Annotated in this window: 81 protein-coding genes and 4 pseudogenes (1 of these 85 cut by a window edge); 56 read left to right on the top strand and 29 right to left on the bottom strand. The window is 71.3% G+C overall.

What is annotated here, in order from left to right; genetic code table 11:
- Both WMF39_RS10685 and WMF39_RS10680 read left to right on the top strand, forming a co-directional pair.
- Nucleotides 1-159 carry the end of a DUF3540 domain-containing protein gene (locus tag WMF39_RS10685; RefSeq protein ID WP_437745432.1) on the top strand. The gene continues 534 nt to the left of window position 1, outside the view, so the window shows 159 of its 693 coding nt (coding positions 535-693); the start codon falls outside the window, past its left edge; the stop codon is at nucleotides 157-159.
- 12 nt (nucleotides 160-171) lie between these two features.
- Entirely contained in the window at nucleotides 172-1,239 is a 1,068-nt protein-coding gene (locus WMF39_RS10680) for a S41 family peptidase (protein ID WP_437745431.1), read from the top strand.
- A 19-nt stretch (nucleotides 1,240-1,258) separates the two neighbouring features.
- On the opposite strand, the gene WMF39_RS10675 is transcribed toward WMF39_RS10680, so the two are convergent.
- Nucleotides 1,259-3,280 (bottom strand): hypothetical protein, encoded by a 2,022-nt coding sequence (locus WMF39_RS10675; protein WP_437745430.1) that lies wholly within the window; start codon nucleotides 3,278-3,280, stop codon nucleotides 1,259-1,261.
- 507 nt (nucleotides 3,281-3,787) lie between these two features.
- Between WMF39_RS10675 and WMF39_RS10670 the strand changes: the two genes are divergently transcribed.
- Nucleotides 3,788-4,216 carry a hypothetical protein gene (locus tag WMF39_RS10670; protein ID WP_437745429.1) on the top strand — a complete coding sequence of 143 codons (429 nt, stop codon included), beginning with the start codon at nucleotides 3,788-3,790 and terminating at the stop codon, nucleotides 4,214-4,216.
- 117 nt (nucleotides 4,217-4,333) lie between these two features.
- Here WMF39_RS10670 and WMF39_RS10665 read toward each other — a convergent pair whose 3' ends face one another.
- The gene (locus WMF39_RS10665) at nucleotides 4,334-6,397 is read right to left on the bottom strand and encodes a hypothetical protein (protein ID WP_437745428.1); all 2,064 of its coding nucleotides are present in this window, start codon (nucleotides 6,395-6,397) and stop codon (nucleotides 4,334-4,336) included.
- A gap of 124 nt (nucleotides 6,398-6,521) precedes the next feature.
- Here WMF39_RS10665 and WMF39_RS10660 point away from each other — a divergent pair, with 124 nt between their 5' ends.
- Entirely contained in the window at nucleotides 6,522-7,319 is a 798-nt protein-coding gene (locus WMF39_RS10660; RefSeq protein ID WP_437745427.1) for a sulfite exporter TauE/SafE family protein, read from the top strand.
- Nucleotides 7,320-7,327: 8 nt separating this feature from the next.
- Here the strand turns inward: WMF39_RS10660 and WMF39_RS10655 are convergent, their stop codons facing one another.
- Together WMF39_RS10655 and WMF39_RS10650 are read right to left on the bottom strand one after the other, a co-directional pair.
- The gene (locus WMF39_RS10655) at nucleotides 7,328-7,948 is read right to left on the bottom strand and encodes an SAM-dependent methyltransferase (RefSeq protein WP_437551752.1); all 621 of its coding nucleotides are present in this window, start codon (nucleotides 7,946-7,948) and stop codon (nucleotides 7,328-7,330) included.
- A gap of 15 nt (nucleotides 7,949-7,963) precedes the next feature.
- Nucleotides 7,964-9,097 (bottom strand): lysylphosphatidylglycerol synthase transmembrane domain-containing protein, encoded by a 1,134-nt coding sequence (locus WMF39_RS10650; RefSeq protein WP_437745426.1) that lies wholly within the window; start codon nucleotides 9,095-9,097, stop codon nucleotides 7,964-7,966.
- Nucleotides 9,098-9,210: 113 nt separating this feature from the next.
- On the opposite strand from WMF39_RS10650, the gene rfbF reads away from it, so the two are divergent.
- The 4 genes from rfbF to WMF39_RS10630 are packed head-to-tail and all read left to right on the top strand — an operon-like array spanning nucleotide 9,211 to nucleotide 13,044.
- Nucleotides 9,211-9,981, top strand: a complete 771-nt coding sequence (rfbF, locus tag WMF39_RS10645) for a glucose-1-phosphate cytidylyltransferase (protein WP_437747962.1) — start codon at nucleotides 9,211-9,213, stop codon at nucleotides 9,979-9,981.
- Nucleotides 9,978-11,054, top strand: coding sequence for a CDP-glucose 4,6-dehydratase (gene rfbG, locus WMF39_RS10640; protein ID WP_437745425.1), 1,077 nt, complete (start codon nucleotides 9,978-9,980; stop codon nucleotides 11,052-11,054). The genes rfbF and rfbG overlap by 4 nt, the downstream gene beginning before the upstream one ends.
- Entirely contained in the window at nucleotides 11,051-12,010 is a 960-nt protein-coding gene (locus tag WMF39_RS10635) for an NAD-dependent epimerase/dehydratase family protein (protein WP_437745424.1), read from the top strand. Before rfbG ends, WMF39_RS10635 begins: the two co-directional genes overlap by 4 nt.
- Nucleotides 12,007-13,044 (top strand): glycosyltransferase family 2 protein, encoded by a 1,038-nt coding sequence (locus WMF39_RS10630; RefSeq protein WP_437745423.1) that lies wholly within the window; start codon nucleotides 12,007-12,009, stop codon nucleotides 13,042-13,044. Before WMF39_RS10635 ends, WMF39_RS10630 begins: the two co-directional genes overlap by 4 nt.
- On the opposite strand, the gene WMF39_RS10625 is transcribed toward WMF39_RS10630, so the two are convergent.
- Nucleotides 13,002-14,735 carry a DUF6798 domain-containing protein gene (locus WMF39_RS10625; RefSeq protein WP_437745422.1) on the bottom strand — a complete coding sequence of 578 codons (1,734 nt, stop codon included), beginning with the start codon at nucleotides 14,733-14,735 and terminating at the stop codon, nucleotides 13,002-13,004. The two genes, WMF39_RS10630 and WMF39_RS10625, sit on opposite strands and share 43 nt — an antisense overlap.
- Between WMF39_RS10625 and WMF39_RS10620 the strand changes: the two genes are divergently transcribed.
- Entirely contained in the window at nucleotides 14,734-14,895 is a 162-nt protein-coding gene (locus tag WMF39_RS10620) for a hypothetical protein (protein WP_437745421.1), read from the top strand. The two genes, WMF39_RS10625 and WMF39_RS10620, sit on opposite strands and share 2 nt — an antisense overlap.
- On the opposite strand, the gene aqpZ is transcribed toward WMF39_RS10620, so the two are convergent.
- The 3 genes from aqpZ to WMF39_RS10605 form a co-directional block, all read right to left on the bottom strand.
- Nucleotides 14,873-15,604 carry an aquaporin Z gene (gene aqpZ, locus WMF39_RS10615; RefSeq protein ID WP_437745420.1) on the bottom strand — a complete coding sequence of 244 codons (732 nt, stop codon included), beginning with the start codon at nucleotides 15,602-15,604 and terminating at the stop codon, nucleotides 14,873-14,875. The genes WMF39_RS10620 and aqpZ overlap by 23 nt on opposite strands.
- A 212-nt stretch (nucleotides 15,605-15,816) precedes the next feature.
- The gene (locus tag WMF39_RS10610) at nucleotides 15,817-17,748 is read right to left on the bottom strand and encodes a GNAT family N-acetyltransferase (protein ID WP_437745419.1); all 1,932 of its coding nucleotides are present in this window, start codon (nucleotides 17,746-17,748) and stop codon (nucleotides 15,817-15,819) included.
- A gap of 282 nt (nucleotides 17,749-18,030) precedes the next feature.
- Nucleotides 18,031-18,840 carry a class I SAM-dependent methyltransferase gene (locus tag WMF39_RS10605; RefSeq protein WP_437745418.1) on the bottom strand — a complete coding sequence of 270 codons (810 nt, stop codon included), beginning with the start codon at nucleotides 18,838-18,840 and terminating at the stop codon, nucleotides 18,031-18,033.
- A gap of 288 nt (nucleotides 18,841-19,128) precedes the next feature.
- On the opposite strand from WMF39_RS10605, the gene WMF39_RS10600 reads away from it, so the two are divergent.
- Nucleotides 19,129-19,671 (top strand): DinB family protein, encoded by a 543-nt coding sequence (locus WMF39_RS10600; RefSeq protein ID WP_437745417.1) that lies wholly within the window; start codon nucleotides 19,129-19,131, stop codon nucleotides 19,669-19,671.
- Between the two features lie 80 nt (nucleotides 19,672-19,751).
- Here WMF39_RS10600 and WMF39_RS10595 read toward each other — a convergent pair whose 3' ends face one another.
- On the bottom strand, nucleotides 19,752-21,269 hold the full coding sequence (locus WMF39_RS10595; RefSeq protein ID WP_437745416.1) for a hypothetical protein: 1,518 nt from the start codon (nucleotides 21,267-21,269) through the stop codon (nucleotides 19,752-19,754).
- A gap of 595 nt (nucleotides 21,270-21,864) precedes the next feature.
- Here WMF39_RS10595 and WMF39_RS10590 point away from each other — a divergent pair.
- Nucleotides 21,865-22,689, top strand: coding sequence for a lipocalin/fatty-acid binding family protein (locus tag WMF39_RS10590; RefSeq protein ID WP_437745415.1), 825 nt, complete (start codon nucleotides 21,865-21,867; stop codon nucleotides 22,687-22,689).
- Between the two features lie 70 nt (nucleotides 22,690-22,759).
- Here WMF39_RS10590 and WMF39_RS10585 read toward each other — a convergent pair whose 3' ends face one another.
- Nucleotides 22,760-23,707, bottom strand: coding sequence for a LysR family transcriptional regulator (locus WMF39_RS10585; RefSeq protein ID WP_437745414.1), 948 nt, complete (start codon nucleotides 23,705-23,707; stop codon nucleotides 22,760-22,762).
- A 206-nt stretch (nucleotides 23,708-23,913) separates the two neighbouring features.
- Between WMF39_RS10585 and WMF39_RS10580 the strand changes: the two genes are divergently transcribed.
- Nucleotides 23,914-24,537, top strand: coding sequence for an RNA 2'-phosphotransferase (locus WMF39_RS10580; RefSeq protein ID WP_437745413.1), 624 nt, complete (start codon nucleotides 23,914-23,916; stop codon nucleotides 24,535-24,537).
- Between the two features lie 82 nt (nucleotides 24,538-24,619).
- Nucleotides 24,620-25,147 carry a transposase gene (locus WMF39_RS10575; RefSeq protein ID WP_437745412.1) on the top strand — a complete coding sequence of 176 codons (528 nt, stop codon included), beginning with the start codon at nucleotides 24,620-24,622 and terminating at the stop codon, nucleotides 25,145-25,147.
- A 169-nt stretch (nucleotides 25,148-25,316) separates the two neighbouring features.
- On the opposite strand, the gene WMF39_RS10570 is transcribed toward WMF39_RS10575, so the two are convergent.
- Both WMF39_RS10570 and WMF39_RS10565 read right to left on the bottom strand, forming a co-directional pair.
- Nucleotides 25,317-25,841 carry an SRPBCC family protein gene (locus WMF39_RS10570; RefSeq protein WP_437745411.1) on the bottom strand — a complete coding sequence of 175 codons (525 nt, stop codon included), beginning with the start codon at nucleotides 25,839-25,841 and terminating at the stop codon, nucleotides 25,317-25,319.
- Nucleotides 25,828-26,184 (bottom strand): ArsR/SmtB family transcription factor, encoded by a 357-nt coding sequence (locus WMF39_RS10565; protein WP_437745410.1) that lies wholly within the window; start codon nucleotides 26,182-26,184, stop codon nucleotides 25,828-25,830. Before WMF39_RS10565 ends, WMF39_RS10570 begins: the two co-directional genes overlap by 14 nt.
- A 433-nt stretch (nucleotides 26,185-26,617) precedes the next feature.
- Between WMF39_RS10565 and WMF39_RS10560 the strand changes: the two genes are divergently transcribed.
- Both WMF39_RS10560 and WMF39_RS10555 read left to right on the top strand, forming a co-directional pair.
- Nucleotides 26,618-27,844 (top strand): FG-GAP repeat domain-containing protein, encoded by a 1,227-nt coding sequence (locus WMF39_RS10560; RefSeq protein WP_437745409.1) that lies wholly within the window; start codon nucleotides 26,618-26,620, stop codon nucleotides 27,842-27,844.
- A gap of 198 nt (nucleotides 27,845-28,042) precedes the next feature.
- Nucleotides 28,043-28,141, top strand: a pseudogene (locus tag WMF39_RS10555) (hypothetical protein); the annotation flags it as partial.
- A 506-nt stretch (nucleotides 28,142-28,647) separates the two neighbouring features.
- Here WMF39_RS10555 and WMF39_RS10550 read toward each other — a convergent pair.
- Nucleotides 28,648-29,370, bottom strand: a complete 723-nt coding sequence (locus WMF39_RS10550) for a hypothetical protein (RefSeq protein ID WP_437748163.1) — start codon at nucleotides 29,368-29,370, stop codon at nucleotides 28,648-28,650.
- Between the two features lie 578 nt (nucleotides 29,371-29,948).
- Between WMF39_RS10550 and WMF39_RS10545 the strand changes: the two genes are divergently transcribed.
- A complete protein-coding gene (locus tag WMF39_RS10545; protein WP_437745408.1) occupies nucleotides 29,949-30,608 on the top strand; it encodes a glutathione S-transferase family protein in 660 nt (219 codons plus the stop codon).
- A gap of 103 nt (nucleotides 30,609-30,711) precedes the next feature.
- Here the strand turns inward: WMF39_RS10545 and WMF39_RS10540 are convergent, their stop codons facing one another.
- Entirely contained in the window at nucleotides 30,712-31,089 is a 378-nt protein-coding gene (locus WMF39_RS10540; RefSeq protein ID WP_437745407.1) for a hypothetical protein, read from the bottom strand.
- Between the two features lie 594 nt (nucleotides 31,090-31,683).
- Nucleotides 31,684-32,103, bottom strand: coding sequence for a hypothetical protein (locus tag WMF39_RS10535; RefSeq protein WP_437745406.1), 420 nt, complete (start codon nucleotides 32,101-32,103; stop codon nucleotides 31,684-31,686).
- Nucleotides 32,104-32,667: 564 nt separating this feature from the next.
- Between WMF39_RS10535 and WMF39_RS10530 the strand changes: the two genes are divergently transcribed.
- Nucleotides 32,668-34,332: a glycoside hydrolase family 43 protein gene (locus WMF39_RS10530; protein ID WP_437745405.1), complete on the top strand. Its 1,665-nt coding sequence runs from the start codon at nucleotides 32,668-32,670 to the stop codon at nucleotides 34,330-34,332.
- A 79-nt stretch (nucleotides 34,333-34,411) separates the two neighbouring features.
- Here the strand turns inward: WMF39_RS10530 and WMF39_RS10525 are convergent, their stop codons facing one another.
- Both WMF39_RS10525 and WMF39_RS10520 read right to left on the bottom strand, forming a co-directional pair.
- A complete protein-coding gene (locus WMF39_RS10525; RefSeq protein ID WP_437745404.1) occupies nucleotides 34,412-35,974 on the bottom strand; it encodes an RtcB family protein in 1,563 nt (520 codons plus the stop codon).
- Nucleotides 35,975-36,461: 487 nt separating this feature from the next.
- The gene (locus WMF39_RS10520) at nucleotides 36,462-38,792 is read right to left on the bottom strand and encodes a 2OG-Fe(II) oxygenase (protein ID WP_437745403.1); all 2,331 of its coding nucleotides are present in this window, start codon (nucleotides 38,790-38,792) and stop codon (nucleotides 36,462-36,464) included.
- Between the two features lie 533 nt (nucleotides 38,793-39,325).
- Here WMF39_RS10520 and WMF39_RS10515 point away from each other — a divergent pair.
- The 6 genes from WMF39_RS10515 (at nucleotide 39,326) to WMF39_RS10490 (ending at nucleotide 46,357) form a co-directional block, all read left to right on the top strand.
- Nucleotides 39,326-40,627, top strand: a complete 1,302-nt coding sequence (locus WMF39_RS10515) for a hypothetical protein (protein WP_437745402.1) — start codon at nucleotides 39,326-39,328, stop codon at nucleotides 40,625-40,627.
- A 119-nt stretch (nucleotides 40,628-40,746) separates the two neighbouring features.
- Nucleotides 40,747-41,778, top strand: coding sequence for an AraC family transcriptional regulator (locus WMF39_RS10510; protein WP_437745401.1), 1,032 nt, complete (start codon nucleotides 40,747-40,749; stop codon nucleotides 41,776-41,778).
- Nucleotides 41,779-42,733: 955 nt separating this feature from the next.
- Nucleotides 42,734-43,426, top strand: coding sequence for a hypothetical protein (locus WMF39_RS10505; RefSeq protein ID WP_437745400.1), 693 nt, complete (start codon nucleotides 42,734-42,736; stop codon nucleotides 43,424-43,426).
- 320 nt (nucleotides 43,427-43,746) lie between these two features.
- Complete coding sequence (locus tag WMF39_RS10500) at nucleotides 43,747-44,304, top strand: hypothetical protein (protein ID WP_437745399.1); 558 nt, start codon at nucleotides 43,747-43,749, stop codon at nucleotides 44,302-44,304.
- Nucleotides 44,305-44,589: 285 nt separating this feature from the next.
- Entirely contained in the window at nucleotides 44,590-45,747 is a 1,158-nt protein-coding gene (locus WMF39_RS10495; RefSeq protein WP_437745398.1) for a hypothetical protein, read from the top strand.
- A gap of 43 nt (nucleotides 45,748-45,790) precedes the next feature.
- Entirely contained in the window at nucleotides 45,791-46,357 is a 567-nt protein-coding gene (locus tag WMF39_RS10490; RefSeq protein ID WP_437745397.1) for a hypothetical protein, read from the top strand.
- Nucleotides 46,358-46,455: 98 nt separating this feature from the next.
- Here WMF39_RS10490 and WMF39_RS10485 read toward each other — a convergent pair whose 3' ends face one another.
- Nucleotides 46,456-49,260 carry a hypothetical protein gene (locus WMF39_RS10485; protein ID WP_437745396.1) on the bottom strand — a complete coding sequence of 935 codons (2,805 nt, stop codon included), beginning with the start codon at nucleotides 49,258-49,260 and terminating at the stop codon, nucleotides 46,456-46,458.
- A 527-nt stretch (nucleotides 49,261-49,787) separates the two neighbouring features.
- Here WMF39_RS10485 and WMF39_RS10480 point away from each other — a divergent pair.
- The 3 genes from WMF39_RS10480 to WMF39_RS10470 all read left to right on the top strand — a co-directional run bounded on the left by WMF39_RS10480 (nucleotide 49,788) and on the right by WMF39_RS10470 (nucleotide 55,435).
- Nucleotides 49,788-50,804 (top strand): ABC transporter substrate-binding protein, encoded by a 1,017-nt coding sequence (locus tag WMF39_RS10480; protein ID WP_437745395.1) that lies wholly within the window; start codon nucleotides 49,788-49,790, stop codon nucleotides 50,802-50,804.
- A gap of 56 nt (nucleotides 50,805-50,860) precedes the next feature.
- Entirely contained in the window at nucleotides 50,861-53,683 is a 2,823-nt protein-coding gene (locus tag WMF39_RS10475) for an ATP-binding protein (protein ID WP_437745394.1), read from the top strand.
- Nucleotides 53,684-53,749: 66 nt separating this feature from the next.
- The gene (locus tag WMF39_RS10470) at nucleotides 53,750-55,435 is read left to right on the top strand and encodes a response regulator (protein ID WP_437745393.1); all 1,686 of its coding nucleotides are present in this window, start codon (nucleotides 53,750-53,752) and stop codon (nucleotides 55,433-55,435) included.
- On the opposite strand, the gene WMF39_RS10465 is transcribed toward WMF39_RS10470, so the two are convergent.
- On the bottom strand, nucleotides 55,432-57,198 hold the full coding sequence (locus WMF39_RS10465; RefSeq protein ID WP_437745392.1) for a hypothetical protein: 1,767 nt from the start codon (nucleotides 57,196-57,198) through the stop codon (nucleotides 55,432-55,434). The genes WMF39_RS10470 and WMF39_RS10465 overlap by 4 nt on opposite strands.
- 211 nt (nucleotides 57,199-57,409) lie before the next feature.
- Here WMF39_RS10465 and WMF39_RS10460 point away from each other — a divergent pair, with 211 nt between their 5' ends.
- The 11 genes from WMF39_RS10460 to WMF39_RS10410 all read left to right on the top strand — a co-directional run bounded on the left by WMF39_RS10460 (nucleotide 57,410) and on the right by WMF39_RS10410 (nucleotide 68,927).
- Entirely contained in the window at nucleotides 57,410-59,698 is a 2,289-nt protein-coding gene (locus WMF39_RS10460) for a putative monovalent cation/H+ antiporter subunit A (protein WP_437745391.1), read from the top strand.
- A gap of 3 nt (nucleotides 59,699-59,701) precedes the next feature.
- The gene (locus WMF39_RS10455; protein WP_437745390.1) at nucleotides 59,702-60,121 is read left to right on the top strand and encodes a Na+/H+ antiporter subunit B; all 420 of its coding nucleotides are present in this window, start codon (nucleotides 59,702-59,704) and stop codon (nucleotides 60,119-60,121) included.
- Nucleotides 60,118-60,465, top strand: a complete 348-nt coding sequence (locus WMF39_RS10450; protein WP_437745389.1) for a Na+/H+ antiporter subunit C — start codon at nucleotides 60,118-60,120, stop codon at nucleotides 60,463-60,465. The genes WMF39_RS10455 and WMF39_RS10450 overlap by 4 nt, the downstream gene beginning before the upstream one ends.
- The gene (locus WMF39_RS10445; RefSeq protein WP_437745388.1) at nucleotides 60,462-61,973 is read left to right on the top strand and encodes a proton-conducting transporter transmembrane domain-containing protein; all 1,512 of its coding nucleotides are present in this window, start codon (nucleotides 60,462-60,464) and stop codon (nucleotides 61,971-61,973) included. Before WMF39_RS10450 ends, WMF39_RS10445 begins: the two co-directional genes overlap by 4 nt.
- A complete protein-coding gene (locus WMF39_RS10440; RefSeq protein ID WP_437745387.1) occupies nucleotides 61,970-62,443 on the top strand; it encodes a Na+/H+ antiporter subunit E in 474 nt (157 codons plus the stop codon). Before WMF39_RS10445 ends, WMF39_RS10440 begins: the two co-directional genes overlap by 4 nt.
- The gene (locus tag WMF39_RS10435) at nucleotides 62,440-62,706 is read left to right on the top strand and encodes a monovalent cation/H+ antiporter complex subunit F (RefSeq protein ID WP_437745386.1); all 267 of its coding nucleotides are present in this window, start codon (nucleotides 62,440-62,442) and stop codon (nucleotides 62,704-62,706) included. Before WMF39_RS10440 ends, WMF39_RS10435 begins: the two co-directional genes overlap by 4 nt.
- On the top strand, nucleotides 62,703-63,278 hold the full coding sequence (gene mnhG / locus WMF39_RS10430) for a monovalent cation/H(+) antiporter subunit G (protein ID WP_437745385.1): 576 nt from the start codon (nucleotides 62,703-62,705) through the stop codon (nucleotides 63,276-63,278). Before WMF39_RS10435 ends, mnhG begins: the two co-directional genes overlap by 4 nt.
- Before the next feature lie 136 nt (nucleotides 63,279-63,414).
- Nucleotides 63,415-64,683, top strand: a complete 1,269-nt coding sequence (locus WMF39_RS10425; protein ID WP_437745384.1) for a trypsin-like serine peptidase — start codon at nucleotides 63,415-63,417, stop codon at nucleotides 64,681-64,683.
- Between the two features lie 127 nt (nucleotides 64,684-64,810).
- Entirely contained in the window at nucleotides 64,811-67,426 is a 2,616-nt protein-coding gene (locus WMF39_RS10420; RefSeq protein WP_437745383.1) for a hypothetical protein, read from the top strand.
- Nucleotides 67,423-67,998 carry a hypothetical protein gene (locus WMF39_RS10415; RefSeq protein WP_437745382.1) on the top strand — a complete coding sequence of 192 codons (576 nt, stop codon included), beginning with the start codon at nucleotides 67,423-67,425 and terminating at the stop codon, nucleotides 67,996-67,998. Before WMF39_RS10420 ends, WMF39_RS10415 begins: the two co-directional genes overlap by 4 nt.
- On the top strand, nucleotides 67,995-68,927 hold the full coding sequence (locus WMF39_RS10410; RefSeq protein ID WP_437745381.1) for an HTTM domain-containing protein: 933 nt from the start codon (nucleotides 67,995-67,997) through the stop codon (nucleotides 68,925-68,927). Before WMF39_RS10415 ends, WMF39_RS10410 begins: the two co-directional genes overlap by 4 nt.
- A 25-nt stretch (nucleotides 68,928-68,952) precedes the next feature.
- Here WMF39_RS10410 and WMF39_RS10405 read toward each other — a convergent pair whose 3' ends face one another.
- A complete protein-coding gene (locus tag WMF39_RS10405) occupies nucleotides 68,953-69,174 on the bottom strand; it encodes a hypothetical protein (RefSeq protein ID WP_437745380.1) in 222 nt (73 codons plus the stop codon).
- Nucleotides 69,175-69,545: 371 nt separating this feature from the next.
- Between WMF39_RS10405 and WMF39_RS10400 the strand changes: the two genes are divergently transcribed.
- Together WMF39_RS10400 and WMF39_RS10395 are read left to right on the top strand one after the other, a co-directional pair.
- The gene (locus tag WMF39_RS10400) at nucleotides 69,546-69,911 is read left to right on the top strand and encodes a hypothetical protein (protein WP_437745379.1); all 366 of its coding nucleotides are present in this window, start codon (nucleotides 69,546-69,548) and stop codon (nucleotides 69,909-69,911) included.
- 128 nt (nucleotides 69,912-70,039) lie between these two features.
- Nucleotides 70,040-70,453 carry a hypothetical protein gene (locus tag WMF39_RS10395; protein WP_437745378.1) on the top strand — a complete coding sequence of 138 codons (414 nt, stop codon included), beginning with the start codon at nucleotides 70,040-70,042 and terminating at the stop codon, nucleotides 70,451-70,453.
- Between the two features lie 108 nt (nucleotides 70,454-70,561).
- Here the strand turns inward: WMF39_RS10395 and fbaA are convergent, their stop codons facing one another.
- Entirely contained in the window at nucleotides 70,562-71,635 is a 1,074-nt protein-coding gene (fbaA, locus tag WMF39_RS10390; protein ID WP_437551623.1) for a class II fructose-bisphosphate aldolase, read from the bottom strand.
- Nucleotides 71,636-71,845: 210 nt separating this feature from the next.
- Here fbaA and WMF39_RS10385 point away from each other — a divergent pair, with 210 nt between their 5' ends.
- Complete coding sequence (locus tag WMF39_RS10385; protein ID WP_437745377.1) at nucleotides 71,846-72,256, top strand: nuclease A inhibitor family protein; 411 nt, start codon at nucleotides 71,846-71,848, stop codon at nucleotides 72,254-72,256.
- Nucleotides 72,257-72,265: 9 nt separating this feature from the next.
- Here the strand turns inward: WMF39_RS10385 and WMF39_RS10380 are convergent, their stop codons facing one another.
- Nucleotides 72,266-73,273, bottom strand: coding sequence for a DNA/RNA non-specific endonuclease (locus WMF39_RS10380; RefSeq protein WP_437745376.1), 1,008 nt, complete (start codon nucleotides 73,271-73,273; stop codon nucleotides 72,266-72,268).
- Nucleotides 73,274-73,418: 145 nt separating this feature from the next.
- On the opposite strand from WMF39_RS10380, the gene WMF39_RS10375 reads away from it, so the two are divergent.
- From WMF39_RS10375 to WMF39_RS10340, 8 genes are all read left to right on the top strand, one after another.
- Entirely contained in the window at nucleotides 73,419-75,890 is a 2,472-nt protein-coding gene (locus tag WMF39_RS10375) for a TonB-dependent receptor plug domain-containing protein (RefSeq protein WP_437745375.1), read from the top strand.
- Nucleotides 75,891-76,504: 614 nt separating this feature from the next.
- On the top strand, nucleotides 76,505-77,506 hold the full coding sequence (locus WMF39_RS10370) for an alpha/beta hydrolase (protein ID WP_437745374.1): 1,002 nt from the start codon (nucleotides 76,505-76,507) through the stop codon (nucleotides 77,504-77,506).
- 125 nt (nucleotides 77,507-77,631) lie between these two features.
- Nucleotides 77,632-77,928 (top strand): DUF2288 domain-containing protein, encoded by a 297-nt coding sequence (locus WMF39_RS10365; protein WP_437745373.1) that lies wholly within the window; start codon nucleotides 77,632-77,634, stop codon nucleotides 77,926-77,928.
- A gap of 36 nt (nucleotides 77,929-77,964) precedes the next feature.
- Entirely contained in the window at nucleotides 77,965-78,867 is a 903-nt protein-coding gene (locus WMF39_RS10360; protein WP_437745372.1) for a WGR domain-containing protein, read from the top strand.
- A gap of 236 nt (nucleotides 78,868-79,103) precedes the next feature.
- Nucleotides 79,104-81,929 (top strand): hypothetical protein, encoded by a 2,826-nt coding sequence (locus tag WMF39_RS10355; protein ID WP_437745371.1) that lies wholly within the window; start codon nucleotides 79,104-79,106, stop codon nucleotides 81,927-81,929.
- Nucleotides 81,926-88,801 carry a HEAT repeat domain-containing protein gene (locus tag WMF39_RS10350; protein ID WP_437745370.1) on the top strand — a complete coding sequence of 2,292 codons (6,876 nt, stop codon included), beginning with the start codon at nucleotides 81,926-81,928 and terminating at the stop codon, nucleotides 88,799-88,801. Before WMF39_RS10355 ends, WMF39_RS10350 begins: the two co-directional genes overlap by 4 nt.
- Nucleotides 88,798-90,687, top strand: a complete 1,890-nt coding sequence (locus WMF39_RS10345; RefSeq protein WP_437745369.1) for an SWIM zinc finger family protein — start codon at nucleotides 88,798-88,800, stop codon at nucleotides 90,685-90,687. The genes WMF39_RS10350 and WMF39_RS10345 overlap by 4 nt, the downstream gene beginning before the upstream one ends.
- 386 nt (nucleotides 90,688-91,073) lie before the next feature.
- The gene (locus WMF39_RS10340) at nucleotides 91,074-92,567 is read left to right on the top strand and encodes a reverse transcriptase family protein (RefSeq protein WP_437745368.1); all 1,494 of its coding nucleotides are present in this window, start codon (nucleotides 91,074-91,076) and stop codon (nucleotides 92,565-92,567) included.
- Here WMF39_RS10340 and WMF39_RS10335 read toward each other — a convergent pair.
- Nucleotides 92,560-93,003 carry a hypothetical protein gene (locus WMF39_RS10335; protein ID WP_437745367.1) on the bottom strand — a complete coding sequence of 148 codons (444 nt, stop codon included), beginning with the start codon at nucleotides 93,001-93,003 and terminating at the stop codon, nucleotides 92,560-92,562. The two genes, WMF39_RS10340 and WMF39_RS10335, sit on opposite strands and share 8 nt — an antisense overlap.
- A gap of 90 nt (nucleotides 93,004-93,093) precedes the next feature.
- Between WMF39_RS10335 and WMF39_RS10330 the strand changes: the two are divergent.
- Nucleotides 93,094-93,219 (top strand): annotated as a pseudogene (locus tag WMF39_RS10330) (MBL fold metallo-hydrolase); the annotation flags it as partial.
- Nucleotides 93,220-93,627: 408 nt separating this feature from the next.
- Here the strand turns inward: WMF39_RS10330 and WMF39_RS10325 are convergent.
- Complete coding sequence (locus tag WMF39_RS10325) at nucleotides 93,628-94,815, bottom strand: PAS domain-containing protein (RefSeq protein WP_437745366.1); 1,188 nt, start codon at nucleotides 94,813-94,815, stop codon at nucleotides 93,628-93,630.
- Nucleotides 94,816-95,154: 339 nt separating this feature from the next.
- Entirely contained in the window at nucleotides 95,155-96,648 is a 1,494-nt protein-coding gene (locus WMF39_RS10320) for a hypothetical protein (protein WP_437745365.1), read from the bottom strand.
- A 301-nt stretch (nucleotides 96,649-96,949) separates the two neighbouring features.
- Between WMF39_RS10320 and WMF39_RS10315 the strand changes: the two genes are divergently transcribed.
- The 6 genes from WMF39_RS10315 (at nucleotide 96,950) to WMF39_RS10290 (ending at nucleotide 108,630) form a co-directional block, all read left to right on the top strand.
- Entirely contained in the window at nucleotides 96,950-98,932 is a 1,983-nt protein-coding gene (locus WMF39_RS10315; protein ID WP_437745364.1) for a CHAT domain-containing protein, read from the top strand.
- Nucleotides 98,929-102,705, top strand: coding sequence for an nSTAND1 domain-containing NTPase (locus tag WMF39_RS10310; protein ID WP_437745363.1), 3,777 nt, complete (start codon nucleotides 98,929-98,931; stop codon nucleotides 102,703-102,705). The genes WMF39_RS10315 and WMF39_RS10310 overlap by 4 nt, the downstream gene beginning before the upstream one ends.
- An 8-nt stretch (nucleotides 102,706-102,713) precedes the next feature.
- Nucleotides 102,714-103,277, top strand: coding sequence for a hypothetical protein (locus tag WMF39_RS10305; protein ID WP_437745362.1), 564 nt, complete (start codon nucleotides 102,714-102,716; stop codon nucleotides 103,275-103,277).
- A 293-nt stretch (nucleotides 103,278-103,570) separates the two neighbouring features.
- Complete coding sequence (locus WMF39_RS10300; RefSeq protein ID WP_437745361.1) at nucleotides 103,571-104,902, top strand: PEGA domain-containing protein; 1,332 nt, start codon at nucleotides 103,571-103,573, stop codon at nucleotides 104,900-104,902.
- The gene (locus WMF39_RS10295; RefSeq protein ID WP_437745360.1) at nucleotides 104,902-107,184 is read left to right on the top strand and encodes an SUMF1/EgtB/PvdO family nonheme iron enzyme; all 2,283 of its coding nucleotides are present in this window, start codon (nucleotides 104,902-104,904) and stop codon (nucleotides 107,182-107,184) included. The genes WMF39_RS10300 and WMF39_RS10295 overlap by 1 nt, the downstream gene beginning before the upstream one ends.
- 450 nt (nucleotides 107,185-107,634) lie before the next feature.
- Nucleotides 107,635-108,630, top strand: coding sequence for a DDE-type integrase/transposase/recombinase (locus WMF39_RS10290; RefSeq protein ID WP_437745359.1), 996 nt, complete (start codon nucleotides 107,635-107,637; stop codon nucleotides 108,628-108,630).
- A gap of 483 nt (nucleotides 108,631-109,113) precedes the next feature.
- On the opposite strand, the pseudogene WMF39_RS10285 reads toward WMF39_RS10290, so the two are convergent.
- Both WMF39_RS10285 and WMF39_RS10280 read right to left on the bottom strand, forming a co-directional pair.
- Nucleotides 109,114-111,363 (bottom strand): annotated as a pseudogene (locus WMF39_RS10285) (WD40 repeat domain-containing protein); the annotation flags it as partial.
- Between the two features lie 533 nt (nucleotides 111,364-111,896).
- Nucleotides 111,897-112,292 (bottom strand): annotated as a pseudogene (locus tag WMF39_RS10280) (helix-turn-helix domain-containing protein); the annotation flags it as partial.
- A gap of 73 nt (nucleotides 112,293-112,365) precedes the next feature.
- On the opposite strand from WMF39_RS10280, the gene WMF39_RS10275 reads away from it, so the two are divergent.
- Nucleotides 112,366-113,211: a class I SAM-dependent methyltransferase gene (locus WMF39_RS10275; RefSeq protein WP_437745358.1), complete on the top strand. Its 846-nt coding sequence runs from the start codon at nucleotides 112,366-112,368 to the stop codon at nucleotides 113,209-113,211.
- A gap of 109 nt (nucleotides 113,212-113,320) precedes the next feature.
- On the opposite strand, the gene WMF39_RS10270 is transcribed toward WMF39_RS10275, so the two are convergent.
- Both WMF39_RS10270 and kynU read right to left on the bottom strand, forming a co-directional pair.
- Nucleotides 113,321-113,860, bottom strand: a complete 540-nt coding sequence (locus WMF39_RS10270; protein ID WP_437745357.1) for a hypothetical protein — start codon at nucleotides 113,858-113,860, stop codon at nucleotides 113,321-113,323.
- Between the two features lie 138 nt (nucleotides 113,861-113,998).
- The gene (gene kynU / locus WMF39_RS10265) at nucleotides 113,999-115,261 is read right to left on the bottom strand and encodes a kynureninase (RefSeq protein WP_437747961.1); all 1,263 of its coding nucleotides are present in this window, start codon (nucleotides 115,259-115,261) and stop codon (nucleotides 113,999-114,001) included.
- Between the last annotated feature and the right edge of the window lie 82 nt (nucleotides 115,262-115,343).

Genomic DNA, 115,343 nt, shown 5'->3' with positions numbered 1-115,343 from the left:
TTCACCTCGATGGTCCAGCGGGTGAGCGCGCTGCTGAGCGTTCAAGCGAGCGAGTCGCACACGATCGTGGAGAAGACGGCCTTCACGAAGGCGAAGAACGCCACGATCCTGACCGAGGAGACGGTCACGGTGAACGGCAAGCAGATCCTCTTGGGATAGGAGGCCGGCGCGATGCTGCCTGCGAACAACAAGTGTACCGGCATGAGCGCCGGGTTCCCCGACGTGTGCATGTCGCCTGCGTTCGGCCCGTTCCCGTTCCCCAATTTCGACCCGAACGCGGTGAAGTTCCCGTTCTCGTTCAACGTGTGGTTCTCGATGGGGCCTGCGCTGAGCCTCCTGGCGCGCGCGATCCTCACGATGGGCGATTGGCTGGGCACGCTGCACTGGACCTTCATGGGAACAGGCCAGTACACGTTCGGCAACGTGCGGGTCTTCATCAACTATGCCCCCGCCACGTCGCTGCTCTCTCCGAGGGCCGGCAACAATTACAACTGCTTCATCGGCGTCCAGGTGTTGCCGAGCGTGACCAACGTCTTCATCACGTACAACGCGGGCAGCGCCGGGGGCGCGCGGCCCGCCGGCGCCCCGATGCTGGCCGATCTGGACGCGCTGGTCGCGTCGCTCCACCCGTGCGGCGGCGCGTCGCCCGTCGAGAGCGTCCAGCTCGAGCCGGGGGTCGGGTACGTGAAGATCCGCACCTTCTCGCTGGACGTGCCCGCCCGGGTCCACACGGCGGTGAGGGCGCTCGAGGCCGAAGGGCTGGAGACGCTCGTGCTGGATCTGCGCGACAACCCCGGTGGGGAGCTGACGGCGTTCGTCGAGCTCGCGGGCGACTTCCTGGAGCCGGGGAGCGTCCTCGGGAGGGCGATCGACGCGGACGGCGACGAGATCGTGTACCGGTCGAGCCACCGGGATCCGTGCCGCGCGCCGCTGTGGATCCTGGTGAATGGCGGGACGGCGTCGGCGGCGGAGCTCTTCGCCGGCTGCCTCCAGTGGCACGGGAGGGCGGTCGTGGCGGGGGAGCGCACGTACGGGAAAGGAACGGCGCTGAAGGTCGCGGCGGATCCGGAGGATCACGCGCCGATGCTCGCGCCGGCCGCGAGGATGGTCCTGCCGGGCGGAGAGCCGATCCACGGGACGGGGATCCGGCCGGATGTCGAGCTGGGAGCGATTGAAGGGGCCGATCGTGGCGGGGAGCGGCGATCGCTGATGGACTTGATCGCCGGCGCAAAGGCCTGAGCGCGATCCGCCGCTCGGCTCAGGGGCGTACCGCGAGGTACACGGTGCTCCAGAGCTGCACCGCGTTCGACTCGTCGTGGTGCAATCGCTCCGCGCCGAAGGGGACCAGCTTGTAACAGCCGCCCTCGAAGGCCCAGCTCCAGAGCTCCCGCGTGCTCGCCTCGCGCGTCGCCGCGATGACCTCCCAGAGCGCGCTCCGCGCCCGCTCCAGCGCGCCCCGCGCGCGGGGCGGCAGATCGCCGCGGCCGAGCTGCCGCTCGACGCCCGCGGCCAGCATCGCCTGCTGCCACGACCACGTGACCGTCCCGTGGTAATGGGCCGCCGTGAAATCCCTCTGGATCGCTGGATCCTGCGCGAACGCGGGGTTCGCGACCAGGATCCCCACCGGCGTCCGCAGGCCGGCAGGGAACGGGCGGATCAGGCGGCCCGCGATCTCCTCCAGCGCAGCGGGCGGCGGCTCCGTGAACAGGAGGACGAAGCTGTCGTCGGAGTGCATGATGGGAATCGGCTTCCCCTCGTTGTCGAGCGCGACGGCAGGAAACGAGAGCGTCCCCGAGATCGACGCGAGCGCCGGCGCCGCGTCCAGGCCCAGCGACGCCGCATAGGACGACACGCGCCGCCTGGCCTCGTCCTCCGGCAGCTCCACACGGAAGAACACGCCGGCGTCCTTCCACGCGCGCGCGAACCGCTCCGCCCGGCCGGCGCGCTCCGCGTCCGCGCCGAGCAGCGGGCTCGCGAGCAGCCGCGCCGACGCGCGGAGCGCGGCCGGAACCAGCGCGGCGTTCACGTCGTAGGGGATCCGGCCGCCCGCCAGGCCCTCCTGGCTGTCACGCCACTCGCCCACCTTCGTGCCCGCCTTGAGCCCGATCAACGTCATCGGATCCCCCGTCTCGGCGAACGGGGCGGCGAGGTGGATCACGAGCGCCACGTTCCGCGCGAGCGCCTCCGCGTACGTGTCGCCCCCCGGCGTCCGGCGCGACAGGAACGCCGCCGCGCGCTCCCGGCCGGCCGCGCTGCCGAGGAGATACTCCGCGGCGACCGGCGCGAGGAGGAAGTCGTCGTCGATCATCTTGTAATCGTAGACGGGCTCGCGCAGCGCCCCGGGGATGCCCGAATCGAGGTGCATGAACGCCGCGTACTCGCCGATCGCCTCCTCGTGCGCGACCTCACCGGTCAGGCTCAGCCGATCGAGGACCGAGCCGATGCCCGCCTCGACCACCGCCGGATCGAGGACGGGCAGGAGCATCCTCACCGCGAGCAAGGTGTCCCGGCCGAAGTACGTAAGGAAACGCCAGGACCCGGCCAGCAGCTTCTCCCGGTACGCGAGGAAGCCGAGCGCCTGTCGGTGGCGCGGGTCGTCGCTGGCGCGCTCCGTCACGAGCTCCTCGAGGGGCACCGGCGTGAGCGGCGCCTCGTCCGAGAGCGCCGTCACCCGGACACGGAGGCCGCTCGGCCCTGCCGCCAGCTCGATCCGGCCGTCGCTCCCGAGCGCGGCCGTCGTGCCGTCCTGCGGCTCGATGAGCAGCTCGAGGTGATGATCGCCGTCCAGCATCGTGCGCCGCACGGCGATCGCCGCTCCCCGCTGCGAGGCGAACGCCTCGACGTCGTTCCCGAGCCAGGCCGGAACCTCGGCGTCGCGCCCCACGTCACGGAGCGTACGGACACTCCCTAGGAGCACCCGATGGACACGCAGCACCGGCGCCTCGCTCGCAAGGAGCGCCGACACGCCGCGCATGACGCCGGGCCGCTCCACGCGCTCCACGTCAGAGACGTCCCCCTCCACCGAGAGATCGACCGGCGCGGGCAGAGAATCGAACCACACAGCGATTCCCATGTTCCCTGCCGGAAAAGCGACGATGAGCCGCGGCGACACGCCCGACGTCGTCAAGAGATGGGCGGCGATATGACCACGACGGAAGAAGTGGTTGTCTATCTGGCCTTCTTGCAGATCGAAGGCCAAGAGCTCAGCAGGTGGCGGCGCGGAGGGCGCCTCGCCGTGCGGTGCGCCGGAGACACAGGAGGCGGCAAGCAGCGTGGACAAGGTGGTCCCCCTCAGAAATCGCTCGATCTTCGTGGGCCTCGTGGGCACCGCGGGACCGTACCCAGCCGGGGCGCGCCTGCCAAGGACCAAGGGTCTTCGCTGGCCGCCAGCTTACGTCTCCGACGCGCTGGCCGTTTATCGCGAGTTTTCAGCGAATTTACCCAGGTAGAGCGGATTCGGCAGGGCGCGTGGGAGGGCGCCACCACGACCTCACTCCGCGCGGCACGTCTGGCCCCGGGAACGGACGCAACGGACGCAACGAACGCAACGAACGCGACGGACGCAAGGTGCAACGGACGCAACCTGCGCAACCTGCGCAACCTGCGCAACCTGCGCAACGGACGCGACCGACCAGAGCACCAGAGGGCGCGATCGCGATGACGAGATGACGAAGAAAGAGTTCACGCCTTTGTTGCCCTGTGATAACCCATCCGAGAACTCAGTTGTTGATAGTGGGTTCGCAGCAGGCGAATGGCCTGCGAGCCATTTTGAGGAAGGGGGTTCGAGATGGACGAAAGCATCTCCGGCCAAGCCGCGGCCGGCAGCAATGGTTCTGAACGCGCGAAGCTCAGCGTTCCGCAAGAGGGCCTGATCACCACCTGGGTTGATGGCAGCCTCGGCGTCGCCGAAGAGGTCGTGCGCGCGGGGTTCGGCTTCCTCGAGGACGTGCGCGTCGAGACGCAGGAGCGGCTCGGCGCCACGCTCGACCTGCTCGAGGGGGTCGATCGCAGCGTGTTCCGGGTCGCGCGCAAGACGCTGGCCCGCGTGGACGGAATCACCGAGCGCGCCATTTCGAGCAGCCAGCTCGGCTGGCTCGCGCTGCTCGGCGCGATCCGCCGCACGTCGCAGGGCGCGGCGGGGCTCGCCTCCGAGACGGTGGTCGCCGTCGTGGGCGAGCGCAAGGCGACTCAGCAGCTCATCATGCGATCATCGTGAGCCCGACGAGCCCAAAACGCCGTTCCATCCGCCGGCGATAGAACCCTCTTCATAGCGGGGTGCAGCTTCGTGGGATACCGGCTGAGCCGCCAGGCAGGCGAGTGAGGCGTACGCCGGTCAGCGCCCCTCGGTCCCCCGCCCTGGCTTCCCCCGGCGGTAGAGCCCGATGACCAGCGCGAGCACGGCGGCGCCCAGCCCGGCGACGGCGATGAGCCGCGCCGTCGTGCTCCAGCGGCCGAACGGCCACGGGATGGTCTGTCCCGCGCTGTCCGCCCCGCCGCCCGCGCGGGGGAGCGGGACGAGCGCGCGGCGAGCCGCAGCCGCCTCGGCGAGCGCGCGGCGGACGCCGGCGGCGTCGAGCGAGGCGCCCGCCGGGATGAGCGCGCGCAGCGCGGAGCGCGCCCTGAAGAACGGGGCGCCGTCGCTGCTCCACGCGGCGGGCGCGCTGTCGAGCGCCTCGTCGAGCGCGGCCGGGATCACCTCCTTGACGATCGCGTCCACCGCGCCGGGCGACGCCGACCTCGCGAGCGCGATGTAGCCGGCGTCCTGGATCCCGCGGCGAAGGCTCTTCAGGCGCATCGAGGGGAGCACGCCGGGAAAGCCGACGGATCGGGAGGAGAACGCGCCCCGCTGCGTCCCGGGATAGAGCAGCATGCCGTCGCCGAGGCACGCGTCGCCGTCGCGGTTGTGGAAGTTCTCGGCGACGGTGAACGGGTCGATGGGCCCTTTGCCGCCGCGGTTGCCGTCGTGCCAGAACGCCGTCTCCCACAGGAACCAGCGGTCCACCTCGTGGGAGGCCGCGATCCAGCCGTCGGCCATGAGCCCGGTGAGCGGCGCGTCGATCATGAACGTGCCGGTCCGCGGCAGCGCGCCGTTGTACACCCAGAGCCGCTGGCCCGCCTCGCGCGCGGCCCGCGCCCACGTGGAGTCGAAGCGGTTCGCCGGCGTGAGCACGAGGTCGACGTCCTGCTCCACCGGAGGGACCTCGCCGCACGAGTGCCCCACGAGGACGCGCGACGACAGGCGCGAGCCGCGGATCAGCCGGCGCCAGCCGGGCCCGCGGGGGCTCTCGCACTGCTCGTCGATCGCATAGAGCATCACGTCGTCCACCGCCGGCGGGAGGAGGTCCGCGACCGCCTCGACGCGGTGGAGGGTCGCTTCCCCGGGATCGCCGAAGCTGCCATAGGCGCCGAGCGCCACCGCCCCGGGCGGCACGCCCGCGCCCGGCCCCCGGTAGCCGCGCGCCTCCGTGAAGAGCGAGCCGTCGATCGCCGCGCGCAGCCGCTCGACCTCGGCGGGGCTCCGGACCGACGCGAAGCCGTCGACGTGGTGCTCGTGGAGCAGCTGCCAGAGCTGCTGCTCGACGGCGGGCCCGCCGCCGACCCGCTCGGCGACGGGATCGGCGTCGTAGAACGCGATGAAGTCGACAGCGCCGTACGGCAGCACCGCCGGGGCGACGTCGAGCTTCAGATCGAGCGACGCGAGCTCGCCGTGCGACGCCGATCCGACCACCACCCTCCCCTCGTAAGCGCCGGGGAGGGCGCCCTCCGGGACGTGGAGATCGATCCAGACCGCCCGGGTCTCGCGAGCGCCTACCTCGAGCGGGTACGGCGCCCAGGGGGGCGCGAGCTCGACCGGGATGAGCGCGTCGGGGAGGAACCCGAGGTGCACGTCGTCGGGCGGCCGCGCCGCAGGGCTCCACCCGAGCGACTCCCGGGGGCGCTGTTCGTTGCGCGAGCGCCGCGTGATCTCGACGTAGTGCTCGACGAAGCGGCGGATCGAGATCGTCCCCGCGGGCGCCGCTCCCTGCCCCTGCGCGGGCTGCTGCGGCGCCGGCGGCGCCTTGGCCGGCGCGCCCGGGCCGGCCGCGGGGCCGAGCGCGGAGAGCTCGACCGTGACGCCGCGCACGGGCTCGGCGCCAGCCTCGACGACGACCTGGAAGGCGACGACCTCCGCGCGGAGCGCGCCGAGCCGGATCGGCTCGCCGGGCCGGAAGACCGCGTTTCCTTCGCCGCGCGAGAGCGGCAGGCCGACATCCTCCCGGCGGACGCGCGTGCCGTCGTCGGCCACCCAGACGCGCGCGCGCTCGGGCTGCCCCTCGCCGGCGGCCGCTTTCGCGAGCGCGCCGCACGCCATGGCGGAGAGCAGCGCGGCGGGGAGGTGCGGGAAGGATCGCGGCATGTCGCTCGGCTCTCCGAGGAGGAGCGACCGCCAGGGTCGGCCGCCATTCCATCCTAGGGGCGCCGCGCCCGCCCCCTCAAGCGCGGCGGTTGACAGGCCGGCGGGGCTCGGGCGATCTCGCGCCGTGGATCTGACCAGAGCGGCACTCCTCGCCGGCGGCGCCGCCGTGGCCGGCGCCATCAACGCGGTGGCCGGGGGCGGCACGCTGGTGTCGTTCCCCGCGGCGATCGCGGCGGGGCTGCCCCCGCTCGCGGCGAACGCGACGAACGCCGTGGCGCTCACGCCGGCGTCGCTCGCGTCGGCGTGGGCGTATCGCCGCGAGCTCTCCCGGGACTACCGGGTCCTCGGCGTCCTGTTCCTGCCCTCGCTGCTCGGCGGCGTCGTGGGCTCGGCGCTCCTGCTCGTGACGCCGCAGCGCGTGTTCGACGCCGCGGTGCCGGGGCTCGTGCTCGTCGCGACGCTGCTCCTGCTCTGGCAGAACCTGCGCCCGGCGAAGCCCTCCGCGGCGCCATCCTCGGCGGCGGATCCCGGCGCGGAGCGCTTCGCGCTGCCCTCCCGGCCGTGGCTCGTGTTCCTGCTCCAGTTCCTCGTGAGCGTCTACGGCGGCTACTTCGGCGCGGGCATCGGCATCATGATGCTCGCGCTGCTCTCGTCGTTCGCGGGCGACGTGGACATCCACCGGCTGAACGGGATCAAGACGGTGCTCGCGAGCCTGATCAACGGCGTGGCGGCGCTCGCGTTCCTGTTCGCGGGCGCGGTCGACGCGGTCGCCACGCCGATCATGATGGCGGCGGCGGTGGTCGGCTCGCTCGCCGGCGCCGTGGTCGCCCGCCGCATCGAGCCCAGGAAGGTGCGGTGGTTCGTTGTCGCGCTCGGCCTCACGCTCACGGCCAAGCTCGCGTGGGACCGGCTCGGCGGCTAGCCCGGACGCTAGGCGACCCGCGGCGCCTCGAGGCTCATCATGAAATGGGAGGCGGGCATCCTGAGGGTGTCGCCCACGAAGCGCTCTTCGATCCGGCCGAAGGACCGGTCGGCGAGCCGCCGGAACGCCTGCGGGGTGCGGATGTAGTCGCCGCGATCGTTCTTCGCGATGAGCCGCGCCAGCGAGGACTGGCCCTCCCAGAAGGCGGTGTCGAGCGTGATCACGCGGCCCGAGGGGCGGATCGAGCGCGCGACCAGCGAGAGCAGCGAGCTCGCCACCTCGTCGTCCACGTGGTGCAAGAGGCCCAGCATCAGGACCCGGTCGAAGGGGGCCAGCGCGCGCGCGTGCAGCTCGCCGAACGGCTCGTCGTAGAACCTGGCCCGATCCCCGTGGCGCGCGCGAGCCGCCGCGATGTGGCGGCGGTCGGTGTCGAACCCGTGGTAGTCGACCGCCGGCAGGCGATCGAAGTAGTACGCAGGGCCGCAGCCGATATCGAGCACGCGATCGCCGGGGCGCAGATCGAGCGCCTCGAGGCACGCGCGCCGGGCCAGGTCGGCCCCGACGAGGCGCTGGGAGAGGACGTACAGGGCGGCATGGCCGCGATCGAGCAGGTGGGAGGAGAGCGCCATGAAAGGGCGGCGAGCCTAGCTCGCGCCCGGCGGCGAGGGTAGCCCCTGCGGCCTCACGTCCTCGGCCGGATTTTCCGCGAACGCCTGGCTCAGCGGCGCCCCCTCCACCGCGAGCGCGATCGCGGCGAGCAGCACCACGAGCCCGACCTGCAGCGAGTAGGTCGAGAAGACGAGCGCCGAGCCGGGGCCCATCACGACCTCCGGCGCGAGGTAGAGCGAGAGCCCTGCATAGACCGCCATCTGGAACGTGCCGAAATACCCCGGCGCGTTCGGGAGGAGGACGCCGAGGTGGAGCACGCCGACGAGGACGGCCGCCCGCGGGAAGTCGATGGGCAGAAGGCCGCACCCGAAGGCCACGATCTGCATCGCCCACACGTTCAGGAGGAAGTACCCCGCCGTCGCCAGGAGGAACGGGGCCGTGTACCGGAGCCGGGGCAGGAAGCCGAGGCCCGAGGCGACGCGCTCCACGGCGTCGGCCAGGCGGCCCGCGAGCTTCGTCGAGACGAGCCCGACCACGCGCTCGGTCGCGCGCCGCGCCCAGGCCCTGCGGAAATAGAAGACGCCGATCGCGACGAACGCCGCGCCGAAGACGGCGAGCGCCAGGTAGGCGGCGCGCGGGACGGCGGCGGCGGGGACCGCGAGATCGCCGATCCGATCCGGGAGCGGCTCGCGGGGGCGCGCGAGCGCGAGCCCGGCGAGGAGCAGCGCGCTGAGGAACAGGCCGTCGATGATCCGCTCTGCGGCCACCGTGCCCGCCGCCGCCCACGCGGACAGGCCGCGGCGGCGGATGAGCAGCGGGCGCACCGCCTCCCCGGTGCGGAACGGCATCAGCACGAGCGCGCCATAACCAATGAAGGAGACGGCGACGACGCGCCGGAGCGGCACGGGCTCGATGGGCTCGAGCAACCACGTCCAGCGGTGGGATCGCAGGTAGAGCGCGGCGACATAGAGCACGCCGTGCAGCGCCAGAGCCCACCACGTCACGCCCGCGAACGCGGCCCTGTCCGGCACGACGGGCAGCCCCCCGACGCGCAGCACCCACGCGCAGCCGAGCGCGACGAGGAGCGACGCCGCGATCGCGAGGCGATGCCTCTGCAGGCTCCGGGACCGGAAGAGGCCTCGCAGCGACGCCGGCTTCGCCATGCTCATGCGGCCGCGTCTACCACGGCCCTGCTGCCCGAGGTAGCGAAGCACGGTCGCCCACGGTTCGCGCCGTGTAAGTTCTGTCGTTCTGATCTATCCTCCGGCGCCCCATGGAACCCATGAAGGTCGTCCTGCTCGCCGGAGGCTTCGGAAGCCGGCTCGCCGAGCACACCGAGGCTCGCCCGAAGCCGATGATCGAGATCGGCCCGTATCCGATCCTCTGGCACATCATGCAGATCTACGCGGACCACGGGTTCAACGATTTCGTCGTGGCCTGTGGCTACAAGGGCGAGGTCATCAAGGATTACTTCCACAACTTCTACGTTCGCAGCACAGACTACGTTGTGAATCTGCGAGACGGCGCCCAGCGCTTCGTCCGGAGCGCCGCGCCGGACTGGACCGTGGCCCTCGTGGACACCGGTCTCCACACGATGACGGGCGGCCGGCTCCGGCGGCTCGACGCGTGGCTCGACGGCCCGCGCTTCATGTGCACCTACGGAGACGGCGTGGGCGACGTGGATATCCGCCGCCTCGTCGAGTTCCACAAATCCCACGGCAAGCTCGCGACGGTCACGGCCGTCCGCCCGCCCGCGCGCTTCGGCGGGCTCTCGCTCGAGGGCAACCTCGTCCGCGAGTTCTCGGAGAAGCCCCAGTCCGGCGAGGGCTGGATCAACGGCGGGTTCTTCGTGTTCGAGCGGCGCGCGCTCGAGTACATGACCGACGACACCACCGTGCTCGAGCGCGAGCCGCTCGAGCGGCTCGCCTCGGAGGGCCAGCTCGCGGCGTACCGGCACGACGGCTTCTGGCAGCCGATGGACACGCTGCGGGAGAAGCGGCTCCTCGAGTCGCTGTGGGAGTCCGGCAAGGCGCCCTGGAAGACCTGGGCATGACCGGCCGCGGCGCCTCGTTCTTCGCCGGGCGCGCGGTGCTCGTCACCGGGCACACGGGCTTCAAGGGCAGCTGGCTCTCGCGCTGGCTGACGCTCCTGGGCGCGCGCGTGGTGGGCTTCTCGCTGCCGCCGGAGGGGCGGCCGAACCTGTTCGAGCTCGCGGGCATCGCGGGCGACGTCACGTCCGTGACCGGCGACGTGCGGGATCTGCCGGCGCTGCTCTCCGTGGTCGAGGAGCACCGGCCGGAGATCGTGCTGCACCTCGCGGCCCAGCCGCTCGTCCGGCGCTCGTACCGCGAGCCCGCGGAGACGTTCGCGACCAACGTGATGGGGACGGTGAACGTGCTCGAGGCGTGCCGGCGCGTGGGCTCCGCGCGCGCCATCGTCGTCGTGACCTCGGACAAGTGTTACGAGAACCGCGAGTGGGTCTGGGGCTACCGCGAGGACGAGCCCATGGGCGGGCACGACCCGTACAGCAGCAGCAAGGGCTGCGCCGAGCTCGTCACGGCGGCCTACCGGCGCTCGTTCTTCTCCGGCAGCGGCGCGGCGGTGGCGTCCGCGCGGGCGGGGAACGTGATCGGCGGGGGCGACTTCTCCGAGGATCGGCTGGTGCCCGACATCGTGCGCGGCGTCGCCGCCGGGGAGCCGATCGTCATCCGCAACCCGCTCGCGACCCGGCCCTGGCAGCACGTGCTCGAGCCGCTCGGGGGCTACCTCCTGCTCGCGCGGCGGCTGTGCGAGGCGCCCGCGGCCCACGAGGGCGGGTGGAACTTCGGGCCGCGCGACGGCGACACGTGCGCGGTCGGCGGCGTCGCCGAGCGGCTCATCCGGCAGCTCGGGCGCGGCGAGCTCAGGCTCGTGCCGCCCGAGCACCGCTCCGGCCCGCACGAGGCGCAGCTGCTGCACCTCGACATCAGCAAGGCGCGCGCCCGGCTCGGCTGGACGCCGCGGCTCACGCTCGACGAGACCCTCGCGCTGACGGCGCGCTGGTACCGCGCGTACCTCGACGATCCCGCGTCGAGCCGCGCCGAGCTCGACGCGCAGATCCGCGCGTACGGGGTCGACCTCGCATGAGCGCCGGGCTCGGTGCGGTCCTCGTCACCGGCGCCACGGGGTTCATCGGCGCGGCGCTGGCGGCGCGGCTCGCGGCGACGGGCGCGCGGACGGCGTGCATCGTCCGCGCGGAGAGCCCGCGCCGGGCGCGGCTCGCGGGCATCGCCGGGGTGGAGCTCACGCCCGTCGCGTCGTTCTCGACGCCGGAGCTCGCGCGGGCCGTCGCGGCGATCCGGCCCGAGGTGGTCTTTCACCTGGCCGCGTCCGGGGTGAACCCGAGCGAGCGGGATCCGGAGCTCGTGGTGGACGGGAACGTGGGCTTGACCACGCGCCTGCTCGCGGCGCTCGCGGAGATCGAGCCGCACCGGCCGGCGCGCTTCCTCCACGCGGGCTCGTGCTCCGAGTACGCCCCTGCCCCGGAGCCCGCGCGCCTCCGCGAGGATCACCCGCTCGATCCGGCGTGCGTCTACGGCGCGTCCAAGGCGGCCGCCTACCTCTGCGGCAAGGCCGTCGCGGCGCGGCTTCGGATCCCCTTCGTCGCGCTGCGGCTCTTCGGCGTCTACGGCCCGGGCGAGGGCCCCGCGCGCCTCATCCCTCACCTCATCGCGCGCTTCCGGGCGGGCGAGGCGCCGGCCCTGACGCCGGGCGCGCAGGCGCGCGACCTCACCTACGTCGACGACGTGGTCGAGGCGCTGATCGCCGCCGCGACGTCGAGAGGCCTCGAGTCCGGTGTGTACAACGTGTGCTCGGGCGCGCCGGTGCGCGTCCGCGAGGTGGCCGAGCGCGTCGCGCGCGCGGCGGGCTGGCCCGGCGGCGACCTGGGCCTCGGGCGCCTCCCCTACCGGGACGGCGAGCCCATGTGGATCGTCGGTGATCCATCCCGCTTCGCGGAGGCGACCGGGTGGCGGCCCCGGATCGCGCTCGACGAGGGGGTGCGGCGCATGATCGAGGCCGCCGACGCAGAGAGGGCGCCGTGAGCGACGCGCAGAGCAGGCGCAGGCTGATCTCGATCGTCGTGCCGGTCTACAACGAGGAGCGCAACGTGGCCCCGTTGTACGAGGCGGTCACCGCGGTGATGCGCCGCATCGCGGATCGGTACGACCACGAGCTCGTCTTCACCGACAACCGCAGCACCGACGGGACCTTCGACGAGCTCGTGAAGCTGGCGGCGCGGGACGAGCGGGTCCGCGTCTTCCGCTTCTCTCGCAACTTCGGCTTCCAGCGCTCCATCTACACGGGGTACATGAAGGCGCGCGGGGACGCGGCCGTGCAGATCGACTGCGACCTGCAGGACCCGCCGGAGCTCATCCTCGATTTCGTGAAGGAATGGGAGGCGGGCGCCCAGGTGGTTTACGGGATCCGCCGCAGCCGCAAGGAGGGTTATCGGATCACCCTGCTCCGGCGGGTGTTCTACCGCCTGATCGATTTCCTCAGCGAGGATCACCTGCCCCACGACGCGGGCGACTTCCGGCTGGTGGATCGTCGGGTGCTCGAGGTGCTGCGCCAGGTCGACGACACGAAGCCCTACCTGCGCGGGATGCTGGCCACGCTCGGGTTCAAGCAGACGGGCATCGCCTACGATCGGGCCGCGCGGGAGCGGGGCGAGAGCAAGTTCCGGATGAAGGATCTCGTCGGGCTGGCGCTCGACGGCATCCTCAGCCACTCGACCGTGCCGCTCCGGGTCGCGACCTACACGGGGCTCGTGGTCTCGGCGCTGACGCTCCTCGCGATCGCGGGCTACGCCGTCGGCAGGGTCGTCTATGGCGCGGACTGGCCTGCTGGCTTCGCGACGACCACGCTGCTCATCCTGCTCTCGCTGAGCATCAACGCCCTGTTCCTGGGGGTCATCGGCGAGTACGTGGGCCGCATCTACCAGCAGGTGCGCAGGCGCCCGCTCACGATCATCGACCAGAGCGTGGACCGGGCGCCGCCGCGCGAGGCGGGCGCGGCGCCCCAGGGCGAGATCCGCTATTCGCGGACGTCGAGCACGGTGAACCCGCTGTTGGAATAGACGGTCTTGTACCGGCCTATCCCCTTGTTCTGGCCGCGGCGCAAGACGACGTAATCCACGCCATAACGCTCCCGCAGGGTCTGGACGCGGGCCTCGTCGAGGCTGTCATAGCCGTCCAGATCCCGCTGGCCGCGGACCTTGCGCCCGGTGACGGCCTCGAGCCGGCGGAGCCACTCGAGCACGTCGGCCGGGACGATGGGGTTCGACTTCCAGTCGACGACGATCGGCCGCTGCCCGTGGAAACGCATCTTCTCGCTCTCCGGCGGCGTCAGGAAGATCGCGTCGACAGGGGTGCTGGCCTGCATCCAGGCGTACAGGGCCCGCTCGTCGGCGCGCAGGCCGGAGAGGACGCTGGAGTTCCGGCGGATCTCCTGGAGCTTCGGCACGAGAAAGACGAGCAGGACGGCGAGCGCGCCGGCGAGCCCCACGAGCGCGCCGCCGCGCTGCCAGAGCGCGCGGGCGCGCGCGAGGCCGGGCTCGGGCGCGAAGCGCCGGGCGGACTCCGAGGCGAGCCGGGACAGCGCGGCGGCGGCCACGACGCCGACGGCCAGCGCCGGGACGCGCGCAGACTTCTCGACGCTGCCGTACAGGGCGAGGACCCCGAGGCCGCCGACGATCAGGGCCATCGCGGTGACGCCGTAGCGACGCCCGGCGGAGGGCACCAGGATGACGCGCACCGCTCCCGCGCACCCCAGCGCCGTGAGGAGCAGCTCCGCGTGCGGGGCGACGCGCCACGCGAAGAGCTGCGTGACGGGGCGCAGCCCCGCGAGGGCCGAGAGGCCGACGCACATCCAGATCACGAGGACGAGCGCGAGGATCAGGGTGACCAGCCTCGCCGCAGGGCTCTTGCGGTTCCTGGTGAGCGGCAAGGCCGCGCCCAGCCCGAGCAGGTGCCACGCGATGAAGCCGAAAAACTCGCGCTCGCGGCCCTGGATGACGAAATGATGAGGGGCCCGGATGGTGGTGTAGATCTCCTGTGCGAGCCTCGCGTCCTTCGCCCCGGCGGTGGCGAGGATCATCGGAGCAAAGAGCGCGAGGACGGCGAGCGGCGGCAGGAGCTGCCGCGAGGCGCGGTGAAAGAGCTCTCTCCGGTCGCGCACGCCGAGCCCGAGGTGCGCGAGCGCGTAGGCGCCGAAGAAGAGGATCAGGTAGTTGGCGTGGAAGAGGCCGCTCGCCGCGAGCGCGATGCCGGAGGCGAGCCACTTGCCCCGCACGAAGAGCGGCACCGAGATCAAGAACGCCGCGGAGCCCAGCGAGGAGGGCTGGAGGATGAAATCGAAGACGTAGGTATCGCAGGGACCCCAGGTGCGCGTGAGCGTGGCAAACGCGACGAGCAGGAGGAAGCTCGGCAGCGCATGGCGGCGATCGACGAGGGTGCGCAGCAGGAAGTAGACGGCTGTCGTGCCGACGGCGATGACCACGGTCTGGGCGATGCCGACGCCCCATCCCTTCTCATTGAGCGCGAGGAGCCCGGCAGCCAGGTACTTGAACGCGGGGTGATAGTGGGTCGTGCTGGTCGCAAACCAGTCCCGCGCGAGGATGTCGGGGTGCACGAGCCGCAGCGACCCGAGCATGTACACGACCTGATTGTTGACGCCGCAATTCCACCCGAAGGAGGCCCCGAACAGCAGCGATACAACCGCCGCCAGCGTGACCTCAGCGCGATCCCTGATTCGTTCCAGCACGGACATGGCGGCGCGAGACTACCGCGCGGCCGAGCGCACCGCCAAGGGGCAGCTCGCTCGCTCGCGCGGCGTGTCCGCCGGCGCCTTCGTCGGCCTCGTCTGCCTGGTCTGCTTCGTCTGCTTCGTCTGCTTCGTCAGCTTCGTCAGATTACGGGCGGCGACGTGACGACGGCCCGGCCCGGCCTCGGGCCCACGAGCACCGGATAGAGGACGCCCGCGAGCACGCCGCCGGCGAGCGGGGCGAGCCAGAAGAGCCAGAGCTGAGACAGCGCCCCTCCGCCGACGAACAGGGCAGGACCGGTGGAGCGCGCCGGGTTCACCGACATGTTCGTGACCGGGATCCCGATGAGGTGAACCAGCGTGAGCGCGAGCCCGATGGCGATCGGCGCGAACCCGCGCGGCGCGCCGTGATCGGTCGCGCCGAGGACCACCATCACGAAGCCGAACGTGAGGACGATCTCGGTCAGGAGGCTCGCGAAGAGCGAGTATCCGCCGGGAGAGCGCCCGCCATAGCCGTTCGACGCGAAGCCCGCGTGCACGGCGAACCCGGCGGCGCCGCTGGCGATCGCATAGAGGATCCCGGCGGCGACGATGGCGCCGGCGATCTGGGCGAGGACGTACGGCAGGAGGTCTCGCGCGGGAAAGCGCCCGCCGGCGATCAGACCGAGCGTCACGGCGGGGTTGAAGTGCGCGCCCGAGATGTGGCCCACCGCGTAGGCCATCGTCAGGAGGGAGAGCCCGAACGCGAGCGCCACGCCGAGGAAGCCGATCCCCAGCCTGGGGTACGCAGCGGAGAGCACGGCGCTCCCGCAGCCGCCGAGCACGAGCCAGAACGTTCCGAGAAACTCTGCGGCCGTACGCCTGGACAACGACATCTCCATCTCTTCATCTCCCCCTGCGGCAGGCCCCCTCGGCGCGGACCGAGGCGCGGCAGCGGCCGCGCCCGACCGTGGAGCCATCCGACGGCTGGCGCAGGCCGCACGGTCGACCGGCGAGCACCCCGCCGAGGCGACGCTCCACCGGCCCTTCGTCGACGTTGGATGAGCCCCGGCCCGCCGCGTTGCGGTCGGACCGCTTCGAGCGCCCCTCACCGGTGCTCGATCTTCCGCAGCCGGTACGCCCGCGCGTCCCACAGCGCGAACGCCCGCTCGCCGCTCGCGAGGACGTCGAACCCGTGGCGGGCCGCCAGCCGCGCGACGTCGGCCGCGTCGCGCGCGGGGTCGCCGCGGTACGAGTAGCCCAGGACGACGAGCTCCCCGCCCGGCCGCAGCGCCCGGCGCGCCTCCGCGACGAGCCGATCCACGACGTCCGCGCCCGCGGCGACGGCGTACGGGAACGAGTCGACCGCGTAGACGAGATCGAAGCGGGCCGACGGCGCGTCGCCCAGATCGACGCCCGACGAGACCGCGAGCACGATGTTCGAGCGCCCCGCGCAGCGGCGCCGCGCGGCCTCGATCATGCGCGGCGAGACGTCGAGCCCCCACGCCTCGCGCACCCTCGGCGCGAGCGCCGCCTCGAAGCGGCCGATCCCGCAGCCGATCTGCAGGATCGCGCGGTCCTCCCCGATCGCGCCCCACCGCTCGAGGAGCTCGACCACCTCCCGCGTCGCGCGCTCGAGGATCTCCGGATCGCCGAGCGAGTACGCGGCGACGCTCGCCTCCTCCGAGCGCTCGCAGAGCTCGTCGAACAGCCGCGCGGCGGAGCGACAGGCCCCCCGCGCGTCCGCGCCGGCGAGGCCCGCGTCCCGGTGCGCGCCCAGCATCGCCGCCACGGTCGCGCACGCGGCGCGCCGCTCGTCCAGGCAGCGGCGCAGCGCCTCGAGGCGCGCCGCCCGCTCCCCCTCCCCCGCCGCCGGCCGCGCGGCGTGCGCGGCGTCAATCGCGCGTGCGGCGGCCGCGAGGTCCCCCGTGGCGCCGAGCAGCCGCACAAGGCCCACCTCCGGCGACGCCTCGCCGGACATCACGGCCTGCACCGCGCCCTCACCGTCGCTCTGCCCGCCGTCCTGCCCGGGCCCGCGCGCGCCCCGGCGCCGCAGCCGCCGGCGGAACGTCCAGCGGTCGACGGCGCCCCAGTCATACTTGTACGGCTCGCGGCCGCGGAGGAAGTCCACGGTCCGCGCGCCCTCGCGCGCCGCGTGCTCGATCGCGCTGGCGAGCATCACGAGCCCCGGGCTGTACCACGCGAGCTCCGGATCGAAGCCGGTGATGTACGACGCGAGCCCGCCGCGCTCGGCGAGCCCGTAGAGCGACGCGATGATCCGCCCGTCGAGCCGCAGGCCGAAGAGCCGCAGCGCGCCCCGAGCGCACAGCGCGCGCGCGGCCTCGCGGTGGAACGGCCGGAGCGCCTCGTCGAGCACGCCCCCCTCGCCGCGCGAGCGCCAGCGCGCGTTGTGGTTCGCGAACAGCGCGTCGAGCAGCTCGTCCACGCTCGCCGCGTCGGCCACGTCGAGGCGCAGATCCCCGGCCCGCGCGAGCCGCTTCCGCGCGCGGGCGACGCGCGCGCGCATCCCCGGCGGAAACAGCTCGTCCGGCGCGGCGCCCTCGGGGATCGTCACCGCCGGACACGCCTCGTGCTTCTCGACCTCGTCCGACCAGCCGGGGGGCGCCTCGGCAAGGAGCAGCGGCGACGACGCGCGCAGGTCGTGGAGATCGGCGACGTCCCATGCGTCGGCGCGCTCTTCGAGGCAAGCGAGCGCCGCGTCCGCGACCGCGCGCTCGTACCCGGACGCGGCCAGGACATCGTTGTAATCGGTGATCCCGGCGCCGAGCAGCGCGACGACGCGCTCGTCGCCGATGCGGTGAACCGCGAGGGGCGCGAGGCCGACGAGCCCCTCGTCCGACCGGAAGACCAGGGCGAGCACCTCCTCGGGCCCGAGCGCGCGGCACCACGGGATCAGCCACTCCGGCCGCTGGAACGCCGTCGCCGCCGGGCAGCGCTGCCACAGCGCGCTCCACGGCTCCCGCAGCGCCTCGAGCTCCTCGCGGCGGCTCAGCACCTCTACGTCGAGTCGTTCGCTCACCTGCCCTCCGAGCGGCGGGCTCAGCGCTCCTCGGCGCTCGTCGGTCGTCGTCGAGCGCGCGCGGGCGCTCACCCGGCTCCCCGCCCCTGCCGGCGCCGTATCCTCGCAGAGGGGCGCGGCCACGCAACCGGCGCGCGCTACCTCGGAGAGGGCTCTGGAGAGCTCGAGCCGGCCGGCCCGTCGCCTCTGGCCGCCAGTTGCCGAGCTTGCCAGCCCCCTCCGGGTCAGGCGTGGGGACGACGAGGACATCCGGCAGGCCCTGGCCTTCGCCGGAAGATCGACCTACCAAGCCCCTCCCGCGCGCGCCACGGCGAAGATCAGGTGACGTTGCAGCCGGATCCCCTCCGGCGCGCGGCGGCGCTCGAGCTCGGCCGCGAGCGCCGCCTTGACCCGCGCGGCCTCCGCCGGATCGAGGTCGGACAGGAAGTTGCCGAACGAGCTGGCCAGGTAGAACGCGATCACGTCGTCCGTGTCCGCGAAATGGTCCGTGAAGGAGCGGATCTGGAGCCTCGGATCCTCGAAGCCGGCGAGCAGGAGGGTGCTCGTCAGGTCGTCCGAGGTCACCTTGTAGGTCGTGTTGCCGAGCGTCTCCGCGGTGCCGGTCAGGCCGAGAGACGACAGCACACCCTCGATCACCTGCTCGAACTCGTGCGGGCGCTCCCTGGCAGCCGAGCTGATGCCGAGACGCCCTCCCCGCTTGAGCACCCGGCGCGCCTCGCGCAGCGGCCCGAGCTTCTCGGGCAGCCAGTGGAGCACGCTGTTCAGGAACACGACATCGAAGCTCCCGGCGGCGAACTGCGAGAGATCCTCGGCCTGCCCGACGCTGGCGCGGAAGTTCGGCCGGCGCTTCTCGTTCGCCAGCTCGACCCGGAGCGGCAGCGGATCGACGCCGGCCACCGCGCCGGAAGGGCCGACCCGATCGGCGACGTAAGCCCCGAGCCGGCCCGTCCCACACCCGACGTCGAGGACGCGCTCGCCCGGGGAAATCTGGAGATCTTCGATGAGCAGCTTTCCGTGGTTGAACTGCCGATCGCTGACGCGATCATACGTCTCGGCCAGGACAGCTGAATCGAGCGAAAGGCTGACCATCATGGCTCCTTGTGAGAGGAGGTGGAGATCGGCGAAAGACGGGTCCGAATGGGGGGTCTCCCCCGAGCACCACGTGTCTGTTATCGAGGACAATAGTCCGCCATAACGGACCGGGCAAGCGCGATCTCGACGGCTGCGCGCGATGGCGGCGATGCGCCCGAGGCGCGCGGTCCCGGGGGTAGCGCGCCGGCCGTGACGCCGCGGGCGATAGCGGCGTTGCTGGCCAGGTTTCGCCGTCGCGGGCGGGCGTGGTAGCGTTCGCGCCAGCTCTCGAACCACGAGGAGTCGCTCATGAGCTGGATCGACCAGTACCGCGCCTTGGCTCGCTACAACCGGTGGATGAACGACAGGCTCTTTGCGCTGGTCGGCGAGCTCGACGACGTGGAGCGCAAGCGCGATCGCGGGGCCTTCTTCCGGTCGATCCACGGCACGTTGAACCATATCCTGCTCGCCGACCGCATCTGGATGGGGCGCTTCACCGGCGACGCGGAGCGGTTCACCTCCCGCGATCCGAGCGGGAGGGCCATCGAGTTCACCGCGCTCTCGCAGGAGCTCTACGCGGACTTCGGCGATCTCTCCCGCGAGCGCGCCAGGACGGACGCGGACATCCTCGCCTGGGTGCACGAGATCGATGAGCGGGCGCTCGCGGGCGACCTGACGTACACGCGGAGCGGGACGGTCTACACCTCTCCGCTCTGGTGGTCCGTGGGGCACCTCTTCAATCATCAGACCCATCACCGCGGTCAGGTGACCACCCTGCTCACACAGATGGGAATCGACCCTGGCGCGACCGATCTGATCGCGATGCTGCGGGACGAGAGCCGCGGGCCATGACGCGCGCGTCACCCCGCGGCGAGCGCGGCTGTCCGGTGGTCCGATAGCACCTGGGCCAGGCGGGCAATGCCAACCCGGTATCACCGGGCGGCGCGCCGCCGGCCGTCCTGCCGCGCCAGGCTCGCCGCCCTGACCTCGACGAGCGGATTGCGCGCCTCCGCGGCGCGCAGCCGCTCGAAGCGCTCGATCCTCGCGCGGTTGCCGCTCTGCCGCAGCGTCCGCGCGAGCACCACGCTCTTGGCGAGCCGGATGAACCGCAAGCGGTGGGCCGAGTCCACGTCCTCGACGTCTCTCCTGCCCGCCCGGGGCCCGAACTCGCGATCGTAGGCGGCCCGGAGCCGGTGCTCTCCGTGGAGGCCCAGCGCGTCCGAGAGCCCCTCGAGCGCGGCCCGCTCCGCCGGGGTCGACCACGAGAGGACCCTGGAATAGGGCGTCGCCATGGTCTCGTGATCGGGCTTGTTGACGAAGCGGCGCAGGAACACATCGGACGTCGCGACCGGCACATCGCCCGTCTCCTGGTGGAGGAGGGCGTACGCGAACGCCTCGTTCATCCCCACGAGCTGGTTCCGGTCGTAATCGGCGCCGTCGACGCGCTTCCCGAGGCGATCGACGCCCGAGAGGGCGGCAAAGAAGAAGCTGCTAAAATCGGTGTAATCCGCCTCGTCGATCTCGGGCGTGCAGCCCGACGCGGGGCGGTCCCGGGTCGCCGCGAAGAAGCCGACGATGTCGCGCTCGACCAGCTCGCCGTCGGGCCTGCCGCCCTCGAAGAGGAGGTTCGCGAACGAGCCGGAGTAGCACTGGGCCATGACGAGGACGACGGGAGTGCCGTCGGGCAGCTCCTTCATGCGGGCAGCGAGGTCGCGCACGGACAGCGCTCCGCCGCCCCAGAGGTCAAATACGTTGTTGTCGAGGTCGTGCCCTGGATCCGGGCTCCCATGGCCGGCGAAATACAGCAGCAACGGGGCGGCGGGGCGCGCGTGGACGAACCTGCGCCAGATCGCGTCGAACCCGGGCCGGGTGGTCGCCCCGTCGATGCGCGGCAGCCTGGGCGCGCGGTAGCGCGTCTGGTCGCCGTCGAGGAACTGCACGCTGCGCGTGCCCCGGCGCCCGTCGGCGAAGAGGACGCGCCGCTCCGCCCTGGCCGGGAGCAGCGACTGGAAGTACCGGATGTGGCCTTCGATGGCCACCTGGTTCATGGGCGGCCTCGGGCCGCCGCCCACGACGAGCGCGCGCCAGGCCGCGGGCTCGGGGGAAGCCGCGGAAGGCAGGGCCGGCGGGGCGGGCGAAGCCGGGGGCGCCTGCGGGGCGGCCGGCGCAGGCAAGGGGGCCGGCGGGGCGGCCGGCGAAGGGCGCGGCGGGCGCCCCGGCGAGGGGGCTAGCGCACGGCGCGGCGGGCCCACTGGCGAGGCCGCCGGCGCGGCGCGCGGCGGGTGGGCCTGCGGGGCGGCCGGCGCGGGGCGCGGCGGGCGCGCGCCCGCCGTCGCGGCGGTCGCCGTGGCGACGACGATCACAGCGACCCGGAGGAGCAGATGGTGCGCGGCGGTCACGTCCTCGGCCTCGGCAGCGCGCGCATCGCGGCGCTCGATTCTAGGTAGCACGACCGGCTCCCCCGCGTCGACACGCGCTCTCTCGATCTCTCGGCCGCCCAACCGGGTTGGCCCGGCGCACGTGGGTTCCATCGAGCGCGAGCTACACTGGGGACGCCTGGTTCCGTGGCGAGCGCCACCGGGATGCCCTCACTGCCTACGCGTGTGCCTCCGTGAGGGCGCCGCACGTCGCGTGTCGGTCTGTTTCTGTCAGCCAGGCAGTCTGTCTGTCAGCATTCAAGCACGCAGTCTGTCGGCCTGTCTGCTTCAAATTCAAGCGGATCCAGGGGAACGCGATCTCCGACGAGGACCTGCGCCAGCCGGCAGCATTTCGCCGCAGGCGGGGCAAATTGCATCGCCGAGCCCATCGTCGACCACAGCAGAGCTCCCCTGCTTTCACCATGGTCTCCGCCAGGTGACCGCGACGCGTCGCAGGCACGACAGCACGGTTCAGCAGCGCGACGGGCTCCGCGGCGCGCCGCGCTCGGTCCAGGGAGCCGCCGTATGGCCGAGGTCGTCCATCGCGTGCCCGGATCTTCTCATCGACCTCTGGCATGCAGATTGCCGGTCCCCGCGCCATCGATGCACGAGCACAGGAGGGAAGACCATGTCGGCCAGCTCATCGAAGACGACCATCGATCATGACGAGATCCGCCAGTGGGCCGAATCGCGCGGAGGCCGCCCGGCGACGGTGAAGAGCACCGAGGAGGGCGGCGAGCCTGGCATCCTCCGTATCGATTTCCCCGGGTACAGCGGGGAAGACACGCTGGAGGAGATCTCGTGGGAGGACTTCTTCGACAAGTTCGAGGAGTCGAACCTCGCCTTCGTGTACCAGGAGAAGACAGCGGACGGGCAGCCGAGCAACTTCTCCAAGCTGGTGAGCCGCCCGGACGACATGGTCCAGAAGGGCAAGCCGGCGTCGCGCGCGGCGAAGGGCGGCACGGAGAAGGCGAGCAGCGCCAGGGGCGTGAAAAAGGAGCGCGAGAAGGAAGAGCTCGACGTCGAGGTGGAGGTCCAGATCGATCTCGACGAGGAGCCCGGCGGCGCCGAGCAGCGTCCTCGCGGGAAGCAGGCCCGCCCGAGCGGCGCCGAAGGCGACCACGCGTCCCACATGACCATCGACCATGACGAGATCCGCGCGTGGGTCGAGGCGCGCGGCGGCCATCCGGCGACGGTGGCGCGGACCGAGAAAGAGGGGGAGCCCGGTGTCCTCCGGATCGACTTCCCGGGGTACAGCGGGGAAGACACCCTGGAGGAGATCTCGTGGGACGATTTCTTCGACAAGTTCGAATCGTCCAACCTGGCCTTCGTGTACCAGGAGGCCAAGGCCAGCGGCGAGCCGAGCTACTTCTCGAAGCTGGTGAGCCGCCCGGACGACGTCGGCGGCAAGAAGGCGAAGCAGGGCAAGCAGAAGTCGAAAAAGGCGGCCTGAGCCCGGAAGCCAGAGTCCGGGAGGGAGACCGGCAGAGACCGGCAGGCGGCAGGAAGAGCGATGCCGGGGCTCAGCGCCGGCGCGCGGGCGCAGTCGGGGCGGTGTCGGGCCCGCTCGACGCGCCTGACGCGCCCAACACATGGTTTCTCTGCCACGCCGCGGCGTGCGCGAGCAGCGCGTCCCGGAGCTCCGCGGTCGCGCCCTGGAGCTCGCCGCCGCGCCGGCGGACGAGATAGAAGACCTTGCGCGGCAGCTCGGGCAGCGGGCGCGCGACGAGGCCGCGGGGGAGGCGGCAGCAGGCGTTGACCACCGCGATGCCGACCCCGAGCTGGACGAAGTGGAGCATCAGCTCCCAGCCGTTCGCCTCGACCGCCGGCTCCCAGCGGACACCGGCCGAGAGCAGCGCCTGCGCGAGCAGGGCCCGGTGGGGCCGCGACGGGCCGGGGACGACGAGCCGCGCCCCCTCGAGGTCGCGCAGCCGGATGTGGCGCTTCCGGGCGAGCGGGTGGCCGTCGGGTACGACCAGGACCTGCGCCACCTCGGTGAGGCGATCGGCGGCGAGCCCGTCCGGCGCCCCCTCGAGCGGCGCGACGCCGAGGTGCGCCTCGCCCGCCGCGACGGCCTCGAGCGTGCCCTCGCGGTCGCGCGTGAGCAGCCGGAGCGGGGCGGCGGCGCGCGCGGAGAAGGCGCGGATCCCCTCGCCGAGCAGGTAGAGGTACGAGCCCTCCCCGGCGCAGAGCACCACCGGCTCCCGGCTCTCGCCGTGGCGGAGCACGTCGAGGAACGAGCGCGTCCGCTCGCCGACCTCGCGCCCGAACGCGGCGACGCGCTTGCCGTCGGCCGTGAGCTCCAGCCGCTGCCCGCGCCGCTGGTAGAGCGTGACGCCGAGCGCCTCGCCCAGCTTGCCGATCTGGGCGTGGAGCGCAGGCTGCGAGACGTGGAGCGCCCGCGCCGCGCGCGTGAAGTTGAGGTGCTCGGTGAAGACCACGAAGGCGCCGAGCCAGTCGAGGTTGAGCATGGCGGCAAGCTATCGCGAAACGCGATAGCGACTCCAGAAATACTTCTTCCGGATGATACCTGGGCGTCTATTCTTTCCTCTTGCCGATTCCCTTCACGGTTCGGTCCCGGTCCCTGCGCCGTCCAGGGACCTTCCGGAGGCCTCTGCGTGCCCGCGCGAATCGCGGGCTGCGGCTCCGGTTCACGAGACGGGAATGGAGCTTGACGATGGGCCGCGATCGCTTGACCGATACGAGCAAGAAGCTCTCCTGGCTGCTCCGCCACGCGGCGCCCTCGCAGGGCGTCGCCATGGACGACGCCGGCTGGGTGGCCGTGGACGACGTCCTCAAGGCGCTCCGGATCTCCCGGCCGGTGCTCGACGAGGTGGTGGAGAAGAACACGAAGAACCGCCTCGAGATCCGCGGCGACCGGGTGCGCGCCTCGCAAGGGCACTCGCGCGACGGGATGCCGGTGACGCTCGCGGGCCTCGAGGCGTCGTGGGAGGAGGTCCACGGCGACGCGTCGATCTGGCACGGCACCAGCGTGGACGCGGTGAGGGGCATCGCGCGCGACGGGATCCGGCCGGTGGCGCGCACGCACGTCCACTGCACCGACGCGCTGGGCAGCGCCGTGGGCAAGCGCGCGAAGGTCGACGTGATGCTCGAGATCAGCCCGGCGAGGCTCCGGGCGCGCGGCGTGCGCGTGTTCCGCAGCCAGAACGGGGTGATCCTGGTGCGGGAGGTGCCGGTCGAGTGCCTCGTGGGGCTGATGCCCATCGTGGCGCGGGCGCAACGGGAGGCCGAGGCGCTCCGGGCGATGCTCTTCGGCGACGGGACGCGCGGGGCGGCGTGATGGCCTTGTCCCGCGGGTCAGAAATCCCGCCAGGAACACCGCTCGATGACGACCGGCCGCCGGAAAATAAGCGGCCCGTCCGATGGGCGTACGCCTTGCCGCCCGCGACCGCGAGGGGCGGGAACGACTCTTTCGCTACGGCGCTCGGCCACCCTTCGCGCTCGAGCGCTTCTCGGAACTGGCGGACGGGCGCATCGCCTACCGGCTCAAGGCGCCGAACCGGCGCGGCCAAACGCATCGGGTCATGACACCCGTCGAGTGCCTGGCGCGTCTTTGTGCGTTGGTGCCTCCGCCCTGGCAGCCGCTGGTGCGCTTTCACGGCGTGTTCGCGCCCAATCACGCCTGGCGCCCGCTCGTCGTGCCGTCGCGTACCCTCACCCCAGCGAGCACGACGGCCTGCCGTCGTCCGCCGCAACGGTCGCTGTTTCCTCGAGCTCCCTGCCTTCCACGCGAAGACGACGACACGCTGCCGCGGCCCCGCGCGCCGCGCACGCATTCGCCGCCTCGAGCCCCCCGGGCGGCGAACGACGCACGCCTCGAATGGGCCGCGTTGCTCGCGCGCACCTTTGCGATCGACATCCTGCGAACGCAAAGCATGAAAACCTGCTGAGGCTGGTGGTGCACCGGCGTGTTCTCAAGATCCGCAGGAATTCCGGGCTCTTCGCGCGCGTGCCGAGGAGGCGGCCCTCGTGCGCCTCGCGCCGCCCGCGTGAATGCGCAGCGCCGAGAAGGAGGACCGCGCTCGTCGCGCTCCCCGGCGCCCCTCCCGCGCGATGGCTTCAGGACGATCGCGCCGTCGTACCAAGCGTGACGAGAAGCTCATCGAGCTGCTCGAACGTCTCGCCCATCCCGCTGTACGCGCCCGAGGCCAGGGCGGCGTCGCGCGCTTGCTTCGATCGATAGAGCTCGTGCAGCACCTGCAGCGTCTTGCCGCCTTTTTCCTCGAGGGTCACGGTCGTGACGGCGCCATCGTCGCCCGCTTCGTCGTTCGTCCACACGATGCGCGAATGCGGGGTCACTTCGAGGTACGTGCCGAAGAACGCCATCGGCTGCGCGGCATCGTGACCAAAGACCAGGCGGTAGCTGCCGCCGGCGCGAATATCCGCTTCGTAGGAAAGTAGAGGCACGGGCATCGACTTCGGTATCCACCACCGCCTGAACAGCTCCGGCGTGGTCCACGCCTGGAACACGATGCGCGCCGGGGCATCGAAGGTCCGTGTGACGACGATCTCGCGATCGGACTTCGGTTCCACCGTCGTGCGATTACTCGTCAATTTGGGCTCGCTCTCTTTACTTGCGTCCATCGACGTTCTCCTTTCGTTTCAGCTCCTCGATGACCTTGTCCAGCTCGTCGAAGCGTGCGGCCCAGAGCTGGCGGTACCTCTCGATCCACGCCGTCTCTTCGTCGAGCCGGCGCGGGCCGAGCTTGCAGGTACGCACGCGGCCGACCTTCTCGGTGGTGACGAGCCCGGCCCGCTCGAGGACGCCGACGTGCTTCTTCATGCCCGTGAGGGTCATGTGAAATTTCTCGGCGAGGTCCGTGATCGAAGCGTCGGCTCGTCCGAGCTGCTCCAGAACGCCGCGCCGGGTCGCGTCGGAAAGCGCGGCGAAGGAAGCATCGAGGCGGACACTCGAATACTGAACCATGTGGTTCAGTATCTAACGCGCGAGTCGGCCTCGTGCAAGAGGAGATCGAGCGCGTGCTCCGTCGCGAGCCGACTTTGATTCAGAAATTTGCGACCATTTGCAGTGACAACGGAGTTCGACTCGGCGCTGCCACCCCGCCTCGCTGGGCCAACGCGCCCCGCCGTCTACCTCGACCCCACCGCGCTCCTCGAACAGCGCCCGCTCATCCGCGGCACCCTCTGTACGTGATGTCAACGGCTGGTCGTTGGTGGAAAATTCTTGACAGGCCGAAATGGCTTTGCGCGAGCGATACTCCTGCTCGCCAGGGCATAGCTCCCGATGACGAGCGGGACCGTGCGCGATGGCCGGCGCATGGTGACCGATTCTACCACGACGTGCTAAGCGCTCGGAGATGGCTTCGGGAATGGGGGGATTGTGCTGCACACCGCTCGCCTTGGTCATCGCCTGCGCGGCCGAATCCTCGCGCGCGCCCGTCGACGCGGGCACCGACGCGCCGCCCGCGGGCACCGTCACCGCGCCCCCACCGCTCCCCCGTGAGGCCGCCCTCGACGCACGCTTCGTGAAGATCACGCTGCACCGCGAGTTCTACTGCGAGGGGGCGAGCTTTGCGGACTTCAATCACGACGGGGTGACGGATGTCATCGCGGGCCCGGATTGGTACGAGGGTCCGGGGTATGGCACGAGCCATCCCGTCTGGCCGAGGGAAGCCTTCGATCCGCACGGCTACTCGGATTGCTTTTTCGAGTTCCCCTACGACTTCGACCACGACGGTTTCACCGACGTCCTCGTCGTCGGCTTTCCGGGTGTGCCCGCGGCTTGGTACCAGAACCCACGCGACGGCGACGCGCTCTGGGCTCGTCACGACACACTGCCGTGGCCGATCGACAATGAGTCGCCCCTGTTTTCCGACATCACCGGCGACGGCGTGCCCGAGCTCGTGCACATGTCGGGAGGCGTGCTCGGAACGTCGTCGCCCGGCGTGGACCCGACCGAGCCGTGGGTCTTCCGGGCGCTCACCGAGAATCGGGGGTACGGCGCGTTCACGCACGGCCTCGGTGCAGGCGACGTCAACGGGGACGGCGCAAGCGACTTGGTCGAGGCGAGCGGCTACTTCACGCGGAGCCCAGAGTCGCCCGACGGCTTGCCGTTCACGCGCGTCGAGCAGCCGTTCGGTGCCGGGGGAGCGCAGATGCCGGTGGTCGACGTGGACGGCGACGGGGATGCGGACATAGCGACCACGCTCGCCGCTCACGGCTACGGGCTCTCCTGGTTCGAGCAGGTTCCGAACGCGGCCGGCGCCGCGTTCGTGGAGCACGTCGTCGTTCCGGGGACCACACCCGATGCTGCGTCGAGCGTGTTCATGCACGAGCCGCACGCGCTCGCTCACGCCGACATCGACGGTGACCGGCTCCAGGACCTCGTGAGCGGCGAGCGCTTCTGGGGTCATGTGCCTGCCGGCATGCCGGACTTCGACGCGCCGGCACGGCTCTACTGGTTCGAGCAGGCGCGAGCGGCGGAACGCATCGACTTCCAGCCCGTTCTCGTCGACGACGATTCGGGGGTAGGCACCCAGCTCACGGTCGCGGACGGCGACGGAGACGGCCGGCCGGACATCGTCATCTCGAACAAGAAGGGCGCTTTCGTCTTCCTACAACGCTAGGGCAGAATCCTCGCGCCGATCCAAGACGGCCTCCCACCGGCGCGAAACTTTCGAAGCGACGGAGGCGAGGGCTTGGTTCCGGGTCGAGGCGCTGACGTGCTGGTCGATCGCCAGGTGCGTGAGCAACGCCTCGCGGTGGGTGTCAAGATTGCTGGCCGCTGATTTGGTCACATCCTCGTGAGTGCGTGAGCCTCGCGCATGTGGGGGGTTGAGAGTCACGGGACCGATGGGAGTCCAGTTGCGCCCTCCGGGCGGCGGACGCTCGCCTTCTTCCCCGACAATCGACGCCTCGCCACCGCCGACGAGCAGGGCAGCATTCGCTTCTGGGATGTCGAGACCGGCGATCCGATCGAGGAGTTCCTCGAGCGGAGCAGCGGCGGCACAGGCGACATCGACATCCACGACGGCGAGATCGCCCTCTCGCCCGACGGTCGCTATTTGGCGAGCGCGGCGACGAACTGGGGCCTCACACCCGGTCACACCGGCACGATCACGATGCGTGTCGTCGAACTCGGCGCGCGCCATGGCCACGTCCTCGACGCGCTGGGTGATCTTCGCGCCGATCTCCTCCGACTGTCGGGCCGCCTCGGCGAGCCGGTCGAGCAAGGTTTGGCGGAGCTTGCCGGCCTGGGGCGTGCGCTCGATGGTCCTCACGCTCTCGCGCAGCTCGGCCGCGCGGTCGATCAGCTCGGCGCGCCTCCGCCGCAGCGGGTCGAGCTCGTCGTTCGCCGCGTCGAGCGCGCGCCGGAGCGCGAGCGCGCGGTCCAGCCTCGCGCGGAGCTCGGCCGGGAGGCTCGAGCCCTTCAGGTACATCGAGAGCCGCTCGCTGTCGGCCTGGACGAGCGGGATCTCGCGCTGCGACAGCCGCGCCCGGGCAAAAGGCGCGTGAGCACACCCTCGCCCACGAAGGTCCCGCCGGAGAAGATCGACACGGATCCGGGCTGGAGGCCGAGCGCGCTCCGGTTCTCGATCTGCGCTGCGCGGAAGGGGTGGGTCGCGCTCGCGGGCGCCGCGGGATCGGGGCGGAACAGGAGGACGTCCTCGCCCGCGACCGGGCGGTTGATGAGCGTGATCAGCGCCGACGACTTCTTCGGGAGCGTCACCGGGTTCGCGATCGGCAGGATCACGCGGTAGGTCGCCTTCCAGGCGGCGGTCGGCACCGCATACGCGATCGACACGGGCCTCCTCGCGGCCGGCGAGAAGACGAGCTCGATCGCGGTGGGATCCTCGGGCCCGCTCGCCTGTTCGGAGCGCGGCAAGAGCGCGCTCACGGTGGAGGGGGTCTCGTTCGGCCCAAGGTTTTGCTCGACGACCACCATGCTCTTCAGCACGTCGTCGACCTCGCGCCCCCGGAACCGGAGCGTGAGCCGCTCGCCCGACATGACGCCGGTGCGCTCGAAGTAACCGAGGCCGTTCTGGTAGAGGACGACGTACCGCAGGCGGAGATCGACCGACGGCCCTTTCGCCAGCGGTCCGGCGCACGCGCTGAGGGCTAGCGAGAGCGCCGCGAGGAACGCGTGCTTCATGGGGGCGAGCTTTCTGTGAAGAAGTAAGAAGAAGTAAATGGAGGCGCTGGTGCGCCGGCAGTGTACCCGAAGCAGATCGACGGCAAGCGGTCGAGCACGGCGGCGGCGCAGCAGCTCCCCGCTCGCCCGGCCGCAGCGAAGGCGCATACCGCCCGGCCTATCCGTGCCTCCGGACCCGCAACCGCTGGGCCGCGGCCCCCGCTCACCGGATTCGCGACAGATTTGTTGCTCCCAGGGGCGCTGCCCCTGCGTTACACCTTTCGTTGCCGGCGGACGGCGCGTGAGCATGCGACCCGCTCTCCGCGGAGCGGCACGAGCTCCCCTGGGTGAGGATCCCAAAGAGTACGTCTTCGTGAGCCGAGCGGGCGCGCGTCGCTCCGCGATTTGTTCGAGAGACCGTCGTCACGTGGACGCTCACAAAAGTCCACGATGGCGCCCGGATTCGCCTGGTGCATGCCGGTCCCTGCACGACGAAGAATGATTCTTCGCTCGAGAGCATGAGCGAAGGGTGGCCGAAGGTCGTCCGAGGATCGGCGCCATCTCCAAGGAACACAACTCCACAGAGGCAAAGAATTCAAATGGACAAGATCACCGTCACGGGATTGCCCTGGGCCCCGCCGTTCGCGCAGGGGCTCGTTCGCGACCTGCGCGTGCGCTGGGCGCTGGAGGAGGCCGGGCTTCCCTACGAGGTCAGGCTGATCGATGGCGGGGAGCGGAGCTCGCACGCATACCGTCAGAAGCACCCCTTCGGAATGGTGCCGGCCTTCGAGGCGGATGGTCGGGGGCTGTTTGAATCGGGCGCCGTCGTGCATCACATCGCTGCGGACTCCGAGGCTCTGATGCCCCCCGATCGGCACGACCGCGCCAGCACGGTCGCCTGGATGTTCGCCGCGCTCAACACGGTTGAGCCGCCGATCCAGAACCTCTTCGCGATGGACCTGCAGCACAGCGAGGAACAGTGGGCGAAGCTGCGACGTCCCGCGGCTCTGGACGAGGTGAAAGCTCGGCTGGGCGCGCTCTCCGCTTGGCTCGACGGGCGCGACTACCTGGTCGATCGCTTCACCGCGGCGGACATCCTGATGACGACCGTGCTGAGGTTCCTTCGCCACACAGACCTGGTGACCGAGTTTCCCGTGCTCGACGCCTACGTCAAGCGCTGTGAGGCGCGGCCAGCCTTCCAAAAGGCCTTGCGCGACCAAATGGCGGACTACGCTCGAAACGCTCCAGTCGCAGCCTGAGGCTGTGTTGACCATTGGGCCCGGGTTAAGCCCACGCTTTCCGAGGGGCTGCGATCCGTCGTCACGCCCTCCCACGATCCGAGCCCTGCCGCCGCGCGGGCACTCACGGACTGATCGCCGTCCCGACTGTCCCGTTCCCGACTGTCCCGGTCGTCGCCTTGACGCCAGGGTGTTGCCGCACGAGCTTCCAGTGGCAATAGCACAGGTACGGCGGATTGATGCGACACTCGAACCTGTCGACGCAGTACTGAGAGAGCCCCCAGCAGTCTGACGACAGCGTTCCACCCTCGCACGTGCAGGTTCCGTCGTCGCTGCACCACCAGCCGAGCGAACCAGCGCCGCCTCCGTTGTTCACGAGCGCCTCTGTCACGGCGGTCGTCTCATCCGGAGTGGTCGTTTCGTCGGGGGCTACGACGCAGCCGGCCAGGAGGCCGGAGGCAAGAGACAGGATGGCGAGCGCGGCGCGAATGGTGTTCTTCATCTGAGCAGCTCCTTGTGAAGGTTCGCTGTTCCCTCAGAGCAAGGCCGGTGCCCGCGCATCACCCCCCCGCATCTTCGGGCCATTCCCGGTGGGCCGGGGCCGCCGGACGCCTGCCTGTGGCGCTGCCTCCTTCGTCGCGATGGGGACTGGTAACCGGCCCCGACGGGCTGGTCACGATGGCGTTGATCGGCCGGTTACCCTGCGCCGCCGTCCGGGTCAAGGCGCTGCGCGCACGCCGCGAGCAGCGCGATCTGCACGAGAGAGGGCGATCCGGCCTTCGCATGGTGTTTCGGTGCCTCGCGGGAACGACACGACAGCCCTCGGAGGTGCGCGTGGGCATGTTGAGCGAAACCTCGCTCACTTGCGCGCGTCGTTGAGCGAAGCCTCGCTCACTTTCGCGCACGGTTGCGCATCGCGGGCGCTCTGCCGGTCCCGGGCTGCGGTCGCGAGCTCGGGCCCCGCGGCATGCGCGTTGTTTGAAGGACCGCGAGCTTCGGGGGTCAGCACGAGCGTGCCCGCCTCGTGCCGCACGCAAGATCGCGGGAGAGCCAGTTTTACTGTCACATGGCAGAGGCGAGAGCAGGGCGCGGCGCCTCAGAAGGCGGCGTCACGGTGCTTCGCCTTGTACTCCGCCTTGTACAGATCATGGCAGGCCTTGCAGCTCGCCTTGGCGCCGTCGATATCGCCCTTCTTGGCCTTCTCCGCGCCGTCCTTCGATATCGCGACCCACTTCGGCATCCCGGGCGGCGGCTTCGACGCCACATAGTCCAGCGCCGACGCGATCTTCGCGCCGTCGCCGCTCGTGGTCGCCGACTGCATCACCGACTTCATCCAGCCCTGCATCGGACAGGCCTTCTGTCCCTTTGCGCCGCAGCCGAAATCCTTCCCCTCGGCGACCGATGCGGGGACGTCCGCCGTCCCGCCCGCGGCCCATGCTGCGCTCGCAAAGCCGCCGGCAAAGCCCATGCTGACGCTCATGATCATGGCCCCCATCAGCTTCATGCTTATCGACATCTGGCGTCTCCTGGTCCGGTGAAAGGCAAGCTCAACCCCCCATCGCAGCTCGAAATGTGATCGTTCACATTCGCGACGTCAATCCAAATCGACCGATGACGGGGCGAGGTCTTGGCCAGAGCGCGGCCACTCGAGCGCGCGCTCGAGTGGCCGCGCACAAGAGGCGATACCCAGGGTGCCGGCCGCCTGCGGCATCGAGCGCCAGCCGTCCGTGTGCAGGCCGGCATCGAGCGCATCGGGCCGGCGATCACCGCGGTCCGGCGCCCGCCCCCCCCACGACGCGGCGCGCCGGAAGAGCCCGCCAGCGCTGTCCTCCCTTCTGGATCGAGGATCCCGCTCGGGCCGGTCGATTGGGTTTGACACGAGAAATGTGATCGTTCACATTTCGAAAGCGTCTACTTGTGCTTTGCCCTGGGGGGGTCGTCCTGCGTGCCTTTGCGCGGGCTGCCCGCTCATCGGATGGCGCCTCCGTCGAGTCAGCACCAGGGGTGCGGAGCGCCGGCAATTTCGCTCGCGAGAGGATTCAACGTGCGCTTAAACACAACGTTCTACCGAGCAAGAAGAATGACCCTGTCGGCGATGGCGCTGGGCCTCGTCGCCGCGATTCCGTCCCCCGCTCGGGCGGACAACCCGATCGTGCAGACCTTCTACACGGCCGACCCCGCTCCCATGGTGCACGAAGGCACGTTGTACCTCTACACGTCCCACGACGAGGACGTCACGGTGAGCAACTTCTACACCATGAACGACTGGAGGTTGTACTCCACCACGGACATGGTCAACTGGACGGACCACGGCTCGCCCGCGGGCTACAAGACCTTCCGCTGGGGGACCGACAATGCGTGGGCGCCGCAGGGTATCGCCAGGAACGGCAAGTACTATCTGTACGTGCCGCTGAACAACAACACCGGCGCGAGGATCGGCGTTGGCGTATCGGACAATGTTGCAGGCCCGTTCATGGACCCGCTGGGAAAGGAGCTGGCCGTGGCGCCCGGAGGCGGCAACATCGACCCGACGGTGTTCGTCGACGACGATGGACAGGCCCACATGTACTGGGGGAATGCCAAGCTCCGGCACGTGAAGCTGAACTCGGACATGATCAGCACCTCGGGAAGCATCACCGAGGTGCCGTTGAGTGGCTTCACCGAGGGGCCGTGGATCTACAAGCGAGGGTCGCTGTACTACCTCGTCTACGCCGCCATCGCCGGGACCGAGAAGATCAGCTACGCGACCAGCAACAGCCCGACCGGGCCCTGGACCGTCCGCGGCGACATCATGGGCGCTGGCCGAACCTTCACCAACCACGCCGGCATCGTCGACTACAAGGGGCACTCGTACTTCTTCTATCACAACAGCGCATTGCCGGGCGGCAGTGACTTCAAGCGCTCGGTCTGCGTGGAGGAGTTCACCTACGGCGCCGACGGCAGCATTCCGAGGATCATGATGTCCACGAACGGACCGTCCGCCGTCGACACGCTGAATCCGTTCAAGCAAGTCGAGGCCGAGACCATCGCCTTCTCGTCCGGGCTCAAGACCGAGGTGTGCACCGACACCGGCGCCGGCATGAACGTCACGTCCATCAGCAACGGCGACTACATCAAGGTGAAGGACGTCGAATTCCTGGACGGCGTGACCTCCTTCGAGGCGCGGGTATCGTCCACAGCCAGCGACGCAAAGATCGAGCTCCGCCTCGACAGTCAGAACGGCACGCTGCTCGGGACGTGTGACGTCTCGGGCGCGTCGTCCTGGACCACCAAGACCTGTGCGGTCAGCGGGGGCAGCGGGAAACACGACCTGTTCCTCAAGTTCGTCGGTGGCGGCGGCGACCTCTTCAAGTTCAACTGGTGGCGGTTCACCGGACCCACCATGCCGGGTGACGGGGGCGACGGCGGCGGAGGCGGTGCCGGCGGCTCGGACCAGGGAGCGGGCGGCAGCGGTGGCAGCGACGGCGCCGGGGGCGCGCCCTCGGGCACCGGCGGCAGCGCCGACGCCGGGGGCACGACCTCGGGCAGCGGCGGCTCGGTCACCGGAGCCACCGGCGGAACGACCGGCTCCGCCGGCTCGGGCAGCAGCGGCAGCGCCGGACCCTCCGGTGGGAACGACGCGGCCGGCGACGACGCAGACGGCTCGTGCGCTTGCCGGACGGGCGCGAGCACCGGGGGCGGCGGACTCGCCGCCGCTCTCTGGCTGGCCGCTTCTGCGCTCGTTCTTGGGCGTCGGCGCCGGTAGTCGCTCGGCAGGTGGAACCAGGAGCCCGCGCAGCTCGGGCACCCGCTCGCGATCGGAACCATCGTTCCGATCGCGTTCCCTATCCCTTGACCGTGACGAGCGGCCAGAGTCGCGCCACGCGCCGCGCGATCCCTGCCTCCTCGACGGAGCGCACCACCGGCGTGATGGGCTTGTAGGCATACGGCGCCTCCTCCTTCATCCGCTGGTGGTACTTCGCGAGGATGTCGCGCCGCCGCCGCACGTGGGGCGCGTCGGGGTCGAGCGGCGTCACGACGTGCAGCTTCTCGACCGCGCGCCGGTAGACGTCCTCGTCCGCATGCGCGGAGCGGCCGCGCGTGAGGCAGCGGCCCGCGCCGTGGCACGCGCTCGAGAGCAGCGCCGCGTGCCCTGCGCCCGCGAGCACCCAGCTCGAGTCGCCCATCGAGCCGGGGATGATCACCGGGTCACCGGTGTACGAGAACGCTCCGCCCTCGCCATCGGGTCCCCCGGCGGGCGTCGCGCCCTTGCGGTGCAGGTAGCGCGGCTCGGCCCCGTCGGGCTCCCAGATGAGGTTGTGCGGCGCGTCGTACACGAGCGTGCTCGCGACGTGACGGCCAAGGACCTCCCGCATCGCGCGCACCACCATGAGGCCCAGGAAGAGGCGGTTCGCGAACGCGAAGTTCGCGGCGTTCCGCATCGCGTCGAGGTAGACGGAGGCCTCGTGGGCGTGGGGGCCCACCGCCGGTAGCACATAGAAGCCGTGCGCCGGATGGGGCATCCCCGCGGGGTACAGCGCGCGGGCCCGCTCGTTGAAATAGCCGCCGACCGCGTGTCCGAGCCCGACGGAGCCCGCGTGGGCCATGATCGTGACGGCGTTCTTCGAGAGCCCGAACGAGCGCGCCGTCGCGCCGTCGACCAGCTCGTCGACGGCCTGTATCTCGACGAAATGGTTGCCGCCGCCGACCGTGCCGATCTGGATGTCACGCCCGTCCGCCCGGCCCGACGCCTGGATGTACGCGTCGAACGCGAACGTCCCACGCGCGGGGAGCCCGCCGTGGAAGTGCACACGATCGAGATCCGCGCGCTGGGCGCGAGGATCGTAGTGGACCCACAGGCCGGTGCGGGCGTTGTCCGCCGCCGTCTCGTGCAGCCCGGACAGGCCATCACGGAGCATCGCCGCGCGCTGGCGCGGCGACATGGGGATATCGCGCTGGCCCTGGAAGAAGATCGCGCGGAGCCGCTGCTTCAGGGCGCCGATGTGCGGCGCGAGCTCGTCCCGGTCCACGTCCGTCGCGAGCAGGCGCATGCCGCAACAGACGTCGTTGCCGACGGCCTGCGGCACCACGAACCCGCGGGCATCCACGACGGTGCCCACGGGGATGCCCGCGCCCTTGTGAAAGTCGGGCGTGAGCACGATGGAGCGGATCTCGCCGGCTGTGCCGCCCCAGAACGGGGCAATCCTGCCGGCCTTCTCCCAGGTCTGAAGATCGCGGAGCGTGCCTTCAAGCGAGGCGAACCGGAGGAGCTCCTCGATGCCGTCGGCCTCGACGACGACATCCTCCCTGGCCACGAGGGTGATCGGAATACCGAACGGATTGTCGATGCGGGCCGTCGCGCCATCCAGGCGACGCACCACCGCATCGAGATGCAATTTGCCAACCATGCTGCTGTCCAATCCACGAAGACGCACGCGGCCGACGCGATCACGCGACGGGGCCGCGGCTCACTCTCCCCCGATTTGGACCCGGCGCGCGAACGAGGGGATCGCACACCGCAGCAGCGGGGCTCACTATAAACCAGGAACGCCGGTCGTCAAGCGGCTCGGCTGATCCGACCTGCCAGCGGGACGCGCAACGCCCAGGAACGGATGCGCTCGTGACGCTGGTCGCCGGTCTCTCCCCCCTCGCAAGGACGGCAGACTTCAGCCCACGCGATCGACGTCGCGGCCTGAGCGGCACTTCGGCGATTCGCCCACGACGATCCGCCTCGCCATAGCGCGCATTCTCGTTCGATGGCTACCCCGCTACCCTCGTTGTTATCGGCCCAATCGAAACCGTCGTCACCGGAGCAGCTCAAGCCCTGGCGTCTCGGAGAGAAATCCGCGGCAGGTGTGCTAGCCAGTGTCCCGGCGTCCTTGCCAGATCGATCGGTCAACCGAACGCGCCGCGCTCCTTCTTGAGCCAGGTAAGCAGCGCCCTCTGTTGCGCCCGCAGCGCGGCTTCGCGCTCGAAGAGAGCCTTCTCTTTCGTCAAGACGAGCGTCTGGGGGCTTCCGCGGCGAAGCGTTGTGTGGGTGACGGGCAGGCCGTGAGCATCGATCACACCGTGGATGTGCCGCCTCCGTTCCTTGGCAAGAGGCCACGCGAGCTGGACCTGGGCTCGATCGACCAGAAACGCCGCGAGCACCTTGCACAGCGCACAGGAGCACCCGGGCGGGGGCTCGATCGACCAGTCGTCCGCGCTGCGCGCGTTCGCCGCGACGGCTCGTTCGAGCAAGGCCTCGACGCGGCGGACCAGCGCCTGCAGCCCGAGGGCCTGCACCGCGGTGGGCTTGCGCCCTTCCCGGCACCTCTTCAACAGCGCGCCGGCGGTCATGAGCGGCAGCGCCGACTCGGGCGCCGTGAGGGAGGCGATGAGGTCGTCGCGGATGGAGGGCGCCCGGATCGCGGCGGCGGTCTCCAGCAACGAGAGCAGATCGTCGAGGAGTCGATCGGTGCTGGCCTCCCTGACGGCTTCCGGCAACAGGAGCGCGCCCTTGCAGCCTTTTACGAGCGAGGCCACCTCGCGCGCGAGGACCCACGCGGCGAGCGCCTCGCCGTGCTCTCCGCCGGCCCGGAGCGCCTCGCCGAGGCGGGGGAGGAACGAGAGCCAGGGCGGGGTATTGTAGCGCGCGCGCTCGGCCCACGCGGAGAAGACCTGTTTCGACCACGAGAAGCCGTAGCGTTCGACGAGGGCCACGAAGGCGGGCACCACGCCGGGACTCAACCGATGCGGGCCCGAGGGCGAGACGAGCCCGAGGGCCAGATCGGCGTCGCCGAGCGCCGCCGATACCTCGATCAGCCGCTTGAAAAACGCCTCGCTCAGCTCGTCCGACGCAGCCGGATGCCAGGAGGACAGGAGCCTCTTCGCCTTGTCGCGGGCCTCGTCCGCCCTGCCCGCCTCGACGTGGGAGGCGAGCTCGTCAACGGCCCATGACGGCGCGAGCTTCGCGCGCACCTCGAAGGCCAGATCCCGCGGCCACATCACGACGGCGGCCCGATGATACCATCGGTCCACGGTGTTCCCGTAGTTGCCCATGTACCCCTCGTGCTCGGACTTGAACGGCGCCATCTCGGTCGAGGCCCTCGTGAAGCAGACATCGTCGCCCGCCCGCATGGTCGCGATGCCCGGCGCGCTCCGCCCATCCGGGCCGACCCAGTGGCGAAGCACGACATCTGTATCGAGGAGATCGATGAGGTCGTGCTCGTCCGCGTCGCGGGCCCCCTCGGGATCGTCGTCGTGACCGCGATCGCCGCGCCAGCGATCACCGTAGTCATCCCAGGCGCCCTCGCACGACCAGCTCTCGTGCACGTCGGCGAGGGCGAGGTACACCTCGCAATCGAGGCGCTCGGCGACCTCTTGCAGCGCCGAGGCGCGCAGCCGATCCGCATTCTTGAGCTGGCCCCATCCGAGGCTCTTCCGCGTGTACTCGTGGTCCAGGAGGTAGATCAAGCGGTCCGGCCGCCGTGGGGGAGACTGCGCGTACGGCAGCGAGATCGGCGTCGAAAGGTAGGCTTTGATGCCCGCCTCGATGGGCTCGATCGCGGCGCGGCAGAGCGGCGCGCGAGCCTCCGCTGCCCCGCGGTAGAGGAGGTGGTACGTGAGGGAGATCCGGTAGCCTGCGTCGACCGGCCTCACCTCGTGGCGACAATCCGCATAGAAGGCGAGCAGCGATAGATCTTTCGGACCCCGCGCGGCCCTGCGAAAGACCTTCTTCTTCCCGTCGTGCTCGACGACGATGGATCCGCCCTCGTGCCTGGACGGCAGCTCCACCACGAGGGTCCCCACCATGTCGTCGGCGCGCTCCGAGTCCTGGTGCGGCGCGAAGAACTGGCCGGGCCCGTACACGAGCATCTTGTCGAGCTCGGCGTGGAGCTCACCGCCCTCGGGCAGCCCGAGGCGCTGACGGACGAGCGCCAGCTTCGGAGCGAGGGTGCGCCGCCACCGCTGCGTGTCGATCTTGAGCTGGCGCCGGCCGATCTCCCAGCTGTCGCGCACGCTCGTATCGAGCAAGGTCTTGTCGCGCCGGCCGAACGGGGCCGGACGGGCGACGGAGCACAGCTTTCGCGCGGTGGCGGCGGAAATCGGGAAGCGGATGGGGCCGACCCCCTCGACCTCGATGTGCAGATCCTCGCCGCTGCACCCGAGCTCCGTTGCGAACGTGCCTTCCGGCTCGACGGCGGCGAGCGCCGTGGCGATCTCCTTCAACAGACCAGCTTGCAAGTGGGCGTCTCCTGCCAAGGACGCATACCACGGCCCCAGACGCTTCGGATATCCAAATGGGCCGTTCACCAGCGCAATGGGGCTCTGCACCAGAAAAACGGAGCGAGCGGGCCGCGCGGATTCGCTGAATGACATCAAAAAGCGATCTTTCTTTCGCCGGCATGAGAATTTGCAGTACCCGAAGACAATGCGTTCGAAGCAACGAGACGGCGCTCGTCATCGCGTATCGCTCCGCGGGCGTCCTCGTCCTGTCCGCGTTCCGGACGCGCTGGCCCCCTCGAGGACGTCGAGAGAGGGCGCAGCGGCGGGGCCTCTCGCGAGGTCACCGTCGAGAGCCGGAGCGCGTCGCGAGCCGATTCATTGGCCGATTGGACCAACTCCCTGGCCGGCGCGACCAAGCAGCCCATCGGGCCGATCGCTACATCTGCCTCATGTCCAGCCGCGGAGGCGCGCGTCGCGCCTCGCCGGACGCGTGGAGGCTCAAAGCCATGATCGGTCGAATGGAACTCTCGCGAAATTCAAGGAGGGGCTCAATGGCCCTCGCGCTCGCCACCACCCTCGCGGTCGCAGGGGGCTGCCCCATGTCGGATGATGATGGCGCCGGCGGCAGCTCGACGAGCGCAGGGCACGGCGGCTCGTCGGCCTCCGGCGAGGGCGGCTCGTGGAGCTCCGGTGAAGGCGGCTCATCGAGCTCCGGTGAAGGCGGCTCGTCGAGCTCCGGTGAAGGCGGCTCGTCGAGCTCCGGCGAGGGCGGCTCGGTCCGCTGCCCGGTCGCGACGCACAACGGGATCATCTCGATCCAGGATGTATCGATTCAAGGCGCTCCGCAGGCGGGCCACGGCCTCACGGTGCAAGTCCTGTTCACCCCCTCCAGGCCTCCCGCTTACGAGCAGATGCCCGGGGAGATCGAGGGGTGCAGGGCGTGGGTCTACGACACGCAGGACAATCCGCCGCCTGCGCTGACGGATCAGGGGGTGATCACGATTGCCGGCCTCGAAGGCGGGCCCCTCGCGTGCCGCTTTGCTGGCTCGGGTTATGCGTGCCCGACGTCGACGGGGGCAGGACAGGCGAGCGTCGCTCCAGGGCAGACGGGGACCGCGGCCTACACGATCGAGGGCGCGACCTTCTCCGCAGCGGATGTCGGCCGTTACCTGCGCGTCACCGGCGCGGCGAACGCGAAGAACCAGGGCGCGTTCCCCATCGTCGCCGTGGAGTCGAGCACGACGGCGATCGTGGTCAACCAGGGCGCGGCGGAGGAAGCCTTCGCGGCCGAGTACACCGTGCTCGCCGGGGCGGGGCCCGTTCCGAACAACCCAGTCGACCCGATCGAGGGCGGCGACGAGGTCGTCGTGGGCATCTCGCCCGGCGGCGAGATGGCCTTCGACTTCCCCGACAGCGCGCCGATCGTGGCCGGCGAGGCGTTCACGCCCGACACGGCGTCGGCGGCCGCCCTCGTCGCGGTGCCGCTCGACGGCAGCCCATTGACGCTCGGCTGCGGCGGCCCGGGGGGCAGCTGCGGGCCGGCGCAGGCCACGGTCGTGCGCCTCACCAGCACGGACGGCGACGTCGAGGGCGCGTCGCCCTTCGCGATGCCCCCGCCCGCGCGCAAGCAGGTCGAGATTCAATGCGTCGCGCTGGGAGGTGATGGCACGCTGACCATCCCGGCCGAGGCGATGAAGCTGCTCCAGGAGGCCCACCAGGTCTCCCCGATCTCGCGCATCCGGACGGCGCTGATGCGCGAAGGATGGGCGGGCCCCGCGAACGCCGCCTCCCTGCCCCCGAACGTCACGACCCTCCTCGTCGGCCACGGGCTCCTCGGCTTCACCAGCCCCTGACGCCCGCGGTGCCTGCGCCCTGATCGGCGCGTCAGAGCGCGCTCGCCCCGCCGCGCTCTCGCGCCGCTGCGAACACCGGCGAGCGACCGCCGGTGCGGATCCTGCATGATCCCGGGCGCATGCACCGCCCGCTGCCCACCGTGATGACGTCCGTGGCCAGGCTGGTCGTCGACCTCGGGCTCCGCGACGGCATCGGGCTGGGCGCGATGGAGCGCGCCGCGCGCCTGCCGTCGCTCGCCGCCGATCCCGACCGGCGCATCGAGATCGACCGGCTGCTCGATCTGTGGACCTATCTGGGTCAGACGCTGGACGACCCGTCGCTGCCGATCCGCGTCGCGCAGCGGGCGACGGTGGAGGACCTGCATGTTCTCGGCTTCGCCATCATGAGCGCGCCCTCCATCCGCCATGCGTTCGACACCGCGGCGCGGTACAGCGCGCTCCTGACCGACTCGGGCCGATGGGAGGCGATCGAGAGCGGGAAGCGCGTCGAGGTGCGGTGGCATCGCCTGCGGCCGCTCACGCTCGGGCACCGCCTCTCCAACGAGACAGCGCTGGCGCAGAACCTCGGCTGTCTGCGGCAGATGGCGGGCGACGACCTCACGCCGCTGGAGGTGAGCTTCCGCCACGCGGCGCCGCCGCGCCGGACTGCGCACGTGGAGTTCTTCCGCTGCCCCGTGCGGTTCGACGCGCCCTGGGACGGGATGGTGTTCCGCCGCGAGGTCCTCGACATGGTGCCTGCAGGCGCGAACCAGAGGTTATGGGAGTACCTGTGCCGGAGCGTGAGCGCCCTCTGCGAGCAGCTCGCGCCGCCGTCGAGCGCGGACGGCGTGCGGCACCAGCTCGCCCGCGCGCTCTCGAGCGCCGAGGGCGGGATACCGACGCTCGACGACGTGGCTCGCTCCCTCGGCACGACGGAGCGGACGCTGCGCCGGCGCCTGGAGGCCGAGCGGACGAGCTTCCGGAAGCTGGTCGAGGAGGTGCGCCGCGACCGCGCGGCCGACCTGCTGGCGAGGAGCAGCGTGACCGAGACGGCGCTCCGGCTCGGCTTCTCGGACACGACCGCGTTCAGCCACGCGTTCCGGCGCTGGTTCGGCTGCCCTCCGCGCGAGCTCCGGGGCGCGAGGGGGGCTGCGGGCCATCAAGGGACGTGAGCGGGGGCGAGGCAGGGATGGCGTCCGCGGCTGCCTCGCGAGTTACGGAGTTACGATGCGACAGGGGTGAGCCGCCGCTTCACGTGCCCACCCGCCGCTGTCGCGCGCGCTCGCGTCCTGCCGTGTTGTGGCGCCTCTGGATCTCGCCGCCAGCCGATGATCTCCTGAAAGGCCTGGCCGCCTGCGCGAGCGACACACGGCGGTGACGCGAGAGTGGGGCGAGACTCCCGGCGACCGTGACGAGCTGCACAAGGCTGTGTGGCGATGCGCGCCGCCGGGGTGACGGGCGGCCCGGACCACGTGTTCAGGCTCGCGAACGACCGTGGGCCACCTCGACATCGGCGGGATCGTCCAACCCGGGCCGGGTCACCATCCCGGGTAGAGTCGCGGCATGACGTGATCGCCACAGAGCCCTTGGTCCGCCGATCGTCGCGCGGGTGGCACCCCCGGCACGTCGTCATCTCGCGGACGCCGCCCGCCGCCCGCTCCCGGGCGGTCGGTTCACCGCGCCCCCCAACAGGCGCCCCCCAGCTCCGCGGAAAGGCTGCGACTGACGCCTGCGTTGGATGGATCTACCCTACGGCGCTGGACCGCACTCGGACTTGCGGCGCAGCGCCGCTGGTGAGATCCTCCGTGCAAGAGGTCACCAGCGGCGCTCGAATAGACGGACCTGGTTCCGGCTTCGGTTGATCAGTGGATTACTCGTTTGCCGGACACTCGCTACCGCAACGCGTGCCCTGCAAAGTTCACTCTGAAGGAGCTTCCATGGACGACAATTCGCGCCGAACATTGGACGATCTGAGCTCGAGCGGTTTGAGCTCTTCGACGACAATAGCGCGTCCACTCGCGCCCCTTGCCCAACCCGACGCTGCACCGAACGGCGCTTCGCGCCGCCGATGAGCGCCAGCCGTTGGGCGGAGCAGTGTGCCGACTCGAGATGGGGCATAGGAGCGCCATGAACATTTTGGATTCTCCCTTCCCGTTGGGCTGGTATACCGCGGGCTCGCACGAAAGCTTCTGGGGGTGCGGGAATACCTACACGTTGATCCCTTACGATCAGCTTCCTGAGCTCGGACGGAGCCATTGGGATGGCTCGTTTCGCTGGCTTCCCGCCCCGCCTGAACGCGACACGGTTCTGGACGTTCACGAGGAGAGCAACGACAAGCGGCTGGATGTTAGCCAACTGCACAGGGAGGCACAGCAGGCAGGGTTCAGGATTCCTGATGCCTTCGCCGCGTTCCTGACGACGCCGGAGATTCACCGTCGAGTTCCGACGTGCACAGCGTGTTATCTCGAACTGTCCGCGCGCCTCCTTGAACCCCCGAGCAACCAGCCGGGCCGCCTGCTTCGGTTCATGAACGACCAGCAGGCGTGTGTACTTTGGTACCTGTACCTCCCGCCGGGCGATGTGCCTGCTGTTGTCGCCGGAATTCCCGAATGGCTCGATGACGACTCTGAAGGCTCGCTCGACGACGTCGTCGTGTTCGAACAGCTTGTGTTGTGCGCTCCAGACTTCGAAACCTTCATGTATCGCTTCTGGATCGAGAACGCGATTTGGTACGCGCTGGCCGAGCGAAGGCCGCTGACGAGCGCGCAGAGAGCATATCTCGACGCGGTTCAACGTGCCCGGCGGCAATCGAGGACATGACTCTGCTCCGTTGCGCGCAGGATGCAGCGCCGTGACAGAGCGACAAACGGGTTGAAACCACGAGAGAAAGCAGGAATTTCACAGGGAAGCGGGGAGGCGGGGAGCGAGAGACGGGAAGAGCGAGAGATTCATTTTTTTCTTCCTCCCCGCCTCCCCGCCTCCCTGTGAAAATTCTCCGGGTTTCAACGCAAGGCGCTCAAAAGCTATGACCACGTCGCCCATCGGTGAGCTCGGGGTAGCCCGACAGGCCGCGGCGACCGGCGGCGCTTCGGGCCGCGACAGACCTACAGGTCGTTGGGTCGACTAGCAACGGGCGATCGATGAAAGCTCTCGAGCCTCTGCGGTTTCTCTTCGAACTCGCGAACTCGTATCGAGTACCGGCAGGGATCGTCGCCGCCATCAACATTGCCCTCGCGATTGGCGCGTACTCGGTGCTTCCGAAGCGTGCCGCCGGCTCCACCGCCCGTGTCGGCGCTTTCGTCCTGGCTGGTCTACTTGGCGGGCCAGCGGCCGTTGCGGAGACTCTCATCGCGATCGAGCTCCTTGATTTCCGGCACGAAGCCGCCGGCTTGGCGCTCGCCTTCCTGCCGGTCTTGCTGGTACCAACGACGGTAGCCGTCCTCGTCTGGCTTTTCGGCGACTCCCTCGCCGGTGGCAGCAGGCGCCCCGCCTTGACGCTGCTGGGCGCGATCCTCGGGGCCACGACCATGGCCCCCCTGTTGGCCGTCGCGCTCGAGCACCCGCCGCCGCTTCTGCGCGAGCTTTCGCGATTGCTTTCGGAGGACGTCGTACCCTTCGTGTGGTACGCGTTTCTCGCGCTTCCAGTGGCCGCTGGCGCGGCTTGTGGGTCTGCTGTTCCACGTCGCGCGTCTCGTTAGAGGCACAACCTCTCGGCCGCTGCTGCCGGTACACGGATGGCCCTCGCGGTTCGAATACCACGCGCACGGCTCCCGATCGCTGCGGAGCTCCGCGAGCGCCGCGATCAGCCCTCGTCTCGCCTTGGGTGTCAGCTTCGCGAGCGCCGACGCATGGATCAGGTCCTCTTTCCCCTGGTCCCGACCTCGGCTCGCCGGACAGAGAACCTACACCGCCCGCCACCGGGTCTTCCGCGTTTTTTCCTCGGGCGCTCGCGCAGGCGGCGGAGCAGCGGATAGCGTGGGAGGATGAAGAACCATCTGCAATTTCCTCTGGTGTTCGCGCTGATCCTCGCCGCCTGCGACTCCACGTCGAGCTCCGGCGGTGACGGCGGCGCACAGCCGGACACATCCTCGGCGGGCCCGCACGGCGGCGGACCGAACGATGGCGGCGGGGGCGGCGGAACGAGCAATGGCGGCGGGGGCGGCGGCGACGCGCCGGTGCCGCCGCCCGGCACGCTGAGCGAACGCTACCCGGACGACGTAGGGCTCGCCGGTGACCCGGCCGTGCTCTTCCACGACGACTTCGAGCAAGGCTGGGGGCGCTGGGACGGGCCCACCGCCGACACGCGCTATCTGCACATCGAGGCCGACGCGGCGACCGCCCACGCCGGGCAGGGCTACCTCCGCTCGACCGTGACGACCGCCGATCTGGCGGAGGAGACGTACATCTCGTCGTCCACGTGGGTCACCCACGAGCGCGTCGACGCGCTCTACTGGCGCTTCCATGTGCGCTTCCCCGAGCTCGCCCCGAACCCGCACCACTGGGTGCGCATGGCGGCGGGCACCGAGAGCTGGGACAGCAGCGGCCTCGCGAACACGGTGCCGCCCGGAGACGACGGCTTCTGGTTCGACTTCGACACGACCACCGACGACGTCTTCAACTTCTACGCCTACTGGTACAAGATGCGCTCCGGGCGCTGCAACGACGGGACCGCCACCCCTGGCTGCGCCGGCGATCAAGGCACGACGTACTACTACGGGAATGTCTTCCAGCCGCCGGGTCAAGCGCCGTTCCCGCGCGACCGATGGTTCTGCGTCGAGATGCACGCACGCGCCAACACGGTCGGCCAGAGCGACGGCGCGCTCGCGTTCTGGATCGACGGCGTGGCGATCGGCGACTACCGCCCCGGCTACCCCGACGGCACCTGGCTCCGCGCCCAGTTCCACACGGGAGGGTGCGACTTCAGCGCGTGCACGCCGCCCGAGCCGTTCGGTGGCTTCGACTTCCGATCGAGCGATGACGTGCGCTTCAAGAGCTTCATGCTCGACGCCTACTACGAGCGCGACTCCGACGCGCGCCGGCGGGCGGAGATGGAAGAGCTCGGCATGACCGTCTCCGACACACACACCATCCTCTACGACGATGTCGTCGTCGCGACCGAGCGCATCGGCTGCCGCCGCTGAAGCACGCTCCGCGCTCGGCCCTCTCCATGGTACCCTCCCGCGCATGGGTACCGCGAACGCCCCCGCCCCCCGACGGCGCTCGGCCCTGCGCCGCGCCGCATGCGCGGCCCTCCTGCTGGCCGCGTGCGGCCCCGCGCCCACGCTGGCCGAGCCGCGCGCGCCGGAGCCGCCGCCCGCCGCCGAGACGGTCTACATCGTCCTCCAGGATCCGCCCCCGGCCGCGGCGATAGCGGCGGCCGACGGCTGGGTGCCAGAAGAATTCCCCGGCGACAACCCGTTCGAGCGGACGCGGACCTGGATCGGCGATTACGACTGCCCGCAGGGCACGACCGAGATGACGTTCCGGATCCTGGAGGTCAAGGGCGACAGGATCAAGGCCGTGTTCGGCTTTCATCATGCCGAGTCCGGCGCCGCCGGCAAATACCTCATGAGCGGCCGCTACGACGCCGAGACGCGGACCGCATCGTTCTCGCCCGGCGCCTGGCTCGAGCGCCCGCCCAACTACGTCACCGTGGGCATGAAGGGCGACCTCGCGTTCGACGGCTCGCTCTTCGCCGGACGCATCGAATACCCCGACTGCGGCGCATTCCGGCTCCGGCCGGCGGGGTAGCGCCGCCCCTCGCGCCGCTCGTCGCCAGGCCACGCCGAGCGACGAGCAGCGCTTCCGTCATGTGGGCAGTCGCGCGAGCGAGGGGCGCGGCGCGACCCTCAGGGCGTGCTCGACGGGTCTGCCGGGTCGCTGCCCTCGTCTTCCTCGTCGCCGTCGCGGAATCCATCGCCGTCGCGATCCAGCCCGATCCGCTCCCCCGAGCCCGGCGGCGCGCACGTGTACGTGAGCTCGCCCCGATTGCGCGAGGCCCGGTGCCGCAGCGCCGCGTCGCGGATCGGCGCGTCGCAGAGCCGGTCGCCGACGAACAGGCCCGCGCCGACGTAGAGGAACCCCGCCGCCTCATGGTCGTGCGATCCCTTGACCACGAGATCGCACTCCCCTGCATCAGCCCGCGCGCGGAGCAGATCGATCCTCGGCCCGACCGCGGCCGCGTTGTGGCGGGTCAGCGTCACCTGCTGCCCGACGATCGGCGCCAGGTTGCTGTCGAACGCGAGCAGGAACTGCTCCACCTCGCGCCGCATCACGTCCCCCTCCGGCCCCGGCGGGAACCCGCCCGGGGTGAGCGGCGACTGGTTGAACCCCATGTCGAGGGTCGCCGAGCTCACGAAGCGGAAGAGCGTCGGGACGCCCCCTTCGTTGTTGAAGCCGAAGCCGCGGACCTGGTCGCCCAGGAACGCGTCGCTGCCCGGGAAGAGATCGTTGTTCGCCATCCCGAACATGCCGACCTTCTGGTACAGATTGCGGAAGTGCGGCGATTTGAAGGCCTCGGTCTCCAGGTCGAACGTGTACCGGCCATCGCCGCCGAAGAAGCCAGGCGCATCGACGCCGAACTCCTCGTTCGCGTGGCGGTCGAGCACATGGCACGAGACGCAGGTGCCCTCCTCGCTGAAGTCGGACACGTTGTTGAAGAAGAAGCCGCGCCCGGCCTGCTGCGCCGGGGTGAGCGAGTTGTCCAGCGCCCGGATCGGGTTGGGCGGATAGGTGACCTGCAGGATGAAATCGGCGAACGCCTGCATGTCGGCCTCGGGGATGAACTCGCTCCTCCCCAGGAGATCCGTGAACGCGGCCTGGAACTCCATGAACGCCGTCACCTCGTCGAACGTCCCGCTGTCCGGGTGCGCGCTCGGCTCGTCGTCGCCCCCGGTGCGATCGCCGCGCCAGTGCATGGGCCCGTGGTTCGCCATCCCGCGGAGGCTCTGCGTCGTCATCGGCCCCTTCATCGGGTGGTGGGTGTCGGGTATCCCGAAGTCCAGCGGGTGTGACTCGAACGGCCCCGGGATGTCGACGACCACCCCGTCCGGATTGCCGAGATCCCAGGCCAGGCTGTCGAAATCGCCGTAGACATGGCAGCTCGCGCACGACGAGTCGCCGTGGCTCGACTCGAACGACGCGTCGTAGAGGAACCGGCGCCCGGCGACCACGCTCGGCGGCTCCGGGTTGTACATCGGCACGTGCGCGATCTCGGCCTTGGTCGTCGTGCTCAGGATCGAGATCGCGTTGTCGAAGCGCGTGATCGTGTACAGGCGCCGCCGCGCCTCGTCGAGCAGGAGCCCCGTCGGCCCGCCGCCCGGCACCGGGATCTGCGTGGAGGTGCTCGGCGTGAAGGTGTTGTTCTCCAGGGCGGCGGTGCTGAACACCCCGATCTTGGACGACCCGATCGTCGCCACGTACAGCGTCTTGCCGTCGCTCGTGACGGCCATCTGCTGCGGGAGGGCGAGGCTCTTCTGGTTCTCGGCGTTCGGGACCGGGGCGCAGCACGCGTCGTAATCGATGTGTTTGTTGAGGTGCCTCGGCGTGACGCTGCCCGCCGGGCCGAGGACGGTGATCCTGCTCTCGTGCAGGTGGCCCCGTGTCGTCTGGCCGGCGAAGATCCCGGGCCCCTCGAAGCGCTTCTCGTTCCCCGCCTCGGTGTTCGACACGTACACCTTCCCGCTGACCGGGTTGACCACCATGTTGTAGAGGATGGTGCCGACGCCGGTGTAGAACCCGGCGGCGCCGGGCAGCTGCCTCGGCGGGCTCGCGTTCGCGTCGATGACGAACACGTCCTTGTCGGGCAGCGAGAGCCGGACGGAGCTGTCCCAGACGCGGTTCAGCTCGTCGACCCAGTGGGCACCATTGAACTTGACGATGAGCCCCGTCTCCGGGTGCGGGATCCCCTCCGCGTTGGTGGCCGGCCCGGGCACGCCCCCCGCCGCCTCTCCGCCGTTCGGGATCAGGCCCTCGTGGAGCGCGGTTGTGCGGTTCCCGGAGTGGAAGGCCGCCGCATACACCTTGCTGCCGTCCGGCGTCACCGCCAAAGCCCTCGGGGTGTCGCTGAACAGCGTGACGATCGTGAGGGGCGCGCCGGCGAGCGTCGGGCCGAGGTGGGCGGCGTCGAAGACCCATACGTCCGCCCGGCCCACGCCGGGGGTCGTGAGCTGGGGATCGAACGGGATGTTCTGTCCGCGGTGCGCCGTCGTGATGAACGCGCGGCGCCTTCCAGGACCCGCGAACACGATATCGCGCGGCTCGTCGCCCACGAGCAGCGTCCGCACGACCCGGCCCGAGCGCGCCCCCTGGGTCAGCTCGACGACGCTCACGCTGTCCGACAGGTGGTTGACGACCCAGACCTCGGTATCGCTCCGCGCCGCCACGGCCACCGGCTCGAGGCCGACGGGGATGGAGGCGCGGTGCTCGATACCCTGATCCTTGACCCGATACACCTCGAGGTGGTTGTCGGGTGTGTTCACGGCGAATAGCAGCTTTCCGTCGGGCGAGAGCGCGAGCGGACGCACATGGCCGCTCTCGAAGAGGGTGAAAGACGACGCCGCCTCGGCGGATCGGCCGGCCGCGAGGCCCACGAGCAGCGCCGACGCCGCGACGAGGCGGCAGAGGACATCGCGCACGACAAAGTACGAGGCCATGAGTCACCTCCGGTGAGTGGGGTTCTCTTCACATGATTTCGAATGGCAAGCAGACGATAAAGCGCGAAGGTTGAGTTAAAGGGTAGTCGTGGCCGGCTCGCATTGCAATATCGCAATGGTTTTGCTTCAGCAATCGATGCCTTCGGCACACCTGCGCCGAGCTACCTACCGAGGTGTCGCGACGGTGCGAGGCAGTCCAGTCGGGCAGACGGCGCCGGCGACCTCGAGACGACCCCCCGGATCGCCGTGATCCGGTCGCAGAGCATCGCGGCGCCGCGGCGGTTCATGGTAGGCTGCGCAACATGCAGGGGGGCCTCGCAGTCGGGCCGTCGTCTCGGCGCCGGGAGCACGGCGCCGGTCGTTCGATCGGCCGGCATCGCGCGCTGCCCGCGCGGCGCTGCGTGCGAGAGAGGACAGCCCCCGGACCCCCGCCGCGCGCCCCTTCCCGCCGGCGCCTCGCGCGCCCGTCGAGCGCCGCCCGCTCGACGCGCCCTCTCCACGATCCCGAGAAGGAGCCCCGAGAGACCATGAAGACATCCGCTGTGCGTCGCACGATCGGCTGGCTCGCGGTGACGGCGCTATCCCTGCTCGCCTCGGCGTGCCAGCCGGAGCCCTCGCGCGGCGATCGGAGCAAGGAGGCGCGGCCGCCGCTCCGCGTCAGCCACGGCTACTGGGTTGGGTACTTCCCGATGTCGATCGCCAAAGAGAAGGGCTTCTTCGACCAGCAGGGCGTGGACGTCGAGCTCCTCTTCAACCCGGACCTGTACGGCATGATCTCCGATTTCACCGCAGGGAAGGTCGACGGCCTGCCCTGGACCATGGAGGTCGTCGTGCGCGTCCTCGCGAGGGAGCCGGACGCGCGGGTCGTCCTCTACCTCGGCCAGACGGCGGGCGCCGACGTCGTCATGGCGCGGCCGGAGATCGAGAAGATCTCGGATCTCAAGGGGAAGAAGATCGCGGCCAAGACCGGCGCCCTGGGCGAGATGCTGGTCGGCGAGATGCTGGAGAGGAACGGCCTCGCCATCGACGACGTGACGCTGGTCAACGTGAGCGAGACGGACGTCGCCCCGTTCCTGGCGAACAATACGATCCAGGCCGGACACACCTGGGAGCCCTACGTGACGCAGGCGGCGAAGTCCGGCGCCAGGCCGATCTTCTCCAGCAGGGAGACGCCCGGGCTGTTCGCCGATTTCATGATGTTCCGAGGCACGGTGCTGCGCGACCGGCCGGACGACGTCCGCGCCTTCATCCGGGGCTGGTTCCAGGCCGTCGAGTTCTGGAAGGCCCACCCGCAGGAGAGCAACGAGATCATCGCGAAGGCGCTGAAGATCCCGGTCACGGACATCAGCATCGACGGATACGAGCTCTTCTCGCTGGAGGAGGTCCGACAGCGGTTCGCGCCGAACAACGACCCCACGTCGCTGGCCCCGCTCGTCAACAAGCACGTCGATTTTCTCGTCCAGGACGGGCAGCTGGGGCGCCGCCCGGACATCAACAACATCTTCGATTCGTCCTTCCTGCCTCCCGTCACGAAGCGCGAGTGATCGCAGCGGCGCGTGGAGCACCTGGAGAGCACCACCACGGAGGTTCGACGAACGCTATGAGTCGCGCAAGGCAGCAGCTGCCGGTCCCCCTGATCACCCTCCGCATGAAGCTGATCGTGGCGCTCCTGACGGTCGCGCTCGCGCCGCTCTCGATCCTCACGCTCCTGAACAAGCGGACCAACGAGACGGTGCTGACCGAGAGCGCGAACCAGGCGCTCGCCGCGGCCGCGTCGCAGGCCGCGAACAGCGTCGACGACTTCATCGAGAGCAACCTCGACGCCGTCCGCGTCGAGGCCCGCCTGCCCGGGCTGACCAGCTACCTGAGCCTCGGCGAGGAGGCCCGGAGGAGCGGGACCGAGGAGCACGCGCGCGCCTCGAGGACGCTGCACGGGCTCATCCGGAAGGACACGATCAACATTCTCTCGTACGCGCTGCTCGATCAGCGCGGGCAGAACGTCCTCGACACGGTGCAGACGCCCGTCGACAGGGACGAATCCAAGCGGGACTACTTCGTCGGCGCGGTGGAGACGGGCCTGCCGTACGCGTCGTCGGTCGTGTTCGCCGGCGAGGTGCCCCAGCTCGTCTTCAGCAGCCCCATCCGCGACGCGCTGAACAAGAAGAAGACGATCGGCGTGCTCCGGTGCACCTACAACCTGTCCGCCGTCCAGCGGATCATCCTCTCCCAGACGCGCCTCCTGGAGGCGTCGGACGCGTTCGCGATCCTCCTCGACGAGCACCACGTCCGCCTGGCGCACGGCCGCTCCCCGGAGCTCGTGTTCAAGTCGCTGGTGCCGCTCGCCCCGGAGCTCGAAGGCCGGCTCAAGGCGGAGCGGCGGCTGCCGGACAAACCGGCCGCGGAGCTGTCGACCGACGTGCGGGCCTTCGACGAGGGGCTGCGCCGGTTCGAGCGCGAGCAGGACCCCACCTCGACGGCGAGCCGCTTCCTGCAGGCCCGCATGGCCGCGAGGGACGCCCCCATGAGCGCGGTGGCCCTCGCGCGCGTGAGCGCCTTCGACGGCATGAAGAAGCCGCCGTGGACCGTGGCGTTCGTGCGGCCGGAGGCGGCGTTCCTCGAGCCCATCGAGGAGAAGACGACGCGCGACGCCCTGCTGCTCGCCTCGCTCATCGCCGCGATCGTCACGGCGGTCGCCGTCCTGATGGCGCAGGTCCTGACGAGGCCGATCACCCGCCTCGCCCAGGCGGCGTCGCAGCTGGCGAGCGGGAAGCTCGACACCGCGGTCGAGGTGCGATCCCACGACGAGATGGGCACGCTGGCGGAGTCGTTCAACCAGATGGCGCGCCAGATCCAGGGGTCGTTCGAGGAGCTCGAGCACCGCGTCGAGCAGCGCACGGCCGAGCTGAAGGAGGCGAAGGTCGCCGCGGACGCCGCCAACAAGGCGAAGAGCGACTTCCTCGCCAACATGAGCCACGAGCTCAGGACGCCGCTCAACGGCATCCTCGGCTACGCGCAGATCCTCCGGCGCTCGCGGGGGCTGAGCGAGCAGGACCTGCGCGGGATCGACGTCATCCATCGCTCCGGCGCCCACCTGCTCACGTTGATCAACGACGTCCTCGATCTGGCGAAGATCGAGGCGCAGGCGATGGAGGCCCACGCGAACGATTTCCACCTGCCCTCGTTCCTGCGATCGACGGCCGAGATCTGCCGCATCCGCGCCGAGGAGAAGGGCATCGCGCTCGTGTATACGCCCGATCCCGAGCTCCCCACCGACGTCTACGCCGACGAGCGGCGGCTGCGGCAGGTGCTGATCAACCTGCTCGGCAACGCCGTGAAGTTCACCGAGAAGGGCAGCGTCTCCTTCACGATCAAGCGGCTGGGCGAGGGGCCGCGCCCGCCGCACGCCTCCGCGCCGGACTCCGCCGCGCTCCAGAGCGCGCCGCGCAGGACGCACCGGGTGCGCTTCGAGATCGAGGACACCGGGACGGGCATCAGCCCGGATCAGCTCGACCAGATCTTCCTCCCGTTCAAGCAAGCCAGCGACGGCAAGCGCCGCGTCGACGGGACGGGGCTCGGGCTCGCGATCAGCCAGCGCATCATGAAGCTGCTCGGCAGCTCCATCGAGGTGAGGAGCGAGCCCGGCAAGGGGAGCGTGTTCTGGATGGACGTGATCCTCGCCGAGTCGCCCCGGCGAACCCAGCCCACGGCGCTCCGGCCCGCCTCGGCGGTCGTCGACTACGAGGGCAAGCGGCGGCGGATCCTCGTGGTCGACGACCAGCCCGAGAACCGCGAGGTGCTCGTGAAGGTGCTGCAGTCCGTCGGGTTCGAGACGTCCGAGGCCACGGACGGCAAGGAGGGCCTCGCGGCGGCGTCGGAGCGCGAGTTCGACCTGGTGATCACGGACCTCGCGATGCCGGAGCTCGACGGCTGGGAGATGATGCGGCTGCTCCGGAAGGCGCCGGATCGAGCAGGATTGAAGATCTTCGCGTCGTCCGCGAGCGTCTTCCTGTCCGATCAGGACAAGAGCCTGGCCGCGGGCGCCGACGATTTCCTCCCGAAGCCGCTGCAGCTGGAGGAGGTCTTCGACAAGATCCAGCGGCACCTCGGGCTCTCGTGGATCTACGAGCAGCAGGGCGATCCTGGCGCGCCGGGCGAGGCACCCGCCGGCGCCCACCGCGACCCGAGCTCACCCGAGCCCGCCGGCGGCGCAGATCTCCCGATGACCGCCCCAGCCGCCGAGGATCTGCGGCTCCTCTTCGATCTCGCGCACAGGGGGCTCTTCCACCAGCTCCAGAAGCACCTCGACAGGCTCGAACGCGCCGATCCGAAGCTCGCGCCGTTTTGCAGGCACCTGCGCCGCCTGATGCAGGATTTCAAGATGGAAGCGGTTGAAGATTTCATCAAGATGCACCTACGCGATTGACGTTGCTTGGACGGCGCGCGCCTTGGTCGTGGCAATGGGAGCGCGCGCCTCCTGGAGGGTAGAACGATGGATGCCAGTGAAGCCGGTACGATACTCATCGTGGACGACAACCCGAGGAACCTCGGTCTCTTGTCCGATACCCTGACGGGCTCAGGCTTCGAGGTCGCGGTGGCGGTGGACGGCGCGCGCGCCCTCCGGCTCGCGAGGGAGGGGATGCCGGATCTCATCCTGCTCGACGTGAAGATGGATGGGATGGATGGGTTCGAGACGTGCCGGCGGCTGAAGGGAGACCCGGCCACGGCCGCTATCCCCGTCATCTTCATGACGGCGAGCACGGACCTGTCCGCGGACCGGGTGAAGGGCCTGAACCTCGGGGCCGTCGATTACCTCGCCAAGCCGTTCCTGGACGAGGAGCTGCTCGCGCGCGTCCGGGTGCACACCAAGCTCAGGAGGCTGACGATGCACCTCGCCGCGCAGGTGGACGAGCGGATCGCGGCGGAGGCGGCCTTGCAGCGGCTCACGCAGGAGCTGGAGAGGCGCGTGGGAGAGCGCACGGTGGCGCTGGAGCGCGCGCTCGAGGGGCTCACGCAGGCGCAGGCGCAGATGGCGACGGTCATCCGCGCGGCGCAGGCGGTCTCGGGCGAGATCGTCCTCGACGACGTGCTCGACCGGCTGATGCGGCTCACGCTGGAGCATGCCGGCGCGCGGAAGTGCGTCCTCGTGCTCTCGCGCGAGTCCGGGCTGGTGATCGAGGCGTCGATCACGAGCGAGCCGGACACGGTGGTGCTCGGGCTCTCGAAGCCGGTGGGCCCGGGCGCCGATCTCGCGGCGTCGCTCGTGGAGGAGGTCGCGCGGGCCCGGCAATCGATCTTCGTCTGGGACACGAGCCGCGACGCTCGCCCGGAGGACGCGCGGTACCTCGCCGGGAAGGGGCCGAGGTCGATCCTCTGCCTGGCCATGATGTGCCAGGGCGAGCTGATCGGCGTCCTCTACATCGAGGGCGACGCGGCGCCGGAGCCGCTGCTCGCGGCGCAGCTGGAGACGCTCGGGCTTCTGGCCTCCCAGGCGGCGGTGGCCGTGAAGAACGCCCTGCTCTACGGGCACCTGGCGGACATGACGTCCGAGCTCCGCCGCTCGAACGAGCGCCTGGAGACCGAGGTGGCGCGCCAGACGGAGGAGCTCCGCCAGACGAACGAGCGCCTGCAGCGGGAGCTCGTGGAGCGCGCCCGGGCCGAGGAGGAGCGCGCCCGGGCCGAGGAGGAGCGCGCCGCGCTGCAGGCGGAGGTCATCGACGCGCAGAGCGCCCGGCTCGCGGAGCTCTCGACGCCGCTCATCCCGATCACCGATCACATCATGGTGATGCCGCTCATCGGGACGATCGACTCCGCGCGAGCGGAGCAGGCGCTCGAGGCGGCGCTGAACGGCGTCCAGGCGAACCGGGCGAAGGTCGTCATCATCGACGTCACCGGGGTGACCGTGCTCGACTCGGCGGTCGCGAGCACGCTGATGAGCACGGCGATGGCGCTGCGGCTGCTCGGGTCGAAGACGGTGATCACCGGCATCCGCGCCGAGCTGGCGCAGACGCTCATCGATCTGGGCGTCGATCTCGGCGCCGTGGTGACCAAGGGGACGCTCCAGAGCGGCATCGGCTATGCGCTCCAGCAGGCCGGCGACGGCGTGGCGGGCCTGCACGTCAACGGCAAGCACGCCCGCAACGGCGGCGCGCCCGGGCGCAGGAGCGGCCATGATTAACGACCGGCGGATCGCGGCCATTCGCTCGCCGCGGCGGGGAGCGCCGCCCGGTACCCCAGGTAGCGCCCGAACGCGCGCATCGCCTGGTTCCAGTGCTTGGGCTCCTTCACCAGCATCTCCTTCACGCCGACGTCGGCCAGCGCGTCGCCCACCTCGATCCACCGCGGCTCGCGCGTCAGCGCGTAGGCGGCGCCGAACACGGGCACGATCAGCAGGTTGAGGTCGGCCGTCCCGCTGTCGTCGTACGCGTCGGTCTCGCAGCCCCACAGGTACCGGAACGCGCGCCCGTCCGAGGTGATGGCGCGCTCGGCGAGCCAGCCTGCCGCGCGCGCGACCACCTCGCGGACGCGCGGGTCGCCGGTGAGCGCGTGGTAGTCCATGAGCGCGTCGACGAGCAGCGCGGTCATGAACGGCGAGCCGCCGCGCGGGCCGCGCTCGCACTCCGACGGGTCGGCGCGGGTCAGGTCGTGCTCGAACGCGCCCGACGCGCCCTGCTGCTGCCACGCGACCGTGCGATCCGCGAGCCCGCGCAGCGTCGACAGGAGCTCCGGCCGCGGGTCGAGCGCGTAGTAGCTCGACAGGGTCATCATCACCCAGGCCATGTTGCGCTCGGTCACGCGCAGCACGTCCTCCCTTCCGCCCGTGAGCGCGGCCTGGTTCTGCCGGAGGGCCTCGCCCATGGCGAGGACCGCCTCCCTGGCCGCCGGATCGCCGGTGAGCAGGTAGTCGTCGACCATCCCCTGGCCGAGCATGCGCCGGAGGACTTGCCAGGAGAGGGGCGCCGCCGGGCTCCAGTCGTCGCGCTCGCAGACGTGGACCGCGAGGCGGCGATCGGGCGAGAACCTGAGCTCGTGCTGCCGGTACCAGACGGCCTCGGCGCGCGCGCGCCGGTAGCGCGCGGCGTCGCCGTTGCGGAGGAAGCGCTGGTAGAGCGCGTGCGGGCCGTCGTAGTACGTGCGGTACGGGGCCGCGCAGCTGACACCGTACGCGTCGTAGGCGGGCGTCATGCGGGCGAGCGCGCCCTCGATGCCCGCCTCGAAGCCGGGGAAGCGGCGATCGTCCATGGCCGGGAGCTGCGGCCCGGACACCAGGCTCGCCGCGTACCACGACGGCGGCAGCACCGCCGCGATCGGGCCGTCCGGGTTCGGCAGGAGCGCCTCGTCGAGCACGGCGCCCCGAGGGATCTGGAAGGGCCGCGGGACCTGGGTGAGCCGGGGGGCCGGGGGAGCTTGGCGGTCGGCGCGCTGCGAAGGTGACGATGGCGAAGGGGCGCCGAAATCCAGCGTGTAGATCGCTCGTTCTCCGGGCGCGAGCGCGGCGCGGAAGACGAGGAGCGCGCTGCGGATCGAGCGGCCCCTGGGCCAGACGGCGAGCGGCTTCGCGCGGAGCGGGACCGCCGCGCCGCGCGCGTCGCGCAGGCGGATGAACCGGACGTCGCGCAGCGCGCCCGGCGCGAACGGCACGGCCGCCGACACGACGGCTTCCGGCGCCGGCAGCGCCGCTCCCGGCGGGCGCTTCGCGGGCGCGGGCGCGGGCGCACTCGGCGCGGCGTCGGCGACGAGCAGCAGCGGGACCGATTCCGCGGAAGGCGGCGCCGGGAGCGCAGGCGCCCCGTGCGCCTCCAGGACGGCCCGCACGCGCGGCTCCACCCGGCGGGCGGCGGGCGCCCGGCCGCAGCTCGCCAGGAGGAGCGGCGCTGCGAGGAGCAGCGCCGCGAGCGGGCGGCGGGCGGCGGGCCTCGCCTTGGCGCGCTGCGCATCCATGCCGCATCCGATGCTCTGCGCCCGCCGCGCATCGCGGCACAGCCGTCGAGCGCACGGCCGCTATGAGGCGGGCTGCTCGGCACGGCGCGCTCGCCCGATCGCGCTCGCCGGCGCCGCGGGAACGAGGGCAAACAGCGCGTCGAGCCCGCTCGGCAGGCCGTGGGCCCGAACGCCTCGGACCCTCGCCGGCATCGAAGGGGAACCTGCTGCGATGCTGTGGGCTGTCCTGAGCGTGTTCGTCGGAGCGCTGCTGGCGCCGGCCCTCCACCGCGGGCTCGGGCGCCCGGCCGGCTGGCTCTTCGCGGCGCTCCCGCTCGCGGTGCTCGTGTTCGCGGTGCCGTTCGTCCCGTGGCCCTTCGCCGAGGGGGAGGCCCATCACGCGTCGCTGCCGTGGATCCCGTCGCTCGGCGTGGAGCTCGCGGTGAGGCTGGATGGGCTCTCGCTCGTGTTCCTCGGGCTCATCTGCGGCATCGGCGCGCTGATCTTCGTGTACGCGAGCGAGTACCTGCGCTCGCACCCGCGGCTCGGGCGGTTTTACGCCTACCTGCTCCTGTTCACGGGATCCATGGCGGGCCTCGTGCTCGCCGACGACGTCATTCTCCTCTTCGTGTGCTGGGAGCTGACGAGCGTGAGCTCGTATCTCCTCATCGGGTGGGACCACGAGCGGCCGGAGGCGCGCAAAGCCGCCTTGACGGCGCTCCTCGTGACGGGCGGCGGCGGGCTCGCCATGCTCGCGGGCCTCGTCCTCCTCGTCGTGGTCACCGGAGAGACGCGGATTTCGCGGTTCTCGGGGGACGTCGTCCGCGAAGGCCCCCTCTACCTGCCGATCCTGCTCCTCGTCCTCGCGGGGGCCTTCACGAAATCAGCGCAGGTGCCCTTTCATTTCTGGCTCCCTCGGGCGATGGAGGCGCCCACGCCGGTCAGCGCTTATCTGCATTCGGCCACGATGGTGAAGGCCGGCGTCTATCTGCTCGCGCGCCTGCATCCGACGCTGGGCGCGACGCGACAATGGTACCTCGTCGTGACGGGCTTCGGCGCCGCCACGATGGTGGCGGGCGCGGCGCTCGCGGTCACGCAGAAGGACCTCAAGCGGATCCTCGCCTATTCGACCGTGAGCGTGCTCGGCCTCCTCACGATGCTCCTCGGCATCGGGACCCGGGCGGCCGTCTCCGCGGCGGTGGTCTATCTGGTCGCGCATTCGCTGTACAAGGGCGCTCTCTTCATGACCGCGGGGACCCTGGACCACGAGACCGGGACCCGCGACGTCACCCGCTTGCGGGGCCTCGCGCGGCGGATGCCGATCACCGCGACGGCGGCCGTGCTGGCGGCGATCTCGAGCGCGGGGGCGCCGCCCCTCCTCGGTTTCCTGTCGAAAGAGCTCTTCTACGAGGCCGTCCTGGCGCCGCCCTCGATGACGGCGGTCCTCGCCGGGGCCGCGGTCCTGTCGAGCGCCCTCCTGGTCGTGGTGAGCTTGGTCGTCGCCCATCGCCCCTTCTTCGGGGGTCCTCCGGCGGCGCCCGCGCTCCCCAACGAAGCGCCGCTGTCCTTGTGGCTCGGGCCAGCCACGCTCGCGGCGGCGAGCCTCGTCCTCGGGGTGGCGCCGCGGCTCCTCGGCGACCTCCCGAGCGCGGCGGCGACCGCGATCCTCGCCCGGCCCGCGCGGCTCGAATTGCACCTGTGGCACGGCCTGACCCCCGTACTCGGGCTCAGCGTCGCGACGCTCCTCGCCGGCCTCGGGCTCTTCCGCGTCCTCTCCGGCCGCGAAGGGCGCCTCCTCGACGCCGCCACGCGCCTCGGAGCCTGGGGCCCTGCGCGCGTGTACGACGCTGCCTTCGCGGGGCTCCTCCGGTTCGCGGAGTGGCTGACCGGGCGGCTCCAGACGGGGCATTTGCGCCGTTATCTGCTCATCACGGCCCTGACGACGGTCGTGCTCGTCGGGACGCCTCTGCTCCGGAGCCTCCCTTTCACGATCCCGTCGCTCACGGTGGAGTTCCCGGAGCTCGTGCTCGCGGGCGTGATCCTCGCGTCCGCGGCCATGGCGACGCGCACGCAATCGCGCCTCGCCGTCGTCGCCGCGCTCGGCGCGATCGGCCTCTGCGTCATGCTCGTCTACGTGATCTTCAGCGCGCTCGATCTCGCGCTGACGCAGATCATGGTCGAGGTGCTGACGGTCGTCATCTTCGTCCTCGTCCTGCACCACCTGCCGCGCTTCGTGCCCCGATCCCCCGCGCGCGTGTGGATCCCGGACGCGATCGTCTCCGTGATCTTCGGGGCCACGGTGACCCTGTTGATCCTCATGTCGTCGACGCTCTCCCCGGAGCCGATCCTGCGCGAGTTCTTCGTGGCGAAGGGGTACCCGGAGGCCCACGGGCGGGACATCGTCAACGTGATCCTCGTGGATTTCCGGGCGATGGACACGCTGGGCGAGTCCACGGTCCTCTGCGTGGCCGGGATCGGGGTCTATGCCCTGCTCGCGACCCGCACGCGGAAGGGGGCCTGAGCCATGCCCTCCGTCATCCTGCGCGCCGCCACGCCGGTCTTGATGGTGCTCCTGATCATCGTCTCGATCTACGCGCTCCTCCGCGGTCACAACGAGCCCGGGGGCGGGTTCCTCGGCGGGCTCATCATCGCAGCGGCGTTCTCGCTCCACATCCTCGCTCACGACGTCCCCTCGACGCGGCAGCTGCTCCGCGTCGCGCCCCAGACGCTCATGGGGCTCGGGCTCTCGACGATCCTGCTCTCGGGCGTCGTCGGGCTCGTGGCCGGCGGATCCTTCCTGCAAGGCGTGTGGGCGACCGTCCCCGTGCCGGGGCTCGGCGACGTCGCGGTGGGGACGCCGGTGCTGTTCGACGTCGGCGTGTATGCCGCCGTGATGGGCATGGTGCTCATGATCCTCCTCATGGCCGCGGAGATGAGCTCATGACGGTCCTCCTCGCGATCGTCGTCGGCGGGCTCTATGCGTCGGGGCTGTTTCTCATGCTCCGGCGCAGCATCGTGAAGCTCGCCTTCGGCCTCGTGCTGCTCGGGCACGGGACGAACCTCCTCATCCTCACGGCAGCGGGCGTCGTCCGCGGCCGTCCCCCGCTGATCCCCGAGGGGGAGGGGGCCTTCCACGCGCCGCCGGCCGATCCCGTGGCCCAGGCGCTGATCCTGACGGCGATCGTCATCAGCTTCGCGGTCGTCGCGTTCGCCGTCGTCCTCCTTCATCGCGTTCATCGGACGATGGGCAGCGACGACATCGACTCTCTCGAATCGACCCGCCCATGAAGGTGCTCCTCGTCCTACCCGTCCTCGTCCCCCTGGCCACGGCGGCCCTCTCGCTCCTCTCCTTCCGACGCGTGGGGAGACAGCGCGCGCTCGGGCTCGTCGGGAGCGTCCTTCAGCTCACCGTCGGTATCGCCTTGCTCCGCGCCGTGCACCGGGGAGGCATTCAATCGACCCAGCTCGGGGGCTGGCCCGCGCCGTACGGCATCACCTTCGTGGTCGACCTCTTCTCCGCGCTGATGGTCCTGCTCTCGGGCGTCATCGCGGTCGTCACGTCGATCTACTCCCTGTCGGACATCGACCGCGGACGGCGGGCGCACGGGTTCTACCCGCTCATGCACGCGCTCCTCATGGGGACGAACGGGGTCTTCGTCACCGGCGACCTCTTCAATCTGTATGTCTGGTTCGAGGTGACGCTGATCGCGTCCTTCGTCCTCCTGGTGCTCGGCAACGAGCGGCCGCAGATGCAGGGCGCGATCAAGTACGTCGCGATGAACCTGATCTCGAGCGCCCTGTTCCTCACCGGCCTCGGCATCCTCTACGGATCCGTGCACGCCCTCAACATGGCCGACCTCTCGCTCAAGCTGCCGAGCCTCGCGCCGCCGATCCGGTTCACCCTCGCGATGATCTTCCTCGTCGCGTTCGGCATCAAGGCCGCTGTCTTCCCCCTCTTCTTCTGGCTGCCGGACTCGTATCACACGCCCCCCGTGACGGTCACCGCGCTGTTCGCGGGGCTCCTGACGAAGGTGGGTGTCTACGCCCTCGTGCGTAGCTTCACCCTCCTTTTCGTGGGCGACGGGGAAGCCACCCACGCGCTCCTCCTCGGGATCGCGGCCTTCACCATGGCCGTCGGCGTGCTCGGCGCGGTGTCCCACCGGGAGGTCCGGCGGATCCTCGCGTTTCACAGCGTGAGCCAGGTCGGCTACATGGTCATGGGCCTCGGCCTGTTCACGCTGTCGTCCCTCTCGGGGGCGATCTTCTTCGTCCTGCACCACGCCATCATCAAGTCGAACCTCTTCCTCATCAGCGGGATCATGCGATCCGACGGGAAAGACGTTTCCCTCGACCTTCAGGGCGGGCTCCTCGCGCGGAGCCCCGGGCTCTCCGCCTGCTTCCTCGTCACGGCCCTCTCCCTCGCCGGCATGCCGCCCCTGTCGGGTTTCTGGGCCAAGCTCATCCTGGTGCGATCGGGGCTCGAGGTCGGCTCGCGAGGGGCCGCGGCCGTCGTCGCCACGAGCCTCGCCGTCGGCCTCGTCACCCTCATTTCGATGACGAAGATATGGAACGAGGCCTTCTGGAAGCCCGCGCCCGCCGAGGCCGACCTCGCCCCGCGCGAGAGCGGGGCGCGGCGTCGCGCGCTCCTGTACGTGCCGGTCGTCCTCTTGACCGCGCTGGGCGTCACGCTCGGAATGGCGCCCGAGCCGCTCCTCGCCGTCGTCCAGCGGGCCGCCGCGCAGCTCGCCGATCCGACCGAATACGTGCGCGCCGTGCTGGGGGAGGGTCGCCCATGAGAGCCCTCGTCCTCAATCTGTTCCTGGCGATCGTCTGGGTGGGCCTGACCGGCCGCGCCACCGCAGGGGGCCTCGTCTTCGGCTTCCTCGTCGGGTACCTCTTGCTCCTCTGGCTCCGGCGCCTGATCGGCCCCACGACCTATTTCGAGAAGCTGCCAGGGGTGCTGTCGTTCATGCTCTTCTATGCGAAAGAGATGGTGCGGGCGAACCTCAGGGTCGCCCGCGACGTCATTTCGATCAGGCGAAAGAGCCGACCCGGCATCGTCGCGGTCCCCCTGGATCTGACGACCGATCTCGAGATCACCGTGCTGACGATCCTCCTCGCCCTGACGCCCGGCACCTTTGGCCTCGACGTCTCGGGCGACCGCACGGTCCTCTTCGTCCATGCGATGTTCGTGGACAGCGCCGACGCGCTGCGCGCGACCATCAAGAGCGACCTCGAGCGCCGCGTGAAGGAGCTCTTCCGATGACCCCGCTCTTGCTCGTCGCGACCGCCGTCGTCACGGTGGCGTTCGTCGTCGCGTTCATCCGCCTCCTGCTCGGGCCGAGCCTGCCCGACCGCGTGGTCGCCATGGACCTCATGGCGACGGTCGGCAGCGGGGGCATCGCCCTCTACGCGATGGTGACCGACCACGGCGTCCTCCTCGACGCGGTGATGGTGCTGTCGCTCATCTTTTCCCTCGGCACCATCGCGTTCGCGCACTACCTCGAGCGGCAGGGGGAGACGTCGTGATCCTCGAGTTCGTCGAGGGCGCGCTCCTCGTCGTCGGATGCATCTTCATGCTGCTCGCGGCCGTGGGCATCCTGCGCATGCCGGACCTGTTCACGCGACTCCAGGTGACATCGAAGGCCTCGGTGTTCGGGATGACGTGCATCATCTCGGCCTCCGCCCTTCATTTCTACGACCCGGCCGTCACCACCCGGGCCATCGTCATCATCGCGTTCGTTGCGCTGACGATGCCCGTGGCGACGCACTTGCTCGCTCGCGCCGGTTACACGACCAACACGCCCCTCTCGCCGGAGACCGTGGTGAACGAGCTCGCGGCGCATTACGACCCGACGACCCACACCCTCGCCGGCACAGAGCCGAGGACCCGCACGTTCGAGCTCGTGCCCGGGGCCGCCGTCGTCGGCAAGCGTATCGCCGAGCTCGGGCTGCCTGCCGGCGTGCTCATTCGCGCCGTTCACCGGGAGGGCGGGACCGTCGTGCCCCGAGGCCAGACGATCCTCGAGGCCGGCGACAGGCTCGAAGTGCTCGTGGAGCCGGCAGAGCTCGGCCACGTGCGTAAAATCTTCGAGGCCTAGCACCCCAGCCGCACCTCGACGCCCCCGGCGCTCGGCGGGTAGGCGTGTTTGCCAGGCTCGCCATCCTCTCTTATCCTATGCGGTTCGTCCGCTTGCGCCGCTTCCCTGCGGCGAGCCGGGACGAAGGGGGGTTGTAATGAACAGAAAGATGCTGGTCGCCGGGTCGCTCCTCGCTCTCACGGGGTGTGCTGGGAACGTGGACGCTCCCGGCGCAGGCGGAACCGACGACCCGGACGAGCTCGAGACGGCGCCCGGGCCGCTCCGGGCGGGTGACGTCATCGCGTATGCGGCCGAGACGTCCCACCCTTACGCTGGTGGCTGGAAGCAGGCGATCACCTCGCCGGGCGCCACGTTCGTGCGCGTGCACTTCAACGACTTCTCTCTCGCGAAGGGCGATTATGTCACCGTCTCGAGCCCCGACGGCGCGCAGTCGTTCCGGTACGAGGACCGCGGCCCGAACGGGGACGGCGACGTCTGGGCGTTCGCCATCGACGGAGATACGGCGATCGTCGAGCTGCACAGCAGCACCGGCGGTGGCCACGGGTTCTCGATCGCGGACATCGGCCACGGGACGGTCGCGCTCGCCCCGGTCCCTGTGACATCGGGCGAGGCGACGCCGCACAGCGTCTCCCTCGAGAGGAGGCCCGGCGGAGGCACGCCGGATATCGTGTGTGCCACGGAGGGTCGCGAGAACATCGCGTGTCACGACCTCAACGACCAGCAGAGACCAGTGGCGCGGCTGCTCTTCCGGCGCGACGCGGGCATGTACCTGTGCACGGGCTGGCTGATCGACGGCGCGAACGACAACACGCTCATCACCAACAACCATTGCATCAGCACCCAGACGGAGACGACAAGCCTGGAGGCCCGCTTTGGTTACCAGTACACGGACTGCTCTGGCACGACTATCGCAAACGGCCAGCCCTTCGCTGGCAGTACCCTCCTCAAGACGAACAGCCGGACCCGCACCCGTTCCGGAGGCGGTCTCGATTACACGCTTATCCAGCTGACGGGCGACTCCGCGAAGAACCCCCAGACGACCTGGGGCAAGCTCATCCCGACGACGGCGGCGCCCAGCGTCGGCGACCACATCAACTTCATTCAGCACCCGGGCGGGAGGCCGAAGCAGATCGGCTACTGGAGGGATGCGGCGCATACCCTCCGCTGCCAGATCGACGCGATCGATCGGACCTACTCCGGCACGCGCTCTGGATCGCAGATCGGCTACTCGTGCGACAGCGAAGGGGGCTCTAGCGGGTCGCCGATCATCGACGCCGTGTCGGGCAACGTGGTCGGCCTCCACCACCTCGCCGACGTCGATTGGTTCAACTGCCGGAACGGGGGAACAGAGATGTCCGCTATCTGCGCGGACGCCGGCAGCCTCATCAGTTGCGTCGACGAATGAGTCGGACGAAGGCCTGTGGTGCCCCTGACAAATCCCTCGTATTGTTGGCATTTTTAGCGGGGAATTGAACAAGAGGCGGGGAGACGGGAGATGGGTGGGATCTCACTCCCCGTCTCCTCGCCTCCCTGTGAATTCTCCCGAAAAATTCGAGGGGATGCTCCAGGTCGCGTCCCTGTCGCTCCAGGCGAAGGGCGCCAGTGTCGAGCGCCGCGAGGCCGGTCGCCCCCCGAACCGCGGTCAGGCGACGGCGGCGATCGTGCGCGCCAGGCGCCGTGTTAAGCGTCGCCGCACCATGCAGGCGCCCGACACCGATCCCCCCCCGCCCTCGGAGCAGCTCCAGGACAGCGCCCCCCCGGCCGAATCCCCCACGCTCGCCAGCCGCGGCGCTGCCTCCCGGCGCCCGCACGCGCGCCGCTGGGCGGTCGGGCTGCTCAGCGCCCTGCACGCCCCCGTCTTCGCCTGGGCCGCGCTCTCCCTCCCCTTCCGGCCGTGGACGCTCTTCGCCGTGGTCACCGCCGCGCTCGCGCTGCTCCACGCCGCGACCGCTGTCCTCTCGCTCCTCCCCCACCCGCTCGCGCCGCGCGCCTTCCGCGCGACGTCGTTCTGCTCGCTCGGCTACCTCGCCTTCCTGAGCTTCGGGCTCCTCTCCTCCGCCGTCTACGTCGCCTCGCTGAACCGCGGCCTCGGCACCGGCATCGCGGCGGCGCTGCTCGCGGTCTGGGCGGTCGTCGCGCTCCTCACGCTGCCGTTCGCGTGCTGGGGCGTCGCCTCGACCGGCGGCCTCCGCCTGCTCCGCGCGAAGCGCCGGCCCTCGCCCGCGCTCTCCGCGCTCGCCGCGCTGGTCGTCCTGGCCGCCCTCTCGCTGCTCTTCCGCCACCGCGTCGCCAAGGCCGACGTCGTGCCCGTACCGGGCGGCGCGCCGTCGCGCACCGGGGCGGCGCTGCGCGAGGCGCTCTCTTCCTTCGACGCGCTCCCGCCGCCGCCGGCCAAGGCGCCCTCGCTCATGACCACGGCGCCGGCCGCGTGCGCCGCGCCCCCGGAGCCCGACCGCCCCACCCTCGTCGTCACCCACCTCGCCCCCGGCCGCGACCCCGAGCGCGCCGCCGTCGCGACCCGCTGCCTCCAGCCCGCGCCGGGCGAGGACGCCGCGGCTGCGCTGCGCGGCGCGCTCGCCGAGGCCCTGCGCGGCCCGCTCAAGATCGACGTCGTCTCGGCCGCGCAGCCGCTCGCCTCCCCCGGCCCCGGCCTCGACGGGCTGTCGCTGCGCCCCGGGCTCGACGGCCTGTGCCTCGCGGAGCGGTGCCTCATGCCGTGGCAGCTCATCGCGCTCGACGCGTTCAACACGAACGCGCCGCTGGCCGGCGTCCCCGACTTCCGCTTCGGCGTGGACTTCGCGGTCCTGCGCCGCGCCCTCGGCGAGCCCGAGCCGCCCGGCGGCCACACCGCCGGCGGCGCCGCGCTCCGGGACGGCCTCGTGCGGATCGAGACGCTCAGCTACGCCGTCGACGCCGAGGGCGCGCTCCACCTCCTGTCGCGGATCGGAGAGCCGTCGGTCCCGCTCACCGAGGCGACCGCGCAGCAGGCGGCGGCCGCGGCCCAGCGCTACATCCTCGGCGCGCAGCGGAAGGACGGCATGTTCCGCTACATCGTCGACCCGTTCACCGGGCGCGCGTCGTTCGACGGGTTCTCGATCGCGCGGCAGGCCGGCACGACGCTCGCCCTGTGCGAGCTCGGGGTCGGCGCCGAGGGCGTGCCCACGTCGCCGGAGCTCGCGAAGGTGGTGCAGCGCTCGCTCGGGCTGCTCGCGAAGCTCGAGCGCAAGGCCGGCGAAGGCAACGCCGTCGGCGCGCTCTTCTACCCCAAGGACAGCCCCGGGACGATCGCGGGCCTCAACCCCACGGCGCTGAGCCTTGTCACGTTCCTCTCGTGCCGCGACGGCGTCCACAAGGCGCGCACGCACGACGCGCTCATCGGGCGGCTCGCCCGCATGGTGCTCGCCACGCAGCGGGACGACGGCGGCTTCGCGCCGCAGCTCGACCTAGCGCGCGTCGCGCCCGTCCTCGGCCCGACGCAGCTCTACGAGGGAGGCCAGTCGGTGCTCGCGCTGACGCTGCTCGAGGCGCTCGCCGCCCGCGAGCCGAGCCCCGAGCTCCCGCCCGCGGCCGCCGTGCGCGCCGCCGTCGATCGCGCCATGGACTACTACGCGAACCGCTACTGGGACCATTTTGCCAGTGATTTCGTGTACATGGAGGAGAACTGGCACTGCCTCGCGGCGCGCGCGGCGCTCGGGCACCACCGCCGCGACGACTACGAGCGGTTCTGCCTCGACTACGTGGCGTTCAAGTCGCGGCTCGTGCTCGACGAGGACAGCGGGGTGACGCCCGATCTCGTGGGAGGGTACGGGTTCGGCAACGTGCTGCCGCCGCACAACACGGCGACGGCGGGGTTCGGCGAGGCGCTGGCCGCGGCGATGGCGGTCAAGGAGGCGCGCGGCGAGGACCTCGCGCCCGATCAGGCGCTGATGCGGCGGGTGCTCGGGTTCCTCGTGCGGCAGCAATGGTCGCCCGCGACCTGCTTCGCCTGCAGCCCCGACGTGGTCATCGAGGGCGGCTTCAGCGAGAGCATGGCGTCTCCCCGGATCCGCATCGATTACGTGCAGCACGCCTGGGCCGCGCTCGGCCACGGGGGCCGGATGCTCGGGCTCGTGCCAGGGCGGAGCGCGCCGGCGGCGGGGCCTCTGTGAGCGCGGGCGGCGAGGGAGAGGCCGTCGCGAGCGCTGGCGCCGGCGGTGGACCGAGCCCGCGGGGCGGCCCCGTGGGCGCCGGGGCCGGCGGTGGATCGAGCCCGCGCGGGGCCGCTCGCTTCGGCGAGCGCCGGGCGTACGCGTACGGCGTGACCGCCGCGTTCCTGCTCCTCATGCTCGCCCCGCTGTTCCGCCGCCCACCGGTGGACAGCTTTCCGCTGTCCACCTACCCGATGTTCTCGTGGGGCCGCCACGACGCGCGGACCGCCGTGGAGCGCGCCGTCGGCGTGGACTCCCGGGGCGGGCGGCGGCCGATCCCGCCGCGCCTCGTGGGCAGCGAGGAGGTGCTGCAGGCCAAGGCCACGCTGGCGCAGAGCATCCGTCAGGGCGCCCGCGCGGCCCGCGCGCTCTGCCGCGGCATCGCGGCGCGCGTCGCGGCGCAGGACGGCTACGCGGATGTCGTCGCTGTCGAGATCCGGACCGACACCTTCGATGCCGTCGCCTTCTTCGAGGGGCAGGAGGCCCCGATCGACTCCAGGCTCCACGCGACGTGCAAGGTGGGCGCGCGATGAGGCGGCTCCTTGCGCGGTTCGACCGCGCCTTCTTCGCGGAGGCGCCCGCCGAGCGGCTCGCGCTCTTGCGGCTCCTGGTCGGCGGCTTCGCCCTCGTGTACCTCTGCGTCCGCGCGGTGCACTTCCAGCGGGTGAGCCACCTGCCCCCGGAGAGCTTCAGGCCCGTCGGCGTGGTCTCGGTGCTGTCCGCGCCGCTCCCCCTCTGGGCGGTACAGAGCCTCCTTGGCGCGGCGATCGCCGCCGGCGCGGCGTTCGTGGCGGGCTACCGGTTCCGCGTCGCGGGGCCCGCCTTCGGCGCGCTCCTGCTCTGGGTGCTGAGCTACCGGAGCTCCTGGGGCATGGTGTTCCACACCGAGAACCTCCTCGCGCTCCACGTCATCGCGCTCGGCCTCGGGGCCGCGGCGGACGCGCACTCGCTCGACGCGCGCGCGGCGCGCCGCGCCGGCACCCAGGCGCCGGCGCCGGACGGCCGCTATGGCTGGCCGATCCGGCTGCTCTGCGCGATCACGGTGATGTCGTATTTCATCGCCGGGGTCACGAAGCTCCGGAACAGCGGCCTCGACTGGGCGACGAGCGACATCCTCCGCAACTACATCGCTTACGACAACGTCCGGAAGATCGCGCTCGGCGACACGCACTCCCCGCTCGGCGGCGCGCTCGTCCGCTACGGGTTCCTGTTCCCGCCCCTCGCGCTCGCCAGCCTGGCCATGGAGCTCGGCGCGCCGCTCGCCCTGTTCAGCCGGCGCGTCGCGGTCGTCTTCTGCGGCGCCGCCTGGCTCTTCCACCTCGGCGTGCTGCTCACGATGGCGATCCTGTTCCCGTACCCGCTGCTCGGCGTGGCGTTCGCCGGGTTCTTCGAGCTGGAGAAGATACGCGATCTGAGGCGCCCGCGCCGCGTGAACGCAGCCATCGGGGACGGGAGGCCGTGAGGGGCGCTCCCGGGCTCGCGCGCCGCTACGAGGGCTCGATCGGCTCCTCGTCGAACGGCTCGCAGACGAGATAGACCTTCTTCCCGCTCGGATGGATCGCGAGCGTCGCGTAGCGCGGGCAGGCGAAGCACTCCCGCGCGTCCACCGTCGCCGCCCGCCGCGGGCAGCGCACCCTCCGTGGCTCGGTGCCACCCCCCTCGACCTCGATCCACACCAGCTTGTCCGATTCTTCCAGATGACAGGCCATGGCGACCTCCTCCCGCGGCCATCCGCCGATGAAAGGCGGTTTGCAATCATCGAGCCGGAAGACGTCGACCCGCGGCGCCGCCATGGCGAGCCGCCAGGACCGCACCCGGATCGCGCCTGTTGCCGTCGATTCCCATGCTTCTTCACGGCTCCTCACGCCGTCGCTCGGCGGCGGGGCGGGCTGCTGCTCCTCACCTCGGGTTCCGGGGCGCACGCCCTGCGCCGAGAGGCGCGCGGAATGCATCCGCGATGACACGAGGAACGGGCCGTGCCGCGCCGGCTGGCCCACGCCTCGGCGAAGCGCATGGCGCACCCCTTGCTGCGTCGTACGTGCTGCGGTGGAGGCCGCAGCGCTCTTCACAGGGGGTCGCGATGGCAGACTGGCTCGTCGTGCTGCTGGCGGCTGCTGGAGGCGTCGTGGCGTTGATCGTCGGGACGAGAAGCCTGCTCGCCCGGCGGCATTACCACACCTCGGAGACCACCCTGGTCTGTCCACGGACCGGGGCTCCCGTGCGGTGTCGACTTGTCGTCGACGGCCGCTCCGAGGAGCCCGTCGAGGTCGCACACTGCTCGCTTCTCCCCGGCGGGCGGCCCACGTGCGAGCAGGACTGTGTGAAGCTCCTGAACCTGGGCATCCGGCTCGCGCCCGTCGAGCCAGCGCGTCCACCACGAACGCACGAGCGCCCTGACGCGGGCGAGCCCGGCGCCGGCGAGGAGCCCGGCCCGCCCTCGCCCTGATGGGACCAGGGGCTCGTGGCGCGCAAGGCGTGCGCCGCCCCGCACTCCCTGCATCGCGCAGCGCGCCGGCCGGCCCGCCGCCGCCCGGGAGCCGTGATGGCATATCGCGTGCTGTCATGGCCGGAACCATGGCTTTCCAGATACCGAAGATGACGACCCGCTCCTCGGCCAACCTGCCGATCGCGATGGTCCTCCTGGGGACTGGCTCCCTGCTGTGGATCCGCGCCGCGCTGCGCACGCCGGGCGCGCTGGACATGACCCCCAGCGTCGACGGCTGCCTCACGGTGGGGATCGTCGGCGTGCTGCTCGCGTTGCTTCACGGCGTCACGTACCCGACAGCGCTCCTGTCGATCGCGGCCCCGATCGCCCTCGTGCAGCTCCTCGCCACCGGGGGTTCGGGCTCCGCTTTCCTGCCCGTGCTGGGGATCGAGCTCACCGCGCTCGGCCTCTTCGGCCTGCCGCTCTCCCGGCTGCCTCGCCGCCGCCCTGCTGCGACGGCGCCGGCCCGCTCGCTGAGCGCGGCGCACCCGTCGCCCTCGTGAGCAGCCAGCCGCTTGCGGGTTGATCGACGCGCCGCGGTGTCGCCGCGGCGAGGCTTACCAGGCGTCGCTCCGGCCCCGCGCGAGCGGGGCCTTCGCTTTCGCCGCGGATCAGAACTCGAACTTGTCGAACGAGTTCAGGTCCTTGCACGCGTCCACGAGGCGCGCCGCCACGCCCTTCTCGCCGAGGTGGAGCCAGCCGCGCGGGTCGATGTACTTCTTGTTGGGCTTGTCCTCGCCCTCGGGGTTGCCGAGCTGCGACTTCAGGTAGGCGCCCTTGTCGTCCATGTACTTCTTGATGGGCTGCGTGAAGGCCCACTGCGTGTCCGTGTCGATGTTCATCTTGATGACGCCGTAGGACACCGCCTCGCGGATCTCCTCGCGCGACGAGCCGGAGCCGCCGTGGAACACGAAGTCGACAGGCTTCGGGCCCGTCTTGCGCTCCTTCTGGATCGCGTCCTGGGAGTTCTTCAGGATGGGCGGCCGGAGCTGCACGTTGCCCGGCTTGTAGACGCCGTGCGTGTTGCCGAACGACGCAGCGATCGTGAAGTTGCCGATCGGCTTCAGCGCGTCGTACGCGGCGAGCACCTCCGCGGGCTGGGTGTACAGCTTGGAGTTGTCGATGCCGCTGTTGTCGACGCCGTCCTCCTCGCCGCCCGTGACGCCGAGCTCGATCTCGAGCGTCATCTTGAGCGCCGCCATCTGCCGCAGGTACTTCTGGCAGATCTCGAGGTTCTCGTGGAGCGGCTCCTCGGACAGATCGAGCATGTGAGAGGAGAACAGGGGCTCTCCGTTCTTCTCGAAGAATTTCTTGCCGTGCTCCAGCAGGCCGTCGATCCACGGCAGGAGCTTCTTCGCGGCGTGATCGGTGTGCAGGATGACCGGCACGCCGTAGGCCTCGGCCAGGTTCCGCACGTAGTGCGCGCCCGCGACGGCGCCCGCGATGGCGGCCTTCTCACCCTTGTTGTCGAGGAACTTGCCGCCGAAGAAGTGGGCGCCGCCGTTCGAGAACTGGATGATGATGGGGCACTTGGCCTCTCGGGCCGCCTGGAGCGCGGCGGTCGTGCTGTGCGAGCCGATCACGTTCACGGCCGGCAGCGCACACTCGACGCTCTTCATGTACTCGAACAGCTCCTGAAGAGCGGAGCCAGTGATCACGCCGGGCTTGAGCTTCATCTTGGACATGGCACCTTGAATCCTTGTTCCTTGCTCGGGTCTCGCCCGAGCATGCAACGCGGCGAAGGAAAGCGGAAGGGTGGATCGGATCCGCAGGGCGGGCGGGTCCGGGTACCATCGCCAAAGCCCAGGGAGCAAGCGGTTTCTCCGCTGGCTTCACGGTGGAATGATCACCCCACGGCGAGCTTGCCCTCGCCGAGCAGCCGCCCGGAGATCCGCATGCAGGCCTCACCCATGTCGCCCGAAGAGCTCCTCGCATCCCTCGCGGAGGCCGCGCAGGGCCTGCTGTTCCCCAGCGAGTCCGATCACGAGCTGCGCCCGTTCCGGTCGCGCGGGGACGCGTCCTCGCCGGCCGCGCTTCTCGCGGCCGAGGGCCTCGGCGCGGCGACGCCGGTCGAGGTCACGACGGCGGGCGACCTCTTCGCGCCCGTGATCGACGTGCCCGGGGACGCCGGCGACGCGGCGCTGGCCGAGGCGGGGCGGTACCGGCGGCTCGTGGACCTGCTGGAGCGCCACCTGACCGACGTCCGGGTCTACCGCGTCGGGCGCGTCGCGATCGATGTCTACGTCGTCGGCCGCCATCCGTCGGGCGCGTGGCTCGGCCTCGTGACGAAGGTCGTCGAGACCTGAGCGCGCCGCTCAGCGACCGCCGGCGGGCCCGTCGTCGACGCGCGCCTCCAGCGTCCGCTGCGTGGCCTCGGGGAGGGCGGTCATGAGGTCGTAGCCCGCGCGCCGCTCGATCTCGTCCACCGTCGTCCGGTACTGCCCCCAGCCCTGATCGAGGATGCCCGTCTCGTTCGGCATCACCACCGCGATGACCCGCGTCGCCGGGCCGATGTCGCCGGGCCCCTGCCCCGGCTCGAGGACCACGGCGACCTTGAAGAACGCGTCCGGCACGGCGACGTCCTTGCCGATGGTGGCGGCCGGTCGCTCGCGCTCGTCGAAGAGGCCGCCGGCGATCAGGAACAGCACCCGCCGCTCCTTCTGCGCGAGCTCCTGGCACGCCTCCTCGAGCCTCAGCCACGGACCGGCGTTGAGCTCGTGCCGCTGCGGCAGGATGTTCGTGAGGAGGAACGTCGCCTTGTTGTCGTCGGGGTTCCGCGTCCGCTCCTCGGAGCGGACCATGTGGCCTCGATCGAAGCCGGAGCCGGTGTAGTCGTCGTGCTGCACGCGGTACCAGCCGTCGGGCAGCGCGCTGTCGGCCAGGAATTTGCCCCGATGGCGGGGCGCGTCCCCGAACGACGCGGCGTCGAGCCGCCAGCCGACCCAGTTCGCCACGTTCCTGGAGCGGTTGTAGGAGAGGGCGTACTGGGGCTTGATCATCAGGTGATCGTCGGACGCGTCGGCCCGCGCGGCGCGCGCTCCCGTGCGGGCCGGGACGCCGAGCTCGAGATGCGGGCTCGGCGCGGGCGGGCGCGAGGAGGGCGCGTCCTTCGGCGGAGCGCCCTTCGGCGGCGAGGCGCTGCCGGATCGGCCGGGCGTCGGCGATGGCCTGGAGGGGCGGTCGCCGCCGAGGTCGAGGCCGAGCTCCTCGAGCACGCGCTCGAGGCCGCACTTGACCCCCACCGCGCTGAGCCCGGTCACGAGGAGCGCGACGAGCACGCGCGAACCCCAGGACTTCTGTTGTCGCTTCCTGTTCGAGCCCACGTCGACGCTGCCAGTTATCTACGGCAGGGACGGCGCGGTCGTCCAGCGCGACCTCGGCGAGGCGAGCAGCGCTCGGCCCGAAAGGCGCGTCGGTACGTTTTGCTTGAGCGTGCCGCCGCGACTCTCCATGGTTTCCGGAGCGCCGATGGAGGAGCCGGAGCACAGCGATCTGCGACGCCGGACGACGCGCGGCTCCGCGGCCGTCGCGGTGGCCGCGGCGACCGGCGCCCTCGTGGCCTTCACCGACGGCGAGGCCACGGCGGCTCCCGCGCAGGAGCAGGCCCCTGCGGCGCCCGCGGCGGCCACGCAGGGCGCCCGGGTCACGATGCCGTCGCCGCTCGGCCCCACCGAACCGCCTTACCCGCCCGGCGGCGTCGGCGATGCGACCGTGGTCGCCCGTATCACGGTGTACGCGGACGGCACCGTGGGCGCGGTCGAGGTGGAGGGCGAGGAGCCGTTCGCGAGCGCGGCCGCGCGCGCGGCGCCGTCGTGGCGGTTCGAGCCCGCCCGGCGCGACGGGCGGCCCATCGGCGCGCGCATCCTGTTCCCCGTGAAGTTCCGCGATCCTCGCGCCGCGACGCCGGCCGCGCCTCCTGCGGCGCCCGCCGGGCCCGCGCCGCCCCGCGGGAGCGTCGCGGCGGTGCCGCCCTCACCGCCGGCTGCCGCGCAGGCCATCGACGTGGTGGTGGTGGGCGAACGCGCGGCGCCGATGACGACCTCGATGACGCGCGAGGAGGTTCGCCAGGTGCCCGGCGCGTTCGGCGATCCTTTCCGCGCGATCGAGGCGATGCCCGGCGTGACGCCCATCGCGTCCGGCGTGCCGTACTTCTTCGTGCGCGGCGCGCCGCCGGGCAACGTCGGCTACTTCATCGACGGCGTGCGCGTCCCGCTGCTCTATCACGTGGCGCTCGGCCCCAGCGTGATCCACCCGGCGCTCGTCGAGCGGGTCGATCTCTACCCCGGCGGCTTCCCGGCGCGCTTCGGGCGCTACACCGGCGGCGTCATCGCCGGCGAGACCCGGGAGCCGGCGCGCCTGCTCCACGGCGAGGCCAACCTCCGGCTCTTCGACGCGGGCGCCCTGGTCGAGGCGCCGTGGGCCGACGGCCGCGGCACCGCGCTCGTCGGCGGGCGCTACGCGTACCCGGGCGCGCTGCTCGCGCTCTTCTCGCCCGGCATCGAGCTCGGCTACTGGGACTACCAGGCGCGCGTCACCTACGACGCCTCGCCGTACGACCGGGTCGGCCTCTTCGCCTTCGGATCGCACGACTACCTCGCCCAGATCGAGGACGACGGCGACACGGACGTGGTGCTCGCCGGCGACTTCCACCGGCTCGACCTCCGCTACGACAGGTTCTTCGCGCGCGGCGGCCGCCTCCGGCACGCGATCACGCTCGGCCACGAGGAGAGCGAGAACCAGGACGGGGAGCGGGCCGGGCGCGCCCGCCTCCTCGGCGCGCGCGTGGAGCTGTCCGCGCCGGTCTCCGACCGGCTGACGGTGCGCGCCGGCGCCGACGCACAGCTGGAGCGGTTCGACATCGACATCCGCGAGAACGACGGCGACTTCCCGACCCGGAACGACAGGGCGCTCGCGCGCCTCTTCACGAGCCGGGAGGACCTCGCCGCGGGGCTCTGGGCCGACGTCGTCGTCCGCGCCGCGCCCGGGTTCGAGGTGGTCCCAGGCCTGCGCGGCGACCTCTTCGCGTCCGGCGGCGCGACGAGGGCCACGGTGGATCCGCGGCTCGCGACGCGGCTGCAAGCGACCCCGCGCGTCGCCCTGCTGAGCGCCTTCGGCGTGACCCACCAGCCGCCGAGCTTCCTCGGCGCGGTGCCCGGCCTGCAGGTGGGCAGCCTGCGCGGCGGCGTGCAGACGGGGCTGCTGGCGAGCGCCGGCGTCGAGCTCCGCCTCCCCGGGGAGATCAAGGCCACGATCACCGGGTTCCGGAGCGGCTTCTTCGACCTGAGCGACGCCCTCGGCAACCGGCCTCCCGGCACCGACGCTGGCCTCGCGCAGCGGGCCGAGCTGCGCGGCGACGGCAGCACCCATGGGCTGGAGATCCACGCCCACCGCAGCCTGTCGAAGCGCATCGGAGGGTTCGTGTCCTACACCCTCTCCCGCTCCGTCCGCCATGTCGGCCGGGAGAGCTTCGACTCGGCGTTCGACCGCCGCCATGTGCTCAACATGGCGGCCGCGGTCGACGTGGGCCGCGGCTGGAAGCTCGGGGGCAGGGCGGTGTTCTACAGCGGCATTCCCATGACGGTCGATTATGACCTCTGGGACAACGACGGCGTCGACGGGCAGCGCCCGGATGGCAACGACGACCGCCCCGACACGGAGCAGGACATCCGGCGCCGCGAGCAGCTGCGCGAGCGGATCGCCCAGGTGGTCCGCCGGCTGAGCCTGCCGGAGCGGCTGCCGGCGTTCTTCCGGCTGGACCTGCGGCTCGAGAAGCGGTGGATCCTCCGCGAAGGACGGACCCTCTCGCTCACGGTCGAGGTGCTCAACGCCACCGCAGGAAAAGAGACGCTGCAATACGAGTGCTCGCTCCTGCGCGGATGCGAGCCGGAGACGCTCGGACCCATCATCCTACCGAGCATCGGCGCCGAAGCGACCTTCTGAGCGGCATTGACGTCATCGCGCCACGAGCAGCGCTCGCGTTCACCAGGGGCGCCGCGGCTGCGCGCCCGCGCCGCGCCGAGGATCGCCGGGAGCACCCGCGGGGGCGCGATCGCCCGTGCACCTGCGAGCACAGTGCAGCAGAGCCACAAAAATCCCATATCGATTCATCAAACGACTTCCGTGCCGCGATGGCGTCTCCTGGCCATGACGTCCGGCAAGAGCGATAAAGCACGGGGAGATTTGTTCGCCAGCACAGAAGTCGTCGCGATGACGCCTTCCCTGGCACATGTGCCGGGACCGGCAGCCGGCGTCACCCCCCGTGCAAATCATTGCGGCATCACGCAAAGACTCGTGCAGCGTCCACTCCTGACGACGGGCCGCGAGGGTCCGCGCGAGCCCACGGTCAACGCGCTGGATACCAATCAGCGCTCCGGAATGGCGGGGAACGGCGGCGCGGGCGGAGATCGTGCGCTATCCTGTTGACGTAGACGCTTTCTGGTCCAATGTTTGCGAACATGGCGTGGCGGCGCTGGAGCTGAGAGACCACGGGATATCGCACCGCGATAGACGTTGCCTCACCTCCAATCACCTGCCGTAACCATGAGGGTCAATTCATGAACTTGTATTATCGCGCACTCAGCACGGTACTCTTCTCGGCGACGCTCGCGGCCGCCGCGCTCTCTTCGGGCGATGCCGAGGCGTCGTCGTCGAGGCAGCCCACCAAGGTCGAGCGCCTGGTGTTCCCGGTGACCCTCTCCGACGGCAACACGTACGACGTCGTCGGCTACCTCTACTATCAGGGTCACGCCAAGTACCGCCCCCTTCAGGTGCTCGTCCACGGCCTGACCTACACGCACGAGTACTGGGATCTCCCGTCGTTCGGCGGACACGATTACTCCTATGCCCGGCACATGGCGAAGGAGGGATACGCCGTCCTGGCGCTCGACATGCTCGGGGCCGGAGAGAGCGGCCGGCCCGACGGCGACTCCCTCGACCTGGCCCAGACCGCCGACAGCGTCCATCAGATCATCACCGAGATGCGCACGCCGGGCGGCGTCTACAGGACGCCTTTCACGCGCGTCGCGCTCGTCGGTCACTCGAACGGCGCCATCATCAACACGTTCGTTCAGAGCACCTACAATGACGCCGATGTCCTCGTGAACACCGGTCTGGCCTTCACGCCGCACCCGATCCCGGTCCCCCCGGAGGGGATCTCCTCGCTGCTGCAGACGCCCTATATCGCGATCCCGCCGGAGATGCGCACCGCCATCTTCTACGACACCGCGAACGCGAACCCGGCGCTCATCGATCTTGACAACGCCACCATCGCCGACACGTTCACGCGCGGGCAGTTCCTGAGCCTCCTCGCCGTCTCCGAGGACCCGACGCTCGCCGGCATCGACGAGGTGACGAGCCCGGTGTTCATCCAGTTCGGGGAGACCGACGCGCTGCAGCCGGCGTCGTACGCGGACTCCGACGCGGCGCTCTATGCCAGCGCCGAGAGCGTCACGACCGCGATCGTCCCCGACACGGGCCATATCCTGAACGCCCATTACCGCGCGCGGGTCGGCTGGCAGCAGATCGACTGCTGGGTCCACCACAACATGGGCTGGTAGGGCGCGATCGGAGCCTCGGGCAGCGCCGCCTGCCCGGACCGCCGCGGCCGGCGGCCGCCGCCCTCCCTCGGCCGGGCGGCGGCGCGCAGGCTTGGCGGCCGCTGTCCGGAGCCTATGCTGCCCCCATGCGCGAACAGCTCGCCAAGACGCTCGGGGAGGTCTTCTGGACCGATCTCCGCACCCATACAGTGCGCGACGCGGTCATCGTCGTCGCCGCCGATCTCGATCTCCTGGACGTCGGCGAGGCCATGGCCGCGAACGACACGGCCGCGGTGGAGGCCTGGATCGCGGCCGGCAAGCTGACCAAGCCGACGGCCGCCGATCTCGCGCGCTGGCCGCAGCAGCACGATCTGCGCTTCCTGTCGCTCGTGGTCGCGCCGTTCGTGCTGATCCGCCGGCCGCCCTCGCCGCCGCCCTCTTGAGGCGCGCCGCCGGCGCGACGTGATATCGTCGCCCGCATGCGCCGGTTCGAGTTCGTGCAGGGGACGAGCGCCAAGTTCTGGATGGCCGACGTGGACGACACGACCTTCATCGTCGTCTACGGGCGGCTGGGGACCGCCGGGCAACGCAAGGAGAAGGCGTTCCCCACGGCGGAGGCCGCGCAGCGCGAGTGCGACAAGAAGATCGCGGAGAAGCTCAGGGAGGGCTACCAGGAAGTGGCCGCCGCCGGGGGCGGCGCGCCGGCCGGCGGCGCCCCCGCAGCCGGCGCCGGAGCGGCCGCGCCCCCGCAGCCGCCGAAGCTCGATCTGCCGCCGCGCGTCCAGCCCGGCGAGGCCACCGAGGCGCGGCGCAAGGCGGCCGTCCACGCGCTCGCCGCGGTCTCGGCCGCGCGCGGCCGGCGGAGCTGGGTGCTCGGGCGCGCCGTCCGACGCGCCCGCCGGGCGCTCGAGTCGCTCGGCGGGCTCGATCCCGCGACCGACGGGGCGCTGTCCGCCGCGCTGGACGCGCTCCTGGACCGCGTCGTCGCGCCGAGCGCGCGCGATCGCCTGCCGCTCGTGCGCGCGATCGAGCTGCTCTCGGAGCTCGACGCCGCGGCGTTCGCGCGCGCGGTGCGCGACACCTGGAAGGCCCCGCCAGCGACCTCTCCTGCCGCCGGAGCGCTCGCCCTCCTGAAGCGGCAGCTCGAGGAGCTCGACGATCCCGAGCTCGGCCTCAGGCTCGGCGTCCTGCTCGTGGATCGGCCACACCACGGCTCGATGAGCGCCGAGGCCGGGTGGGCGCGCCGCTGGAAGGCGCTCTCGCCGCACCTCGAGGCGCACCTCGCCCACCGCGGGCGCTCGCTGAAGGACCTCCTCGCGAGCATCGACGCGGGCGGCGACCCGCACGTCGCCGAGCGGGTCGCGCGGATGCGCGCGGCGTGAGCTGCTCGGCCTGAGCTGCGCTGACTGAGCTGCGCGGCCTGAGCTGCGCGTCCGGCGCGCCTCGAGGCAACGCTCCGGGCGCCGCGCGGCACCCCCGGCATCCGCGAACACGCCCCACCCACAGGCGCACACCGCGGGGAAGCGACGACGCTTCCGTCATCGTCAGATCGACTCTGGCTTGACCTGCACCGCGGGGCTCGCGATTCTCCCAGGCCATCCCGCCGCGGGAGGGCGCCTTGACGAGCTCACCGAATCCGATCGACATCGCGAACGTCAAGCAGCTCGCCACGAGCGGCTCACCTACCCTGGCCGAGGTCGTCGAGACGTACCTCGGGCAGCCGGATCCCAAACCGGAGACGCCGCCGCGCGAGGGGGCGCTCACCTTCGCGGCGTTCCTGCAGCTGCTCTCGCGCGCTCAGGGCATGCGCTCCCCCGAGCAGCGGCGAGAGCAGTCGACCGACGCGTGGAAGCGCTTCCTCGCCCAGGTCGACGCCGCGCCGCCGCCGCGGCTCGAGCTCGCGGACCTGCTCGTGCGCATCTACGAGGAGGGCACGGACGCAGGGCGCAGCGCGCTGCGCGACATCGCCACGAGCGCGCCGCTGGTCTTCGGCGCGTGGGGCGGGCTCAAGCGCATCTACAAGCTGGCCGAGGCGCGGCTCGACGCGGAGCTCTTCGGCGCGCTCGCCTTCCGCTTCGACGTCGAGCTCTCCCGCAGCCGGCGGCGCGAGGTCTCCAAGGGGACGTTGATCTACATGCGCCGCCGCGCGTGGCGCTTCCTGCGCGAGCTCGGCCGGAGCACGCCGGAGCTCTACCCGCAGTTCGCGGTCGAGGTCCTCCGCCACTACGCGCCGGGCACGGGCTTCAGCGACCTCTGGGTCGCGAACCACATCTGGGCGCACGGCACGGGCAAGTACGACGGGCGCTCGTTCCACGGCAACGTCCCGCCGAGCGACTTGGTGAAGCACCGCGCCTTCGACGAGGCGTGGAAGCGATCGCCCGATCCGCTGATGCTCCTGCTCTCGGCCTGCCAGGCCGATCCGCCGGCCAAGTTCGCGATCCAGGGGCTCAAGAAGGACTTCGCCGACACCCTGCGGAGCGTCACGCCCGCGTGGCTTTCGCGCCTCGCGTACCGGCCGCTCGCGAGCGCGCACGAGTTCCTGATCGAGACGCTGCTCGGCTCGCCGGAGCTCCACCAGAGCAAGCTGCGAGGCCTCGGGCTGCACGACGCGGCGCTCGCGCTGCTCGGCTCCCCGAGCCCGAAGGCGCGCACGTTCGCGATCGAGTATGCCCGGGCGCACGCGACGGACCTCGACCCGGAGCGCCTCGCCGCGCTGCTCGCCTCCGAGCACAAGGACACGCGCGCCTTCGCGGCGTCGGCGCTCCAGGGCAAGAGCCCGCGCGCGCTCGGCCACGCGTTCCTGGGGCGGCTGCTCACGCACAGCGAGACCGAGGCGTGGGCCAGCAAGGCCCTGAGCGAGAGCTTCGACCGCGCCGAGCTGCCCGAGGGCTTCCTCGTCGACATGCTCTACGGCGAGTCCGAGCAGAAGAAGTGGGCCGCCGCGTACTTCAAGGCCAAGTACCGGCCCGGCGAGCCCGGGGCGGGCTTCTGGGTGCGCGTTCTCGACGATCCGCGCCACGAGGACGACTACCAGGCGACGAAGTCCGCGCTCGACGCGCTCGGCAAGTACCCGATCGCGGCGATCGGGACGCCGTGGCTGCTCGGCGCGCTCACGCGCAAGCGCCTCGGGTCCACGGTCGCGACCTGGCTCCAGAAGGCCGACGCCCTGCCCGACCTGACGGCCGAGGGCGTCGAGCGCCTGAAGGGGCTCGTCTTCAGCGCCGAGACGCGCGCGGTCGCGCTGGAGGTGCTCGGCAACCCGAAGATCGTGTCGCCGCGGCAGCTCACGCTGCCCTGGCTGCTCGCGCTCGCGCGGCGCGCGGATCCGACGCTGAACGGCTTCGCGCGCCGCTACCTCCTCTCGCACATGAAGCCGCAGGACTTCGACGCGGGGCAGGACGCGAGCGGCCGCGGCGACCGCGAGGCGGGCACGGCGAGGCTGTTCGCGCTCGCGCTCGGCGAGAAGGAGCCCGAGCCGATGCGGGCGTTCGCGCAGACGTACCTGCGCTGCCACCACCCGGTCCTCGGGCCCGAGCAGAGCGAGGCCAAGGAGCTCGAGCTGAAGCCGGCGCTCAAGCGAGGCGCGTTCACCGCCGAGCGCATCTGGCCCGCGCTCTCCGACAAGCGGGACGACGTCCGGCGCTTCGCCGCGCTCATCACGCGCGCCGAGCTCCGGGCCTGGGGCTACCAGACCCGCGTCTACGAGCTCGCGCACAGCGACGCGAAGGAGGTGCGCAACATCGCCTTCGACGCGCTCCGCAAGGTCGGCGACCCGTCGGCCGACCCGGCGATCGCGCTCACGCCGGAGGAGCTCGATCCGGCGCAGGTCTTCGCGCTCACGGAGAGCCTGAAGAAGAGCGCGCGCGAGCTCGGCCTCTCGCTCATCCTGAAGCACTACGCGCGGCTCGGCGGCCCGGAGCGCCTCGGCTGGCTGATGCAGAGCGCCGACCGCGAGGTGCGCCTCTTCGCCGTGCGGATGCTCTGGGAGAAGCACCGGCCGCGCGATCTGCCGCCGGGCTGGCGGCCGCGCGGTGCGCGCGGAGACGACGCGCGCACCGCGGCGGAGCTGCCCGAGGACGCCGGGCGGTTCGCGGACGTCGAGGCGCTCCGGCGCTTCCTGCGGTACGTGCTGTCCGGGATCCCCGCGGGGCGGTCGCCGGAGCCGGGCGACGACGCGGGCTCGCGCAGGCGCCTCTCGGCGAGCGAGGCCAAGCGGCACGTGATCGAGGTCGTGCGCGATCTCGCGGTCGAGGACGCGGCGTTCGCGGCGCTCGTCGCCCCCGTCATCGCCGAGTTCACCGGGTCGATCGCGAAGGGCGAGTGGCAGGCGTGCCTGGCGGCGCTCCTGCGGCTCAGGCACGCGCACCCAGGGCTCGAGATCGAAGGCCTCGGAGCGGCCGGCGAAGGCCGGGCGCTCCCCGGCGTCGGACAGGAGACCGCATGAGCCACGCGATCGGCCATTACGAGAAGGTCCGCGCGCTCGCGATCGGCCCGCGGCTCCTCGCGGTCGGCGGCGTGCGCGCGCCGGCGCCGGGCGAGGCGCGCGGGACGCAGACCACGCCATCCGCCGCCAGCGCGAGCCAGGTGACGCTGTTCGATCACGTGGCGAACAAGCCGGTGCGCTCGATCGACGTTCCCGCGCACGTGCTGGGCCTCGCCTTCGCGGGCGACCTGCTCGCGGCGGCGTGCTCCGACGGGGCGCTGCGCCTCGTCGCGGGCGGCGCGGCCGACGTGCGGGCGATCGACGCGCACCCGGGCGGCGCCACGGCGATCGCCGCGGCGCCTTCCGGCGCGCGCCTCGCGACCGTGGGGGTCGACGGCGCGCTGCGGGTGTTTCGCGTCGGCGAGGCCGCCGGCTCCCCTGCCCCGCAGCCCGGCGCCGCGGTCGAGATCTCGTCGTTCGCGCTCTCGGCGGCGCCGCTGCGCGCCGTCGCCTTCGATCCCGCCGGCGAGCTCTGCGCGGCGGCAGGCGACGACGGCATCGTCCGCGTGGTCACGCTGTCGACGGGCGCCGTCCGCGCCATGCCGGGCCACGACGGGCCGGTCACGGCGCTCGCGTTCACGCCGCGCGACGGGCGGCTGGCGTCGGGCGGCGACGACGGCACCGTGCGCCTCTGGTACCTCGTCGGCGACGTCGAGTGCGAGGTGCGCGGCGCGGACGGGAGCGGTCACGCGGGCGGCGTCCGCGCGCTCCTGTGCCTGCCCACCCCGCCGCCGCAGGAAGACGGCAAGGAGAGCGGCGACCGCCTGCTGTCCGCAGGCGCGGACGGCGCGATCCGCATCCACCGGCTCGAGGACAAACGCAAGCCGCGTACGCTGGAGACGAGCGCGCTGCCGCTCCACGCGCTGGCGCTCGCGCCGGCCGCCGCGCGCAAAGGCGCGCGCGGGCAGGCGGGCCGCGGCGGCGCGGACGCGAAGGACGGGCTCGGCGCCGTCTTCGCCGCAGGGGACCGGCGCACGGTATGGCGCTTCCCGATCGACGCCGCCGGCGCGCCCGCGGACGGCACCGCCGAGCTCGCGCACGGCTTCGATGTCCTCGCCCAGGCGCTCTCGGGCGCGCGGCCGGCCCGCGAGAGCGCCGTCAAGACGCTCGCCTCGCTCGACGAGCCCGAGGCGCTCGAGGCCGCGCTCTCCGCGCTCCGATCGGACCGCGACGCCGAGGTGCGCGCGCTCGCCGCCCGCGAGCTCGGGGCGAAAGGGCGCCGCGGCGCGCGCGCGAAGCTGCGCGAGGCGCTCGACGACGAGAGCCCGAACGTCCGCATGGCCGCGCTCGAGGCGCTCCGCGCGATCGAGCGCGACACGCCGCTCGCCCCGCTCCGGGCGGCGCTCGATGCCCGCGCCGCGGACGTGCAGCGCCGGGCGCTCCTCGAGCTCGGGAAGCTCTATGGCAGCTCGCCGCTCATCCCGGGGCTCATCGCCGAGAAGCTCGCCGGCCGCGACGCGTCGGTGCGGCTCACGGCGCTCGACCAGCTCCAGCAGATCCACCCGGACGGCCCGCAGCCGCTCCGCGCCGCCTTCGAGCGCGGCCCGGCCGACCTCCGGGTCGAGGCGCTCATCCGGGCGGCGCTCGCCGGCTGGCTCTCGGCGCCGGAGTTCGCGCCGATCGCGGCGCGCGCGCTCGACGACGAGGACGCCGAGGTGCGCCGCATCGCGTTCGCGGCGAAGGTGATCGAGCGGCGCGCGCTCGCCCACGCGCTCGAGGCGCGCGACGAGGATCTCGGCCGCGCGGCGATCGACATCGCGCGGCGCGCGGCCGAGGTCCTGCGGCGCGCCGGCGCGGGCGGCGCGGAGAAGCCCGCGGCGAACGCGAAGGATGGGGCGAAGGACGGCGCGAAGGCGGCCGATGAGGCGGCCATCAAGGCGGCGCGCGCCCGGATCCCCGGCGTGGGCAGCCCGGGGACCGAGCCCGCCGAGGCCGACCTCGAGCCGCTGCTCACCGCGATGGCGTGCCGCACCCCGGACACGGCGGTGCGGGGGGCGCGCGGCCTCGCGCAGCTCGGCGACACGCGCGCCCTCGGCGCGCTGCTGCAGCTCACGCGCGAGCAGGACCCGTCGCTGCGACGGCAGGCGGCGACCGCGCTCGCCGAGCTCCGGGACACCCGCGCCGAGAAGCGCCTCATCTGGATGCTCGACGACGCGGACGGTGCGGTGCGCGCCGCGGCGCACGACGCCTACGCGCGGCTCCAGCCGTCGGCCCCGCTCACCGTCGCCGAGGCGTCGCTCCGCTCGTCGCAGGAGGACATCCGCGTCCGCGGGCTCGACCGGCTCGTGGCGCTCGCCGGCGAGGGCAAGGGACCGAGGCCGCCCGAGGCCGAGGCGCTGCTCGCCGACGCGATCGAGGACGAGTCGCCCAAGGTCCGCCGCGAGGCGTTCCGGACGCTCTGGTCGTGGCACGCCTCGGATCCGCAGACGGCGCTCGACCGCGCCCAGCTCGCGCGCTTCCCCGATCTGCGCCTGCGCGCCGTCGAGGAGCTCAAGGCGCACGGCGAGCAGCCGTGGGCTGCGGAGCGGCTGCACGCGGCCATCGGCGACCGCGACGCGAGCGTGGCCCAGGCCGCGTACGACGCCGTCGTCAAGCTGCGCGGCAAGGAGGCCGCGGAGCCGCACCTCGCCGCGATGGCGTCGATCCACCCCTCGGTCCGGGAGAGCGGCGCGCGCGGGGCCGCGCACATGCCGGCGGGCGACGACGCGCGCAACGCCCTGCTCCGGCTGCTCGCCACGCGCGTGCCGGTGGGCGAGGCCGCGCGCAGCGCCCTGAGCAAGCTGCTCGAGGACGAGCACGCGGGGCCGCGCATCGCCGCGATCGAGGCGCTCGACAAGCTCCTTCCGGGCGAGGCGGGGCCGCTCCACATCGGCCTCCAGTCGAGCCACCTCGACCTCCGGGTGCGCGCGGCCGAGCTCTGCGCCGTCCGGCGCGACGAGCAGCTGATCAACCCGATGCGGGCGCTCCTCGCCGATCAGTCCCTCTTCAAACAGATGCCGATCCAGGTCCTCGGCCCGCTGCGCGCGCGCGCCGCGACCGCGCTGGCGACGCTGGGATCGCCGCGCCTCGTCAAGTACTTCGCCACCGAGCTGCTCAAGGACGAGTACCCCGACGTGCGCGAGCAGGCCGCGCGCGGGCTCGCGATGGCCGCCCGCCGCGGCGAGGAGGGCTACCTGCTCGACGCCATGGGCCACGCCGACGTCGCGGTGCGGTCGTGGGCCGCCGACGGGCTCGCGCGGCTCGGCGACGTGCGTGCGCTGCCGGTGCTCACGGGCACGCTGCGCCACGAGCACCCGCCCATCCGCGTCGCGACGATCATGTCGTTCGCGGCGCTCGGGCCCGAGGGCTACGGCGGCATGCTGCAGGGCCTCGAGGACAGCTCGCGCGAGGTCCAGGAGATCGTCTTCGCGATCGTGCTCGCGCGCGACCTCAGGGCCTTCCGCCGCGGCGACCCGCCGGACCTCCTGACGAGCGCGCTCTCGTCGCAGCGCTCCGACGTGCGGTTCGCCGCGGCGCGCGCGCTGGAGCTCCGCACCGATCCGGAGCTGTACCTCGCCCACCTCATCGAGGCGCTGATGCCCCCGCGCCCCGACACGGCGGAGCAGGGCCGCGCGGCCGACGGCGAGAAGCCCGCCGGCACGAAGGACTGGCCGCCCGAGGTCGCGCGCGGGCGCATCCTGGTCGGCCTCGCCGAGGCGCTCGCCAGCGACGACCCGCAGCAGCGCTACGCGGCCGCGCAGGTGCTGCGCATCCGGCGCAAGCCGGTCGAGTACTTCCGCGAGGCGAAGCGCGTGGCCGCGCTGCGCCCCGCGGGCGCCCACGTCGTGGCGGACACGACCCCGCGCGCCGCGGAGGAGAGCGACACGAAGCCCGCGAAGGGGTGGCTCCGCCGCCTCTTCGCGCAGCCCGAGCCGAGCGGGCAGAGCGGCCAGAAGCAGAGCGACAAGCCGGCCGGCGACGCGGTCCCGGAGGGCGAGCAGCGGCGGCTGCGCTGGCTCGCGTTCGGCGCGTACATGGGCCTCCTCCGGCAGGTCTCGGCGGGCGACGACGAGGCGCACCGCACGCGCCGCGACGCCATCGATCGCATCGTCGACGTCTGCGCCAGGGGGCACGTCAGCAGCACGGCGGCGGTCCCGCCGCTCGTCCGGGCGCTCGACGACCCGCACCACCTCGTGCGCAAGGCGGCGTTCGCGGGGCTCAAGGCGCTCTTCCCGGCGGGGGCGGGCGAGCCGCTCGCGCTCGGGCTCGCGTCGGCGTCGGCCGACGTGGCGCGGACCGCGCTCGACGAGATCGCCGCGCGGGGCGGCGACGCCCGCCCCGAGATCGTGCGTGCGCTCAGCTCCGCGCTGCCCGACGTGCGCCGCTACGCCTTCGAGCTCCTGGAGCGGCTCTCTCCGAAGGGCAGCCTCGATCCGCTCCTCGCGGCGCTCGGCAGCGAGCACGCCGACCTCCGCCTCGGCGTGCTCGAGCGCCTCGCGTCGTCGAGCGATCCGCGCATCGTGCCCGCCCTGTGCCGCGCGATGGAGAGCGATCACGACGACCTGCGCCTGCGCGCCGCGGAGCTCCTCGCCCGCAGCCGCGACGATCGCGCGGTCGACGTGCTCTCGGCGTTCCTGCGCGAGGGCGCGGCCGCGCCTTCGGCGCGCGCCCGCAAGGCGCTCGTCGCGCTCGCGAGCGACGCGGCGGTGCGGGCGCTCGCGGCGCGCATGGATGAGGCCGCCACGCCGGCGGACCGCGCCGCGCTGGCAGGCGCGCTCGGGAGCACGCGGAACCCCGCGGCCACCGCCCCGCTCTCGGCGCGCTTCGACGACGAGGCGGCCGAGGTCCGGAGCGCCGCGCTCAAGGCGTGCCTCGAGATCGTCGACAAGGGGCGCGAGCGCGAGAAGCGCGAGACGGCGCTCGCGCTCGCCTTCCTCGCCGCCGCCGCGCGCGCGAAGGACCCGGCGCTCCGCCTCGCCGCGGCGCGCGAGCTCGATCTCGGCGACGATCCCGCGCAGAACGACCTTTTGGTCGCGCTCTTCGCGGATCGCGATCTCCCCACGCGCGTCGCGGCCGTGACGTCCTACGCGAAGCGCGTCAAGGGCGATCGACAGGAGCGCGCGCCCTCGGGGCCGCTCGAGGCCGTGCTGCGCGCGGGCGCGCGCGAGCTCGTGCTGCCCGCCGCGGAGGGGGTGGCCGAGCGGGGCCTCGCGGCGGCGCTCCGGCCGCTCCTCCTCGTCGTGCGCGCGGGCGAGCCCGGGGAGCGGGAGCGCGCGCTGCTCGCGCTCGGCACGCTCGGCGACGCCCGCGCGCTGGAAGAGCTCGAGGCGGTGGCCGCCGGCGGCACCAAGGAAGCGGCAGTCAACGCGGGTCGGGGGTCGGCGTCCGCCGCCCCCTCCGTCGAGCCGAGCATGCAGGCCGCCGCCACGGAGGCGCTCGGCCGCATCGCCCCGAAGCTCGGGAGCGCCGAGCTCCGCAAGCGCGCCTCGGAGCGCGTCGAGCAGGCGCTCCACGCGGACTCCATCGATCTCCGCGAGTCGGCGGCGAAGGGCGTGCGCTGGATCGGCGGCGAGCGCGCCCGCGTGCTGCTCGAGGAGCTCGTGCGCGCCGGCGATACGCCCGACAGGCTCCGCGTCGTCGCGGTGAACGAGCTCGGCCTGCTCGGCGACAGCGCGGCCGAGCCCGCGCTCGCCCGCGCGCTCGACGCGCGGAGCAGCGAGGTCCGCAAGAACGCGCGCAAGGCGCTGGAGAAGCTCTTCCCTGGCGAGCGGACGCGCGTCGAGCTCCTCGCCGTCGGGAGCGAGCACGACGACATCGCGGGCCCGGCGGCGAGCTACCTCGCCGCGGAGGCCGACCCGGCCGAGCTCTTGCCCCGGCTCGCGGCGCTCAAGGACGAGGACCTGCGGCAGCGCCTCGCCATGGGCCTGCTCCGCCGCGGCGCGCTGCCTGTGGCCGCGCTCCTGCGCATGCTCGAGGACGAGCGCGCCCCGGCGCGGCAGGAGGCCGCGCGGCTCATCGCCGCCGGCACCGTGGCCGGCGATCGCGGGGCCCTCGCGGGCGCGCTCGCCGCCGCGGCGCGGCGCACCGCGGAGCGCTGGTCGGCCGCGCACGGCGACGAGCGCAGCGCCGAGGCCGCGGCGTGGCGCGAGCTGCTCTGGGCCGCGGGGCGCGCCGGCGCGACCGCGATGGCGCCCGCGCTGCGCGCGCTCCTCTCGAACGACAGCGCCCCCGGCGAGATCCGCCGCGAGGCCGCGCGCGCCCTCGGCGCGCTCGAGTCGGCCGCGAGGTCCGCAGGGGCCGCGCCGCCCGCGGGCGCCGTGGAGGCGCTCACGGCGGCCCTCAAGGACATGGACGCCGGCGTCCGGGCCTCGGCGTCGGCCGCGCTCGCCGCGCTCGCGCCGGACGGCTCGGCCGCGATCGCCGTGGCGGTGAGGCCGTTCGACCCGGTCGCCTTCGGGCCGACCGCGCGCGTCGCCTCGCCCGAGGCGCTCGCGGCGCTCGCCGCGACCGAGCCGGGCCGGCGCCTCGCGCTGCCGTCGATCCTCGCGCGCCACGACGCCGCCGCGCTCGCCCCGCTGATCTCGCTCGCGCAGGGCAGCGGCGGCGACGCCTCCGCGCGCCTCGACGCCATCGCGGCGCTCGGCCGCGCCGGCGGCGAGCGCGCGCTCGAGGCGCTCGCCGCGCTCGCCTTCGACAAGGAGAAGGCCAAAGAGAAGGCCGACGTCGCCGTCCGCAAGGCCGCGTACCGAGCGTACCGCCGCGCGAAGCGCAAGGCGGCGGATCCCCGCGCGGCGCGGCTCGCGGCCGCGCGCTCGTCCAGAGAGCCCGAGACCCCCGAAGGAGTCAACGCATGACGGCCGCACTCGCCCGCCCGATCCTCCTCCGGTACGCCGCGCCGAGCGAGCTCGCCGCCGCCCCGCTCCACACGAGCGTGCGCCTCTCCCTCGACGGCGCCCGCGGCCCGGTCGGCGTGCGCGGCACCGTCCGCGACGCGGCGCTCTTCCGCGACGCGATGGCCGCGCTGGCGACCATCCTGGAGAGCGATCTCCGGTACAAGGGCCGGGATCGGACCGCGTACCTCGCCTACCTGATGAAGCAGGGCAAGAAGGCGACGGCGGCCATCTGGGAGGCGCAGAAGGCGTTCCTGGAGGGCGCCTTCCCCGACGACGCGGCGGCCCAGGGCGACGGCTCCGCGGCGAAGCCGAGGGCCTCCGGCGCGCTCGATCCCGTGCTCACGGTGCACCCGGACGAGGTCTCGATCGAGGTCTTCTCGCGCGACGAGAGCGCCTACGCCCGGCTCGCCTTCTCCAGCGACCTCTTCGAGGGCCGCGAGGCGGCCCACGGCACCGCCTTCGTCGATCTCTCGCCGCGCATCGTCGAGCAGATCGATCGCCTGCGCGCCTACGCCAAGGTGGAGCTCGACGCAGGCGCGGCGCGCGGAGACGCCGCGGCGGCGCGCGCCACGCCGATCGAGCGCTCGCTCGAGGTCCCGACGACCTGGCTTCGCGGCTTCCTGCAGGTGCAGTCGGCGGCGACGCTCCCCGCGGTCTCCTGCGAGCTCGCGCCGATCGATCTCTACAACGCGCTGTTCGTGCTCCGCACCCGCAAGGCCAAGAAGCCGCCCCGAGGCCTCCGCTTCGAGCTCGTCGCCGGCAAGCCGCCGCGCCTCATCCTGGAGCCCTGGGAGATCTTGATCGAGGGCCACGGCCCTCCGTACGAGGGCCCGCCGCGCGTGGTCCGGACCTTCGGCCGGCAGCGGCTGCTCGCGCTGTCGCGGCTCCTGCCGCACGTGCAGCGCGTGCGCGCCGAGCTCCGGGGCCCCGGGCTGCCGGTCTTCTGGGTGCTCGATCTGGGCCGCGCGACGCTGACGATCGCGCTCACGGGCTGGACCGACAGCAGCTGGGCCAGCGCCGCCTCGTTCGACGCCCTGATGCCTCGCGAGGGGAAAGGCGGCGACAAGGCGCGCGCGGCGCTCGACGCGCTCGCGGGCAGGCAGCTCGCCCTCCTCCGCGAGCGGGGGCCGCTCCCGCTCGCGTCGCTCGCGGCCGGCGGCGGCGCCGAGGACGCCCGCGCGGCGCTCCAGCTCGAGTGCCTGCGCGGCCGGGTGCTCTACGACGTCGCGCGCCGCGTCTACCGCCCGCGCGAGCTGTTCGCCGATCCGGTGGACGAGCGCGACATCCGCTACAGCTCGCCCCGCGAGGCCGCGGCCCACCGCCTGCTCGGCGCGCCCGGCGCGGTGAGGCCGACCAAGGTGCACGAGATCGCCGGCGAGGGCACCGAGATCCACGGAGAGGTCGCGGACCGGGAGGCGCACCGCGACTTCGCGCCGCGGTTCACGATGGATCTCGAGGGCCGCGTCTCCGACGCGTGGTGCAGCTGCCCCACGTTCCGCCGGAGCGGCCTCCGCGAAGGTCCGTGCGAGCACATGATCGCGCTCCGCGTCGCCTACGCCCGCGAGCGCGCCGAGCGGGACGCCCTGCGCCAGACGGCCGAGGGGCGGTCGCTCATCCGCGCCGAGACGCGCACGTACGTGCGCCGCGAGGCCTCGGGCGCGGAGGTCGTCTACCGTGTCTCCCTGGACGACCGCGTAGTACACCTGTCGTGGGGGGCGCGCGCCGAAGCGCCTCGACACCAGCGCATTTGGTTTGACACGGACGGCGAAGCGCGCGACGCGTATTTCAAGAGACTGGATGCATTGACGTCCTCCGGGTTCGTGGACGCCGACGCGTCGTCAGCATGAGAAAGGAAAGGAGGTCAAGAAAAAGAGATTGTTCGTGTTGCCAGGAGAGGTTCTGAACGCACCAGCCTCCACGCCTCGAGCGTAGGAGCGGCGTCGCGCCGCTCTGGAGGAACCGCCAGTCACTCTCCGCAAGGTAGCCTGTTCTTGGTTCTCTTCGGCTAGACGAGCCCTACGGCGTCGGGAGAGCTGAGACAACCTCGCAAACGCCGTTTCTCCCGACGCCGTAGGGCTCGTCTAGCCGGAGAACCGGTGAGGCTACCGTGCACCAAGCGATGAAGGTGATGCGCTTGGAGCCTCTCTTGGCGACATGAGACAGCGATCGACGGTCCGGCCTCCTCAGGACAGATCGCTTCCATCGTGACTCACCACCACGCTCCCACCGAGACATGACCGCGAAGATCGACGCGACCGTTCAAGCCCGAGCCCCCGTCGTTCTCCCCATCACGACGCCGCCTGCCCCCGGCGGCGCGGCGGCCCGCGGCGTAGGCGCAGAAGCGCGCCGGCTCGCCCACGAGGAGCGCGTCGCCCGCTGGAAGGCGATCGACGAGGCGGGCGGGATCGACGCGTGGGTGAGCGCGGAGCTCACGTCGAAGGGCGCCCTCGCGACCGGCGATCCCAAGGCGATGTCCGACCGGGAGCGCGCGCAGTGGAAGGAGCGCAAGAAGGTCGAGGCCAGGGAGCGCCGCTCGCTGCGCCGCCTGGCCTGGGAGGCCTACGTCGCCACGCACGTCAACCACCTTGGCGCGGGCGTGCACTGGAGCGACCGTGTCGGGCCGGACAGGCTCGATGTGCCCGGGCTGAGCGAGCGCGCGCGGGCGCACGGGCTCCCCGACCTGCCGGGCGCGGCCGAGCTCGCGAGCGCGCTGGGGCTGTCGATCCCGCGGCTCCGCTGGCTCGCGTACCACCGGGAGGTCGACACGGGCACCCATTACCGGCGGTGGCACATCCCGAAGCGCGACGGCAGCGCGCGCACCATCTCGTCGCCGAAGCGGGATCTGAAGCGCGCGCAGCGCTGGGCGCTCCGCAACCTGTTCGAGAAGCTGCCGGTCCACGCCGCGGCGCACGGCTTCCTGGCGAGCCGATCCATCGTCACGAACGCCGCCGCGCACGCCGGCGCCGACACGATCGTCAAGGTGGATATCAAGGACTTCTTCCCGACGATCACGTGGCGCCGCGTGCGCGGCCTGCTCCGCAAGGCCGGCGTGGCCGAGGGTCCCGCGACGCTCGTGGCGCTCCTCTCGACGGAGGCGCCCCGGGACGTCGTGCAGTTCCGAGGGCAGACGCTCTACGTGGCGACGGGCCCGCGCGTGCTCCCGCAGGGCGCGCCCACCTCCCCGGCGATCACGAACGCGATCTGCCTGCGGCTCGATCGGCGCGCGTCCGGCCTCGCCCGCAAGCTGGGGCTTCGTTACACGCGGTATGCTGACGATCTCACGTTCTCCTTCCGCGCGCCCGAGGCGCCCGGCCTCGCCGACGCCGCGCGGCCGCGCGCGCCGGTGGGCGCGCTGCTCCGCGGGCTCCGAGAGATCCTGAGCTCGGAGGGCTTCCGGCTGCATCCGAGCAAGACCGTGGTGATGCGCAAGGGCAGCCGGCAGAAGGTGACAGGCCTCGTCGTCAACCAGGCGAGCGAGGGGGCGCCGGCGGCGCGCGTCCCGCGCGAGCGGGTGCGCGCGCTGCGCGCGGCGATCCGCAACCGGGAGCTCGGGAGGCCAGGAAAGGGCGAGACGCTCGCGCAGCTCAAGGGGCTCGCGGCGTTCGTGTACATGACGGATCCGGCCAAGGGGCGCGCGTTCCTCGGGCGCATCGAGGCGCTGGAGCGCAATCAGCCGGCGCCTGCCGGCGAGGCGGGCTCTCCCGAGGCGCGCCCCGTGCTCACGTAGGGCGGGCTACCCCGCGGCTGAAGAGCCCCGGGCCGGCGACGCGGCGTCGCAAGAGCCCCGCCACGACCCGCTCACCCGCGTGCTCCTCGCCGCGCGTGACGGCCGTCCGTAGGTCGACCCCCGGGTGCCTCTGCTGCACCGCCGACAGCGGCAGCCGCAGCAGCAGCCGCCGGCCACGGCTCATCGTCAGCTCGAAGGGGGTGTCCGACTGAAACCACGCGAACGTCCCTTCGCGCAGGAGTGCCCGGCGCCCCGCCTGCACGATCACCCCCTCCCCCTCGGCAACGGCGACGATCTTGAGCAGCCCCGTGGAAACTCTGGGCTCGCAGCGGACCTCGAACGGCTCGGCGCCGAGCCAGAGCAGCTCGCCAGGGCCGGCCCGCACCGCGCGCTCGAGCATCGACTCCGGAGGTGTCGCCACGTGGGTCAGTTCCATCGTGGACCATCCGTCGCGTCGAATCGGGCCAGGCGAGAGGAGCCCCGACACACCACCTTGAGGCCAGGCGTTCGGCGCCGGAGGAACATCATGTCTGCCGCCCAGATCATTCGCGTGCCCATTCTACCCTTTCGCATGCTCAACGCCCACCTGCTCGTCGGCGCCACCGGTTGCGTGCTTGTCGATGCCGGCGTGACGGACGCGGCGCCCAGGGTGGGCGAGGCGCTGGCGCGCGCGGGCCGCGGCTGGTCCGACGTGAAGGCGATCGTGGTCACTGCGCCGTCGGCGTCGAGCTCACGCGGCTGGTCGACGAGGGAATACAGACCTTCTACCTGGGCCACGGAGGGCCGCTCGGCGCTGACGAGGTGCGGCGGCACGCCCGCGTGTTGGCCGGATCCATCGCCGGCGTGCCCCACCTGCAGCGGACGCCCCAGCTGCGGTGAGCGACGAGACATCGGCACACATCGTCTGTCTTCACGCGCCGGTGATGCTCGGCGTGAACCCCACGGACTGGTTCTCGATCGTGGTGGCCGGGGCTCGTCTACGATTTCGGCATCGGGTTCAACTTCGGCGGGCTGTCGAGCTACAAGGACCTTCAAGAGCCGATGTGACGCGCCCGCCGGACTAGCGGGCTGGGCCGGTCGTCGAGAAGAGGCGGATCGCGTCCTTCGGGGTGCGCATCGTGACCATGCTCGACAGATCGATGCCCAGCGAGGTCATCGTGTGCGCGACCGCTGGCTGGATCCCGGTGATCGCCGCGCGCGCGCCGAGCAGGCCTATCGCGCGGACGATGCCGACCAGCCGGTCGGCGGTGCGCGTGTCGATCGTCTCGAGCGCCGAGAGGTCGAGCACGACGCTGCGCACCTGCCGCGTCGCGATGATGTTGAGGAGGCGCTCGGTGAGCGTCGCCGTCCGCTCCTCATCCATGGCGCCGATGAGGGGCACGCCGACGACGCCATCGGCGACCTCCAGGATGGGCGCGGAGAGCGCCAGGATCTGCCGGTGCTGCGCCTGGATGACGGCGAGCCTCCGGTCGAGCTCCGCCGCGAGCGCCGACTTCTCGTCCGCCTCGCGCCGGGCCGCCGCGGCCATGGACTCGAGCTCGCGCGCCGAGCTCTGGAGCGCGTCCTGCGCCCTCTGGCGCTCGGTGACATCCACGCAGAAGCAGGCGACCTGCACCTCGCCGCTCCTGCGGAGGATGGGCTTCTTGACCGTCTCGTACCAGTGCACGTCGCCGTTCGGCCGCGTCTCCTTCTCCTCGATGACCACGGGTTGTCTCGTGTCGATGACCTGCCGGTCGACGCTTGTGAAGCCTGAGGCCTCATCGACGCTCGCGGTGAGCTCGTGCTGGGACGCGTGGACGACCTGCGCCGGCGTCATCCCGTAGCAGCTCGCGAGGGCGCTGTTCGCCATGACGTAGCGGCTGCGCCGGTCCTTGATGAACATGAGGTTGGGCGCGAGGTCGATGAAGTTGCGCAGGAGCTCCAGCTCCTCGGCGAGCGCCTCCTCGCGGCGGCGCTGCGGAGCGTCGTCGGCCGCATGAGCGTGGACGAAGACGAGCGGCTCTCCCTCGGATCTCGAGCACCGCAGGAGCGTCCAGCGCTGCGGGCTCGCCCCGTTGCTCGCCGTGGCGTCGATCTCCGCCCGGCTCTGGGCCCCGCCGAGCACCGCGCGAGCGGCCTCCTCCGCCTCGGGCACAAGCAGCGCCGCCTCTCCAAACGTGTTGCGCCAGGCCAGGTTGGCCTCCCGCAACCGGAGGTTCGCGTCGAGCACCGCGAGCGGTTCAGGAAATGCGTCCAAGTCTGCGTGCATCCATACCTCCCCCGCGGCCCGTGCGGCGCAGCAGACGCACCATGCCGCATCGTTGAAGATGCCTGTGCTTCAGCGCCTTGTCTACGGCGCGCGCCGGTGCCCGCGACGAAAGCCACCGTCCCTCACATCGGAGGTTCCGTGAGTGACGGACGGGCGAGCGGTGCTGGACGGGCTGGGCCTGGTTCGCGATGTAGAGCGACAGACCATGAAGGGGCAGGACTCTGCCCGTCCACGGCGTTCCCATCGACGGCTGTAGAGTACGTCGTGGGCGTGGCGTGGACGTGCTCGCACCTACGCGAGTCAGGAGAGCGACGCGCGCGCCGGGTTCGCGATGGCTGACTACGGCGCTGTCGGGTGCGGGGCCTGGCTCCCCTTCAAGGGCAGCCGCGCCGCGGGATCGCCGAGGAGCACATAACCCCGCAGATCGTTGCGCAGCATGAACGCGCTGCCGCGCTGCATGGGATCGACCGGAGAAGGCCGGTTCCACACGCGCGCGTCCTCCTCGGCGTTGTAGCCGCAGAGTAGCTCATCGTTGACCTCGCGGTAGGAGCGCATCAGCGCGTCGAGCGCCACGCCGGCGCGGCTGCCGCGGGCCATGGCCTGGATGCTGCTGAAGATCCGGGAGGCGCGGCTCTGGGTCATCCTGTTGGGATCGACGAAGCCAAAGGTCCAGGCCAGATCCAGATGCGCTATCACCGAGAGCGGCCCCTCTGGATTCCGGAGCGCGGCCTGCGGCAGCGCGGCGAGGAACGGACGCTCGCCGCCCTGAGGCAAGCTCGCCAGCACCCGCTGGACCTGGCCGCTGTAGGCGCCCTCGCGCGCGAGGAGCGAGAGCCAGGGATAGAACGCGCTCTCCTTCGGCGTCCCGGCCCCGAAGCAGGCCAGACAGAACCACAGGCCGCCTGGGAGGAAGGGCGCGTGTTGCAGCATGTCCGCCGTGAGCAGCGGCGCGGAGCTGCCCTGTGCGCCCACGAGCAGCGCCCCCTGGAGCGCGCGCTGCTGATCGACGGAGGCCCACCCGCCACGGGGTCGGCCGAGCCCGTGGCTCACGGACAGGAGCACGGAAGGCCTCGGCGTGCTCCCCGCGCGGAGGAGATCGTCTGCGCTGTCGGCGCCGGGGATCTCGATGATGTTCGCGGCCGGGAAGGGTCGCCTACCTTGCCTCTGCGCCATCGTGACGCAAGGCTCGGTGAGCAGGCTGCGGCCGAGCTGGGTAGCGGCGGTGCCGTCGTCCGCGACGAAGAACAGCGCGTCGGGCCGGTCGTGGCCAGAAGGCTCCTTGGCCCAGCGCACCACCTTGTCGGCGTACGCGGCATAGCCGCTGGGATCCGACTTGCCGTCGGCGCCCGCGATGTGGAGACGGCCGACGAACGCGCCGTTCGCGAGGACGTGCTGGAGCTCGGCGGAGACGGCGTCGAGATCCCCGAGGAGGAGCAGATACCGGGGCCTCTCCTCTTCCGGAATCGACTCGTCGCACAGCATATCGGTCTTCCACCGGGCCGCTTCGGCCATGTCCATTCCAGGCTTGACGCGGTAGGGTCTCACGGGCGCCCCCTGCTCCGCCTCCCTGAGCCGGAGGAGCAGCGCGATCGCCTCGAGCGCCTCGTCGCCCAGCGCGCCCTCGGGCGCGATCACCGACCAGCGCTGGAGCGCGAGATCGTTGGGATCCGCGTCGGGCGCGTCGAGCGAGAGCGCGTCCACGCCACGAGGCACCTTTTCCGGCCGCAGCGCGCTGCCCGCAGCGACCTCGGGCAGGCCCGCCGCGAGGATGGGGCGGAGCTCGATGGCGTCCGCGAGCAGGAGCTCCAGGGTGCTGGGGAGTGCGGCACTCATGGCGGTCGCAGGGTGCCAGGGGCACACCGGTGGGTCAATGCAGCCGACGCCACAGCGTCGTACCTGGCTCGCTCACAGGGCACGCCAGAGCCGCCGTTGCAATACCGGTTCTAACGAAGAACGTCGTCGCCCGCCCAGCCGGTGATCACGACAAGGCGCGTCACACGCGCCACACGCACCACACGAGCAGGAGCGGACTGCACCGCCCGCACGGTACCGCGATGTGCGCGCGAAACCTATGCGAGCGCACCGCCCATTGGTGTAGCCTCGGAGGTCATGCCCATGCCGCGAGGTGCTCCGCATGCCGATGGAGATTGACCTCACCCGCGCTGATGCGGAGGTGCGCGCGAGCGCGCGATGGGGCGACGAGGCCCAGAGCACCGCCCACGCGCTGGGCGCCGACCTCGACATCCACGCGCTCTCCCGTTTCACCACCGCCGTGAGCGCCGCCGCCAGGGATGGCCGGCCGCTCACCGCCGACCTGCTCGCCACGGCGCAGCTCCTCCAGCGCGCCGTGCTCGCCGGCCTCGATCCGCTGCGAACCGGCATCGCCGCGACGCCGGGCAATCCGCTGCTGGTGCGGCTCTGCGTGCAGGATCCGGCGCTCCAGGCCGTGCCGTGGGAGGCGCTCTGCAGACCTGGCGAAGCGATGGGGTTCTGGGCCAGCTCACCGCTGCTCCTGCCCGTGCGCGGCGTGAAGTCGGATATCCCCTGGCAGCCCCGTCCCGTACGCTCCGTACGCGGCGCGGTGAGCGTCCTCGCGGTCGCCCCCAGGGGAGGCGCGGGCCTCGAGGCGCTCCGGATGGCGCTCAGCGAGCGGATCGACACCGGGGAAATCGAGTGGCTCCCCCCGGTCGTGGGGCCAGCCGCGCGCAGGGATGCCCTCTTCGATCGGCTCGGCCGCGAGCCGATCCCCCACGTGCTCCACTTCCTCGGGCACGGCGGCCAGAAGAACGGAGGCCCTGTTCTGCAGCTCGGCGATCAGGACGGCGAAGAGCACTGGCTACCCGTGGAGCTGCTCGCCCAGAAGCTCCAAGCGAGCCTCAGCAGCTTCCTTAGGCTCATCGTCCTCGAGGCGTGCGAGGGAGCCCGCCCCTCGGCGTTCGCCTCCGCCGCGGAGATCCTGGCCCGGGGCGGCGCGGATGCCGTCGTCGCCCACCTCTGGCCGGTCAAGGCCCATGTGGCACGGGCGTGCTCTGCGGAGTTCTACCGCGCGCTCGCCGCCGGCTCCCAGAGCAAGGGCGACGTCGCCTTCAGCATGAACGAGGCCCGGCGCGCGATCCTCGGCGACTTCGACGGCAGCGCCGAGGCGTTCTCGCCCGTCGTGTACCTCCGCCGCCCCGATAACAGCGTCATCTTCGATTTCAAAGGGCGCAAGATCGAGCGTCCAGCATCGCGCCCCGCGCGGCCGGTCGCGAACGGGATCGCTCCGACCCTCGCACAGATGCTCGACAAGCCGTTCTCGCTGCTGCTGGGCGATCGCTTCCGGGAGCAACGCCCGCTGCTCTCAGGCTTCCGTGACAAGCTTCACAAAGAGCTCCTGAAGAAGGCGCCCGCTCCGGCGGCTCCCGGGCTGTCCATGAGCTCCCTCGCCCAGCGTGTCGCGCTCCACCACGGGGTGTCCAAGCTGGACACCGCCTTCCGGACCACGTTTCGCGGCGCGCCCCCCCCACCCTTCATCGACGCGCTGGCGCGCGTCGTCGGCTCAGGCGTGCACACGACGCTGCTGCGGCACCCGTGGCTCGAGCACGCCGTGGCCGAGAAGCAGCCGAAGCGCCCGATCTACGTGTTCCAGCAAGGAGATCGAGGCGTGCTGATGCTGTGCCGCGAAGCGGACAGCGAAGAGTGGGCGGAGCTCGACGAACCGCCCGCGGTGCTCGACCCGGAGAAGGCGATCGTGATCTTCCGGCCTTACGGTGGCTTCACGCCGCTGCAGGACCCCAACCGGCCCTTGATGACGGAGGACGACTACCAGCTCGGCCTACTCAGTCTGGGCGACGCGCTTCCGGACGCTCTGGTGAACGTGATCCGGAGCACGCTGAACTACCGCCCCACGCTGCTCGTCGGCATGTCGATCGTCACCGGTCACCACCGGCTCCTGCTCCACCGCCTTTATCCCCGGGGTGTTCCGCACGGCAGCCTTGCGGTGCTCGATCCCGAAGACGCCGAGAGAGAGCTCTGGAAGAACGGATCGGGCTTGCCGGGCAAGGACGAGGGCATCGAGGCGATCGAATCCTCCATGGAGGACCTCGCCGAGGCGTTTGAAGAGAAGGGCGGCTCGTGAGCGATCCTCAGGAGAGCGCGAATCCGTTTCCCGGCCCCACGCCGTACCGCGCCGTGGATCGCCATCGTTTCTTCGGCCGCGACGCGCTCGTCGCCCAGCTGTCGCACCAGCTCCTCGCCCACCCGTCGACCACGTTGTACGGGCCGTCGGGGGCCGGCAAGTCGTCGCTGATGCAGGCCGGGGTGATCCCCCGGCTGGAGGAGACCCACGACTTCCAGGTGGTGCGCGTCCTCGGCTGGCCGCCCAGCGAGACGCCGCTCCCGTGGCTCGTGCGCGCGGTCTTCGAGGACCTGGAGCTCGGTGTGACCCCTCAGGACGTCCCGCCCCTCGAGGCGCTCGACCAGGCGATGGTCCTCGCCGAGTGCCGGAGCGAGCAGCCGATCCTGATCTACCTCGACCAGATCGAGCAGCTGCTCTTCCCGGACCGCGCCGAGGCCGAGACCGCGGCGCTGATCGACGGCGTGCACCGGCTCGCGCGGACGCCGATCCAGAGGCTGCAGATCGCGCTGTCGCTGCGGGAGGATTACCTGGGGCGATTCCGGGATCGCGCGCGCGATCGCAAGGAGCTGCTCGCGCAGGGGTTCCGGCTCGGACCGATGACGGTCGGCGAGATGGTCGAAGCGGTGTGCCGGGCGGCGGCCGAGGGGCAGCCGCCGCAGCGCTGGGACGAGGAGCAGCTCCGCAGGCTCATGCTCGAGGTGCGGATGCCCGGCGAGAGCGAGCTCGTCACGGCGGAGATCCAGGCGGCGTACGCGCAGATCGTGTGCCGCGCGCTGTGGAAGGAGCGCACCCAGGGCGGCGCCGAGGGCGTGTTCAAGGCGGAGTCGATCCTGCGCCGGTACTTCGATGCGACGCTCGAGGAGCTCGGGCTGCTGGCGCCGGAGGCGCAGCGGCTGCTCGAGCATCAGCTCGTCACCGGGGACGGCAGCCGGACGCTGCGCACCGAGAAGGAGCTCCTCGGCTTCATGCCCGCGGAGAAGCTCCGGCCGATCCTGAGCGCGCTGGCGGACGCGGCGATCCTCTACGCCCAGGCGCACCAGGGCAGTAGGTATTTCGAGATCGGCCACGACTGGCTGGCGAGCAGGGTCCACGAGCAGCGGCAGAAGCGCGAACAGGAGGAAGAGCAGCGGCGGCGCGAGGAGGCCCTGGAGGCGGAGCGGCAGCAGCGCGAGGACGCCCTGAAGGCCGAGCAGCAGCGGCGCGAGGACGCCCTGAAGGCCGAGCAGCGGCGGCGCGAGGAGGCTCTGAAGGCCGAGCAGCAGCGGCGCGAGGAGGCTCTGGAGGCGGAGCGGCGGCGCGAACGAGAGGAAGCCGAGGCGCGGTTCGCCAAGGTTCGGTTCCTCGCGCTCACGGCGCTCGCGGTGGCGGTGGTCACGGCGGTGATGGGGCTCTGGGCGCTCAAGCAGCAGAAGCTCGCGGACAGCGCCGAACGTACTGCGATCAAGGCGAGGGAAGACGCAAGGAGTGCGGCCAGGGACGCAGAGGCAAAGCAGACCGAGGCGCACGATGCGCGGCTCCTCGCCGGCTTTCGCAAGCTCACCAGCCGCGGCCAGCTCGCTTGGGCGACGAAGCTCTTACCCGAGGTGCGGGAGCCCGAGCGCGTGCACGGCTGGGTCGCGCTCGCGAACGAGGCCCTCGGCACGAACGCGCTCGCGGTGACCCTCCGCGGGCACAAGAGCGCGGTCTGGGAGATCGCCTGGAGCAGCGACGGCAAGCGGGTCCTGACCACCTCGGCCGACCACGTCGCGCGGCTGTGGAGCGCGGACGGCAAGGGCGGTCCGGTGGTGGTCGCGCCACAGGCGGGGCCGATCACCGTCGCCGCCTTCAGCCCTGACGGCACCCGCGTGCTCGTTGGCTCGGAGGACGGGGCAGCGTACATGTGGAATGCCGACGGCTTGGGCCAGAGCGTCCGGCTCGTGCCGCCGCGACCCGCCAAGGAAGGCCGTCCGCAATCCGTCACGGCGGGGGCGTTCAGCGAGGATGGCAAGCGGGTGGTCGTGGCGCTCCTGTCGCACGACGACCCGAAGGTGACCGCGCTGGTGCTGAGCCTGAACGCCGACGGCGCGAGCGAGGTTGCGAAGTTCTCGGACCGGACGGCGCCGCTCAGGGTCGCGGTATTCCATCCAGACGGCGAGCGCGTGCTCACCGTCTCGCAGGACGGAGCGGCGAAGCTGTGGAGCGCCGACGCCCCGACGAGGCCGGTCCTCTTCGAGGGGCACAGCGGGCCTGTGACCTTCGCCGCCCTGAGCCCCGACGGGACACGCGTTGTCACGACCTCGCGCGACAAGACAGCGCGCATCTGGGAGCTGTCGCGCGCCACCAGGCCGATCGTGCTGAAGGGACATGAGGGCGGCGTTCGCCATGCCGCGTGGAGCGCCGACAGCAGGTTCGTCGCCACCTCGTCCGACGACGGCACGGCGCGCGTGTGGAGCGCCGACGGCAAGGGCGAGGCCGTCGTCCTGTCCGGGCACGCCCTCGCCGTGACGTTCGCGGCATTCCGACGGGATGGAAGGTACCTGGCCACCGCCTCGCTCGACCAGACGGTGCGCATCTGGCCCGTGGAGGGGGGCGCGCCGCTCGTGATGAGCGGACACGAAGCGCCCGTCCGCTCGGTGGCATGGAGCCCTGATCAGACGCGGGTGCTCACCGGCGATGGGGACGACGGCGGGCGCCCGCTCGACGCGACGGCGAGGATCTGGCGTCCGACGCAGCTCGCGTCGCTGCCGCGCGAGCGACGAGCCTTCTACCATTCGGCGTTCATCGGCGCCGGGGGCGACATCGTCTCGGCGTACGACGACGGGAGGGTGCGTCGCCTTCGGGCGGGCGAGGCCGGCGAGCCGGAGGAGATCTTCGACGTGGGCGAAGGATCGGCCGCCACGCGGCTCCAGGACGACAAAGCGTGGGTCGCGAGCGCAGCGCTGAGCCCCGACGGCACGCGGGTCGCCGTCGCCTTGTTCGACGGGACGGCACGCGTCGTCCAACTCGACGGCAAGGTCGCGGAGGTGAAGCTCCCCGGCCACAAGGACGCGGTGCGCGCGGCGATCTTCAGCCCAGATGGGACGCGCGTGGTCACCGTCTCCGACGACAAGGACGCGTTCATCCATCGCCTCGACGGATCGGGTGAGCGGCTGCGGCTGTCAGGGCACGCCGACGGCCTCACCTCGGCGGCGTGGCGCCGCGACAGCGCGAGGCTCGTCACCACGTCGAGGGATCACAACGCGCGCATCTGGCGGACCGACGGACAGGGCGAGCCCGTGGTGCTCAAGGGACACGAGGGTGCCATCCACGCGGCGGCATGGAGCCCCGACGGGAAGCGCGTTATCACCGCCTCGGAGGACAACACCGCCCAGGTCTGGGACGCGGACAGCGGCGCTCCCACGGTGGCGCTCGATCACGGGAGCCCGGTGCTGCGCGCGATCTGGAGCTCTGACGGCGCACGCATCGCCACCTCGTCGCTGAAGGGGGGGTTGCGCCTGTGGGACGCCACCAGGTTCGATGAGCCCATCGAGCTCGATGTCCCGGCGCCCGCGCTGGCCATGGCATTCCTGGACGGTAGCCAGCGGCTCCTCGCTGTCACGGCCGACAACACGACGCGCACCTGGACCCTCGATATCGGCCTGTTGAAGCAGGGGCTGAAGGAGGCCAATGTGGATTGCCTCCCTGCGGAGACGCGGGCCCTCTACCTCGCGGAGGGCGAGGACGTGGCGCGGAAGGCGTATACTACGTGCGAGCAGGATCGCCAGCGAACTCCCAGGGAGGGTCAAGGGCCATGAGGGCGGCGATGCGCAGGGTTGCCTGGACGGGGGGAATGTTGATGTTCCTCGCGGCCTGCGAGAGGCCGGCGGGAGACGCCGGCGCGGCACCGCCGGCGGCTTCGGGCGCTGCCCTGGAGAAGGGCGCGATCGGCGAGAGAATCCTCGCCAGGCCGGTGCAGCGAGCGCGGCGCATGGCGCGCGCGTCGGGCGAGCACCGGGCCGTGCTCCTCGTGGTGCCCGGCGACGCGTCGGTGACGGTGGACGGTCAGCCGGCGCGGCGGACGGATGGCGTCGTCGAGCTGGTCGGCAAGGTCGGCAAGACATGGGAAGTCCGCGTCTTCAAGGGGGAGAAGCACATCGACAAGACGGTTACCCTCGAGAAGTCCGGAGCGTCGCCGGCGTTTCTGGACCTCAACGCGCCCGCGCCGCCCCCGCCGGGGGCGCGCAGAGCAGCGACGCCAAAGCAGAGGGATCCAGACCGGTTCGACCAGTACGAAGAGCCAGGGGAACAAGCGGAAACAACACCATCTCCTTCAACGCGCCCGAACAGGAACCCAAGCTCTACAACTAAAGACCATCATCCACATTGAATCGCATGCCTTCAACAGGCGAACCACCTTTGCGAATCACCAGGTGGCACGTACAGAGGACGAGGCGTGAAGCGGCTGTGTCAGAGAGGTAGACGGACGTGAACATGACTGGTCGTGTTGCTGGGTGGGTGGCGACTGGATCCGCAGTTGCCGCGGTGCTGCTGATGGCGAGAGCGGCGAAGGCGCAGGCTCCGCCGTCCGCGGCGCCGAGTGCATCTGCGACGGCGATGGATGACACCGCGCAGACGGACGCCTCGAAGAAAGCCGATGCAAGTGCGCACTTCAAAAGGGGAATGGAACACTTCGATGCGAAACGGTGGGGTGAAGCGTACGAGGAGTACAAAAAATCGCTAGAAATCAAGACGACGGCAAAGGCGATGACGCAGGCGGCCTCCTCGCTCCACCAGCTCTATAGGCATGACGAGGCGCTGGCCCTGTATGAGAAGATGCTGCGGGAGTTTCCGAATGCCGAGCCCGCGTTCAGGACTGCCGTGGAGACCAGCATCGCCGAGGTCTCGAAGTTTGTGGTGAAGCTAACGATTGTCGGCGACACACCCGCCGGCGCGCGCCTGTACATCGACGATCGGCAGCGCGGGAATCTGCCGATATCGGAGCCGCTGAGCGTCGCGGTAGGCGTCCGCAAGATCCGCGTGGAGCAGGACGGATTCATGCCCATCACCGTGACCGAAGATATCAAGCCCGGGCAGAAGAGCGTGGAGCTGCGCGCGACATCGAGGAAGGGGATACTCTCGGTGAGCGAGAAGCACGGTTGGACGCTGGAGGTGGAGGTCGATGGGCAGCGGCTCGGCGTGACGCCATGGAAAGGGGTGGTGGATGCGGGCGAGCACCGGGTGCAGCTGCGCGGCTTCGTGGGGCTCCAGGCGCTCGAGGAGTGCACGACGCCGGAGGCGGGCGCTTCCGGAGCGGTGAAGGCGCCGCGTGAGGGCGCGCAGATGGCGTCGCCGGTGCAGACGGCGACCGTCAAGCTGTACGAGGTGACGCCGGTGGTCCTGAGCGCGCAAGACGTCGACGCGTCGCTGCGGGTCGAGTCGACGCCCAGCGGAGCGTACGTGACGATCGATGGCAAGGTGGTGGGGCGCACGCCGTGGGAAGGGCGGCTCCTGCTGGGCGAGCACGCGGTCGAGGTGCGCGCGGCGGGCTTTTTGCTCGCGAGGCAGTCGGTGCGGTTGGAGCGGCGCAAGCAGCGGGAAGTGCAGGTGGTGCTGGAGCGCGAGCCGGACCCGGAGGGGGAGCGCAGGACGAGGAACATCGCGGTGGGGGTGGGCTATGGGGTGGGGACGCTGGGGCTCGGGCTGCTCGCGGTGACCGGGGGTCTGGCGCTCAAGGAGGTTGGCGAGGTCCGATCGAGGTGCGGGGGCACCTCGTGCCCGCAATCGGAACGCGATAAGCTGGACGAGGCAGGCGACCTCGCGACGCTGGCGACCGTGGGTCTCGTCGTGGGGGCCGTCGGCGTGGCCGCAGGGACCACGGCGCTGTTCGTGCTGCAGCCCAGCGGGGGAGAGCGGCGCGCCGGCGCGCCCGGCGGCGGCGCGAAGCCGGCGGCCGGGGTGGCGTGGCGTGCAGGCGTGGGGCTCGGGCGATTCGAGATCGAAGGGAGGTTCTGATGAGCAAGCTGCGAGCACGGTACGCGCGGGCCGGCGTCGCGGTGGCTGCGATGTTCGGCTGCAGCGCCGCTCTCCTGGGGTGCAATTCGGTGCTGGGCATCGAAGATTTCGACGTCGCGGGCTGCCCGAGCGCCAGCGCGCGCAGGTGCCTCGACAGCAATACACCGCAGGTGTGCGGCCCCAATGGCACGTGGGAGAGCCAGCCGGATTGCGTCGAGCAGGTCTGCGACAACGCGTCGGGAACGTGCGTCGGTGAGTGTGCGCCACCCGCGACGCAGTGCGCGGGCGATGTGCCCCAGGTGTGCAGCAATGCGGGGCGGTGGGAGAGCAGGCAGCGGTGCGACAACCAGACGTGCAGCAAAGAGCTGGGCGCGTGCATCGGCGTCTGCGCGCCGGCGCAAAAGCATTGCCAGGGGAACACCCTACAGCACTGTGACGCGAACGGGCAGTGGGAGGACGAGAGGTCGTGCTCCGACGAGCGGACCTGTAACGCCACCGACGCGGACGGGTGCGTCGGCGAATGCAAGGCAGGACTGAAGCAGTGCACCGACGACAACGCGCTGCAGGAGTGTGGCACGGACGGGCAGTGGCGGGACCCGAAGCCATGCGGTGAGAAGACGTGCAGCGAAGAGCTGGGCGCGTGCATCGGCATCTGCGCGCCGACGCAAAAGCATTGCCAGGGGAACACCCTACAGCACTGCGACGCGAACGGGCAGTGGGAGGACGAGCGGTCGTGCTCCGACGAGCGGACCTGCAACGCCGCCGACGCAGACGGGTGCGTCGGCGAATGCAAGGCAGGACTGAAGCAGTGCACCGACGACAACGCGCTGCAGGAGTGCGGCATGGATGGGCAGTGGCAACCCCCGCACCCATGCGGCGAACAGACGTGCAGCAAAGAGCTGGGCCTTTGTATCGGCATCTGCGCGCCGACGCAAAAGCATTGCCAGAGGAACACCCTACAGCACTGCGACGCGAACGGGCAGTGGGAGGACGAGAGGTCGTGCTCCGACGAGAGGCAGACATGCGACGACGCCGACGCAGACGGGTGCGTCGGCGCCTGCGCGCCGGAGCAGAAGCGGTGCGCGGGCGGCGTGCCGCAGCAGTGCGAAAAGGGAGCGTGGGCGACCCTCCCGGCGTGCGGCGGCCCTACGCATTGCTATGGTGGCGACTGCGTGGTGTCGTGCGCGCCCGGTTCGGACGTGTGGTGCTTCGGCAATACCCCGCATATGTGCAACATCAGCGGCAATTGGGCCGCCGGCACGACGTGCGAATCCAAGACGTGTATCGAAGGCGTCTGCGAAGGAGAGTGCGCGCTCCGGGATGCGCGGTGCTCGGGCAATACACCACAGACGTGCGACGAGCGCGGGCGCTGGAAGGACCGGACCGAGTGCGAGAGTTCGTGCGAGGCTGGCTCGTGCCCTGGACGAAGCTGCGAGGGTCTGCCCTTGAATTGCGGTCCGGAGAGGAACGAGAGCTGCTGCCTGAGCCCCGTGGTGCTGGGAGGCAGGTATCACCGGTTCGACGACAGGAACCATCCTGCAACGGTGAGTGACTTCCGGCTGGACCGATTCGAGGTCACGGTGGGACGGTTCCGGAAGTTCGTGGAGATGTACCCCGCAAGCAGGCCTGCGGCGGGAGCTGGAGCGCATCCGCTGATTGAGGGAAGCGGCTGGCCGATGGATTGGGACGCAGAGCTGCCCGCGGATCGAGAGACGCTGGAAGCGCAGCTGGCGTCCTGCATGAGGCCCACATGGTCGATGGGGAGCGAGAACCGGCCGATGAACTGCCTCACATGGTACACTGCGTTCGCCTTTTGCGCGTGGGATGGCGGGAGGTTACCGACGGAGGCGGAGTGGAACTATGCCGCGGCAGGAGGAGGCGAGCAGAGGACGTATCCGTGGTCGACGCCGCCATCGTCGACAACGCTCGACTCGTCGCATGCGTTATACAACTGCGACGGCTGGACGTCGTGTCAGTACTTTTCAATCGAGAATGTAGGCTCAAAATCGCCGCACGGCGACGGGAAGTGGGGACAATCAGATCTCGCAGGAAGCATGTGGGAGTGGAATCTCGATATATTTTCCGATTACCTCGCAGAGATCGAATGCAACGATTGCGCCTACCTTGGCTTTGGCACGGATCGGGGGCTCCTCGGCGGGAGCTGGAATACGAGCGGGTCACCCCTGCGCTCGTCCACACGCAGCCACGGCAACCCGCGGAATCGCAACGTCGAAGGGAATTTCGGCAGCAACGTGGGCGTCCGGTGCGCGAGGACGCCGTGAACCATGCGACGAGATCCCCCGCAAACATGAAGGCGGGAACGAAGACGCCAACCCTCTCCCCCCCGTGTCAGAGAAGTTGTCGCCCGGTCTGATCCGCTTACGGAGGATCAGGCCACCGTTGTCGGGGAGCGGAGACAGGCTTTGAGGTGAGAGAGTACTCAGAATCCTTCAAAAGAAAAATCGTCCAGCGGCTTCTCGCTCCAGGAGGACCGACGGCGGTGGCGCTGTCCGCCGAGACGGGGGTGCATCAGACGACGCTCTCGCGCTGGCTTCGCGATGCTCGTAGCGTGGCGCCCATGTCCGACGACGCTCGCCGCTCCGCGCCTCCGCCCCCTGCCGTCGCTCGCCGCCCCGAGGACTGGACCCCGGAGCAGAAGCTGCGCGCGATGACGGAGGCGGCGGCGCTCTCCGAGCGGGAGCTCGGCGAGTATCTCCGCCGCGAGGGATTGCATGAGGCGCAGCTCGCCGAGTGGCGCAAGGCTGCGCTGGAGGCGCTGGGCGGGCCGGCGAAGGCAGGTCACGGCCCGGCCCCGTCACGGCGCGTTCGGGAGCTGGAGAGGCAGCTGCGGCGCAAGGACAAGGCCCTCGCCGAGGCGGCGGCGCTGCTGGTATTGCAAAAAAAGTCCAAGCAATTTGGGGGGACGGGGACGACGACACGGATCCGGAGACCGACAGGTGACGCTCGAGCTCATCGACGAGGCCGTGCGGGGCGGCGCCACGCTCGAGGCGGCCTGCAGCGTGCTCGGGCTCAGCGCGCGGACCGTGGCCCGCTGGCGAGGGGAGGCCGGCGGCGAGGACGGCCGAGCCGGACCGCACCACGCCCCGGTGCACAAGCTGACCGAGGTGGAGCGCCGGCGCATCGTCGAGACGGCCAACAGCCCCGAGTTCCGCAACCTCTCGCCCAAGCAGATCGTTCCGCGCCTGGCCGATCGTGGCGTCTACATCGCTTCGGAGTCGAGCTTCTACCGCGTCCTGCGCGAACATGGGCTGCTCGCGCACCGCAATCCGGCTCGACCGGCAAGCGCCCATCGTCCTCGCGAGTTCGTCGCCAAACGACCCAATCAGGTGTGGTGCTGGGATATCACCTACCTGAGGAGCGCGGTGCGCGGAGCGTTCTACTTCCTGTACCTGGTGGTGGACGTCTACAGCCGCAAGATTGTCGGCTGGTCGGTCGAGGCCGAGGAGTCGATGCTGGCTGCCGCTCGCCTCGTCGAGCAGACCTGCGGCCGCGAAAACGTGGGCTCTGGCTGCCTGGTGCTGCACGCGGACAACGGCGGCCCGATGAAGGGCTCGACCATGCTCGCCACCCTCCAGCGATTGGGCGTCGTGCCCTCGTTCAGCCGCCCTCGCGTCAGCGACGACAACCTCTACGCCGAGGCCCTTTTCCGCACCCTCAAGTACCGGCCCGAGTACCCACGCCGCCCTGGACGCCGATCGGCCCTGTGACCCTCAACCCCCACACCCACGAGGCCAAAGCACTCATGAGAACCTGACCGAATTACTGGACAACTATCTTGACACCCACCGCTCCCGCCTTCCCTCCCTCATGCTGGATGAGCTGGTGGTGTCGGTGTTCATCGCGCCCCGCGTCGGGCCGGTGAAGATCGCGGCCACGTGATCGCCAGCGTTCACCGTTCACCGCCGGCACCTACGCCGATCTGGGCCGCGCTCGCCTCCGCGGCGCAGACGTTGCGCCCGCCGAAAAATCGAAGGCCCGAGGGCTGCCACCTTCGAGCCTTCTGGAGCTCCGCCTTACAGGTGAGGATTCGCGGAAGGGGCGGTGACGAGTCAGGCCACGGGTGTCGGGGCCGTTGATCGGGCGTCGCTCGTCACGGAGGATGCGTATTGTTGAGGAGCGGTTCCGCGTGGTCGTCTCTCGGACTCGCGCTTTCAGCGGTAGACGTCGTGCAAAGTAGGCGCCTTTGCGGCTCACGGTGGGTCGATCTCCGGATAGAACGGTTCCCGGCCGTACGAGCGCTCGCAGGACTCGTAGCCCCGACGGGCGTCTTCGTCGCTCTCATCGAGGTAGGTCCGGCGCATCTCGGGAGAAATGCAGTCGCTCGCGGCGGCGCGAAGCGCCTGCCGAAGCGCGTCGGCAGAGATGGCCCACACCCGCGCCGTCTTGTCCGACGTGGTGACCACGCGCTGGCCGTCGGCGCTGAACGCCGCGGAGAGAAGCGAGCCCTCATGGCCACGGAGCACGATGGGCGTGCCGCTGCCATCCGCGTTCCACACACGCGCTGTCCTGTCATGCGAGGCCGTCACCACCCGCTGCCCGTCGGCGCTGAACGCCGCGAAGCTGACCCCTGCCTCGTGGCCCCGGAGCACGACGGGCGCGCCGCTGCCATCTGCGTTCCACACACGCGCCGTCTTGTCGTGCGAGGCCGTCACCACCCGCTGCCCATCAACGCTGAACGCCGCGGAGAGCAGCGAGCTCTCATGGCCCCGGAGCACGACAGGCATGCCGCTGCCATCCGCGTTCCATACCCGCGCCGTCCTGTCGTGCGAGGCCGTGACCACCCGCTGCCCGTCGGCGCTGAGGGCCGCGGACCAGACCGGGGCCTCGTGCCCCCGGAGCACGACGGGCACGCCGCTGCCGTCTGCGTTCCACACACGCGCCGTCCTGTCGTGCGAGATGGTGATCACCCGCTGCCCGTCGGCGCTGAACGCTGCGGATCTGACCCAGTCCTCGTGTCCCCGGAGCACGACGGGCGCGCCGCTGCCGTCTGCGTTCCACACACGCGCCGTCCTGTCGTTCGAGGCCGTGACCACCCGCTGCCCGTCGGCGCTGAACGCCGCGAAACCGACCCCTGCCTCGTGGCCCCGGAGCACGACGGGCACGCCGCTGCCGTCCGCGCTCCACACACGCGCCGTCTTGTCGTGCGAGGCCGTGACCACCCGCCGCCCATCGGCGCTGAACGCCGCCGACCAGACCGGGGCCTCATGGCCCTGGAGCACGACGGGCCTGCTGCTGCCGTCCGCGCTCCACACACGCGCCATCTTGTCGTTCGAGGCCGTGACCACCCGCTGCCCGTCAACGCTGAACGCCGCCGACCAGACCGGGGCCTCGTGGCCCCGGAGCACGACAGGCATGCTGCTGCCGTCCGCGCTCCACACACGCACCGTCGTGTCGTTCGAGGCCGTGACCACGCGCCGCCCGTCAGGGCTGAACGCCGCGGAGCTCACGTCGCCCTCGTGGCCACGGAGCACGATGGGCACGCCGCTGCCGTCCGCGTTCCACACCCGCGCCGTCCTGTCGAACCCGGTGGTGACTACCCGCTGCCCATCTGCGCTGAACGCCGCGTACCCAACGCCTACCTCATGGCCGCGGAGCACGACAGGCGCGCCTCCGTCCTCCGCGTGGTCGTGGTCGCAACCGGTTTGCGCGTGCTCGGACTCATCCGCGTGAACAGGGCCATTCCGGGCACTCCCGGCGTTCCACACCCGCGCCGTCTTGTCGTTCGAGGCCGTGACCACACGCTGCCCGTCAGCGCTGAACTCCGCAGAGCTCACCTCGCCTTCGTGGCCCCGGAGCACCACCGGCGCTCCACTGCCATTGCCATCCGCGTTCCACACCCGCGCCGTCTTGTCGTTCGAGGCCGTGACCACACGCTGCCCGTCAGCACTGAACTCCGCGGAGATCACCGCAGCCGCGTGGCCCCGGAGCACCACGGCCGTGCCGCTGCCATCCGCGTTCCACACCCGCGCCGTCTTGTCGTGGGAGGCCGTGACCACACGCTGCCCATCCGCGCTGAACGCCGCGGAGCTCACCTCGCCTTCGTGGCCCCGGAGCACCACGGCCGTGCCGCTGCCATCCGCGTTCCACACCCGCGCCGTGTTGTCGTGGGAGGCCGTGACCACACGCTGCCCATCCGCGCTGAACGCCGCGAACACAACCGCGCCCTTATGGCCCCCGAGCACCACGGCCGCGCCGCTGCCATCCGCGCTCCACACCCGCGCCGTCCCGTCGCCCGAGGCCGTGACCACGCGCTGCCCGTCGGCGCTGAACGCCGCGAACATGACGGCGCCCTCGTGGCCCCGGAGCACCACGGTCGTGCCGCTGCCGTCCGCGTTCCACACCCGCGCCGTTTTGTCGCTCGAGGCCGAGACGATGCGCTTCCCATCGGGGCTGAAGTCAGCACGCAGCACGTCGCCCCGATGGCCGCGCATCGTGAGCATCGAAGGAGCCGAGGCCAGCACATCACGTGTCAGCTCGGTCCAGCCACGTACGTTTTCCGCGTCTCTCACCTCGAGCAGCAGCTGCACCGCTGACTCTGGCCGATTTCGCGCCAGCAGCTCACGAGCGCCGGCCATCAGCGAGGATGCTCGCATCAGCGCCGCCTGGGTCGCCGCCTCCCGCTGCGCCTCCTCCGCCCTCCGCGCGGCAGCCTCCGCATTCCGTGCCGCGCCCCGCTGCTCCAGCGCCCGGACGACGATGACCGCCACCACCACGGCCACCGCGGCGGCAACGGCCGCACTCGCCACCAGCCTCCGTCGCGCCGCACGCTCCCGGGCCGCCCGCCGCTCGTCTTCCTCTCCCTGCTTCAACTTCGCCCGCTCCCGGTCCCGCCTTCGCTCGCCTCGAGCGCGACGGTAGCAGGCCGCAACCCGGTACGTGCCCCGGTCCCGCCACCCCGGGAGCGCCCCACGCTCCGCCGGGCAGGGTTCCCGCCCTCCTGCGCACGCACCGCTCTGGGACCGGGAGGGGGATCGAGACGGCCGGCGCCGGCGAGCCGGACGATGCTGCGAAAGCGCGGACACTCCATGTGGCTCGGCGCGGTACACGCCGCCGCGTGGCGCAGGCCGTCGCGCAGCGCGACCAGGCGCTGGATGGTCCGGTCCAGCTCCTCGGCCTTGGCCGTCAGCCGCTCTCGCTCGATGCGCGGCCGGCCGTCGGACGAGAACATCCGGGCGATCTCGTCCAGCGAGAACCCCGCCACCTGGCCGAGCGCGATCAGCGCCAGGCGCTCCAGCACCCCGGGATCGAACAGGCGCCGCAAGCCCCGCCGCCCGGTGGACGCGATCAGCCCCTTCTCCTCGTAAAACCGCAGGGTGGAGGCGGGCACGCCGGAGCGCCGGGCCACCTCCGCGATGTCCAGCCGTTTCACGCTTGACCTCAAGTTGACTTGAACTTGCAGACTACGGCACATGAGTTCCGACTGCAAACCGAAGGAGACTCCGATGTCCGAAGCCCATCCGCCGAATCGCGACCAGGCCACGCTGTGGAACGAGGCCAGCGGGCGCACCTGGGTGGAATTGCAGGAAGTGCTCGACGGCATGCTGGCGCCGCTCGCGACGCCGCTCATCGACGAGGGCTTCCCCGGCGACGGCGGGCGCGTCCTCGACGTCGGCTGCGGCGCGGGCGCCACGTCCCTCGCGATGGCCCGGCGCCTCGGGCCAGCGGGCCTCTGCCTCGGCGTGGATATCTCCGGGCCGCTCGTGGCGGCCGCCAGGGCACGCGCCGCCGCCGAGGGGCTGGCGTCCGCCGCGTTCGTCCAGGCGGACGCGCAGACCCATGCGTTCGAGCAGGCCACGTTCGACGCGGTGATCTCGCGCTTCGGCGTGATGTTCTTCGACGATCCCGCGGCGGCGTTCGCCAACATCCGGCGCGCCGCCCGGCGCAAGGCGAAGCTCTCGTTCGTGGCATGGCGCAGCGCGGACGAGAATCCGTTCATGACCGAGGCCGCGCGCGCTGCGGCCCCGCTCCTGCCGAGCTTGCGCGTCCCGGACCCCGACGCACCCGGCCCGTTCGCCTTCGCGGACAGAGAGCGGGTGCAGCGGATCCTGGACGCGAGCGGCTGGACCGACGTCGACATTCGCCCGATCGACGTGCCGAGCGGCGTCGCGGAGAAGGACCTGCTCGCCTACGTCACCAGGCTCGGACCGGTGGGTCAGGCGCTGCGGGACGCGGACGAGCCGACGCGCGCCCGGACGGCCCAGGCGGTTCGCGCTGCCTTCGACGCGTACGTTCAGGAGGGCGCGGCCCGCTTCACCGCGGCCTGCTGGCTCGTGAGCGCGCGCGCCTAGAGAAATCCTGCCAGAGCAGCCGGTCGATGACGAGCCGTCGCCCGGCGCGCCGTGCCCGGCGACGGGCCGAGACCGACATGCCGCGCGTCGCGAGGCGGCGGGCCGCACCTCAACCAAGATCGCCGGTGAAGCGGATCGGCACGCGAAACGCCGCGAACATGGCCTTCACGTGCCTGGGCGAGAAGAGCGCGCCGAGCGTCGTGTCCTCGACCCCGCGGCGCTGCACCAGCTCGTGGAGCTCGAGCAGCGAGTACGCGCAGAAGAGCTCGAGGCGCTTTCCGATGTGCTTCAGGATTCTGCCGCGGTTCCTGTAATACGGCGCGTAGTCGCCCTTGTACCGAAGATCGAGCGCTTCGATGCGGACCTCGTACTGCACGTAGGAGCGCTCCCCGAGCGCGCGATTGCAGAGGAGCTCGGCTTCGACGTGCGCGCCGGTGTCGTCCACCACGACGCCAGGCCCATCCCCGAAGACCCAGAGCCCGTCGAAATGGGGCGCTTCGGCCTCTCGCGGCTCCTCGTGCGTCTTCGGGTGTCCGGGCGACACGGAGAAGCACGCACGAAACTCGTCGCGTATCTCGGCGCTGCGCGCGCAGAGCGCCTCCATCTGCCGCTCTTTCGGAACCGAAAACAGCTTGGCCGTTTTGCCCATGAGCAGTGCTCCTCAGAGATGTCTCGCCCGCAGCCCGAGAGTGCCCGATTCAGAACCTCCCATTCTACCCGATCGCAGAGGGCTGCGAGCGCCGAGCCAACGCGTCCCTGGCCGCTCCTCGTCCAGGCTACGGGCGGATCAGGTCACCGCGCCGCGCCAGTGGAATTCCGGCTTGTCCCAGGCGCCGCTCTCCAGAAGGTCGCGCAGCGCTTCCACCGCATCCCAGACGTCGACGAAGCGGGTATACAGCGGGGTGAAGCCGAAGCGCATGATGCGCGGCTCCCGGTAGTCGCCGATCACGCCACGGGCGATCAGCGCCTGCATCACCGCGTAGCCCTGCGGGTGCTCGAAGCTGACCTGGCTGCCGCGGCGGGCGGCGTCGCGCGGGGTGACCAGGGTGAGCGGATGCTGGCCGCAGCGGGCTTCCACCAGCTGGATGAACAGCTCCGTCAGCGCCAGCGACTTGGCGCGCAGCGCGGCCATGTCGGTATGGCGGAAGATGGCAAGCCCGCACTCCACCAGCGAAAGCGCCGTGATCGGCTGGGTGCCGCACAGGAAGCGGCCGATGTCGTCGGCGGGGGTGTAGGCGGATTCCATCGCGAACTGCCGGGCATGGCCGAACCAGCCGGACAGCGGCTGCCCGAAGCGGCTCTGATGACGCGGCGCCACCCACAGGAAGGCCGGCGCGCCGGGTCCGCCGTTCAGGTACTTGTAGGTGCAGCCGACGGCGAAGTCGGCGCGGGCGCCGTGGAGGTCCACCGGCACGGCGCCCGCGGAATGCGCCAGGTCCCACACGGTCAGCGCGCCGGCTGCGTGCGCGAGCGCCGTGACGGCGGCCATGTCGTGCATGTAGCCGGACTTGTAGTTGACGTGGGTGAGCATCAGCACCGCCACGTCGCCGCTGATCGCCTGCGGCAATTCCTTGGGCGAGTCGATCAGGCGTAACTCGTAGGCTGCGCCGCCCATCTTCAGCAGCTCGGTCAGGCCCTCGGCGATGTACAGGTCGGTGGGGAAATTGTCGCGTTCCGACACGAGCACCCGGCGCTCGGGCGCGGTGCTCTGCTGATGGCGCAGGGCGGTGGCCAGCACCTTGAACAGGTTGATGGACGTGGTGTCGGTGACCACCACTTCGCCGCTGCCGGCGCCGATCAGCGGCGCCAGGAGGTCGCCCAGGCGGCGGGACAGGTGCACCCAGCCGGCCGTGTTCCAGCTACGGATCAAGCCGTCGCCCCATTCCGCTTCGATCACTTCCCTGACACGGGCCAGCGACGCCTTGGGGAGGGCGCCCAGCGAGTTGCCGTCCAGGTAGATCACATCGCCCGGTAGCGCGAACTCGTCGCGCAGGTGGCGCAGCGGGTCGCTTGCATCGCGGGCAAGGCAGGTGTCGCGGGTGGTTTGCAGGCTCATGTCAGGCGTCCTTCGGTTCCGCGGGGCAGGGTGCGTAGCACGGCACGGACCGGACTGGCGCCCAGGTGGCCAGTTG

This window comes from Sorangium sp. So ce1504 (genome assembly GCF_051521635.1).
GTDB classification, from domain to species: Bacteria; Myxococcota_A; Polyangia; order Polyangiales; family Polyangiaceae; genus Sorangium; species Sorangium cellulosum_B.
Note: the sequence above shows the minus strand (reverse complement) of the source record. Positions and strands in the feature narration are given on the sequence as shown.

Bases quoted from the DNA above. Each gene is read 5' to 3' on its own strand.
- WMF39_RS10680 (WP_437745431.1), top strand. From the start codon at position 172: ATGCTGCCTGCGAACAACAAGTGTACCGGCATGAGCGCCGGGTTCCCC.
- WMF39_RS10670 (WP_437745429.1), top strand. From the start codon at position 3,788: ATGGACGAAAGCATCTCCGGCCAAGCCGCGGCCGGCAGCAATGGTTCT.
- WMF39_RS10665 (WP_437745428.1), bottom strand. From the start codon at position 6,397: ATGCCGCGATCCTTCCCGCACCTCCCCGCCGCGCTGCTCTCCGCCATG.
- WMF39_RS10655 (WP_437551752.1), bottom strand. From the start codon at position 7,948: ATGGCGCTCTCCTCCCACCTGCTCGATCGCGGCCATGCCGCCCTGTAC.
- WMF39_RS10650 (WP_437745426.1), bottom strand. From the start codon at position 9,097: ATGAGCATGGCGAAGCCGGCGTCGCTGCGAGGCCTCTTCCGGTCCCGG.
- rfbF (WP_437747962.1), top strand. From the start codon at position 9,211: ATGAAGGTCGTCCTGCTCGCCGGAGGCTTCGGAAGCCGGCTCGCCGAG.
- rfbG (WP_437745425.1), top strand. From the start codon at position 9,978: ATGACCGGCCGCGGCGCCTCGTTCTTCGCCGGGCGCGCGGTGCTCGTC.
- WMF39_RS10635 (WP_437745424.1), top strand. From the start codon at position 11,051: ATGAGCGCCGGGCTCGGTGCGGTCCTCGTCACCGGCGCCACGGGGTTC.
- WMF39_RS10620 (WP_437745421.1), top strand. From the start codon at position 14,734: ATGGCGGCGCGAGACTACCGCGCGGCCGAGCGCACCGCCAAGGGGCAG.
- WMF39_RS10625 (WP_437745422.1), bottom strand. From the start codon at position 14,735: ATGTCCGTGCTGGAACGAATCAGGGATCGCGCTGAGGTCACGCTGGCG.
- aqpZ (WP_437745420.1), bottom strand. From the start codon at position 15,604: ATGTCGTTGTCCAGGCGTACGGCCGCAGAGTTTCTCGGAACGTTCTGG.
- WMF39_RS10605 (WP_437745418.1), bottom strand. From the start codon at position 18,840: ATGATGGTCAGCCTTTCGCTCGATTCAGCTGTCCTGGCCGAGACGTAT.
- WMF39_RS10600 (WP_437745417.1), top strand. From the start codon at position 19,129: ATGAGCTGGATCGACCAGTACCGCGCCTTGGCTCGCTACAACCGGTGG.
- WMF39_RS10590 (WP_437745415.1), top strand. From the start codon at position 21,865: ATGTCGGCCAGCTCATCGAAGACGACCATCGATCATGACGAGATCCGC.
- WMF39_RS10585 (WP_437745414.1), bottom strand. From the start codon at position 23,707: ATGCTCAACCTCGACTGGCTCGGCGCCTTCGTGGTCTTCACCGAGCAC.
- WMF39_RS10580 (WP_437745413.1), top strand. From the start codon at position 23,914: ATGGGCCGCGATCGCTTGACCGATACGAGCAAGAAGCTCTCCTGGCTG.
- WMF39_RS10575 (WP_437745412.1), top strand. From the start codon at position 24,620: ATGGGCGTACGCCTTGCCGCCCGCGACCGCGAGGGGCGGGAACGACTC.
- WMF39_RS10570 (WP_437745411.1), bottom strand. From the start codon at position 25,841: ATGGACGCAAGTAAAGAGAGCGAGCCCAAATTGACGAGTAATCGCACG.
- WMF39_RS10565 (WP_437745410.1), bottom strand. From the start codon at position 26,184: ATGGTTCAGTATTCGAGTGTCCGCCTCGATGCTTCCTTCGCCGCGCTT.
- WMF39_RS10550 (WP_437748163.1), bottom strand. From the start codon at position 29,370: ATGAAGCACGCGTTCCTCGCGGCGCTCTCGCTAGCCCTCAGCGCGTGC.
- WMF39_RS10545 (WP_437745408.1), top strand. From the start codon at position 29,949: ATGGACAAGATCACCGTCACGGGATTGCCCTGGGCCCCGCCGTTCGCG.
- WMF39_RS10540 (WP_437745407.1), bottom strand. From the start codon at position 31,089: ATGAAGAACACCATTCGCGCCGCGCTCGCCATCCTGTCTCTTGCCTCC.
- WMF39_RS10535 (WP_437745406.1), bottom strand. From the start codon at position 32,103: ATGTCGATAAGCATGAAGCTGATGGGGGCCATGATCATGAGCGTCAGC.
- WMF39_RS10530 (WP_437745405.1), top strand. From the start codon at position 32,668: ATGACCCTGTCGGCGATGGCGCTGGGCCTCGTCGCCGCGATTCCGTCC.
- WMF39_RS10525 (WP_437745404.1), bottom strand. From the start codon at position 35,974: ATGGTTGGCAAATTGCATCTCGATGCGGTGGTGCGTCGCCTGGATGGC.
- WMF39_RS10515 (WP_437745402.1), top strand. From the start codon at position 39,326: ATGGCCCTCGCGCTCGCCACCACCCTCGCGGTCGCAGGGGGCTGCCCC.
- WMF39_RS10510 (WP_437745401.1), top strand. From the start codon at position 40,747: ATGCACCGCCCGCTGCCCACCGTGATGACGTCCGTGGCCAGGCTGGTC.
- WMF39_RS10505 (WP_437745400.1), top strand. From the start codon at position 42,734: ATGAACATTTTGGATTCTCCCTTCCCGTTGGGCTGGTATACCGCGGGC.
- WMF39_RS10500 (WP_437745399.1), top strand. From the start codon at position 43,747: ATGAAAGCTCTCGAGCCTCTGCGGTTTCTCTTCGAACTCGCGAACTCG.
- WMF39_RS10495 (WP_437745398.1), top strand. From the start codon at position 44,590: ATGAAGAACCATCTGCAATTTCCTCTGGTGTTCGCGCTGATCCTCGCC.
- WMF39_RS10490 (WP_437745397.1), top strand. From the start codon at position 45,791: ATGGGTACCGCGAACGCCCCCGCCCCCCGACGGCGCTCGGCCCTGCGC.
- WMF39_RS10485 (WP_437745396.1), bottom strand. From the start codon at position 49,260: ATGGCCTCGTACTTTGTCGTGCGCGATGTCCTCTGCCGCCTCGTCGCG.
- WMF39_RS10480 (WP_437745395.1), top strand. From the start codon at position 49,788: ATGAAGACATCCGCTGTGCGTCGCACGATCGGCTGGCTCGCGGTGACG.
- WMF39_RS10475 (WP_437745394.1), top strand. From the start codon at position 50,861: ATGAGTCGCGCAAGGCAGCAGCTGCCGGTCCCCCTGATCACCCTCCGC.
- WMF39_RS10470 (WP_437745393.1), top strand. From the start codon at position 53,750: ATGGATGCCAGTGAAGCCGGTACGATACTCATCGTGGACGACAACCCG.
- WMF39_RS10465 (WP_437745392.1), bottom strand. From the start codon at position 57,198: ATGGATGCGCAGCGCGCCAAGGCGAGGCCCGCCGCCCGCCGCCCGCTC.
- WMF39_RS10460 (WP_437745391.1), top strand. From the start codon at position 57,410: ATGCTGTGGGCTGTCCTGAGCGTGTTCGTCGGAGCGCTGCTGGCGCCG.
- WMF39_RS10455 (WP_437745390.1), top strand. From the start codon at position 59,702: ATGCCCTCCGTCATCCTGCGCGCCGCCACGCCGGTCTTGATGGTGCTC.
- WMF39_RS10450 (WP_437745389.1), top strand. From the start codon at position 60,118: ATGACGGTCCTCCTCGCGATCGTCGTCGGCGGGCTCTATGCGTCGGGG.
- WMF39_RS10445 (WP_437745388.1), top strand. From the start codon at position 60,462: ATGAAGGTGCTCCTCGTCCTACCCGTCCTCGTCCCCCTGGCCACGGCG.
- WMF39_RS10440 (WP_437745387.1), top strand. From the start codon at position 61,970: ATGAGAGCCCTCGTCCTCAATCTGTTCCTGGCGATCGTCTGGGTGGGC.
- WMF39_RS10435 (WP_437745386.1), top strand. From the start codon at position 62,440: ATGACCCCGCTCTTGCTCGTCGCGACCGCCGTCGTCACGGTGGCGTTC.
- WMF39_RS10425 (WP_437745384.1), top strand. From the start codon at position 63,415: ATGAACAGAAAGATGCTGGTCGCCGGGTCGCTCCTCGCTCTCACGGGG.
- WMF39_RS10410 (WP_437745381.1), top strand. From the start codon at position 67,995: ATGAGGCGGCTCCTTGCGCGGTTCGACCGCGCCTTCTTCGCGGAGGCG.
- WMF39_RS10405 (WP_437745380.1), bottom strand. From the start codon at position 69,174: ATGGCCTGTCATCTGGAAGAATCGGACAAGCTGGTGTGGATCGAGGTC.
- WMF39_RS10400 (WP_437745379.1), top strand. From the start codon at position 69,546: ATGGCAGACTGGCTCGTCGTGCTGCTGGCGGCTGCTGGAGGCGTCGTG.
- WMF39_RS10395 (WP_437745378.1), top strand. From the start codon at position 70,040: ATGGCTTTCCAGATACCGAAGATGACGACCCGCTCCTCGGCCAACCTG.
- fbaA (WP_437551623.1), bottom strand. From the start codon at position 71,635: ATGTCCAAGATGAAGCTCAAGCCCGGCGTGATCACTGGCTCCGCTCTT.
- WMF39_RS10385 (WP_437745377.1), top strand. From the start codon at position 71,846: ATGCAGGCCTCACCCATGTCGCCCGAAGAGCTCCTCGCATCCCTCGCG.
- WMF39_RS10375 (WP_437745375.1), top strand. From the start codon at position 73,419: ATGGAGGAGCCGGAGCACAGCGATCTGCGACGCCGGACGACGCGCGGC.
- WMF39_RS10370 (WP_437745374.1), top strand. From the start codon at position 76,505: ATGAACTTGTATTATCGCGCACTCAGCACGGTACTCTTCTCGGCGACG.
- WMF39_RS10365 (WP_437745373.1), top strand. From the start codon at position 77,632: ATGCGCGAACAGCTCGCCAAGACGCTCGGGGAGGTCTTCTGGACCGAT.
- WMF39_RS10360 (WP_437745372.1), top strand. From the start codon at position 77,965: ATGCGCCGGTTCGAGTTCGTGCAGGGGACGAGCGCCAAGTTCTGGATG.
- WMF39_RS10350 (WP_437745370.1), top strand. From the start codon at position 81,926: ATGAGCCACGCGATCGGCCATTACGAGAAGGTCCGCGCGCTCGCGATC.
- WMF39_RS10345 (WP_437745369.1), top strand. From the start codon at position 88,798: ATGACGGCCGCACTCGCCCGCCCGATCCTCCTCCGGTACGCCGCGCCG.
- WMF39_RS10340 (WP_437745368.1), top strand. From the start codon at position 91,074: ATGACCGCGAAGATCGACGCGACCGTTCAAGCCCGAGCCCCCGTCGTT.
- WMF39_RS10335 (WP_437745367.1), bottom strand. From the start codon at position 93,003: ATGGAACTGACCCACGTGGCGACACCTCCGGAGTCGATGCTCGAGCGC.
- WMF39_RS10325 (WP_437745366.1), bottom strand. From the start codon at position 94,815: ATGCACGCAGACTTGGACGCATTTCCTGAACCGCTCGCGGTGCTCGAC.
- WMF39_RS10320 (WP_437745365.1), bottom strand. From the start codon at position 96,648: ATGAGTGCCGCACTCCCCAGCACCCTGGAGCTCCTGCTCGCGGACGCC.
- WMF39_RS10315 (WP_437745364.1), top strand. From the start codon at position 96,950: ATGCCGATGGAGATTGACCTCACCCGCGCTGATGCGGAGGTGCGCGCG.
- WMF39_RS10305 (WP_437745362.1), top strand. From the start codon at position 102,714: ATGCGCAGGGTTGCCTGGACGGGGGGAATGTTGATGTTCCTCGCGGCC.
- WMF39_RS10300 (WP_437745361.1), top strand. From the start codon at position 103,571: ATGGAACACTTCGATGCGAAACGGTGGGGTGAAGCGTACGAGGAGTAC.
- WMF39_RS10295 (WP_437745360.1), top strand. From the start codon at position 104,902: ATGAGCAAGCTGCGAGCACGGTACGCGCGGGCCGGCGTCGCGGTGGCT.
- WMF39_RS10290 (WP_437745359.1), top strand. From the start codon at position 107,635: ATGAGGCGCAGCTCGCCGAGTGGCGCAAGGCTGCGCTGGAGGCGCTGG.
- WMF39_RS10275 (WP_437745358.1), top strand. From the start codon at position 112,366: ATGTCCGAAGCCCATCCGCCGAATCGCGACCAGGCCACGCTGTGGAAC.
- WMF39_RS10270 (WP_437745357.1), bottom strand. From the start codon at position 113,860: ATGGGCAAAACGGCCAAGCTGTTTTCGGTTCCGAAAGAGCGGCAGATG.